General features: G+C 61.5%; 113 protein-coding genes, 1 pseudogene and 1 riboswitch (1 of these 115 cut by a window edge). Of the genes and pseudogenes, 61 read left to right on the top strand and 53 right to left on the bottom strand.

The genetic code is table 11. From position 1 onward, the window contains the following. The 3 genes from IM739_RS07815 to IM739_RS07805 all read left to right on the top strand — a co-directional run. Nucleotides 1-518, top strand: partial view of a M16 family metallopeptidase gene (locus IM739_RS07815; protein WP_237370613.1) — the end only. It extends 781 nt beyond the left edge of the window; 518 of the gene's 1,299 nt are visible here — the last part of the coding sequence; its start codon lies off the left edge, out of view; it ends in the stop codon at nt 516-518. Nucleotides 519-584: 66 nt separating this feature from the next. Continuing rightward, the gene (locus IM739_RS07810; RefSeq protein WP_237370612.1) at nt 585-1,196 is read left to right on the top strand and encodes a GNAT family N-acetyltransferase; all 612 of its coding nucleotides are present in this window, start codon (nt 585-587) and stop codon (nt 1,194-1,196) included. Continuing rightward, nucleotides 1,193-4,111 (top strand): EAL domain-containing protein, encoded by a 2,919-nt coding sequence (locus IM739_RS07805; protein ID WP_237370611.1) that lies wholly within the window; start codon nt 1,193-1,195, stop codon nt 4,109-4,111. The genes IM739_RS07810 and IM739_RS07805 overlap by 4 nt, the downstream gene beginning before the upstream one ends. Nucleotides 4,112-4,137: 26 nt before the next feature. Here the strand turns inward: IM739_RS07805 and IM739_RS07800 are convergent, their stop codons facing one another. Both IM739_RS07800 and IM739_RS07795 read right to left on the bottom strand, forming a co-directional pair. Then, entirely contained in the window at nt 4,138-4,773 is a 636-nt protein-coding gene (locus IM739_RS07800) for a LysE family translocator (RefSeq protein ID WP_237370610.1), read from the bottom strand. Between the two features lie 129 nt (nt 4,774-4,902). Beyond that, nucleotides 4,903-5,508 carry a YqgE/AlgH family protein gene (locus IM739_RS07795; RefSeq protein ID WP_237370609.1) on the bottom strand — a complete coding sequence of 202 codons (606 nt, stop codon included), beginning with the start codon at nt 5,506-5,508 and terminating at the stop codon, nt 4,903-4,905. A 163-nt stretch (nt 5,509-5,671) separates the two neighbouring features. Between IM739_RS07795 and IM739_RS07790 the strand changes: the two genes are divergently transcribed. Both IM739_RS07790 and IM739_RS07785 read left to right on the top strand, forming a co-directional pair. After that, nucleotides 5,672-6,538: a protein-disulfide reductase DsbD domain-containing protein gene (locus IM739_RS07790; protein WP_237370608.1), complete on the top strand. Its 867-nt coding sequence runs from the start codon at nt 5,672-5,674 to the stop codon at nt 6,536-6,538. A gap of 74 nt (nt 6,539-6,612) precedes the next feature. Continuing rightward, nucleotides 6,613-7,098 (top strand): peroxiredoxin, encoded by a 486-nt coding sequence (locus tag IM739_RS07785; RefSeq protein WP_237370607.1) that lies wholly within the window; start codon nt 6,613-6,615, stop codon nt 7,096-7,098. A gap of 70 nt (nt 7,099-7,168) precedes the next feature. Here the strand turns inward: IM739_RS07785 and IM739_RS07780 are convergent, their stop codons facing one another. From IM739_RS07780 to IM739_RS07765, 4 genes are all read right to left on the bottom strand, one after another. Beyond that, nucleotides 7,169-7,477: a Dabb family protein gene (locus tag IM739_RS07780; RefSeq protein WP_237370606.1), complete on the bottom strand. Its 309-nt coding sequence runs from the start codon at nt 7,475-7,477 to the stop codon at nt 7,169-7,171. A 100-nt stretch (nt 7,478-7,577) separates the two neighbouring features. Further along, nucleotides 7,578-8,045 carry a ribonuclease HI gene (gene rnhA, locus IM739_RS07775; protein ID WP_237370605.1) on the bottom strand — a complete coding sequence of 156 codons (468 nt, stop codon included), beginning with the start codon at nt 8,043-8,045 and terminating at the stop codon, nt 7,578-7,580. Next, entirely contained in the window at nt 8,042-9,007 is a 966-nt protein-coding gene (locus tag IM739_RS07770; RefSeq protein ID WP_237370604.1) for a homoserine kinase, read from the bottom strand. The genes rnhA and IM739_RS07770 overlap by 4 nt, the downstream gene beginning before the upstream one ends. A 135-nt stretch (nt 9,008-9,142) precedes the next feature. Next, complete coding sequence (locus IM739_RS07765) at nt 9,143-10,099, bottom strand: AraC family transcriptional regulator (RefSeq protein WP_237370603.1); 957 nt, start codon at nt 10,097-10,099, stop codon at nt 9,143-9,145. 141 nt (nt 10,100-10,240) lie between these two features. Here IM739_RS07765 and IM739_RS07760 point away from each other — a divergent pair, with 141 nt between their 5' ends. After that, a complete protein-coding gene (locus IM739_RS07760; RefSeq protein WP_237370602.1) occupies nt 10,241-11,128 on the top strand; it encodes an SDR family oxidoreductase in 888 nt (295 codons plus the stop codon). Between the two features lie 45 nt (nt 11,129-11,173). On the opposite strand, the gene IM739_RS07755 is transcribed toward IM739_RS07760, so the two are convergent. Further along, on the bottom strand, nt 11,174-12,070 hold the full coding sequence (locus tag IM739_RS07755; protein WP_237371005.1) for a LysR family transcriptional regulator: 897 nt from the start codon (nt 12,068-12,070) through the stop codon (nt 11,174-11,176). A 195-nt stretch (nt 12,071-12,265) separates the two neighbouring features. Between IM739_RS07755 and IM739_RS07750 the strand changes: the two genes are divergently transcribed. Continuing rightward, nucleotides 12,266-13,009 carry an SDR family oxidoreductase gene (locus IM739_RS07750; protein WP_237370601.1) on the top strand — a complete coding sequence of 248 codons (744 nt, stop codon included), beginning with the start codon at nt 12,266-12,268 and terminating at the stop codon, nt 13,007-13,009. Nucleotides 13,010-13,058: 49 nt separating this feature from the next. Here IM739_RS07750 and ispH read toward each other — a convergent pair whose 3' ends face one another. The 10 genes from ispH to coxB all read right to left on the bottom strand — a co-directional run bounded on the left by ispH (nt 13,059) and on the right by coxB (nt 21,168). Then, nucleotides 13,059-14,063 carry a 4-hydroxy-3-methylbut-2-enyl diphosphate reductase gene (gene ispH / locus IM739_RS07745; protein ID WP_237370600.1) on the bottom strand — a complete coding sequence of 335 codons (1,005 nt, stop codon included), beginning with the start codon at nt 14,061-14,063 and terminating at the stop codon, nt 13,059-13,061. Between the two features lie 5 nt (nt 14,064-14,068). Beyond that, nucleotides 14,069-14,434 (bottom strand): DUF1304 domain-containing protein, encoded by a 366-nt coding sequence (locus IM739_RS07740; protein WP_237370599.1) that lies wholly within the window; start codon nt 14,432-14,434, stop codon nt 14,069-14,071. A 69-nt stretch (nt 14,435-14,503) separates the two neighbouring features. Then, on the bottom strand, nt 14,504-15,325 hold the full coding sequence (locus IM739_RS07735; protein ID WP_442981105.1) for an SURF1 family protein: 822 nt from the start codon (nt 15,323-15,325) through the stop codon (nt 14,504-14,506). Beyond that, nucleotides 15,294-15,677, bottom strand: coding sequence for a DUF983 domain-containing protein (locus IM739_RS07730; RefSeq protein ID WP_007607981.1), 384 nt, complete (start codon nt 15,675-15,677; stop codon nt 15,294-15,296). The genes IM739_RS07735 and IM739_RS07730 overlap by 32 nt, the downstream gene beginning before the upstream one ends. 172 nt (nt 15,678-15,849) lie before the next feature. Next, on the bottom strand, nt 15,850-16,728 hold the full coding sequence (locus IM739_RS07725; protein WP_007607977.1) for a cytochrome c oxidase subunit 3: 879 nt from the start codon (nt 16,726-16,728) through the stop codon (nt 15,850-15,852). Between the two features lie 57 nt (nt 16,729-16,785). Beyond that, nucleotides 16,786-17,394, bottom strand: coding sequence for a cytochrome c oxidase assembly protein (locus IM739_RS07720; RefSeq protein ID WP_442981104.1), 609 nt, complete (start codon nt 17,392-17,394; stop codon nt 16,786-16,788). Nucleotides 17,395-17,406: 12 nt separating this feature from the next. Beyond that, a complete protein-coding gene (locus IM739_RS07715; RefSeq protein WP_237370597.1) occupies nt 17,407-17,544 on the bottom strand; it encodes a hypothetical protein in 138 nt (45 codons plus the stop codon). Further along, complete coding sequence (locus tag IM739_RS07710; protein ID WP_237370596.1) at nt 17,544-18,500, bottom strand: heme o synthase; 957 nt, start codon at nt 18,498-18,500, stop codon at nt 17,544-17,546. The genes IM739_RS07715 and IM739_RS07710 overlap by 1 nt, the downstream gene beginning before the upstream one ends. Before the next feature lie 91 nt (nt 18,501-18,591). Next, complete coding sequence (gene ctaD, locus IM739_RS07705) at nt 18,592-20,268, bottom strand: cytochrome c oxidase subunit I (RefSeq protein WP_237370595.1); 1,677 nt, start codon at nt 20,266-20,268, stop codon at nt 18,592-18,594. A 15-nt stretch (nt 20,269-20,283) separates the two neighbouring features. After that, nucleotides 20,284-21,168 (bottom strand): cytochrome c oxidase subunit II, encoded by an 885-nt coding sequence (gene coxB, locus IM739_RS07700; protein WP_237371004.1) that lies wholly within the window; start codon nt 21,166-21,168, stop codon nt 20,284-20,286. 327 nt (nt 21,169-21,495) lie between these two features. On the opposite strand from coxB, the gene IM739_RS07695 reads away from it, so the two are divergent. The 5 genes and pseudogenes from IM739_RS07695 to IM739_RS24125 all read left to right on the top strand — a co-directional run. Next, entirely contained in the window at nt 21,496-22,026 is a 531-nt protein-coding gene (locus IM739_RS07695; RefSeq protein WP_007605412.1) for an invasion associated locus B family protein, read from the top strand. A gap of 123 nt (nt 22,027-22,149) precedes the next feature. Beyond that, complete coding sequence (gene tldD / locus IM739_RS07690) at nt 22,150-23,565, top strand: metalloprotease TldD (protein WP_237370594.1); 1,416 nt, start codon at nt 22,150-22,152, stop codon at nt 23,563-23,565. Between the two features lie 80 nt (nt 23,566-23,645). Then, nucleotides 23,646-24,320 (top strand): HAD family hydrolase, encoded by a 675-nt coding sequence (locus IM739_RS07685; protein WP_237370593.1) that lies wholly within the window; start codon nt 23,646-23,648, stop codon nt 24,318-24,320. A 39-nt stretch (nt 24,321-24,359) separates the two neighbouring features. Continuing rightward, entirely contained in the window at nt 24,360-24,548 is a 189-nt protein-coding gene (locus IM739_RS07680) for a hypothetical protein (protein WP_237370592.1), read from the top strand. A 76-nt stretch (nt 24,549-24,624) separates the two neighbouring features. Further along, nucleotides 24,625-24,831 (top strand): annotated as a pseudogene (locus IM739_RS24125) (type II toxin-antitoxin system RelE/ParE family toxin); the annotation flags it as partial. A gap of 3 nt (nt 24,832-24,834) precedes the next feature. Here the strand turns inward: IM739_RS24125 and IM739_RS07675 are convergent. After that, on the bottom strand, nt 24,835-26,169 hold the full coding sequence (locus tag IM739_RS07675; protein ID WP_237370591.1) for a D-alanyl-D-alanine carboxypeptidase: 1,335 nt from the start codon (nt 26,167-26,169) through the stop codon (nt 24,835-24,837). A 325-nt stretch (nt 26,170-26,494) separates the two neighbouring features. Between IM739_RS07675 and IM739_RS07670 the strand changes: the two genes are divergently transcribed. After that, nucleotides 26,495-27,553 carry a polysaccharide deacetylase family protein gene (locus IM739_RS07670; protein ID WP_237370590.1) on the top strand — a complete coding sequence of 353 codons (1,059 nt, stop codon included), beginning with the start codon at nt 26,495-26,497 and terminating at the stop codon, nt 27,551-27,553. Nucleotides 27,554-27,582: 29 nt separating this feature from the next. Here IM739_RS07670 and pdxH read toward each other — a convergent pair whose 3' ends face one another. Next, nucleotides 27,583-28,203 (bottom strand): pyridoxamine 5'-phosphate oxidase, encoded by a 621-nt coding sequence (gene pdxH, locus IM739_RS07665; protein WP_237370589.1) that lies wholly within the window; start codon nt 28,201-28,203, stop codon nt 27,583-27,585. Nucleotides 28,204-28,268: 65 nt separating this feature from the next. On the opposite strand from pdxH, the gene IM739_RS07660 reads away from it, so the two are divergent. The 4 genes from IM739_RS07660 to IM739_RS07645 all read left to right on the top strand — a co-directional run bounded on the left by IM739_RS07660 (nt 28,269) and on the right by IM739_RS07645 (nt 32,015). Next, nucleotides 28,269-28,727: an RT0821/Lpp0805 family surface protein gene (locus tag IM739_RS07660; RefSeq protein ID WP_037074599.1), complete on the top strand. Its 459-nt coding sequence runs from the start codon at nt 28,269-28,271 to the stop codon at nt 28,725-28,727. A 217-nt stretch (nt 28,728-28,944) separates the two neighbouring features. Next, nucleotides 28,945-30,264, top strand: coding sequence for a DnaJ domain-containing protein (locus IM739_RS07655; protein WP_237370588.1), 1,320 nt, complete (start codon nt 28,945-28,947; stop codon nt 30,262-30,264). Nucleotides 30,265-30,587: 323 nt separating this feature from the next. Then, complete coding sequence (fabI, locus tag IM739_RS07650) at nt 30,588-31,406, top strand: enoyl-ACP reductase FabI (RefSeq protein ID WP_237370587.1); 819 nt, start codon at nt 30,588-30,590, stop codon at nt 31,404-31,406. An 18-nt stretch (nt 31,407-31,424) separates the two neighbouring features. After that, nucleotides 31,425-32,015: a histidine phosphatase family protein gene (locus IM739_RS07645; protein ID WP_237370586.1), complete on the top strand. Its 591-nt coding sequence runs from the start codon at nt 31,425-31,427 to the stop codon at nt 32,013-32,015. Between the two features lie 75 nt (nt 32,016-32,090). On the opposite strand, the gene IM739_RS07640 is transcribed toward IM739_RS07645, so the two are convergent. Then, a complete protein-coding gene (locus IM739_RS07640) occupies nt 32,091-32,351 on the bottom strand; it encodes a DUF1344 domain-containing protein (protein ID WP_007605441.1) in 261 nt (86 codons plus the stop codon). Nucleotides 32,352-32,663: 312 nt separating this feature from the next. Between IM739_RS07640 and IM739_RS07635 the strand changes: the two genes are divergently transcribed. The 3 genes from IM739_RS07635 to ribB all read left to right on the top strand — a co-directional run bounded on the left by IM739_RS07635 (nt 32,664) and on the right by ribB (nt 38,170). After that, nucleotides 32,664-35,750, top strand: a complete 3,087-nt coding sequence (locus IM739_RS07635; RefSeq protein WP_237370585.1) for a bifunctional diguanylate cyclase/phosphodiesterase — start codon at nt 32,664-32,666, stop codon at nt 35,748-35,750. A 214-nt stretch (nt 35,751-35,964) separates the two neighbouring features. Beyond that, a complete protein-coding gene (gene aroC / locus IM739_RS07630) occupies nt 35,965-37,059 on the top strand; it encodes a chorismate synthase (RefSeq protein WP_237370584.1) in 1,095 nt (364 codons plus the stop codon). A 10-nt stretch (nt 37,060-37,069) separates the two neighbouring features. Further along, entirely contained in the window at nt 37,070-38,170 is a 1,101-nt protein-coding gene (ribB, locus tag IM739_RS07625) for a 3,4-dihydroxy-2-butanone-4-phosphate synthase (RefSeq protein ID WP_237370583.1), read from the top strand. A gap of 145 nt (nt 38,171-38,315) precedes the next feature. On the opposite strand, the gene IM739_RS07620 is transcribed toward ribB, so the two are convergent. From IM739_RS07620 to IM739_RS07605, 4 genes are all read right to left on the bottom strand, one after another. Continuing rightward, a complete protein-coding gene (locus tag IM739_RS07620; RefSeq protein ID WP_237370582.1) occupies nt 38,316-39,026 on the bottom strand; it encodes an RES family NAD+ phosphorylase in 711 nt (236 codons plus the stop codon). Next, complete coding sequence (locus IM739_RS07615; RefSeq protein WP_237370581.1) at nt 39,027-39,461, bottom strand: antitoxin Xre-like helix-turn-helix domain-containing protein; 435 nt, start codon at nt 39,459-39,461, stop codon at nt 39,027-39,029. Nucleotides 39,462-39,533: 72 nt separating this feature from the next. Next, nucleotides 39,534-39,962, bottom strand: coding sequence for a GNAT family N-acetyltransferase (locus tag IM739_RS07610; RefSeq protein ID WP_237370580.1), 429 nt, complete (start codon nt 39,960-39,962; stop codon nt 39,534-39,536). A 78-nt stretch (nt 39,963-40,040) separates the two neighbouring features. After that, the gene (locus tag IM739_RS07605) at nt 40,041-41,228 is read right to left on the bottom strand and encodes a winged helix-turn-helix domain-containing protein (RefSeq protein WP_237370579.1); all 1,188 of its coding nucleotides are present in this window, start codon (nt 41,226-41,228) and stop codon (nt 40,041-40,043) included. 289 nt (nt 41,229-41,517) lie between these two features. Between IM739_RS07605 and IM739_RS07600 the strand changes: the two genes are divergently transcribed. Genes IM739_RS07600 through IM739_RS07585 form a run of 4 tightly spaced genes read left to right on the top strand, consistent with a single transcriptional unit; the run spans nt 41,518 to nt 44,329 of the window. Next, nucleotides 41,518-42,198 (top strand): energy-coupling factor ABC transporter ATP-binding protein, encoded by a 681-nt coding sequence (locus IM739_RS07600; protein WP_237370578.1) that lies wholly within the window; start codon nt 41,518-41,520, stop codon nt 42,196-42,198. Continuing rightward, nucleotides 42,195-42,797, top strand: a complete 603-nt coding sequence (locus IM739_RS07595; RefSeq protein ID WP_237370577.1) for an energy-coupling factor transporter transmembrane component T family protein — start codon at nt 42,195-42,197, stop codon at nt 42,795-42,797. The genes IM739_RS07600 and IM739_RS07595 overlap by 4 nt, the downstream gene beginning before the upstream one ends. A 29-nt stretch (nt 42,798-42,826) precedes the next feature. Beyond that, entirely contained in the window at nt 42,827-43,390 is a 564-nt protein-coding gene (locus IM739_RS07590; RefSeq protein ID WP_237370576.1) for a biotin transporter BioY, read from the top strand. Nucleotides 43,391-43,444: 54 nt separating this feature from the next. Next, a complete protein-coding gene (locus IM739_RS07585; RefSeq protein ID WP_237370575.1) occupies nt 43,445-44,329 on the top strand; it encodes an aminoglycoside phosphotransferase family protein in 885 nt (294 codons plus the stop codon). Nucleotides 44,330-44,332: 3 nt separating this feature from the next. On the opposite strand, the gene IM739_RS07580 is transcribed toward IM739_RS07585, so the two are convergent. Beyond that, nucleotides 44,333-44,734 carry an acyl-CoA thioesterase gene (locus IM739_RS07580; RefSeq protein WP_237370574.1) on the bottom strand — a complete coding sequence of 134 codons (402 nt, stop codon included), beginning with the start codon at nt 44,732-44,734 and terminating at the stop codon, nt 44,333-44,335. 190 nt (nt 44,735-44,924) lie between these two features. Here IM739_RS07580 and IM739_RS07575 point away from each other — a divergent pair, with 190 nt between their 5' ends. The 8 genes from IM739_RS07575 (at nt 44,925) to IM739_RS07545 (ending at nt 51,540) form a co-directional block, all read left to right on the top strand. Beyond that, entirely contained in the window at nt 44,925-45,860 is a 936-nt protein-coding gene (locus tag IM739_RS07575; RefSeq protein ID WP_237370573.1) for a histone deacetylase family protein, read from the top strand. Nucleotides 45,861-45,862: 2 nt separating this feature from the next. Then, a complete protein-coding gene (locus IM739_RS07570) occupies nt 45,863-46,117 on the top strand; it encodes an exodeoxyribonuclease VII small subunit (RefSeq protein ID WP_007605460.1) in 255 nt (84 codons plus the stop codon). Between the two features lie 62 nt (nt 46,118-46,179). Further along, nucleotides 46,180-46,491 carry a nucleotidyltransferase family protein gene (locus IM739_RS07565; protein WP_237370571.1) on the top strand — a complete coding sequence of 104 codons (312 nt, stop codon included), beginning with the start codon at nt 46,180-46,182 and terminating at the stop codon, nt 46,489-46,491. Nucleotides 46,492-46,666: 175 nt separating this feature from the next. Then, nucleotides 46,667-46,858, top strand: coding sequence for a HepT-like ribonuclease domain-containing protein (locus tag IM739_RS24095; protein WP_336886408.1), 192 nt, complete (start codon nt 46,667-46,669; stop codon nt 46,856-46,858). A gap of 108 nt (nt 46,859-46,966) precedes the next feature. Continuing rightward, a complete protein-coding gene (locus tag IM739_RS07560; RefSeq protein WP_237370570.1) occupies nt 46,967-47,893 on the top strand; it encodes a pirin family protein in 927 nt (308 codons plus the stop codon). A gap of 91 nt (nt 47,894-47,984) precedes the next feature. After that, the gene (dxs, locus tag IM739_RS07555; protein ID WP_237370569.1) at nt 47,985-49,904 is read left to right on the top strand and encodes a 1-deoxy-D-xylulose-5-phosphate synthase; all 1,920 of its coding nucleotides are present in this window, start codon (nt 47,985-47,987) and stop codon (nt 49,902-49,904) included. Nucleotides 49,905-50,015: 111 nt separating this feature from the next. After that, nucleotides 50,016-51,188: an MFS transporter gene (locus tag IM739_RS07550; RefSeq protein ID WP_237370568.1), complete on the top strand. Its 1,173-nt coding sequence runs from the start codon at nt 50,016-50,018 to the stop codon at nt 51,186-51,188. Between the two features lie 10 nt (nt 51,189-51,198). Then, nucleotides 51,199-51,540, top strand: a complete 342-nt coding sequence (locus IM739_RS07545) for a YkgJ family cysteine cluster protein (protein ID WP_237370567.1) — start codon at nt 51,199-51,201, stop codon at nt 51,538-51,540. Nucleotides 51,541-51,546: 6 nt separating this feature from the next. On the opposite strand, the gene IM739_RS07540 is transcribed toward IM739_RS07545, so the two are convergent. Then, complete coding sequence (locus IM739_RS07540) at nt 51,547-51,864, bottom strand: hypothetical protein (protein ID WP_237370566.1); 318 nt, start codon at nt 51,862-51,864, stop codon at nt 51,547-51,549. Nucleotides 51,865-52,058: 194 nt separating this feature from the next. Here IM739_RS07540 and IM739_RS07535 point away from each other — a divergent pair, with 194 nt between their 5' ends. The 3 genes from IM739_RS07535 to IM739_RS07525 all read left to right on the top strand — a co-directional run bounded on the left by IM739_RS07535 (nt 52,059) and on the right by IM739_RS07525 (nt 53,425). Further along, a complete protein-coding gene (locus tag IM739_RS07535) occupies nt 52,059-52,661 on the top strand; it encodes a superoxide dismutase (protein ID WP_237370565.1) in 603 nt (200 codons plus the stop codon). Nucleotides 52,662-52,814: 153 nt separating this feature from the next. Next, complete coding sequence (locus IM739_RS07530) at nt 52,815-53,156, top strand: hypothetical protein (protein WP_237370564.1); 342 nt, start codon at nt 52,815-52,817, stop codon at nt 53,154-53,156. 11 nt (nt 53,157-53,167) lie between these two features. Then, complete coding sequence (locus tag IM739_RS07525) at nt 53,168-53,425, top strand: DUF2188 domain-containing protein (RefSeq protein ID WP_237370563.1); 258 nt, start codon at nt 53,168-53,170, stop codon at nt 53,423-53,425. A gap of 85 nt (nt 53,426-53,510) precedes the next feature. On the opposite strand, the gene IM739_RS07520 is transcribed toward IM739_RS07525, so the two are convergent. The 3 genes from IM739_RS07520 to IM739_RS07510 all read right to left on the bottom strand — a co-directional run bounded on the left by IM739_RS07520 (nt 53,511) and on the right by IM739_RS07510 (nt 59,904). Continuing rightward, a complete protein-coding gene (locus tag IM739_RS07520) occupies nt 53,511-55,355 on the bottom strand; it encodes a methyl-accepting chemotaxis protein (protein WP_237370562.1) in 1,845 nt (614 codons plus the stop codon). Nucleotides 55,356-55,541: 186 nt separating this feature from the next. Further along, nucleotides 55,542-57,557, bottom strand: a complete 2,016-nt coding sequence (locus IM739_RS07515; RefSeq protein WP_237370561.1) for a methyl-accepting chemotaxis protein — start codon at nt 57,555-57,557, stop codon at nt 55,542-55,544. A 427-nt stretch (nt 57,558-57,984) separates the two neighbouring features. Continuing rightward, on the bottom strand, nt 57,985-59,904 hold the full coding sequence (locus IM739_RS07510; protein ID WP_237370560.1) for a methyl-accepting chemotaxis protein: 1,920 nt from the start codon (nt 59,902-59,904) through the stop codon (nt 57,985-57,987). Nucleotides 59,905-60,424: 520 nt separating this feature from the next. On the opposite strand from IM739_RS07510, the gene IM739_RS07505 reads away from it, so the two are divergent. The 3 genes from IM739_RS07505 to IM739_RS07495 all read left to right on the top strand — a co-directional run bounded on the left by IM739_RS07505 (nt 60,425) and on the right by IM739_RS07495 (nt 64,176). Next, entirely contained in the window at nt 60,425-61,231 is an 807-nt protein-coding gene (locus IM739_RS07505) for a TlyA family RNA methyltransferase (RefSeq protein WP_237370559.1), read from the top strand. Then, entirely contained in the window at nt 61,228-62,478 is a 1,251-nt protein-coding gene (locus tag IM739_RS07500) for a class I SAM-dependent RNA methyltransferase (RefSeq protein ID WP_237370557.1), read from the top strand. The genes IM739_RS07505 and IM739_RS07500 overlap by 4 nt, the downstream gene beginning before the upstream one ends. A 144-nt stretch (nt 62,479-62,622) precedes the next feature. Then, nucleotides 62,623-64,176: a peroxidase family protein gene (locus tag IM739_RS07495; protein WP_237370555.1), complete on the top strand. Its 1,554-nt coding sequence runs from the start codon at nt 62,623-62,625 to the stop codon at nt 64,174-64,176. Nucleotides 64,177-64,219: 43 nt separating this feature from the next. Here the strand turns inward: IM739_RS07495 and IM739_RS07490 are convergent, their stop codons facing one another. The 4 genes from IM739_RS07490 to IM739_RS07475 form a co-directional block, all read right to left on the bottom strand. Continuing rightward, nucleotides 64,220-64,549, bottom strand: a complete 330-nt coding sequence (locus tag IM739_RS07490; protein WP_237370554.1) for a hypothetical protein — start codon at nt 64,547-64,549, stop codon at nt 64,220-64,222. Nucleotides 64,550-64,715: 166 nt separating this feature from the next. Further along, nucleotides 64,716-66,809 (bottom strand): methyl-accepting chemotaxis protein McpU, encoded by a 2,094-nt coding sequence (gene mcpU / locus IM739_RS07485; protein ID WP_272911332.1) that lies wholly within the window; start codon nt 66,807-66,809, stop codon nt 64,716-64,718. Nucleotides 66,810-67,037: 228 nt separating this feature from the next. After that, a complete protein-coding gene (locus IM739_RS07480) occupies nt 67,038-67,796 on the bottom strand; it encodes a crotonase/enoyl-CoA hydratase family protein (RefSeq protein WP_237370552.1) in 759 nt (252 codons plus the stop codon). Between the two features lie 155 nt (nt 67,797-67,951). Continuing rightward, on the bottom strand, nt 67,952-69,730 hold the full coding sequence (locus tag IM739_RS07475) for an acyl-CoA dehydrogenase (RefSeq protein ID WP_237370551.1): 1,779 nt from the start codon (nt 69,728-69,730) through the stop codon (nt 67,952-67,954). Between the two features lie 312 nt (nt 69,731-70,042). Here IM739_RS07475 and IM739_RS07470 point away from each other — a divergent pair, with 312 nt between their 5' ends. The 4 genes from IM739_RS07470 (at nt 70,043) to IM739_RS07455 (ending at nt 75,413) form a co-directional block, all read left to right on the top strand. Next, nucleotides 70,043-71,167, top strand: a complete 1,125-nt coding sequence (locus IM739_RS07470) for a cache domain-containing protein (protein WP_237370550.1) — start codon at nt 70,043-70,045, stop codon at nt 71,165-71,167. Continuing rightward, nucleotides 71,164-72,261 (top strand): neurotransmitter-gated ion-channel ligand-binding protein, encoded by a 1,098-nt coding sequence (locus IM739_RS07465; protein WP_237370549.1) that lies wholly within the window; start codon nt 71,164-71,166, stop codon nt 72,259-72,261. The genes IM739_RS07470 and IM739_RS07465 overlap by 4 nt, the downstream gene beginning before the upstream one ends. Nucleotides 72,262-72,397: 136 nt before the next feature. Further along, nucleotides 72,398-74,308, top strand: a complete 1,911-nt coding sequence (locus tag IM739_RS07460; protein ID WP_237370548.1) for a PhoX family protein — start codon at nt 72,398-72,400, stop codon at nt 74,306-74,308. A 109-nt stretch (nt 74,309-74,417) separates the two neighbouring features. Then, a complete protein-coding gene (locus IM739_RS07455) occupies nt 74,418-75,413 on the top strand; it encodes a CorA family divalent cation transporter (RefSeq protein WP_237370546.1) in 996 nt (331 codons plus the stop codon). A 106-nt stretch (nt 75,414-75,519) separates the two neighbouring features. Here the strand turns inward: IM739_RS07455 and IM739_RS07450 are convergent, their stop codons facing one another. The 3 genes from IM739_RS07450 to IM739_RS07440 form a co-directional block, all read right to left on the bottom strand. Continuing rightward, the gene (locus tag IM739_RS07450; RefSeq protein WP_237370545.1) at nt 75,520-75,957 is read right to left on the bottom strand and encodes a BA14K family protein; all 438 of its coding nucleotides are present in this window, start codon (nt 75,955-75,957) and stop codon (nt 75,520-75,522) included. 311 nt (nt 75,958-76,268) lie between these two features. Continuing rightward, nucleotides 76,269-77,354, bottom strand: a complete 1,086-nt coding sequence (locus tag IM739_RS07445) for a hybrid-cluster NAD(P)-dependent oxidoreductase (RefSeq protein WP_237370544.1) — start codon at nt 77,352-77,354, stop codon at nt 76,269-76,271. A 1-nt stretch (nt 77,355) separates the two neighbouring features. Further along, nucleotides 77,356-78,600 carry an aromatic ring-hydroxylating oxygenase subunit alpha gene (locus tag IM739_RS07440; RefSeq protein WP_237370543.1) on the bottom strand — a complete coding sequence of 415 codons (1,245 nt, stop codon included), beginning with the start codon at nt 78,598-78,600 and terminating at the stop codon, nt 77,356-77,358. 99 nt (nt 78,601-78,699) lie between these two features. After that, a riboswitch (cobalamin riboswitch) is annotated at nt 78,700-78,902 on the bottom strand. Between the two features lie 358 nt (nt 78,903-79,260). Here IM739_RS07440 and IM739_RS07435 point away from each other — a divergent pair. Continuing rightward, nucleotides 79,261-79,866 (top strand): DUF6656 family protein, encoded by a 606-nt coding sequence (locus tag IM739_RS07435; RefSeq protein ID WP_237370542.1) that lies wholly within the window; start codon nt 79,261-79,263, stop codon nt 79,864-79,866. A 19-nt stretch (nt 79,867-79,885) separates the two neighbouring features. On the opposite strand, the gene IM739_RS07430 is transcribed toward IM739_RS07435, so the two are convergent. Beyond that, nucleotides 79,886-80,965, bottom strand: coding sequence for a GGDEF domain-containing protein (locus IM739_RS07430; protein ID WP_237370541.1), 1,080 nt, complete (start codon nt 80,963-80,965; stop codon nt 79,886-79,888). 222 nt (nt 80,966-81,187) lie between these two features. Between IM739_RS07430 and IM739_RS07425 the strand changes: the two genes are divergently transcribed. Genes IM739_RS07425 through IM739_RS07415 form a run of 3 tightly spaced genes read left to right on the top strand, consistent with a single transcriptional unit; the run spans nt 81,188 to nt 83,996 of the window. After that, entirely contained in the window at nt 81,188-82,183 is a 996-nt protein-coding gene (locus IM739_RS07425) for an L-threonylcarbamoyladenylate synthase (RefSeq protein ID WP_237370540.1), read from the top strand. After that, on the top strand, nt 82,180-83,607 hold the full coding sequence (locus IM739_RS07420; protein ID WP_237370539.1) for an FAD-binding oxidoreductase: 1,428 nt from the start codon (nt 82,180-82,182) through the stop codon (nt 83,605-83,607). The genes IM739_RS07425 and IM739_RS07420 overlap by 4 nt, the downstream gene beginning before the upstream one ends. A gap of 2 nt (nt 83,608-83,609) precedes the next feature. Further along, nucleotides 83,610-83,996 (top strand): winged helix-turn-helix domain-containing protein, encoded by a 387-nt coding sequence (locus IM739_RS07415; protein WP_237370538.1) that lies wholly within the window; start codon nt 83,610-83,612, stop codon nt 83,994-83,996. Nucleotide 83,997: 1 nt separating this feature from the next. On the opposite strand, the gene modC is transcribed toward IM739_RS07415, so the two are convergent. The 4 genes from modC to IM739_RS07395 form a co-directional block, all read right to left on the bottom strand. Then, complete coding sequence (modC, locus tag IM739_RS07410) at nt 83,998-85,086, bottom strand: molybdenum ABC transporter ATP-binding protein (RefSeq protein WP_442981103.1); 1,089 nt, start codon at nt 85,084-85,086, stop codon at nt 83,998-84,000. Beyond that, nucleotides 85,083-85,745: a molybdate ABC transporter permease subunit gene (modB, locus tag IM739_RS07405; RefSeq protein WP_237371001.1), complete on the bottom strand. Its 663-nt coding sequence runs from the start codon at nt 85,743-85,745 to the stop codon at nt 85,083-85,085. The genes modC and modB overlap by 4 nt, the downstream gene beginning before the upstream one ends. A gap of 104 nt (nt 85,746-85,849) precedes the next feature. Next, a complete protein-coding gene (modA, locus tag IM739_RS07400; protein WP_442981125.1) occupies nt 85,850-86,656 on the bottom strand; it encodes a molybdate ABC transporter substrate-binding protein in 807 nt (268 codons plus the stop codon). Nucleotides 86,657-86,780: 124 nt separating this feature from the next. Next, a complete protein-coding gene (locus IM739_RS07395) occupies nt 86,781-88,967 on the bottom strand; it encodes a DUF1217 domain-containing protein (protein WP_237370537.1) in 2,187 nt (728 codons plus the stop codon). A 388-nt stretch (nt 88,968-89,355) separates the two neighbouring features. On the opposite strand from IM739_RS07395, the gene IM739_RS07390 reads away from it, so the two are divergent. After that, complete coding sequence (locus tag IM739_RS07390) at nt 89,356-89,922, top strand: DUF6101 family protein (protein WP_237370536.1); 567 nt, start codon at nt 89,356-89,358, stop codon at nt 89,920-89,922. A 69-nt stretch (nt 89,923-89,991) separates the two neighbouring features. On the opposite strand, the gene dmeF is transcribed toward IM739_RS07390, so the two are convergent. The 4 genes from dmeF to IM739_RS07370 form a co-directional block, all read right to left on the bottom strand. After that, the gene (gene dmeF, locus IM739_RS07385; protein WP_237370999.1) at nt 89,992-90,954 is read right to left on the bottom strand and encodes a CDF family Co(II)/Ni(II) efflux transporter DmeF; all 963 of its coding nucleotides are present in this window, start codon (nt 90,952-90,954) and stop codon (nt 89,992-89,994) included. An 80-nt stretch (nt 90,955-91,034) separates the two neighbouring features. Beyond that, complete coding sequence (locus IM739_RS07380) at nt 91,035-91,313, bottom strand: metal/formaldehyde-sensitive transcriptional repressor (RefSeq protein WP_237370535.1); 279 nt, start codon at nt 91,311-91,313, stop codon at nt 91,035-91,037. Between the two features lie 71 nt (nt 91,314-91,384). Next, nucleotides 91,385-92,338: a 4-hydroxybenzoate octaprenyltransferase gene (gene ubiA, locus IM739_RS07375; RefSeq protein WP_237370534.1), complete on the bottom strand. Its 954-nt coding sequence runs from the start codon at nt 92,336-92,338 to the stop codon at nt 91,385-91,387. A 97-nt stretch (nt 92,339-92,435) separates the two neighbouring features. Continuing rightward, nucleotides 92,436-93,233, bottom strand: a complete 798-nt coding sequence (locus IM739_RS07370) for a MipA/OmpV family protein (RefSeq protein ID WP_237370533.1) — start codon at nt 93,231-93,233, stop codon at nt 92,436-92,438. A 328-nt stretch (nt 93,234-93,561) separates the two neighbouring features. Between IM739_RS07370 and IM739_RS07365 the strand changes: the two genes are divergently transcribed. From IM739_RS07365 to IM739_RS07355, 3 genes are all read left to right on the top strand, one after another. Beyond that, complete coding sequence (locus IM739_RS07365) at nt 93,562-94,449, top strand: branched-chain amino acid aminotransferase (protein WP_237370532.1); 888 nt, start codon at nt 93,562-93,564, stop codon at nt 94,447-94,449. Between the two features lie 90 nt (nt 94,450-94,539). Then, entirely contained in the window at nt 94,540-96,648 is a 2,109-nt protein-coding gene (locus IM739_RS07360) for a S9 family peptidase (protein ID WP_237370531.1), read from the top strand. 218 nt (nt 96,649-96,866) lie between these two features. Then, nucleotides 96,867-97,184: a hypothetical protein gene (locus IM739_RS07355; RefSeq protein ID WP_237370530.1), complete on the top strand. Its 318-nt coding sequence runs from the start codon at nt 96,867-96,869 to the stop codon at nt 97,182-97,184. Nucleotides 97,185-97,260: 76 nt separating this feature from the next. On the opposite strand, the gene IM739_RS07350 is transcribed toward IM739_RS07355, so the two are convergent. Further along, complete coding sequence (locus tag IM739_RS07350) at nt 97,261-97,995, bottom strand: cation transporter (RefSeq protein WP_237370529.1); 735 nt, start codon at nt 97,993-97,995, stop codon at nt 97,261-97,263. A gap of 82 nt (nt 97,996-98,077) precedes the next feature. Here IM739_RS07350 and IM739_RS07345 point away from each other — a divergent pair, with 82 nt between their 5' ends. From IM739_RS07345 to IM739_RS07315, 7 genes are all read left to right on the top strand, one after another. After that, nucleotides 98,078-98,491 (top strand): MerR family transcriptional regulator, encoded by a 414-nt coding sequence (locus tag IM739_RS07345; RefSeq protein ID WP_237370528.1) that lies wholly within the window; start codon nt 98,078-98,080, stop codon nt 98,489-98,491. Between the two features lie 10 nt (nt 98,492-98,501). Then, on the top strand, nt 98,502-98,960 hold the full coding sequence (locus IM739_RS07340; protein ID WP_237370527.1) for a cupin domain-containing protein: 459 nt from the start codon (nt 98,502-98,504) through the stop codon (nt 98,958-98,960). A gap of 208 nt (nt 98,961-99,168) precedes the next feature. After that, nucleotides 99,169-99,657 carry a GNAT family N-acetyltransferase gene (locus tag IM739_RS07335; RefSeq protein ID WP_237370526.1) on the top strand — a complete coding sequence of 163 codons (489 nt, stop codon included), beginning with the start codon at nt 99,169-99,171 and terminating at the stop codon, nt 99,655-99,657. Nucleotides 99,658-99,689: 32 nt separating this feature from the next. Further along, nucleotides 99,690-100,274, top strand: coding sequence for a type 1 glutamine amidotransferase family protein (locus IM739_RS07330; protein WP_237370525.1), 585 nt, complete (start codon nt 99,690-99,692; stop codon nt 100,272-100,274). Between the two features lie 271 nt (nt 100,275-100,545). Then, nucleotides 100,546-101,073, top strand: coding sequence for an Hsp20/alpha crystallin family protein (locus IM739_RS07325; protein WP_237370524.1), 528 nt, complete (start codon nt 100,546-100,548; stop codon nt 101,071-101,073). A gap of 170 nt (nt 101,074-101,243) precedes the next feature. Beyond that, the gene (locus IM739_RS07320; protein ID WP_237370523.1) at nt 101,244-101,804 is read left to right on the top strand and encodes a hypothetical protein; all 561 of its coding nucleotides are present in this window, start codon (nt 101,244-101,246) and stop codon (nt 101,802-101,804) included. 218 nt (nt 101,805-102,022) lie between these two features. Next, entirely contained in the window at nt 102,023-102,559 is a 537-nt protein-coding gene (locus IM739_RS07315; RefSeq protein WP_237370522.1) for a hypothetical protein, read from the top strand. A 47-nt stretch (nt 102,560-102,606) separates the two neighbouring features. Here IM739_RS07315 and IM739_RS07310 read toward each other — a convergent pair whose 3' ends face one another. The 4 genes from IM739_RS07310 to IM739_RS07295 all read right to left on the bottom strand — a co-directional run bounded on the left by IM739_RS07310 (nt 102,607) and on the right by IM739_RS07295 (nt 105,203). Next, entirely contained in the window at nt 102,607-102,831 is a 225-nt protein-coding gene (locus IM739_RS07310) for a hypothetical protein (RefSeq protein ID WP_007604790.1), read from the bottom strand. A 119-nt stretch (nt 102,832-102,950) separates the two neighbouring features. Then, a complete protein-coding gene (locus IM739_RS07305; protein ID WP_237370521.1) occupies nt 102,951-103,868 on the bottom strand; it encodes a cytochrome c in 918 nt (305 codons plus the stop codon). Between the two features lie 86 nt (nt 103,869-103,954). Further along, entirely contained in the window at nt 103,955-104,398 is a 444-nt protein-coding gene (locus IM739_RS07300) for a c-type cytochrome (protein WP_237370520.1), read from the bottom strand. Between the two features lie 175 nt (nt 104,399-104,573). Beyond that, nucleotides 104,574-105,203: a LysE family translocator gene (locus tag IM739_RS07295; protein WP_237370519.1), complete on the bottom strand. Its 630-nt coding sequence runs from the start codon at nt 105,201-105,203 to the stop codon at nt 104,574-104,576. Between the two features lie 121 nt (nt 105,204-105,324). Between IM739_RS07295 and IM739_RS07290 the strand changes: the two genes are divergently transcribed. Beyond that, nucleotides 105,325-106,029 carry a helix-turn-helix transcriptional regulator gene (locus IM739_RS07290; protein WP_237370518.1) on the top strand — a complete coding sequence of 235 codons (705 nt, stop codon included), beginning with the start codon at nt 105,325-105,327 and terminating at the stop codon, nt 106,027-106,029. On the opposite strand, the gene IM739_RS07285 is transcribed toward IM739_RS07290, so the two are convergent. Beyond that, the gene (locus IM739_RS07285; RefSeq protein ID WP_237370517.1) at nt 106,026-106,868 is read right to left on the bottom strand and encodes a metallophosphoesterase; all 843 of its coding nucleotides are present in this window, start codon (nt 106,866-106,868) and stop codon (nt 106,026-106,028) included. The genes IM739_RS07290 and IM739_RS07285 overlap by 4 nt on opposite strands. 240 nt (nt 106,869-107,108) lie before the next feature. Here IM739_RS07285 and IM739_RS07280 point away from each other — a divergent pair, with 240 nt between their 5' ends. After that, entirely contained in the window at nt 107,109-109,034 is a 1,926-nt protein-coding gene (locus IM739_RS07280) for a putative bifunctional diguanylate cyclase/phosphodiesterase (RefSeq protein WP_237370516.1), read from the top strand. 22 nt (nt 109,035-109,056) lie between these two features. On the opposite strand, the gene IM739_RS07275 is transcribed toward IM739_RS07280, so the two are convergent. Further along, nucleotides 109,057-110,223 (bottom strand): AI-2E family transporter, encoded by a 1,167-nt coding sequence (locus IM739_RS07275; RefSeq protein WP_237370515.1) that lies wholly within the window; start codon nt 110,221-110,223, stop codon nt 109,057-109,059. Nucleotides 110,224-110,292: 69 nt separating this feature from the next. Beyond that, on the bottom strand, nt 110,293-111,168 hold the full coding sequence (locus IM739_RS07270) for a VOC family protein (protein WP_237370514.1): 876 nt from the start codon (nt 111,166-111,168) through the stop codon (nt 110,293-110,295). A gap of 228 nt (nt 111,169-111,396) precedes the next feature. Between IM739_RS07270 and IM739_RS07265 the strand changes: the two genes are divergently transcribed. Next, a complete protein-coding gene (locus IM739_RS07265; RefSeq protein ID WP_007604799.1) occupies nt 111,397-111,807 on the top strand; it encodes a universal stress protein in 411 nt (136 codons plus the stop codon). Nucleotides 111,808-111,844: 37 nt separating this feature from the next. Beyond that, on the top strand, nt 111,845-112,174 hold the full coding sequence (locus IM739_RS07260; RefSeq protein WP_237370513.1) for a TraR/DksA family transcriptional regulator: 330 nt from the start codon (nt 111,845-111,847) through the stop codon (nt 112,172-112,174). Nucleotides 112,175-112,203: the final 29 nt, after the last annotated feature.

The following is a 112,203-nucleotide window of genomic DNA, read 5'->3' as shown; positions in this document are numbered from 1 at the left end:
CCAACATTCTCGGCGGCGGCATGTCTTCGCGGCTGTTCCAGGAAGTGCGTGAAATCCGCGGCCTGTGCTATTCGGTCTATGCCTTCCACTGGGGTTTTTCCGATACCGGCATCTTCGGCATCCATGCCGCCACGGGCGGCGACAATCTGCCGGAACTGGTTCCCGTCATCATCGAAGAATTGCGCAAGGCGTCGCAGTCGATCGACCAGCAGGAAATCGAGCGCTCCCGGGCGCAGATCCGGGCCCAGTTGCTGATGGGCCAGGAAAGCCCGGCTGCACGCGCCGGGCAGATTGCCCGCCAGATGATGCTCTATGGCCGCACCATTCCAAACGCGGAAATGATGGAACGGCTTGCCGGCATCACGACGCAGCGCCTGACCGACCTTGCCGGCCGCCTGTTCTTCGACACGGCACCGACGCTTTCGGCGATCGGCCCGGTGGAACAGCTGGTTTCGCTGGACGAAATCTCCAGCGCCCTGTCCGCACGCAACACCGCCTCGCTAAAGGCGGCAGGCTGAAACGAGCACTAAACCTGATCTGCCGGCGGGATTGAACCGCCGGCGCTTTCTTTTTGGGGACGGCAAATGACGCGCTCGGTGTTTCGGTTTCTGTCCCGGCAGCCGGAGCCACCGGAGCTGACCAGCGAACGGCATCTGCTGCGCCTGCCCCGCTACCGCGACTTCGATCAGTGGCACGAGATCCGCCGCGACAGCCGCGCCTTCCTGCAGCCCTGGGAGCCGAGCTGGCGATCGGACGAGCTGACCGAACGGTCCTATCGCCAGCGGGTGGTCCGTAACGAACAGGAATTCCATTCCGGCATGGCCGTGCCGTTCCTGCTGTTTTCACGCGATGATGAAGTCCTGATCGGCGGCCTGACCATCGGCCTCATCCGCCGTGGCGCTGCGCAAAGCTGCATGATCGGATACTGGATGGGCGAGCGCCATGCGGGAAAAGGACATATGTTTGCCGCACTTCAATTGGCTATTCCCTACATCTTCGGGCCTCTTGAGTTGCACCGAATTGAAGCAGCCTGTATTCCGGACAATGTCAGCAGCATACGGCTACTCGAAAAATCGGGATTTGAGCGAGAAGGTCTCTTGCGCGAATATCTGAAAATCAACGGACAGTGGCGCGATCACATGCTGTTTTCCAAAATAAGAGACCAGAAGACACGGAACGGCAAAGCAGCTTCATGACGCGTTTCTGGAATAACACCCCGAAGGCCGGCCGTTCGCAGTTGCCGTTCCTCGTTACCCTGTTGCTTGCATCCCTGTTTGCATCGCTTTTTGCCCCCCTGGCCAATGCCGTCGAGCCGGTTAAGATCGCCCGCGACGACAATGCACTCGACCTGACGGCCACGACCGAAATCTATACCAATCAGGGCGAGGCCTTCCAGGTTTCGACCGCCGCAGGTGCCGATGGCATCCGCCGGCGCATCGAGGTGCGCTCGAGCGGCCCCGAACATCAGGGCGACTGGGCGGTGTTCGCGCTTGCCAATGTCTCCGAGGAACAGCTGGAGCGCGTCATCGTCGCGCCGCATTTCCGTCTGGCCGGATCGCGGATGTTCTGGCCGGATCTCGGCTCGCAACGCATCATGGCGATCACGCCCTCGGAAGGCTTTGCGCTCGACCGGGTGGCGAGCCCGGATGCCGACGTCTTCCGCATCACGCTCAATCCGGGCGCGGTGATCACATTCGTCGCCGAACTTGCGACACCGAACCTGCCGCAGATCTATCTGTGGGAGCCGGATGCCTACAAGGACACGGTCAACGCGTTTACGCTGTATCGCGGCATTGTGCTCGGCATTGCCGGCCTGCTTGCGGTGTTCCTGACCATCCTTTTCGTCGTCAAGGGCACCTCGATGCTGCCGGCCGCTGCAGCCCTTGCCTGGGCCGTACTCGCCTATATCTGCGTCGACTTCGGCTTCCTTGAAAAGCTGATCAGCATCACGTCCGGCGACACGCGAATATGGCGCGCCAGTGCCGAGGTGGCGCTTGCCTCCTCGCTCGTCATCTTCCTGTTCACCTACCTGAATCTCAATCGCTGGCATGTGCATCTCGGCTATGCGACATTTGCCTGGATCCTCGGCCTTGCCCTGCTGTTCGGGGTCGCGATCTACGACCCGTCGATCGCGTCCGGCATCGCGCGTCTCTCCTTCGCGCTGACGGCGACGGCCGGGATCGGCCTGATCATCTATCTCGGCATCAACCGCTATGACCGGGCGATCCTGCTGGTACCGACCTGGGCGCTGATCATGGTCTGGCTGTTCGGCGGCTGGCTGACGGTGACCGGCCGGCTCGACAACGACATCATCCAGCCGGCACTTGGCGGCGGCCTAGTCCTCATCGTGCTTTTGATCGGCTTCACCGTCATGCAGCATGCCTTTGCCGGCGGCGCCTATCAGCAGGGCCTGTTTTCCGATCTCGAGCGGCAATCGCTGGCACTGACCGGATCCGGCGATACCGTCTGGGACTGGGATGTGGCCCGCGACCGCGTCGTCACGAGCCCGGACGTCTCCGTCCGTCTCGGCCTGTCTCCCGGCACGATGCACGGCCCGGCCCGCAACTGGCTGCCGCGCCTGCATCCCGACGACCGCGATCGGTTCCGCGCCACGCTCGACGTGCTGCTCGAACATCGCAAGGGACGGCTCAGCCACGAATTCCGCATCCGCGCCGAAGACGGCCATTTCCACTGGCTGAAGATACGCGCCCGGCCGGTTCTCGGCTCCAATGGCGAGGTCATCCGCTGCGTTGGCACGATCATCGACGTGACCGAGCAGAAGAACTCGATCGACCGCCTGCTTACCGATGCGATGCATGACAACCTGACGGGGCTTCCCAACCGGGAGGTCTTCCTCGACCGGCTGCAGAGCGTCCTGTCGCTGGCGGGCACATCGGAAACGGTGCGCCCGACGGTTCTGGCCATCGACATCGACCGCTACAAGCAGGTCAACGACAGTCTCGGCATTGCTGCCGGCGACAATATCCTGATTGCCATCACCCGCCGCCTGCGTCGCCTCTTGAAGCCGCAGGACACGTTGGCGCGGCTTTCCGGCGACGAGTTCGGCCTGATCCTGGTCTCCGAGCGCGATCCGGCCAAGGTTGCCGACTTTGCCGATGCCGTCTCCAAGGCGATCATGGTGCCACTCAACTTCGCCAATCGTGAAGTGGTGCTGACCGCCTCGATCGGCCTTGTCTCCTGGGTCGACCAGCAGGAAAGCGCTGCCAGCCTTCTGTCGGACGCGGAACTTGCCATGTACCGGGCCAAGCGCGGCGGCGGCAACAGGGTCGAGCCCTTCCGTCCGGCCTTCCGCAGCGTCAGCACCGACCGGCTGCAATTGGAAACGGACCTGCGCCGCGCCATCGAGCGCAAGGAACTGACGATGGCCTATCAGCCGATCGTCAGGCTGGCCAATGGCGAGATTGCCGGTTTCGAGGCGCTGATGCGCTGGGACCACCCCAAGCGCGGCAGCATTCCGCCATCGGAGTTCATTCCGATCGCGGAAATGTCGGACCTGATCGAGCCGCTCGGCATGTTTGCCCTGGAACGGTCGACGACCGACCTGATGGACTGGGAGCGGCAGACCGGCGAACTGCCGATCTTCCTGTCGGTCAACCTGTCTTCGGCGCAACTGATCTCGAGCGAAATCTACAACGACGTGCGCGCAATGCTGGCCAAGACCCAGTGCGAGCCGAAGCGGATCAAGCTGGAGCTGACCGAATCCGTCGTTATGGAAAATCCGGAACAGGCGCGCCTGATGCTGGAAAAACTCAAGGAGACCGGCATCAGCCTGGCGCTCGACGATTTCGGCACCGGCTATTCCTCGCTCGCCTACCTGACGCGTTTCCCGTTCGACACGATCAAGCTCGACAAGGCGCTGGTCTGCGACCAGTCGGAGAAACGCTCGATCCTGCTCAAATCCGTCGTGGCCATGGCGCGCGGACTGGACATGCAGGTGGTGGCGGAAGGCATCGAGACCGACCAGGACGCGGCCGAGCTTGCCAAGATGGGCTGCGATTTCGGCCAGAGTTTCCTGTTCGGCCCGCCGCTCGGCTCGGAATCGGTGCTGAGGCTGCTGAAGGAACGCTTTCCGCTGATGAAACGGGCGTAAGGCCCGTTTCTCAACCGTATCAAGGATCAGGTGCGCTGGAAGGCGACATGCAGGCCGAGCGCGACCAGAACGGCACCGCCAGCCCTTTGCAGATTGCGCTGTAGCGAGGAGATCCGCGACAGCCGCCGTGTCACGAGGCCGGCAGCCAGGACACAGACCACGTCGGCGAAGGAGAATGTCAGGTTGACCACCGTTCCGAGGATCAGGAACTGCAGCCAGACGGGAAAGCCTGCGGCTGCATCGATGAATTGCGGCAGGAAGGCGAGGAAGAAGATCGCCGTCTTCGGGTTGAGAACCTCGACCAGGATACTTTCGGCAAAGGCCTGCGCGGCCGACTTTGCCCCGAATGTCGTCGTCGGTCCTTCAGCGCTTCGGCGGCTTGCGCGGAACATCCGGATCCCGAGAAAGATCAGGTAGGCTGCGCCTGCGAGCTTGACCGCGAGATACAGCGTCGGCACGAGATGAAACAGGATCGACAGGCCCGCAGCCGCCGCGACCACATGAACATAACAACCGATATGGATGCCGAGCGTTGCCATCAGCCCGGCGCGCCGATCCGCCGCCAGCGTTCGCGCGGCGACATAGAGCATTGCCGGCCCCGGAATGAAGGCAAAGACCGCGGTGGTCAGCATGAAGGCGATAAGGATATCGATCGAGGGCATAGGGCAATTCCGGTTGGATCCGACCCTGAGGCCGCACGACCGGTACTTTGGCCTGCCATTCAGATCCGTGCAAGAAGCAATCAGGCAACCCGATCAGATCGGCCGTTCAGATAGGCCACTCCGAACTCCTCACGCGTGGCCCGCATCCATCGACAGCATGGCCGGATTGATACCCATGAGGGATAAAGCGCGCTCGTACTTGTTGTCTAGGCTGCGATCGAAGATCAGTTCTTCGCTGGCCGGGCAATTGAGCCAGCCATTGTTGGCGATCTCGAGTTCAAGCTGGCCGGCGCCCCAGCCGGCATAACCGAGCAGCATGGTGGCACGGTTCGGGCCGCGGCCGTCGGAAATGGCGCGAACGATATCGAGCGTCGCCGTCAGAGAAATATCATCGCTGACCGGTATGCTGCTGTCGGAGAGATAGTCGTCGGAATGCAGCACGAAACCGCGGCTCTGCTCGACCGGGCCGCCGCACTGGATGGGGAAATGCCGGGCATGCTCGGGCAGCATGATCGCGTCGTTGCGATCGATCAGTTCAAGATGCAGCAGGATGTCGGCAAAGGTCACCGCCTGCGCACGGTTGATGATGAAACCCATGGCTCCCGCCGGCGAATGGGCACAGATATAGACGACGGAGCGCGCGAAATTACCGTCCGGCATTCCGGGCATCGCAATCAGGAACTGGCCGTCGAGAAAGCCGCGTTCCCGTTCTCCCTTGATCGATGACAAAGCCATGCCTGCCTCCCTCAACTTGCCCATGGGCAATGGACCGGATGCGTGGTTTAAAAGGCCCTCCCCTTCAAGATGGGGCAGAAGGGCTTTGCGATCAACCGAAAATGATGACAATTTCATAACCGTGACTGGCAAGCCGCCGGGCGATCCTCTAGAGCCGATGGCCATGATGCACCAGAGCCGCCACCACATGAACCGTCGCCTTGTCCAGTTCACACATGGGCTGACATTCGGTCTCCTGCTTGCGCTTGCAACCCTGGCGCTAACCATCGGCGACACTCAAGCCGCGAGCAGCGACTGGGCGGTCAACGAGGGTGGACGAATGCGTCTCGTCGTGCTGCCCGCCGATCCGGACGGTCGACGCGAGGGTGCGCTGGTGATCGAGCCCAATCCCGGCTGGATCACCTACTGGAAGGAACCCGGCGATGTCGGCATTCCGCCGGCGCTGACGCTTTCACCGGGAAGTACGGCCGTGATCGAAAGCATCGGATTTCCCGTGCCGAAATTGCTCGACAACAGCGGCATGCGTGACGTTGGCTACGATCACGCCGTGACATTGCCGCTGGTGATCGCAGGTGCTGGGCCGGAGACCGAGACCCTGACGGTCAATGCCTTCGTCGGCGTCTGCAAGAATATCTGCATCCCTTTCCAGGCGGATCTGACCGTCGCGCTGTCCAGCGGCGACGCGGCCGTGGCCGAGGAAGCCTCGATGATTTCTGCGGCCAGGCAGCGCCTGCCGGAAGCACCCTCCGACGATTTTGCCGTGACCCACTATGCGATGCGCGCCGATCTCAAACAGCTGGACCTGACGCTGCGATTGCCGGCCGGAACGACGGAGCCCCAGGTTTTCGTCAGCGGACCGAGCGGCCATGTGTTTCTCGATGGCAAGGCCGAAATCCAGGGGGATGGCAAGGTCCAGGTCTCGGTGCCGATCGGCAAATTGCCGAAGACCTACACGCTGACCGGCAAGCGCTGGGGCATCCTTGTGCTGGCAGCCGGGCGTGCGATGGAAACCACGCTTGCCTTTGATTGACCCGCTTCTATATTTCCACCGCGACGATGCACTGCGCCTGACGCCAGTGTGCGCCACAAAGCGAGGAGAATTTCATGACGATTGCGATTGGCGAGAAGCTGCCCACAGCCACGTTCAAGGAAAAGACGGCCGACGGCCCGGTGGAAACCACCACAGAACAGCTATTTGCCGGCAAGAAGGTCGTTGTCTTTGCCGTGCCAGGCGCGTTTACGCCGACCTGCACGCTGAACCACCTGCCGGGCTACCTGGAAAACCGCGACCAGATTCTCGCACGCGGTGTTGACGATATCGCCGTGATTTCCGTCAATGACTGGCATGTGATGGGCGCCTGGGCGCAACATACCGGCGGCCTGGGCAAGATCCACTTCCTGGCCGACTGGGACGCTTCCTTCACCAAGGCGCTCGGCCTTGACGCGGATCTGTCCGCCGGCGCGCTCGGCGTACGCTCCAAGCGTTATTCGATGCTGGTCGAGGACGGCGTGCTGAAGAGCCTGAATGTCGAGGAAAATCCAGGTCAGGCAACCGTCTCGTCTGCGGCGACAATGATCGAACAGCTATAAATAACAATTACGTGTCATGCGAAAGGCCGGTTTCCCTCGGAAGCCGGCCTTTCGTTTTGATGTCAGGATGTCAGGTCTCCAGATCGAAGACGAGGATGCCGGCGAGGCCGCCGTCGGTCGCATGCACGATGCGCTCGCCGACCGCGACATGGGCCGGGTGCTTCAGGTAATAATCGCGCACCATCGCATCCTCGAACGTGACGATGAAACCGTCATTGTAGCCGCTGCTCAGGCCTTCCGGCGACGCATTCGGCCCGGCCTTGACGTCCAGCATGCCCGGCACGACATCCTTCAACTGGGCAATCGCCACATAAATCGCCTTCTTCTCGGCCTCTTGAACGGCGGCCTTGAAGCGCAGGAATACGCAGTGCTGGATCATCGACATCTCCCTTTACATGTTTTGTCGGAGCATAGGGAGAATGGACGAAAGGGCAAGGTCACCGGGTGCTGCATTTCCGATCGCGACCGGAGAGGCACCGTTACTTGACCAGCAGCGACTTGCCGAAGCTCGAGGTCTTGAACGGCTCCATGCCACGGCGGGCCAGCTCATCTGCGCGCTCGTTTTCAGGATGGCCGGCATGGCCCTTGACCCAGTGCCACTTGACCTTGTGCGCCTGGTTGGCGGTATCGAGCTGCTGCCAGAGTTCACCGTTCTTGACCGGTTTCTTGTCGGCGGTCTTCCAGCCGTTTTTCTTCCAGCCGAAGATCCATTTCGAAATGCCGTCCATGACATATTTGCTGTCAGTGTGCAGGTCGATCTCGCACGGCGTCTTCAGGGCGTTCAGCGCCGAAATTGCCGCCATCAGTTCCATGCGGTTGTTGGTGGTTTCCGCCTCACCGCCGAACAGTTCCTTCTCCACCTCGCCATAGCGCAGGATCGCACCCCAGCCGCCGGGGCCTGGATTTCCCGAGCAGGCACCATCGGTATAGATCTCGACATGTTTCATGACAGCAGTCCATATTCGCCAGCACTTGCCACCGCCCGGTGGAAACGCAGCTTCTTCAGATATTCGAGCGGATCCTTCTTCACCACCAGCGCGCCCTCCGGCGTGGTCAGCCAGTCATAGAGGCGCGTGAGGAAGAAGCGCAGGGCGGAACCACGCGCGAGGATCGGCAGGGCGGCGATCTCGTCGTCGGAGAGCGGGCGGACCGAGAGATAACCCTCGATCATCGCCTTGCCCTTGGTGATGTTGTAGGCGCCGTCCTTTTCGAAGCACCATGCGTTCAGGCAGATCGACAGGTCGTAGACGAGAAAGTCGTTGCAGGCGAAGTAGAAATCGATCAGGCCCGAGAGATTGTCGCCGAGGAAAAAGACATTGTCGGGGAAGAGGTCGGCATGGATGACACCGGCCGGCAGATTCTTCGGCCAATGGGCCGCGAGGAAATCCAGTTCGGCGCCGATCTCCTCTTCCAGGCCCGTCTCGACCTCGTCGGCACGATCCTTCGACTTTGCCCAGAGCGTCTGCCAGCCTTGAAGCGACAACGCATTCGGCCGCGCGATCTCGAAGCCTTCGCCGGCGATATGCATCTGTGCCAGCGCCTTGCCAACCTCGCGGCAGTGCTGGGCCTCGGGCTTGCGCAGCCACATGCCTTCGAGGAAGGAGATCAGGGCTGCCGGACGATCGGAGAGCTCGCCGAGAAGCTGGCCGTCCTTGCGCGGCAGGGGCAGCGGGCAGGACAGGCCGCGCTCGGAAAGATGATGCATCAGGCCGAGGAAGAAAGGCAGATCGTTCTTTTCGACCCGCTTTTCATACAGCGTCAGAATCAGCGGCTGGCGGGTGGTGTGCAGCAGGAAATTGGTGTTCTCCACGCCTTCGGCAATGCCCTTGTACGAGGTCAGCTCGCCCGCGTCATATTGCTCGAGAAAGGCCTTCAGATCGCCTTCGGAAATGTCGGTATAGACTGCCACAGCGATTTTCCCGTGCTGCATGGAATGAAGCTGAACGCATAGCGCGCGGGGTCGGCAAGTGCCAGTCCCGAAGCGACATCAGGCACAAGTTTCGGGGAAATCCCGTGGGAGGCTGGAATCGCTACCGCAATGCCATCAGGCGACGGTCTCCGCACCCGGATGCTGGTGGTGCCGCGCTTGCCCCTCCCCGCCTGCGCGCCGGCCATAGCGGCGCGGCGGGCAGCCGACAATGCGCTTGAACGCCGTGCTGAAGGCGGCTTCCGACTCATAGCCCAGTGCCGGCGCGATGACCGAGATCGGATCGCCCGAATTCTCCAGCCTGTCGCAGGCGAGCATCATGCGCCAGCGACCGAGATAGTCCATCGGCGGCGTGCCGACGGTGTTCCTGAACTTCTCGGCAAATGTCGAGCGCGACATGCCGGCCTCGGCGGCCAACGACTGCAGGGTCCAGCGCTGTCCGGGGCTGTCATGAATGGCACCGATCACCCGCCCCATCTGCTCGTCGGCAAGGGCAAACAGCCAGCCGACGCCGGCTCCTTCAATCAGATGCAGCCGCAGCGCCTGAACGAGGATCATGTGCGACAGATGCTGCAGGATGAGAAAACCGCCCGGTTGCGGGTTGCGCAACTCCGCCATCATGCGCTCGACCGACCAGCGCAAGGCCGCCTGACCCGGTTCGTCGCGGATCAGCACGATGGCCGGCAGCATGCGCAGCAGCATGCCGGCATGATTGCTGGCGAGACCGAAGCGGCAACTGACCAGCGAGAAATCGCCGCCACCATGGAGGCTTGCAACACCGCCGCGCCGGACCGCAGAAAACACCGTGGCTGCGGCGAGCGGCGGCAGTGTCAGATCGGTTGCCAGCCGGAACGGGCGACCGCCGGGCAAAAGGAAACAGTCGCCGGGCAGAAGCCGGACCGGCGCCTCCACGCCCTCTACCGAAAGCCAGCATTCGCCGGAGACGACGGCACCGCATTTGATGCCTTTCTGCTGATCGGGAAACTGGATCGACCATTCACCCGCCGCCTCGAAACCGGCAGAAAGATAGTTCTGCGGTTTGAGCAATGACAGAACATTTGACAGTGGATCCATCACGATTTCCGGACGAATGAAAAGATAATGCGGATTTTACAACATAGTACGTCTTTCCATGATGATCTAGCCTGTATCAACAAAGGCACGAGCACCGTGCCTTGGCCTTACATGCGGACAGACGGAAAACAGGAGAATGCAATGCGTGTCTTCGTTACAGGTGCCACAGGATTTGTCGGGTCGGCGATCGTCCGGGAATTGCTGCAGGCAGGACATCAGGTGACCGGGCTTGCCCGCTCGGATGCCGCCGCCGCTCAGCTTTTGACCGCCGGAGTGACACCGCATCGCGGCGATCTCGAGGATGCCGGCAGCCTGCGGCGTGGAGCCTCGCTAGCCGATGGTGTCATCCATACCGGCTTCAACCACGACTTTTCCCGTTTCGAGGAAAACTGCGCGGTCGATGCGGCCGCGATCGCCGTGCTCGGCGATGCATTGGCCGGAACCGGCCGCCTGTTGCTGGTGACCTCGGGGACCGGACTTCTGTCGCCTGGACGGCTGGCGACGGAAGCGGATGCGCAGACATCGCGCCATACGCCACGCAGGTCTGAACAGGCAGCAGAAGCGATATCAGCACGAGGCGGATCGGTTTCGATCGTGCGCCTGCCGCCCTCGGTCCATGGCGACGGCGACCATGGCTTCGTGCCGATCCTGATCGGCATGGCGCGACAGAAAGGCGCCTCCGCGATGATCGGTGACGGCTCCAACCTCTGGCCCGCCGTGCACCGGCTGGATGCCGCCAAGGTCTACCGGCTGGCGCTGGAAAATGGCACCGCCGGCGTGCGCTACCATGCGGTTGCCGAAGAGGGTGTGCCGTTTCGCCAGATCGCCGAGGTCATCGGCCGGCGGCTGGGGGTGCCGGTCCTGTCGAAATCAGCGCAGGAGGCACCGGAGCATTTCGGCTGGTTCACGCATTTCGCCGGGATCGACAGCCCCGCCTCCAGCGCGTGGACACGCGAAACGCTCGGCTGGACACCGGATCAACCGACGCTGATCGCCGATATCGACCGGGCGATCTATTTCCGGTCGTGAACGCCTGACCAGGAGGAATAAGGGCCGCAGATTGACGCGACTATCTCACGCCTTGCGTGTCGCCTTCAGGGCATCGATGACGACGCGCAGGCCGGCCGACATGTGACGGCGGCTGGGATAGTAGACGAAGAGATCGTCGATCAGCGGGCACCAGTCTTCCAGGCTCTGGACGAGACTGCCTGACGTAAGGTGCTGGCGAACCTGCGGTTCCCAGACATAGGCGAGGCCATGTCCGGCAAGGGCGGATTCGACCATCAGCAACTGGCTATCGAAGGTGAGCGGGCCCTGAACCTCGACCGATAGGGCCTGGCCGTCGCGTTCGAACTCCCAATGGAACAGGCTGCCGCTGAGGAAGCGGTAGCGGATGCAGGCATGGTCCGCCAGTTCGTGCGGCGTTTGCGGCATGCCACGACGATGGCTGTATTCCGGCGAGGCAACGACGGCAAACCGCAATGGCGCGCCGATCTTGACGGCAATCATGTCCTGCGACAGGCGTTCGCTCAGGCGGATGCCGGCATCGAAACCTTCTTCCACGATGTCGATGAGGCGGTCGGTCGCGACGATATCGAGATGCAGGCCGGGATTGTCGCGCAGCAGCGGGTCAAGCATGGGAATGACGACGAAAGGTGCCAGCGAACTTGGCACATTCAGCCGGACGGTGCCCAATGCGCCGCCGCGAAACTGGTTGAGCTGTTCCAGCGCGAGATCGACGCCATCGAGAGCCGGGGTCAGTTCGGCAAACAGCTTGGCGCCCGGCTCGGAGAGCGAGACGCTGCGGGTAGTACGGTGGAACAGGCGCAGGTCCAGCCGGGTCTCCAGACGCCGGATCGCATGGCTGATGGCCGATTTGGTCATGCCGCGCTCGATGGCGGCCTGGCCGAAATTGCGGTGGCGCGCGACGGCCTGAAAGGCGAGCAGTTCGATGATCTGGCTGGCATCCAGTTTCGACATGCGCAGATCCTCCGGCTGATCCTGTTTCCGCCGGGAGAGCCCGGTATCGATCCACGAAGCTAGATCATTGTTGTTTCATATTCAACAGTGCGTCTAAAACTCATGGCATTATCCAAATCGACGCATTGATCTACTTCTTGGGTCAGCGGCGGGCATCCCCGTCTGCCCAACCCGAAGAGGTCTATCATGAGCAAGAACATCGAAGGCAAAGTCGTCGTCATCACCGGAGCATCGAGCGGACTGGGCGAGGCCACCGCGCGGCATCTGGCGGCACTCGGCGCCACCGTGGTGCTGGCAGCCCGCCGCACCGAAATGCTCGACACGATCGTTGCCGACATCACCGCAAGCGGCGGCAAGGCGAAGGCCTATGCGACCGACGTGACTAAGAAGGAACAGGTCGAAGCGCTGATCAAGGGGGCCGTCGAGACCTTCGGCCGCATCGACGTCCTGATCAACAATGCCGGCTTCATGGCGATCGCGCCGATGTTCGAGGTCAAGACCGAGGAATGGGACCGGATGATCGATATCAACATCAAGGGCGTGCTCTACGGCATTGCCGCCGCACTGCCTGTCTTCCAGGCGCAGCAATCCGGCCATGTGATCAACATCTCGTCGGTTGCCGGCCAGAAGGTGTTCAGCCCGGGCGGCACGGTCTATTCAGGGACGAAGTTTGCCGTCAGGGCGATTTCCGAAGGCCTGCGCCATGAGGTCGGCGCGATGATCCGCACCACGACGATCGCACCGGGCGCTGTCGAATCCGAACTGAAACTGGGCTCGTCGCATCAGGTCAGCCGCGATGCGGTCAACGACTTCTACAAGCAGGCCATACCGGCCTCCAGCGTTGCACGGGCCATTGCCTTTGCGATCGAACAGCCGGCCGATGTGGATATCAGTGAAATCGTGTTGCGACCGACATCGCAGGACTTCTGAGCCTGCTAGTCAAAACGTCTCCCCGCCACGGTGGGGAGACGCTGATGCCTCAGCCGTTGACCCAGGCCATGTCGTCACGGGTGAGTTCGACATCGCGCAGTTCGCGATTGACCAGGAAGTGCTCGTTTTCTTCCGTGGTGATCGCCAGTTCGACCCGGGCGTCGAAGCGGGTGCGGAAGGCCTCGATGATTTCGTCGACGATGACTTCAGGCGCCGAGGCGCCGGCGGAAATGCCGAGCGTGCCGATTTCGCCGACATAATCCCAGTCGATCTCGGAGGCACGCTGGACGAGCATGGAGCGGGTTGCGCCTGCCCTCAGCGCCACTTCGACAAGGCGCTTGGAGTTGGACGAGTTGGGGGCACCGACGACGATGAACAGGTCGCAACCGGGAGCAGCCTGCTTGACCGCTTCCTGACGGTTGGTCGTGGCGTAGCAGATGCTGTCGGCCGACGGTGCCGTCAGGTTCGGGAACCGCTCCTGCAGCTTGGCGATGACACCGGCGGTATCATCAACCGAGAGCGTCGTCTGGGTGACGAAACCGAGATTGTCAGGATCGAGCGGCTGATAGTTTTCCGCATCCTCGATGGTTTCGACCAAGGAAACGGTCCCCGGCGGCAGTTGACCCATGGTGCCGACAACCTCCGGATGGCCGGCATGGCCGATCAGGATGACGTGGCGACCAAGGCGCTCGTGGCGCATTGCCTGCTTGTGGACCTTGGAGACCAGCGGGCAGGTCGCGTCGAGATAGAAAAGGTTGCGGGTTTCGGCATCCTCCGGCACGGACTTCGGCACGCCATGGGCAGAAAAGACCACCGGCTGCTGGCGATGCTCGACAGGAATCTCGTCCAGTTCCTCGACAAAGATCGCACCCTTGGCCTCGAGGCCTTCGACAACGTAGCGATTGTGGACGATCTCGTGGCGCACATAGACCGGAGCGCCGTAGCGCTTGAGCGCGAGCACGACGATCTGGATGGCACGGTCGACACCGGCGCAAAATCCGCGCGGGCCGCAAAGCCTGATCGTCAGCGAGGGTCGGTCGATATGCATGTTCATCAAGGTCAGCCAGCAATCAGGACAGCAAGAATGGCGATGGCGGCGGGCAATGCCTGGATGACAAAGATCTTCCGCGAGGCCGTCATTCCCCCATATAGGCCAGCGACCAGCACACAGCCAAGGAAAAACAGCTGTATCTGATAACCGAAGGACAGATCCGGATGCAGCAGGCCCCAGATCAGGCCGACGGCGAGGAAGCCGTTGTAGAGACCCTGGTTGGCGGCCAGCACCTTCGTCGCTTCCGCCTGTTCGGGTTTCATGCCGAAGGCCTTGCGGCCATAGGGCGTGGTCCAGAGAAACATCTCAAGGATCAGGATATAGATATGTTCGAGCGCAACGAGCGCCACCAGTGTCGAAGCCAGAAAACCCATTGTGTCAGTGTCCCCCATGGGCCGGTGCGAATCCGGCCAAGCGTCAATTCTAGCGGAATTCGACGCGTGTCACGAGGGGGACGCACCCGGCGGCTTCCTGCGGCTGAAGAGGCCGGCAATCGAGACGGCGAGCAATGCGACGGCAAGGCCGTACCAGGTCACGGCATATTGCAAATGGCTGTTGGGCAGATCGATTTGGGTCACGCCGCCCGTGGGTAGGCCACCCGGCACGGGGGTCGCATCGGCATCGAGAAAAAACGGCAGCACCCTGTCCTCCGGCAGGCCGGTCGTTGCCGCCATGCGGGTCAGGTCCTTCCAGAAGAAGATATTGCGGCCTTCGTCATTGTCGGGAACCATCGATGACGGCTTTTCCGCAAGGCGGGCGCGGGCAAGGCCGATGACCTTCAATGGCCCTTCGACGAGGCTTTGCGGACGGGTGGCGGCCTGCTTGCGGTCATAAGGCACGAAACCGCGGTTGACGAAGAGATAACGTCCATCCGCCAGTTGCAACGGCGTATAGAGATAAAAGCCCGACTGGCCCTGAAAGGTGGCGAGGAAATGGCGCTCCTTGTCATGCAGGAAACGGCCCTCGACATAGGCTGCGCGGTAGTCGACATCGTCGCCCGCCGCCAGCGAGGCCTCGATCCCGGCGATGTCCAATGGTTGTGCATGCCGACGCTCCTCGATCGAGGCGATCAGCGCTTCCTTCCAGTAGAGCCGCTTGACCTGCCAGGTGCCAAGCGACACCAGGATTGCCAACGCCAGCGGCACCAGCACGAGGCCAACCCAGAAGCGCCAGCGGCGCGCGGGTGGCGGCGATGGTGCTTCAACCGATACGGCCACTGGCGCTGGCGTTTCGTCAGCCACGATCGATCGCCCCTTCCGACGCATTGTGCTTGTACTGCATGGCGATCATCCAGGCCTTCAGAGTGCGCATCAGCCACAACGACAGGGCGACGGCGAGGGGCGCAAAGACGAGCAGATGCAGCCAGATCGAAGGCTGGTAGTTGATCTCGACCCAGATTGCCAGACCGACGACGAGGAAGTCGACGAGCAGGATGACGAAGATCGCCGGGCCATCGCCGGCATCGATGAAGGAATAGTCCAGGCCGCAGCTCGAACACTTTGCCTTTGGCTTGGTCAAGCCGTCGAACAGACGGCCATTGCCGCATCGCGGGCAGGACGCATGCAGCGCCGCCTTGACCGGATCGACGGGCGGAAACTGGGCGGTATCTTTGGTCATGGCGCTCTCCAACATGGCAGTACTTTGGCTTTTGCCAAGCTTTAGACCAATGCGTCGCTCTACTCTATCGGCCGGATGGTCGCAGGCACTTGGAAAAGCAGCAGGACCAATAGCACGGCCATAAAAAAAGGGCGGCATTGGCGCCGCCCTTGATCGGATGTCACGCAGGCCTTCAGCCGTGCGCCACCGGCGCGCCCCAACCACCCCAGATGTAGATGGTGAAGAAGAGGAAGAGCCAGACGACATCAACGAAGTGCCAGTACCAGGCGGCGGCTTCGAAGCCGAAATGCTGCTGCGGCGTGAAGTGGCCGGCCAGCGCCCGGAACAGGCAGACAATCAGGAAGATCGTGCCGATCAGAACGTGGAAGCCGTGGAAGCCGGTCGCCATGAAGAAGGTCGCGCCATAGATCGAATTCTTGAAGTCGAACGGCGAGTGCATGTACTCATAGACCTGCACGAAGGAGAACAGGATACCGAGCAGGACCGTCAGGGTCAGGCCGGTGATCACGCCCTTGCGGTCGTTGTGCAGCAGGGCATGGTGCGCCCAGGTTACACAGGTGCCGGACAGCAGCAGGATGATGGTGTTGTAGAGCGGCAGGTGCCAGGGATCGACAACCTCGATGCCGACCGGCGGCCACTGCCCTCCGGTGAACTCGACGCGGCTTGCCTGGATCGCTTCGTGCGGGAAGAGGCTGGCATCGAAGAAGGCCCAGAACCAGGCAACGAAGAACATCACCTCCGACGCGATGAACATGATCATGCCATAGCGCAGGTGCAGCGAGACCACGCGGGTGTGGTGACCGGCATGGGCTTCCTTGATCGTGTCGGCCCACCAGGCGAACATGGTGAACAGGATGATCGCCAGGCCGATGAAGAACAGCCACGGATGCGCCAGTTCGAGACCGAACAGCTTGAACGAGCCACCCGACAGGTAGCGCATGTAGCCGACGCCGCCGAAGGTGATGATGAATGCACCGATCGACGCCAGTAGCGGCCAAGGGCTCGGATCGATGATGTGGTAGTCGTGGTTCTTGGTGTGCGCTTCGGCCATCTCAGCAATCCCCGAATGTCAATTTCATAACGAGACCCGGCGAACCGGACCCCTCTCTCACAGTTTCGGCTGTCCAACCTCTTCCCCGGCCGACAGAGCGGCCACCGGCTTCTGATCCTCGCGCGGATAAAAGGTGTAGGACAGGGTAATCGTGCCAAGGCCCTTTGTCTCTTCCGCGTCAACAATCGCGGGATCGACAAAAAAGACGACCGGCATTTCCATGGTCTCGCCCGGCTGCAACGTGGTCTCGGTGAAGCAGAAGCACTGGACCTTGTTGAAGTAGGCGCCGGCTTCGCCCGGCGTGACGTTGAAGATCGCCTCGCCGGTGACCGGACGCGACGAATGATTCGTCGCGACATAACGGATTTCGACAGTCTCACCGATGCGCGGGCTGACCTGCTTGTCGACCGGGCGGAATTCCCAGTTCAGGCCGTTCGAGACATTGGCGTCGAAGGTAACATTGATCTTGCGATCGAGAATGACGTCGGAGGCCTGCTCGACCCGCTTGGTCGTGCCGCCATAACCGGTCACCTGGCAAAACAGCTGATAGAGCGGCACCGAGGCATAGGCCGCGCCGACCATCGCGCCGACAAAGACGAAACATGCGGTGGCAACCCGCAGGTCGCGGCGCTTGGCGGTCTTGTCTTTCTGGATGAGTTCGCTCACGTCCGCTGCTCCTTAATGCCCGACGCTGCCGATCTTGACGATCGTGACGACGTAGAAGATCATGACAAGGGCGGCCAGAAGCAGGCCGAGCGCAACGTTGCGACCGCGGCGCGATTTCTTCTGGGTTTCGTTCAGCTTGACGGTTTCCATCAGGCGACACCTCCGAAGAACTGGACAAACGACGCAATGTAGTGGTCGACCAGAAGGGCCGAGAAGATCGCGAAGAGATAGAAGATCGAATAGGCGAAGAGCTTCTTGGCCGGCACCATCTTTTCGTCGCCATCCGGCATGCGCCAGACGGCGATGGAACAGAGGACAAAGACGATGCCGAGGCCGCCGGCAAACAGGCCGTAGCCGATCGAGGCAAGCCCGGTGACAGTCGGGATGACGCCGGTCACGGCGGTCAGGACCGCGTAGGCGAAGATCTGGCGCTTGGTCGACGGGATACCCGCGACATTCGGCATCATCGGCACGCCGACCGCGCCGTAGTCCTTCATCTTGAACAGCGCCAGCGCCCAGAAATGGGCCGGCGTCCAGAGGAAGATGATCATGAACAACACGACGCTGTCGAGCGAGACTCCACCGGTGACACAAGCCCAGCCGACCATCGGTGGGAATGCGCCCGCGGCTCCGCCGATGACGATGTTCTGCGGCGTCGAGCGCTTCAGCCACATCGTGTAGACGACTGCGTAGAAGAAGATGGTAAAGCCGAGGATAGCGGCGGCGAACCAGTTCACGGCAAGGCCGAGAATGACGACGGAAAACACCGAAAGCACGAGGCCGAAGGCCAGAGCCTCGGTCGGCTGGATGCGGCCGGCGGGAATGGGACGGGTGGCCGTGCGGGTCATGACGGCATCGATATCGGCGTCATACCACATGTTCAGCGCGCCAGAGGCGCCGGCACCTACGGCGATGCAGAGGATCGCAATCGCGCCGAGGAAAGGATTGATCGAGCCCGGCGCAAGGACCAGGCCTGCGAAGGCGGTGAAAACCACAAGCGACATGACGCGCGGCTTCAGCAGTTCGAAATAATCGCGCGGGCCGGCTTCGGACAGGCGCACTTCGCCTTCCATGCCGAAAAGATCGCGATTGTCGATGACTGTCATATTCTTAAACTCGCCTTCCAAGGTCTTGACGGGCGCCGCGGTCCTTTGGGATCGCGACGCCCGGTTTTTTGAATGTCAGCTGAACCGGCGCTTACTTGATGCGCGGCAGCTGTTCCCACTGGTGGAACGGCGGCGGCGAAGACAGCTGCCATTCCAGCGTGGTCGCGCCTTCACCCCAAGGATTGTCGCCGGCGAGGCGCTTCTTGGCGAATGCTTCGAAGACGCCATAGAGGAAGATCAGGACCGCGAAGGCCGAGATGTAGGAGCCGATCGACGAGACATAGTTCCAGCCTGCGAATGCATCCGGGTAGTCGATGTAACGGCGCGGCATGCCTGCGAGGCCGAGGAAGTGCTGCGGGAAGAACACCATGTTCACACCGATGAACATGACCCAGAAGTGCAGCTTGCCGACGAACTCGTTGTACATGTAGCCGGACATCTTCGGGAACCAGTAGTACCAGCCGGCGAAGATGGCGAAGACGGCGCCGAGCGACAGAACGTAGTGGAAGTGGGCCACGACGTAGTAGGTGTCATGCAGCGAACGGTCGAGGCCGGCATTGGCGAGCTGCACGCCCGTAACACCACCGACGGTGAACAGGAAGATGAAGCCGATTGCCCAGACCATCGGGGTGCGGAAGGTCAGCGAGCCGCCCCACATCGTCGCGATCCACGAGAAGATCTTGATGCCGGTCGGCACCGCGATGACCATGGTTGCGAAGAGGAAGTAGCGCTGCGCCTGAAGCGACAGGCCGACGGTGTACATGTGGTGCGCCCAGACGACGAAGCCGACTGCGCCGATGCCGACCATGGCATAGGCCATGCCGAGATAACCGAAGACCGGCTTCTTGGAGAAGGTCGAGACGATGTGGCTGACGATGCCGAAGCCGGGCAGGATCAGGATGTAGACTTCCGGGTGACCGAAGAACCAGAACAGGTGCTGGTAGAGGATCGGGTCGCCGCCGCCTTCCGGCGCGAAGAAGGTCGTGCCGAAGTTGCGGTCGGTCAGAAGCATGGTGATGCCGCCGGCGAGAACCGGGAGCGACAGCAAGAGCAGGAAGGCGGTGACCAGAACGGCCCAGGCGAACAGCGGCATCTTGTGCAGCGTCATGCCCGGAGCGCGCATGTTGAGGATCGTGGTGATGAAGTTGATCGCACCGAGGATCGAGGACGCCCCGGAGACGTGGAGCGCGAAGATCGCAAGGTCGACGGCCGGGCCAGGCTGACCGGATGTCGCGAGCGGCGGATAAAGCGTCCAGCCACCACCGACGCCATAGGCACCTGCCGGGCCCTCGACGAACATCGACAGGATCAGCAGCAGGAAGGCCGGAACGATCAGCCAGAAGGAAATGTTGTTGAGGCGCGGGAAGGCCATGTCCGGCGCGCCGATCATGATCGGGATCATCCAGTTGGCGAAACCGCCGATCAAGGCAGGCATGACCATGAAGAAGATCATGACGAGGGCATGCGCCGTCGTGAAGACGTTGAACATATGCTTGCCGCCGTCGATGGCAGCATCACCCTCGAAGCCATAGACGATGGAAGCCAGGCCGTGGAAGATCTGGATGCCTGGCTCCTGCAGCTCCATCCGCATGGCGACCGACAGCGCGCCGCCGATGATGCCAGCGATGATCGCGAAGATCAGATAGAGCGTGCCGATGTCCTTGTGGTTCGTCGACAGAAACCAGCGAGCAAAGAAGCTCGGCTTGTGATCGTGATGGTCATGATGCGCGCCATGGGCGTGATCGTCGTGGGCAACAGGTCCAGCCATTGTCCGCACTCCTTATTAGTTCGAAACGTTTGCGGCGGTCTGGACGGCAGCCGGAGCACCGTCGACAGCTGCCATGAGCGCCTTGTTTGCGCCAGCGAGGTCGCTCGTTGCCGCCTGAGCCCAGGCAGCATACTTTTCTTCCGAGACCACGCGGATGGCGATCGGCATGAACGCATGGTCCTTGCCGCACAGCTCCGAACACTGGCCGTAGTAGAGACCTTCGCGCTCGGCAGTGAACCAGGTCTCGTTCAGGCGGCCCGGGATGGCATCGATCTTGACGCCGAATGCCGGCATTGCAAAAGCGTGGATAACATCGGTCGGCGCTGCGGTGACCAGCATGCGGACCACCTTGTTGACCGGAACTACGACTTCGTTGTCGACGGCGAGCAGACGCGGATAGCGCGCAATGTCTTCCTTGCCGGCTGCAGCGCGGTCGGTGTCCTTGAGCAGGTAGCTGTCGAAGGATACAGCCTGCTCGCCCTGATATTCATAGCTCCACAGCCACTGGGTGGCGGTCGCCTTGATCGTCAGGTCAGGATTTTCCGGCATCTTCAGCTGATAGGTCAGCAGGTTGAAGGACGGAATGGCGATGGCGAAGAGAATGAGCACCGGCGCAACCGTCCAGACAATCTCGATCAGCGTATTGTGGCTGGTCTTCGACGGCACCGGGTTGGCGCGCGCGTTGAACTTGACGACCACGAGAATGAGAAGAATCAGAACGAAAATCGTGACGGGCACGATGAACCAGAGGGTATATTGCTCAAACCATCTGATCTGCGACATGATCGGCGTTGCCGCTTCCTGCAGCGTCATCTGCCAGGGCCTGGGCTGGTCAGCAAAGCTTACAGAAGCGAAAAGCAGACAGGCCAGCGCGGCCAATGCTGCATAGGTTCTCTTCATCACGGTTAAGTCTCCCACAAGCGCTTGATCCACATCAAACCATAGCGCAAAAATCATGCTAGTGTCGTCGTTTCAAATCATAGATTGGCCGCATTCGCAATACGCCTCTGGCAAAGCCTGTGCGGCATTTTGCGCTTCATCAATTGACAATGGTCTCAATTGCATGGCTTTCGCCCGTTGGGGTTGGCGAAGGCGCCAATCTTGCTCCCGGAAGGTGAAATGCGGTCCCAATTATGCCGCACTCCCCCTTAAAACAGACGGCGGGGCTTTCATTTCCCCACCCCCACGACAAGAATGTGCGGGATGATTCGTTTTCCAGAGGTATCCATGGGTCTCCCAAGACTGCTTTGGTCCGGCTTGACCGCAGGCGCCCTTTTCGTTGGCGCGCTTTCCATGCCGGCCCAGGGCCAACAGCCACAACAACCGCCCGGCACGATCCGCTCCAACCATGGCGCCTGGTCGGTGATCTGCGACAAGCCGGCCGGCGCGACGGTCGAGCAATGCGCGCTGATGCAGAATGTCATCGCCGACGACCGGCCGGAGGTTGGTCTGTCGGTCGTGGTCCTGAAGACTGCCGACCGCAAGGCCCGGATCCTGCGCATCCTGGCACCACTCGGCGTGCTGCTCAAGGATGGCATGGAGCTGTTCGTTGACGGCAACAATATCGGCCGCGCCTATTTCACCCGCTGTTTCTCCGAGGGCTGTTATGTCGAGGTCGAGATCGACGAGGAGCTGATGAAGATCCTGCGGGCCGGCAAGGCCGCGGTCTTCGCGCTGCGTGAATCCGCCGACCAGGACCGCGTCGGCATCCCGATCGAGCTCGCCGGCTTCGGCGAAGGCTACGACAAGCTGCCTTGATATAAAGGATTGGAGCTGCGGCTCCGCTTTTCGTGATGACCGGAATGGTGCGGGCAGGCCGAGCAGGCTTGCCCCTTTTCGTCTGGGCGCCTACATGCAGGGGCCACGGCCAAGGAGACCAGCATGACCCAGGACCTTCTCTCCCTCTTCGATTGCGACGAGGCAACCTTGACGAAGCGCGTCGCGGACGCCCTGGCCGGGGCTGATGACGGCGAACTCTATATAGAGCACGCCCAAGCGGAATCGCTCACCTTCGACAATGGCCGCCTGAAGGGCGGTTCGTTCAATACCGATCAGGGCTTTGGCCTGCGCGCGGTCGCCGGTGAAGCGGTGGGTTACGCCCATGCCGGCGAGCTTTCGCTTTCCGCCCTTTCGCGCGCGGCCGATGCGGTCGGCGCCGTTACGCATGGCCATTCCGGCTCCTATGCGGCAGCACCGCAGCGGACCAATGCGAAGCTCTACGGCGAGGACAATCCGATCGGTTCGCCGAGCTTCGAGGAGAAGGTCAAGCTGCTGTCCGAGATCGACGCCTATCTGCGCGACAAGGATGCGAAGGTGCGGCAGGTGACCGCCTCGATCGCCGCCAGCTGGCAGGTGGTGGAAATCCTGCGCGCCGACGGCCACCGGGTGCGCGACATCAGGCCGATGACCCGGATCAACATTTCCGTCATCGCCGGCCAGGGCGAGCGCCAGGAAAGCGGATCTTTCGGCGTTGGCGGCCGCATGGGTTTCGACGAGTTCCTCAGCGAGGAAAGCTGGCACAAGGGTGCCGATGAGGCGCTGCGCCAGGCGTTGGTCAATCTTGAGGCGCAAGAAGCACCGGCAGGAACGATGGACATCGTTCTCGGCAATGGCTGGCCGGGCGTGATGCTGCACGAGGCCGTCGGCCACGGGCTGGAAGGCGACTTCAACCGCAAGAAGACCTCGGCTTTTGCCGGACTTCTGGGCGAGATGGTCGCGGCTCCCGGCGTCACCGTCGTCGACGACGGCACGATCGACAATCGCCGCGGCTCGATCACGGTCGACGACGAAGGCACGCCGTCCGCCTATAACGTGCTGATCGAGGACGGCCGTCTCGTCGGCTACATGCAGGATCGGCAGAACGCCCGGCTGATGGGCATGAAGGCAACCGGCAACGGCCGTCGCCAGGGCTATGCACACCAGCCGATGCCGCGCATGACCAACACCTTCATGCTGTCCGGCGACAAGACGCCGGAGGAAATCATCGCCTCGGTGAAGAAGGGCATCTATGCCGTGTCCTTCGGCGGCGGCCAGGTTGACATCACGTCGGGCAAATTCGTCTTCGGCTGCACCGAGGCCTATCTGATAGAGAACGGCAAGATCGGCGCGCCGGTCAAGGGCGCCATGCTGATCGGCAACGGTCCCGACGCAATGAAACGGATCTCGATGATCGGCAACGACACCAAGCTGGATACCGGCATCGGCAATTGCGGCAAGGCCGGGCAATGGGTGCCGGTCGGCGTCGGCCAGCCGCATCTCAGAATGGACCAGATCACCGTCGGCGGCACCAAGGCTTGACCGCATGCCGCCGAAGCACAGGCCTCGGCGGCCAATTCGTCTCCCCTCCCCTTCGATCCCTGGAAAGCAATCCGCGCATCATGCTGCCACGCCCACCAAAAGCCGTGATCTTCGACATGGACGGGTTGCTGATCGACAGCGAAATCCACTATCGCAACGCGCTGATGGCAGCCGGCGCGGAACGCGGCCTGTCGATGACCACCTCGCTCTACGATGGCATGCTCGGACAACCCTGGTCGGGCAACGCGCAACTGCTGATGGCGCACTATGGCGCCGAGTTCGATGCCGAGAGTTTCCGCCCCATCTGGCTTTCACACTTCAACCGCCTGATGGCGCAGGAACTGCGCCTCAAGCCCGGCGTCGTCGAACTGCTGGATCTGCTCGATCGGCTCGGGCTCCCGCGTGCCATCGCCACGTCCTCGGCCCATCATCAGGTCGAGCACCACCTGGCCGATTTCGACCTGATCCGCCGCTTCGATACAGTGGTGGCGCAGGGCGACTACAAGCGTGGCAAACCGGCGCCGGACCCCTATCTGGTGGCAGCGGACAGGCTTGGCATTGCAACCGCAGAGTGCCTGGCGCTGGAGGATTCGCACAACGGCATCCGCTCGGCATCATCCGCCGGCATGATGGCCGTGATGGTGCCGGACCTGCTGGCGCCGACGGACGAGATCGCCGGCCTCTGCGCCCATGTGGCGGAGAGCCTGCTGGAATGCCTCGCCTTCTTCGAGGGACGGCATGAGGCAAGGGCCTGAGGCGCTTGCGGTTCGGGTGGAATGTGCGATGATCAAAGGATGAACGAAAAGCCGAAACCCCTACCCTTCGATGACCTGACGTTTCCGACGGACGATAATCCGGACGCGGCGCTGGAAGAATGGCAGAAGAAGAAAATCAGACGTGGCCTGAAAGCTGCCGATGAAGGGCGTTTTGCAAGTCCCGACCGCATCAAGGTAATCGTAGCAAAATTCGTCCCAAATGGCTGAGATCCTGTGGACCGATGACGCAGCTCAAGATTTTGAGGATATCGGTACATGTATAGGCTAAGACAGCCCCAAATCCGCAGAGAAGATCTTTCGCCGAATTGGTGAAGCGACGAGTTTCCTTGCCTATCACCCCAATGTGGGGCGGTCAGGGCGCGTCGAAGGTACCCGCGAGTTGATCGTATCCGGAACGCCATACATCGTCATCTACAGTGTCGCGAACTCGCGGGTGGAGATCATCACCATCCTGCACGCCGCACAAAGATGGCCCAATACTTCCGACTAACCCTCACCCGCGGGCGGGCATCAACACACAGTCGTAGCGGTTCTGCACCAGCATGTCGCAGGCCGCGCGGGCTTCGTCCTTGGTGACAAAGCCGGTGAAGCGGGCGCGGTAGAATGTCGTGCCATTGCGCGTGACCATTTCGGTATAGGTATCGAGGCCCTGAAGCGGCTGGCCGATCTTGCTGCGGGCATCCGACAGCATATCCATGGCGGCCTGGGCGCTGGTCGCGGCGGCAATCTGGATCTGCCATTTGCGATCCTTCGCGCTCGTCGACGGGCTCGATGCCTGGGAACCGCCCTGCGTTGCCACGCGAGCCGACGCAATGTTTGCGCGCGGTACGGGCGCGGCAAACGGCTGGTCTACGGAGGCGATACTGCCGCCGGCATAGGCCGTCGCGGTCGAGGCCGGCGCCGCGGAGGCACCCGCCATGCTTTCGACGGCAGCAACTGCCGACGCGCGCGGGGCCGGAACAGGCACGGCGCCATCCAGGCGGGCGATATCCATCTGCACGCCGGTCGAGCGGCTGACCAGCAGCTTGCTGCCGGTGGAAGCCTTGCGGATATTGGCCGTGATCAGCTTTTCCATGACTTTGTCGCGGCTTGCGGCCGTGCGGCCACCCATAACGACGCCGATGACCCGGCGGCCATCGTCCTCGACGGCGCTCACCAGATTGTAGCCGGAGGCATTGGTATAGCCGGTCTTGATGCCGTCCATGCCCTTGTAACGATACATCAGATTGTTGTGGCCATTGATCGTGCGCCCCCGGAAGGTGAAGCTCTTGGTGGCAAACAGCTTGTAGTCTTCAGGAAAGTCACGCATCAGCGCGATGCCGAGCGTCGACATGTCGCGCGCCGTGGTGAACTGCTGGTCGTGCGGCAGGCCGGATGCATTGAAGAACGTGGTGTTCATCATGCCGAGCGCACGGGCCTTGCGGGTCATCATCCCGGCGAAAGCTTCCTCGGAACCGCCCAGCTTTTCGCCAAGTGCTGCCGCGGAATCATTGGCCGACACGATGATCAGCGACAGAACCGCTTCCTTGACGGTGATCTTGTCACCGGCCTTGACGCGCAGCTTGGTCGGCGGGCGGGCGGCTGCGTATTTCGAGAAGGGAACCGGGCTGTCCCAGCTGAGTTTGCCGGCGCGGATCGCATCAAGCGCCATGTAGATGGTCATCATCTTGGTCAAGGATGCGGGGTGATTGAGGGTATCGGGGTTTTCTGAGGCAAGAACTTCGCCAGTACGGGCATCAAGCAAGAATTGGGCACTGCCTGCATGAGCCGTCGTCGAAAGTGAAAAGACCGCCACGCAAAACGACAGTACGATCATTAACTTGCTCATGAAAACTCCAATAGCCGCCTGGATCTGGATGACTGTTCCGGCAAAACTGATTCCCGCAACGCACCGGACGCGGGAGTGCGCTTAGGGCAAGAATGGGGCGACAATCAGCCAAGCGGGATCATGTGAAACCAATCGTCCCCAAGAGTTGCAACTTTTATGGTTACCGTCATGTTAATGTCACAGGGCAAGATGACGCCCTGCCGCAAGATCAGCCGTGTCTTCTCAATTGCTACATGTTTCATTGCATCATTGAGCGAAGCTTAACCTGTGTCCGCATAGTCTGCCGCTTTGAGGAGAGCGGGGCGGCGAAATCCCGCGCGGTGTCATGACGAAGGCGGATTTCAAACGGCTGCTGCGACGGCTGGCAATCACTGGCGGGCTGGAGGTTGCTCACGGTCTGGCGAAGCTTGGCGTTCTTGCGTCGGCACGCGGCCGCGGGATGATCCTGACATTGCACCATGTCCAGCCATTCAGGCCGGCTGCGTTTGCACCCAATCGTCACCTGGAAATCACGCCCGAATTCCTGGAAAGGACAATTCTGCAGCTGAAAGCCGCCGGATTTCGCTTTGCTCGACTGGCTGATGTGCCCATGCTGATGGCAGAGGGCGACAAGTCGGCGCCCTTCGTGGTCTTTACCCTGGATGACGGTTTCCGCAACAATGCCGAACATGCCGTGCCGATTTTCGAGCGGCATGGCGTGCCCTGCACGATCTTCGTCTGCAAGGGCCTTTCCGAGCGCAGCCATACGATGTGGTGGGAGACTGCCGCCGCGCTGATCGGCGCGCAGGACCAAGTTACCCTCGATTTCGGCGGCGGCGCGATCGCTTTCGACACGCGCACGCTTTCGGGAAAGCTTGGTGCTTTCGACCATGTGTGCAAACAGATCTTCGTCGGCGATGAGACAAGCGCTATCGAAAGACTGAACGCCACGGCGCAGAGTGCCGGAATAGACCCGCATGCGATCGTCGCGGATACGGTGATGAATGCGGACGAACTGCGTGCCCTGGCGACAGGACATCCACTGGTCTCTCTTGGCGCGCATACGGTCAGCCATCGCGGCCTTGGCTTCCTGGCGGACGACGTGGTGCTCGACGAACTCAACCAGAGCGCCGACTATGTGGCAACGCTTTCCGGCTCCCGGCCGACGACATTCGCCTATCCCTATGGCGACACACGTAGCGCCACGCCGAAAACCGCAGCGCTTGCCGACTGGGCCGGCTTCAAATTGTCGGTGACGACACGACCGGCAACGCTTTGCTGCAATGCCATGTCAGCGCCGCAGAGCCTGCCGCGCCTGTCGCTCAACGGCTTTTATCAGAAGCCCCGCTATGTCACCGCACTGACGTCCGGCATTCCAACCAAACTCGCCTATGGCGGCTGCTGACGTCCGCGACCGTACCTTATACAAACAGGTCACGGATACATGCGGACCTTTGACCAGGCACTTGCGGGTGTCTCGCGACGGAACTCGATGCGATCATGCAGGCGGAACTTGCGGTCGTGCCAGAATTCGATCGATTGCGGCACGATGCGGAAACCCGACCAATGGGGCGGGCGCGGCACGTTGCCGAGCGCGTAGCGGGCAGTGTATTCGGCGACCGATTTCTCCAGTGCAAAGCGGCCTTCCAACGGGCGCGACTGCTTCGAGGCCCAGGCACCGATACGGCTGCCGAGAGGCCGGGAGGCGTAATATTCATCCGCCTCGGCATCTGAGACGATCTCAACGGCTCCACGCAGACGCACCTGCCGGCGCAGGGATTTCCAATGAAAACACATTGCCGCCTTTTTCTGGCCGAGAATTTCCTGTCCTTTCTGGCTCTCAAAATTGGTATAGAATACGAATCCGCGGCTATCAAAACCCTTGAGAAGAACCATCCTGACATTCGGAAGACCATCCGCATCCACGGTCGCGAGCGCTACCGCATTGGGATCGTTGAGTTCTGACGCCGTGGCATCCTGCAACCAGGCGCCAAACAGGGCGAAGGGTTCACTCTCTTCAGTAAAGTCACCACTTGTTAACCCGATATCCGACATATTGCCTCAAATGCTCCTGACCTTCATGATAGGTGTCCAGAACACGATATTGGACGGGACCCCATTTGGAAGTAGACATAGCAAAGTCGGTCGAGCGTACAAAGGGTAGGTGCATGAGCAAACGCAAGATCCTTCTCGCTCTTGCTGCGACACTTCCGCTCAGCGGATGCTTCGGCGGCAGCATGGACCTCTTCGGTTCCGACACAGTCGATAGCTCGATCTCGACCAATACCATCTCCAAGGGCCGCGCATCCGGAAACGGGTCCGACGAACTGACCGTGCAGAGCGCCGTGTCGTCGGCAGACCTGTCGAAGACCGAAGGCAAACCCTTGCCCTGGGCCAATGCTACGACCGGCAGCGCCGGCGTCGTCACCGCGATCCAGGAAGAAAAAGGCCAAGGCGTCATCTGCCGCAACTTTTCGACGACGCGCCACTCCTATGAAGGCATCGCCTATTTCTCCGGCAAGACCTGCACATCCGGCTCCGGCAACTGGCAGCTGCTGAGTTTCGACCGTCAATCCTGATTTCGTTCGGATTTGAAACGTTTGCTTAAGCAAACAAGAAGAAACACCCCGCCGCAGCTTCTGACCCGTAAGATTCAATTAGCTCCTTGCGTGCGAACCTCTCCAGACATTGTAACGCCGAGACCGCATGACAATTTCGCGGGACGGCTTTGAGTATTCGCCAGTGACCGCTCCATGATCCGGATGCGCATCTGGTCGATTGATGTTGGTGGCGTTGATGCGAGATTTTTATTCAGTCCTCGGCGTTAAGCGCGATGCGGGCGCAGACGAGATCAAGGCGGCTTGGCGCTCCAAGGCGAAAAGCGTGCATCCCGATCAGAACCGCGACGATCCGCACGCCAATAACCGTTTTGCCGAAATCGGCCGTGCCTACGAAGTCCTGAAAGATCCCGCAAAACGCAACCGATATGACCAGCAACGCGTGAAGGTCGAGGCGATGGAACGCGAGCAGACGATCATGCAGCAGCGCCAGTCGGCGCGCGAAGCTGCCGAAAAAGCAAAGCAGGCCAAGGCCAATGCCGAGCGCATCCTGGCCGAACTTGCCCAGGCCGAGGCCGCAAAGGCAAAGGCCGACACGGCTGCGGCGCAGGCGGCCCAAGCGGCCAAGGCTGCTCAGGCACACGCCCAGAAAACCCAGGCGCAGGCCCAGACGGCGCAAGCGCAGTCGGCTCAGGCTCAGGCTCAGGCTCAGGCAAATACGAAGGCTGAACAGACAGACGCTAGCCAAGGCCAAAGCGCCCATACGTCCCAGCAAACACAGTCAACGGCCGGTGCCGGCCAACAGGACAAGAAGGCCGGCAGCGCCAGCGCGCAATCCGGCAAGCCCGAGGGCCCGGAGGATCTGGTCAGTCGAATTTTCGGCGAGAGCCCCGAAGCCGCGGCTGCGGCTGAAAACCTGAAACGAGACGCGGAAGCGGCCGAGCTGAACGAAGGTGCGCCGCTTCGTGCGCCCAGCTCACCGCTGCTGGCGCCTATCGAACTGATCAGCTCGCTGGTGCGTCGCATCCGCGGCGTTCCGCCGCCACCGCCGGAAAAAGCACCGGATGTCTTTTCCGAAGCTGTTGTCGCGATCAGCGACCTGCTCGAACAGAAATCCGTACCGATCACGCTCAATGATGGCCGTGAAGTGCGTGTACCCCTCGACGGTGTGACCGATGGTCATGTCGTTCGCCTGAAGGCGCAGGGTTTGAAATTCCAGGGCATGCAGCGCGGCGATGTCGCCGTCACCATCAAGGTGGTGCGCACCGAGAAATTCCTCGTCGATGCCTATGACATTCGTACCGTCCTGCCGATCACGCTCGAAAATGCCGTGCTCGGCTGCGATGTCGAAGTCGAAGGCCCAGAGGGCATGGTGAAAGTCACCGTTCCTGCCTGGTCGAACTCGGATCAGGTGATCCGCATCGATGGGCTTGGTTTGCCGGACGGCGCCGGCGAACGCGGCGCGCTGCTGGTCGAGCTGCGTGTCATGCTGTGGGAAAAGCCGGACGAAAAGGTGACGGACCTGATGCGGCTGATGCGCGAAGGGCTCTATCTCTGAAGCACCCGACCGCGCGTCGCCTGCGGGCGGTTATTGTCCGCGATCATCTTCCGGCCAGCCGGCGCGACTGATGGCTGGCGATCGCCGGTCCCGACGCATCCTGTGAAATTCCATGGCCGGATCTCTGCCAACCATGCGCGCGAACCCCAACAGAATAACGGTCCCAATTGGCCATAAACGCAGCTTTCACGCTGTGTTATGGTCGTTTTTTCATGAACACACCCTTTGTTACGCTACCTAACAGTTGATGATCCGGTTCAATCTTGTACGCCGGAACGGCCTATGCCATAGGCAGTCCATCGAAAGTATCAGGGGATCACAACATGGCTCAAGGTTCCGGCCTTATGGCAGGCAAGCGCGGCGTCATCATGGGCGTTGCAAACAATCGCTCCATCGCATGGGGCATTGCCAAAGCCTGTCACGACCAGGGCGCTGAGATCGCATTTACATGGCAGGGCGATGCACTGAAGAAGCGTGTCGAACCTCTGGCGCAAGAGCTCGACGCCTTTCTGGCCGGCGATTGCGACGTCACCAATCTCGACAGCATCGATGCCGTCTTCAACAATCTCGAAGCCAAGTGGGGCAAGATCGACTTCGTCGTGCACGCGATCGCGTTTTCCGACAAGGACGAGTTGACCGGCCGCTACATCGAGACGACCCGCGACAACTTCACCAAGACGATGGACATTTCCGTCTATTCGTTCACGGCAGTCGCCGCCCGCGCCGAAAAGATCATGAACGACGGCGGCTCGCTGCTGACACTGACCTACTATGGCGCCGAGAAGGTCATGCCGCATTACAATGTCATGGGTGTTGCCAAGGCCGCGCTCGAGGCCTCGGTGCGCTACCTCGCCGTCGACATGGGCGGCCGCGGCATTCGCGTCAACGCCATCTCGGCCGGTCCGATCAAGACGCTGGCCGCTTCGGGCATCGGCGATTTCCGCTATATCCTCAAGTGGAACGAGTATAACTCGCCGCTGAAGCGCAATGTCACAACCGATGAAGTCGGCACCTCCGGCATGTATCTGCTGTCGGATCTGTCGACCGGCGTTTCCGGAGAAGTCCATCACGTCGACTGTGGTTACCACACGGTCGGCATGAAGGCCGTCGACGCGCCGGATATCTCGGTCGCCAAGGACTAAGTTCAGGGGTCTGACGCCGTGCTCATCTACATGATCCGACACGGCCAGACCGACTGGAACGCCGAAGGCCGGATGCAGGGTCAAAAGGACATTGACCTCAATGCGACCGGCCGCGGCCAGGCCATGCGCAACGGCGAAATGCTGGCGCATGTACTGGGCGATACCGTCGGCCGGTTCGATTTTGTCGCCTCGCCGCTCAGGCGCACGCGCGAAACTATGGAACGCATGCGCAGCGAGATGGGACTGGACCCCCTCGCCTATCGGCTCGACGAGCGCCTGAAGGAACTGTCCTTCGGCGACTGGGAGGGCTTCACGCTGGCCGAGCTGGCAAAAGCCGCGCCGGAACGGGTCAAGGAACGCGCCCGGCGCAAATGGGGATTCATTCCGCCCGGACAGGATGCCGAAAGCTACGAGATCCTGTCCTGGCGCATCGGCGCCTGGCTGAACTCGGTGGAGCAGCCGACGGTCTGCGTCAGCCATGGCGGCGTCATTCGCAGCTGCTTCCGCCTGATTGGCGGCATGGACGAGGACGAGGCCTGCGAGATCAATATTCCGCAGGATCGGATCCTGAAGATCGACCGCGATGCCGGCGTCATAGGCTGGATGTAAAACAACAGGAATGTACAAATAGAAAACGGCGGAAACCGGTCCGGGGTCTCCGCCGTCGCACCATATTCAGCCGGTTTACTGGATGACTTCGAGATCGTCCACGACACGCTTGCCGTCGACTTCCGTGTAGAACACGATGACCTTCTGTCCGCTTTCCAGACCGTCGAAATTGAACTCCGCCGGCACGGTATAGGTCTTGCCGTCGTCGAGCACGAGACTCATGCTGTCGACGTTGACCGCCTCGATGGTTGCCTCGACGTCATCACTGCCGGCAAAGGCAGAGAGAGGAGACAAAAAGCTTGCCGTAGCAAGCAAGACAGAAATGACGATGCGCATGCGGACCACCCTCGACCAAACGACTAAAAATATATGCTTCAAAATAGCCTCCCGAATGTGGCAAAATTCGCCCGTAGATGTGACCTTTTCGCAAAGATTGTGGACCGTAACGAGGGCGGGGATCAACCCTCCCCACTTTGATATTCGCGGCTGGTCGGCAATCTCGCACAAGATTTCCCGCCGAACGCTGAGAAAGTCAAAAATGGTCAAACGGAACCATGGGTTAGATGCGCTGCTGTTTTGTTCGGGCAAGGCTAAATTAACCCGCCGCCTATAGACTTCCCGTAACTTGGGGTGACGGGAATTTTACAGTTGCGTATCTTCGATGCAGGACAGCGCCAAGACGGCGAAGGGTGGAGCAAAGGCGTTCTATGGCTCGTCTTGGGTGGCGTGATCAGCACGGTGATCATCGGCGCCGGCGTGATGATCGACCGCAGTTCTGCACAATACGAACAGCAACGCGTCGAGCATGAAGTCGCTGATGCCCTTCGGCATGCACAGGTATCGATTCGCAACCGGCTCAATCTCGATGTCGCCAATGCTCTGGCGATCGCGGACGATATAGCCGACGATCCCATGCTGTCACCGACAGAGCTGAACCGCACGATCAACAAGATCGTCTCGCGCGACCCGCATATCACTACCGTTGCCTTCGTTCCGTTGAATGATATCCACAGGATGGCGTTCCAGCCGAAGCTGTCGCTTGCGCACAATACCGTTGAACTGAGCATTCCGGTGCCGCCGCCGAGCTGGGAGACGACCAAGGCGTGGAAACTGATGACCGTCTCATTGGACATCAACAGGATCTTCGACGCCGCGGGGCTTTCGGATCTCTCGGCTGCCGATGGCTCCGCCTCTCCTGCAGATCCCGATCACGGCCTTGACCGGCTGCATCTGGCGATCGCGACCGCCGGACCCGACGGAAGAATGCTGTTCGGCACGGCCAACATCCACGACGAGCTGCCGATCGCCCAGGAATTCAGCCATCACGATCTCTCCTTCGTGCTTTATGGCGCGCCGGCCGAGGGCTGGGATGCGGCCATGAGCCGTCTGATGCCCACCAGAATGATCGTGCTTTCGACCGTTGCCGCGATGATGGTGCCGGTGCTGCTCGCGCTTTTCCTGCTGCGCGAGCGCAATCGCAATATCAGCCAGCTGCAAGGTCGGGAGGAAAGACTGATCGACCTGTCGCACCGCTTCCAGCTGGCGATGGAAACGTCGAATATCGGCATCTGGGATATCGATGAAGAAACCCATGGACTACATTGGGACGAACGTTCCGCCGGTCTGCATGGCCTTCCCGTCAGCCAGACGGACAACGAGGATCGCCTGGCCGACTGGTACGCCACCATCCATCCCGACGATGTGCAGAAGGCCGAGCAACAGTTCTTCGACTGCGTGATCGCCTGCACGGAAACGGTCTGGGATGTCACCTACCGTATCGAGCTGTCCGACGGGACCTGCCGCTACCTGCGCTCGGCCGGAGCCAGCTCCATCAATGAACGCGGCAAACGGCGCCTGACGGGCATCGTCTGCGACGTGACAACCGATACCCTGGTGACCCAGTCTCTGAGCCAGGCCAAGGAAACCAGCGACATCAAGAATGCCGAGCTTGAACTGGCGCTCGATGAGTTGTCCAGCCGCGAGCATCAGCTGGCGGAACTGTCGCACAGGCTCGACCTGGCGCTGGCATCCTACAACTGTGGGATCTGGGAAGGTGATCCGGTCAGCCGCACCGCCGTCTGGGACGAGCGCATGCACCAGCTTTACGGCCTGCCCTACAGCGAACAGCCGGTGACGGAACATCAATGGATGGCCTGCCTGCATCCTGACGAGCGTGGCGACATCCTGATCACCACCAAGCGGGCAACGACCAACGAACAGACACTCAACACCATTCAGCGGGTCATCCTGCCGAACAACGAAGTCCGCTACATTCGCTCGGTCGGACAGGCGCATTTCGGCCGGGACGGGAAGAAAAAGCTGATCGGCATCGCTTTCGACGTGACAGCGGATTCGCTGCTGGCCGAGCAGTTGCGCTCGGCGAAGGCAGAAGCGGACATGCGCAATATCGAATTGGAGCTGGCCAAGAACCGCATCGAGTTCAATGCATTGCATGACCCGCTGACGTCGCTTGCCAACCGGCGCAAGCTCGATCTGGAACTGGACACGCTGACACGCAAGGGCGAGAGCCAGCGGCACAAGTTTGCCATCCTGCATCTCGATCTCGATCGCTTCAAGGAAATCAACGACACGCTTGGTCATGCGGCGGGCGACGCCATGCTCGTGCATGCATCGCGCGTACTGATGCGGCATGTGCCACGCGGCGATCTGGTCGCGCGTATCGGCGGCGACGAATTCGTCATCCTGGCGCGGCGGGCGACGACGATGGACGAGCTGACCGACCTGGCGAACCGGATCATCACGGAGATGCGCCAGCCGATCGACTTCGAAGGCTTCGACTGCCGTTGCGGCGTTTCGATCGGCATTGCCCAGTCCGTCGGCATGGCCCCCGATGCGCGCAAGGTCCTGATCAACGCGGATATCGCGCTCTACCAGGCCAAGGAAAAGGGTCGCAACTGCTACGAATTCTTCACGCCGGACCTGCAGGCGAACATCATCGCCAAGAAGCGCATGGCCGACGACATGCTGACCGGGCTTGAACGCGACGAATTCATCGTCTGGTACCAGCCACAGTTCGAAACCAACAGCATGCAGCTTTGCGGCGCCGAGGCTCTGGTACGCTGGCGCCATCCCGATCGTGGCGTACTGGCGTCCGGTGCCTTCCTCAAGGTTGCCGAAGACCTGAACGTCATGGCCCGCATCGACCAGCTGGTGCTGCAGACGGCGCTGAAGGACCAGATGCGCTGGACGGCGCTTGGTGTGCAGGTACCACGCATATCGGTGAACGTCTCGTCCAAGCGCCTGCATGACGAAAACCTGATCGAACAGCTGGAAGGCCTGAATGTGCCGCAGGGGTCGATCTGTTTCGAACTGGTCGAATCCATCTTCCTCGACGAAAGCGACACCATCGCCACAAGCAATATCGACCGGATCAAGGCGCTCGGCATCGATATCGAAATCGATGATTTCGGTACCGGCCACACCTCGATCGTCAGCTTGCTCAAGCTGAAGCCGAAGCGGTTGAAGATCGATCGCCAGCTGGTCATGCCGATCACCACACAGCCGCAGGAACGCAGCCTGGTGCGCTCGATCGTCGAGATCGCCGGTTCCCTCGGTATCGAGACGGTGGCGGAAGGGGTGGAAACCCACGAACATGCGGCATTGCTGCGCCAGCTCGGCTGCGACTACCTGCAGGGCTACGCATTTGCCAAACCGCTGTCTTTCGAGGATTTCAGCCGCTTCGTCACCCGCCTGCCGCAGCGACAGGCTTCCTAGCAACGGGAGAGGCGACGCCCACCCGTCCCGGATGCCACTGCTAACGGCATTCGCACGGATGCAGCGGGCAAAGAAAACGTTTCGTCCGCTTTTTGGGCGATCCGGAGAGGAAAAGCGCTTCACAGCTTTCCCGAAATTGCTCTATGAGTGACGCCATGCAAGGCCCGCGCCGGCGCGACTTCCTCGCCGATCAGAATGTAATGGTTCGTCTCCCATGTCGCATAATACCTTTGGTCATCTCTTCCGCGTCACCACCTGGGGCGAAAGCCACGGGCCGGCGCTCGGCGCGGTCGTCGACGGCTGCCCTCCGGGCGTGCGCTTCCGCCAGGAAGATCTTCAGGTCTTCATGGACAAGCGCAAGCCCGGCCAGTCGCGCTTCGTCACCCAGCGGCGCGAGGACGATATCGTCAAGGTTCTCTCCGGCGTAATGCCGCAGGAAGACGGCTCGATGATCACCACCGGCACGCCGGTGTCGCTGTTCATCGAAAACACCGACCAGCGCTCGAAGGACTATGGCGATATCGCCAAGCGCTATCGTCCGGGCCATGCCGATTTCACCTATGACCTGAAATACGGTATCCGCGACTATCGCGGCGGTGGACGCTCGTCGGCCCGCGAGACGGCGGCACGCGTGGCGGCCGGCGCGCTGGCACGGCTTGCCATGCCCGGCGTCACGATCCGTGGCGCGCTGACCCAGATCGGCACCCATAAAATCAATCGCGACAACTGGGATTGGGCGCAAGTCGATCAGAACCCGTTCTTCTGCCCGGATGCCACGATGGTTCCGGTCTTCGAAGACTATCTCGACGGCATCCGCAAGGCTGGCTCTTCCGTCGGCGCGGTCATCGAAGTGGTCGCAGAGGGCGTTCCGGCCGGGATCGGCGCGCCGATCTATGGCAAGATCGACCAGGATATCGCTGCCAACCTGATGTCGATCAACGCCGTCAAGGGCGTGGAGATCGGCAACGGCTTCGGGGCGGCCGAGATCACCGGCGAGGAAAATGCCGACGAGATGCGCATGGGGGCTGACGGCAAGCCGGTATTCCTGTCCAACCATGCCGGTGGCGTCCTGGGCGGGATTGCGACCGGCGAGCCGATCGTTGCGCGCTTTGCCATCAAGCCGACCTCCTCCATTCTCACCGAACGCCGCTCGATCGATGCCGATGGCAATGAGGTGGATGTGCGCACCAAGGGCCGGCACGACCCCTGCGTCGGCATTCGCGCCGTGCCTGTCGGCGAAGCGATGCTCGCCTGCACCATTCTCGATCATATTCTGAGGGACCGCGGCCAGACCGGCCGCCTCAAGTGAGGCCAGACCCATGAGCTACGACCAGAAGCGCGTCGTCGACGCGATCCGTGCCTTCGAAGCCGGCGAGATCGTCGTCGTGATGGACGATGACGGACGCGAGAACGAAGGCGATCTGATCGTGGCGGCGGTTCACTGTACGCCGGAAAAGATGGCCTTCATCGTGCGCCATACCTCCGGCATCGTCTGCGCCCCCATGCCGAAGGACGAGGCCAAGCGGCTCAATCTCTCGGCCATGGTCGCCGACAATGACAGCGCCCATACGACGGCCTTTACCGTCTCGGTCGACTTCAAGCACGGCACAACGACCGGGATTTCGGCCGATGACCGGACGCTCACCGTGCGCAATCTGGCCAATCCGAATGTCGGTGCCGCCGATTTCGTCCGGCCCGGCCATATCTTTCCGCTGGTGGCGCGCGAAGGCGGCGTGCTGATGCGGTCCGGCCATACGGAAGCGGCCGTGGATCTCTGCCGGCTCGCCTCGCTGCCGCTGATCGGGGTTATTTCCGAACTGGTCAATGACGACGGCACGGTGATGCGCGGGCCGCAGGTGGCCAGCTTTGCCGAGCAGCATGGGCTGAAGCAGGTTTCGGTTGCCGACCTGATCGCCTATCGCCAGCGCAAGGAAACGCTGATCCAGCTGCATTCGAGCTTCGATATCCAGACGCCCTATGGCACCGCCAAGGGTCACAGTTACTCCCTGCCCTGGGACCCGATGCAGCATCTGGCCGTCGTCTTCGGCGATATCCGTGACGGCGAGGACATTCCGGTGCGCCTGCATCTGGAGCATGTCGGCGCCGACGTCTTCGGTGCAGACCGGCAGATCGACGGCATCATGAGGAAGATCGCAGAAAAGGGCCGCGGTGTTATCGTTTATCTGCGCGAGGGCTCGGTCGGCGTCGGCGTCTCGACAACGGCGCGCACCGGCAAGCACGACCGGGAGGCGCATCAGGAGGCCCAGGCGCGCGAAAACGAGTGGCTGGAAATCGGGCTCGGCGCGCAGATCCTGAAGGACCTCGGCGTCACCTCGATCAAGCTGATGTCGTCGCGCGAGCGTCACTATGTCGGGCTCGAAGGCTTCGGCATCAAGATCTCGGCGACCGAGATCGTCTGAGGACTATCAGGCGCCGCTTGGTAAACCGGGCCGTGATCACGGGCGATGGAGCAAGGCGTCACCCGTGACCTTTCGCATCAGGCATCACCGCATCCGCCGCGTCTCCACAAGCTGTCACCCCGCCCCGGACCTTCGGTCCGCCCCCTCAAGGGGAGGGTGGAGAGGTGATCGGGCCTTCTGGCGTCGGTGCCGGGTTGCCGGACCAGACGAGCCGGTAGACATCGCCTTGGCGGACGGACTGGACGGCGGCGGGGCGAAGGACCGCAAAACAGGTGCCGCCTTGATACCGCACCGAGGGATAGACGACGCCGTTCGCCCCTGCCCTGCGCGTGCCTTCGGCAAGCAGATTGCCGGCCGGATAGCCGCGCGCCTTGTCGGGATCAAGCGCGGGATGTGCCGGTAGCGCGCGCAGGTCGGCGAAATCGCCCGACAGGCTGCAAAACATCTCGGCATATTCGACGACCGCATTGAAATCACCGGCGCGGGCGAGAAAGTCGGTCATGTGGAAGGTGATTTCAGCAAGGCAGGTTTCAACGGTCAAAGCCGAATACCAGGCGCCACGGTCGGAGCCATTGAAACGATTTGGCTCTCGCGGCTTGGCATAGGCGAAGCAGGCATTGATGAAATGCGCGTGCGGCACGTCATAGACCAGTTCGTTGGCGGCAAGCCCGGAGATGCCGCGCGTCTCGGCGATGATCCTGTTGCTGGTGGCCGCCTCGATCTCGGCCAGTTCCGCCAACTCGGCTTCATCGTCCACAAGCGCGGAAAGAACCGCCTCGCGCAGGCGCGCGGTCGAGACCAGCCGCACGGTCTTCGGATAGGCGATCGTTGCGATCGGTACGCCGTCGATCTTCAATCACATCCCTCCGCGCACCGCGTCCACGTAGCGGCGGACCTCCAGCATATGGGGGATGCCGCCCTCGATCATGGCCGCGACCGGCGAACGACGATCGAACAGGGGACCGGAATTCTCCAGCGACAGCCAGCGATCGGCCATGCTGTCGGCAAACAGCAGATGAAGGCCCTTGTAGATGCCGGTCAGGGCGGAAATGCGGGTCATCTGGTCCTGGCTCAGGGTTTTCGCTGCCTTTTCCGGCTTCAGCCTTTCCCAGGTGCTGATGGAAACGCCAAGCAAAGCCGCCGCCTGCTGGCTGGTGAGGTCCCAATGGGCGACGATGCGGCGAAAGGCCTTGAGCGCCGACTTCGACAGGCGGTCGCGATCCGTCTCGGCTGCAAAACCCTGCGGCCTAGCGGCGGCCTTTGGCCCTGTTCTGTCGCGCATTGCCTGCATGGCGTTTTTCTCCATCAAATGACGATTAATATATATGTCATTTGATGGATTTTACAACATTCGATCCAGGCTTCAGTCTTGGCCGATCTTCATGGCCATGCCGACCGAACGTGGTGCCGTCTCGACGAAACCGAACTGCTCGTAAAGCCTGTTGGCCGGCACATCGGCGATCAGGCTGACATAGGCGGTCGCCGGTAGATGGGCCTTCATGTAGCCGGTCAGTGCCGACATGATGCGCTTTCCGAGCCCCTTGCCCTGATGCTCGGGCAGGACGGCGATATCGGTGACCTGATAAAAGCAGCCGCCATCGCCGATGATGCGGCCCATGCCGACGGCCGCGCCGTCAAAGAGGACGGTGACGCCATGCACGCTGCCGGCGAGGCCGCGCGTTGCCGCCTCTTTGGAAAACGGGCTGAGGCCGGCCGCCGTGCGCAGGCGAAGATAATCGTCAACAGCAGGGATGGCAGGTTCGATGCGATAGGCGTCAGTAGTGGCGGGCATTGCGGCATATTTTCCTGATTGCGATGGAGATTGGACTTTGACGGGAGCGCCGGATATGGACCAGCCGACGCTGAACTCTCAGCCGAGCCAGCCGTCCCGCAGGCTGACCTGATCGACGCCAGTGAAACGGGCAAGGCGCGCGAGTTCCGCCTGCAACCGCTCGAGACGTCCTGCGGAGGGGCGCACACCCTGTTCCAGCCACAGGCGCTTGACGTCGAGCACACCCGCCTTGCGGTCGGCCTTCATGTCGATACGGCCGATCAGGCGGTCACCCTCGAGCAGCGGAAAGACATAATAGCCATATTGCCGCTTGGGTTCGGGTACGAAGACCTCGATGCGGTAGAAGAAACCGAACAGGCGTTCGGTGCGATTGCGGTCGCGGATCAGCGGATCGAAGGGCGAGAGCACACGCAGGCGTGCCGGCGGTTCCGGCGCATCGAGCAGCATTTCCAGCCCTTCGGCCAAGGCGAAGGACGGACGCGGTCTGCCATCGACCGGCTCGATCAGGACCTCCTCCAGCGCATCGCGATTGGCGGCGACCCAGACCTTGGCCTCATCGGGCGTGATGATGTCGAAAAAGGCTGCGATCTCGCCCGACGTGGCAAAGCCGAGGCGGGTCAGGGCTGACCGGCAGGCCCAGTCGACGAAGCTGTCGTGATCGACCTCGCCGGCATGGTGCTCGCCCGGGATCACGCGCTCGGACAGGTCATAGACCTTTTGGAAGTTCTCGCGCCGTGCGATCGAAAGCTTGCCGGTATGCCAGAGGAATTCCAGCGCCGTCTTATTGGGATGCCAGTTCCACCAGCCGCCGGACTTGTGATCCTCGGCCTTGACGTCGCGCGACAGGATTGCGCCACCGGACCGGATCCGCTCATAGGTCTCCTCGAAGGCCTGATCGAAACCTTCGCCTTGCCATTTGCGCCAGTTTTCGAGGATCTTCGCCTCGCGACGGCGAAAGCGGTGCTTCCAGTAAGGGAAGAAGGCGGACGGGATGATCGAGGCGTCATGCGTCCAGTGCTCGAACAGGGAGCGATCCCTTTCGAGCAGGTGCGACAGGTCCTCGCGCCGGTAGGTCTGGTTGCGGGAAAACAGGATTTGGTGATGGGCCCGCTCGACGACCTGGATGCTGTCGACCTGAACGAAACCCAGGTCATGGATCAACCCGTAGAGACCTTCCCGGCCGAGCGCCTTGTGTGGCGGACGGGAAAGCCCCTGCCGCTCGAGGAAGATACGCCGCGCCTGCGGATTTGAGATCGGAATCGCCATGGGCAGAGGCTAGCGAATGTTCGTGGTTTGTTCAATGCGTGTTTCGCAAAGATTTGTATCGCGTAGGAATACCGACAGACACCACTTACGCCGCCCCTCATCCGCCAGCCTTTGGACTCGGGAACATGCCGTTGACGATCGCAAACGTGTCCGTCCCCTCTCCCCGCCAGCGGGGAGAGGGTCAGGGTGAGGGGCAAGGATCAGAAGGGCACTCAGGTCGAACGAGACAGGCTGGAACTTGGGAAGTGCCCAGACTATAGAAGCGGCTTGGATCAGGAGACGTTCGCCCTTGCATATCCGTTTCGACCAGACCGAACTGCGCTACGGCGAACAATCAGCACTTGCGCCGCTCACTCTATCGCTGTGCGAGCCTCGGATCGGCGTGATCGGGCTGAACGGTTCGGGCAAGACGAGTTTCGCCCGACTGGTCAACGGCCTTGCCAAGCCGACATCCGGGACCGTCACGCTGGATGGCCTCGATACGGTGAAGGACGACAAGGCGGTGATGGCGAAGGCCGGCTTCATCTTCCAGAACCCGGCCAACCAGATCATCCTGCCGATCATCCGCGACGACATCGCCATGGGGCCGAAAAGCCGGGGGCTGAAAGGCCCGGCGCTCGAGGCTGCGGTTGACCGCGTGCTGGAGCAATTCGGCATTGCGCATCTGGCCAGCCGGCGGCCGCACGAGCTTTCCGGTGGCGAGTTGCAACTCGCGGCACTTGCGGCCGTCGTGGTGACCGAGCCGGCGCTGATCCTGTTCGACGAGCCGACCAACCAGCTCGACCTGAAGAACAGGGCGATGGTGAAGGCTGCGATCGAGGGCCTGGCCCAGCAGGCAATCGTCATCACGCACGACCTGGACCTGATCGCTGACTATCCGCGCGCCCTGGTCTTCCATGAGGGATCACTGGCCTTCGACGGCCCGGGCGGGGCTGCCGTGGCCCACTATCTGGAGATCGTCGGCGCATGAGAAGCCTCTATCACGAGGGCCAAACGCTGATGCACCGGATGCCGGCATCGGCCAAGCTTGCCGGTCTGATGGCATTCGCCGTGCTTCTCTTCCTGACACGCTCGATCCCGCTATTGGCACTCGCGATGTTCGCGACCTGGGCGATCTATCTTGGACTCGGCCAGCCGCTCAGGGTCGCCATCCGGCCGCTGCTGCCGATCCTCGCCACCATCCTCGCCGTGGTCGGACTGCATCTCGTCTTCAACGGTGTCGAGGAAGCGAGCGTGACCGGCCTTCGCCTGACGGCGCTGATGCTGCTCGCCGCAAGCGTGACCGTAACGACGAGCATTTCGGATTTCATGGCGGTAATCACACGGGCCGCGATGCCGCTCGAACGGCTGGGGCTCTTGACGGCCGCCGATATCGGCCTTGCGGTCGGGCTGGTCATGCGCTTCATCCCGGAAATCCTGACACGCTACGACGCCATCCGGGAGGCTCATCGCGCGCGCGGGTTGAAACCGAGAGCCGGCACCGTCATCGCGCCGCTGATCATCGCGACGCTGAAGGATGCGGACAGCATCGCCGCCGCCATTGACGCCCGCGGCATTCGCGGGCAGTGAAGCAGGATCAGATTTATCAGGAGGATGTCATGAAGACACGGGACCTCGTACTTATCGCATTGTTTGCCGCCATCATCGTTGCGCTCGGCGCCGTGCCGCCGATCACGCTCGGCTTCATTCCGGTACCGATCACCGCCCAGTCTCTCGGCGTCATGCTGGCCGGCGTGGTTCTCGGCGCAAAGCGCGGCACGCTTGCGGTGGCACTGGTCATCCTGCTGGTTGCGATCGGCCTGCCGGTGCTGTCAGGCGGGCGCGGCGGCCTCGGCGTCTTTGCCGGCCCGACCGTCGGCTTCCTGCTGGGCTGGCTGCCGGCCGCCTATGTCACCGGCAGGATCGCCGAAGGCTTTGCCGGCTACACCTTCGCCGCAACCAAGCAGACGCTCGGCTTCATCGCAGCCGCCGCTATCGGCGGCGTCCTGGTGCTTTACCTCTTCGGCATCGGCTATCTCGCCTTCGGCGCCGGCCTCGGCTTTGAAAAAGCCTTCTACGGCTCGCTCGCCTTTATCCCGGGTGACCTTTTGAAGGCGGTCGTGGCTGGCCTTGCCGGCCGCGCCGTGATGGTCGGCTACCCGATCCTGCACCGGAGCGCGTGAGCAGACGGATCAGAATGCCAGCCCAACGGCATTGGCACAGATGGAGCACTTGTCGTGAGTGACCGGCTGGACATAAGCGAGCCCCTGGTCCGCGCTCTGGTCGCCGACCAGTTTCCACAATGGGCAGACCTGCCGGTGCGCAAAGTGGCGCCCGGCGGCTGGGACAACCAGACCTTCCGGCTCGGCGAAACGATGTCGGTGCGGCTGCCCAGTGCGGAGGCCTATGCGGCGCAAGTGACGAAGGAACAACCGATCCTTGCCGTTCTGGCGCCGCAGCTTTCCCTGCCGATCCCGACTGTGCTCGCGCGGGGAAAGGCGTCGTCGCTATATCCTTTTGCCTTCGGCATCCACGGCTGGATCACGGGCGAACCGGCCATGACGGCACCGATTGCGGACATGAACGGATTTGCCGACCGCCTTTCCGGCTTCATCAAGACCCTGCATCAGGCCGACACCAATGGCGGCCCAGCGGCCGGCCAGCACAATTTCCACCGTGGCGGCGACCTTGGCATCTACGGTGCCGAGACTGTGGCGGCGATCGCCGAGCTTGGGGACGAGATCGATGGCAAGGCCGCAACCGCGATCTGGAATGAAGCCATTTCAAGCCGGTGGGAGCGGCCACCGCTCTGGGTTCACGGCGACCTCGCGCCCGGCAATTTGCTGGTGGCGGACGGGCAACTTGCAGCCGTGATCGACTTCGGAACGGCTGCCATCGGCGATCCCGCCTGCGATCTCGCACTCGCCTGGAGCTTCCTCGATGGAGAGGCGAGAGCGCGCTTTCGCGCCGCCTTGCCACTTGATGCGGCGACGTGGCAGCGGGCAAGAGGCTGGGTGCTGTGGAAGACCTTGATCACGACGGTTGAGATGCGCCGCAGCGGGTCACCTACGCTCGACGAGCAGCGTCGAATTCTCGCCGTCATCCTGAGCGAACCGCTCTGAAAATCACCTCAGGTAGCGATACAGCCAATCGCGCGTATCTTCGGGAAGCGCCACCGGTTCAGTGGTCTCGGGATCCCGCGCCGTCCAGATCACGTCGACCTCGGCCGCCGTCTGGCCGTCCTTGTCGAACAGGACCTCAAAGCCAAGCGACTTGCCGCCGATCTTGTCGATCTTGACGGTCAGCGTGACCTTGTCCTCGAAACGCAGCGGAAAATACATCCGCAGTTCGAGCTTGGACATGCCGTAGTTCGGCTCGTCTTCGAGCGGCGGACGATAGCGCCAGAAATGCGTGAGGGCAGCCTCTGCATGGGTGACATAGGCAGCCGCCTGCATTTCGCCCGACATGCCGATGTCGCGATAAGGGATGGCGAGTTGGCTCACCTCGACCCGTTCGATCTCATTCATGAAGAAGGCCTGTCTTTCCATGGCTTTGGCACATTTAACGGCATTGGCTAAAAGATAACAAGGCCGGCCGCCAACCGTCGCCAAACAGGGTAAACTGCACCGTGTGCCGGCAATACGGCAAAAACGCCTGACTGTGGTGGAAGATGGCGCGCTCACGCGTTATGTACAGGCGCGACCGAGGAAAGATGCCATGACCACCCATCTCTATGAGAACCCGCTGTTTCTCGAACACAACACGCCGCCGGGACACCCGGAGAGGGCCGACCGGCTTCGTTCGCTCAACATCGCGCTGGAGCATCCGAATTTCGAACGGCTGGTGCGGATCGAGGCGACACAGGCCAACGAGGACGCGGTAACGCTGGCTCATCCGGAAGAGCACCTGTTTGCGGTGATGCGCCATATCCCGGAGGAAGACGGCGAGATCAACCAGATCGAGGCAGACACCTATGCCTCGCCGAAAAGCCTGCAGGTAGCGCTGACCGCGATCGGCGGCGCGCTTTCGGCCGTCGATGACGTGATGACCGGCAAGGCGGACAATGCCTTCGTCGCCGGGCGCCCGCCAGGCCATCATGCCGAGAAGGCCAAGCCGATGGGCTTCTGCCTGTTCAACACGATTGCCATCGCTGCGCGTCATGCGCAGATGGTCTATGGCGTCGAGCGTGTGGCAATCGTCGACTGGGACGTGCATCACGGCAATGGCACGCAGGACATTTTCTGGGACGATCCGTCCGTGCTGTTCTGCTCGACCCACCAGATGCCGCTTTATCCCGGCAGCGGCGCCAAGGACGAGACCGGCACGAAGAACAATATCGTCAACGCGCCACTCTCGCCGAATGTCGGCTCCGACCATTTTCGCGAGGCATTCAAATCGCGCGTGCTGACGGCACTGCATGATTTTTCGCCTGACCTGATCCTGATCTCGGCCGGCTTCGACGCGCATCATCGCGATCCGCTTGCACAGATCAACCTGGTTGGCGAGGATTTCGACTGGGCAACCGGGCGCCTGCTCGAAGTTGCCGACCGCTTCGCCAAGAACCGGGTCGTCAGCCTGCTCGAAGGCGGCTATGATCTGGAGGGGCTCGCCGAATCGGCCGGCCTGCACATTGCCAGACTGATGAAGGGTTGAGTATGTCCGACACCGCTGCCCCTGCCGACCTGACCGGCTATTCCTTCGAAAAGGCAGTTGCCGAACTCGAAAGTATCGTGGCGCGGCTCGAACGCGGCGACGTGGCGCTGGACGAATCCATCGCCATCTACGAGCGCGGCGAACTGTTGAAGAAGCATTGCGAGACGCTGCTGTCGGCCGCCGAAAACCGCATAGAGAAGATCCGCCTCGATCGCGCCGGTAAGCCGGCCGGAGTGGAGCCGCTCGACGGGCAGTGAGTTTACGGTAGTCGCTCAGCCCGGACCTCGACCGGAACGGGAAATTCCCGTATATTGCCCCAATGGACAAGGACCTTGTGATTGCCAAGCTGAGGGAGCATCGCGACGAGTTGTCGGCGATGGGCGCTGAGCATGTGTCCGTTTTCGGTTCCGTTGCGCGCGGCGAAGCAACAGAAGAATCGGATCTCGACATTCTGGTCAAGCTTTCTCGACCAGCGACCGAGTCCGGTCTCGGATACTTCAGCGCGCTGGCGGTCCTTCAGCAAAAGATCACTGCCATCACGGGTTTTCAAAATGTCGATGTGATCGCCGAATCGATCGAAAAGGACAATGTACGGCGTTCCATGGAACGGGATCGCGCCATTGCCTACTAAGCGCCCATTGACCCGTATGCGCGATATCGTCGAAAACAGCCGAGCGATCGTGGAATGCACGACGAATATCGATTTCGATGCGTACAGGAAGAACCGCTTGGCTCGCGACGCCACTGAACGATGTTTCTCCCGCATTTCGGAAGCGGCAGTGAAGCTCGCCAGCCTAGCCGAATAGTTGTTCCCGGCTCATGATTGGCTTGCCATCCGAAACCTCGGTGATGTGCTCAGGCATGATTATCACGGCGTTCTGGATTCGGTCATCTGGGCGACGCTTATTCTGCGCCTTCCGCCTCTGCTGCAAGACCTCGAGGGCTTTCTGGCGATGTATCCCGAAGAACAGGAAACGCTTTCGCGCCTTAACGTTTAAGCTCCCGAATATCGAACGCTGCGTGACGTCACAGAGGGCCCATTGATACTGTGCGCGGCGACAATCCCGGATTACAGTGCCGATAACGACAAACCGGAGACTGCACCCATGTCCTTCTTTCCCGGCAACGACCCCGTCCCCGGCGACGCCTTTGCCTGCGATGCCATCGAGCATCTGATCATTCCGCGATCCAGCGACATCGGCAATTTTTCCGTGCGCCGGGCGCTGCCTTCGGCGAGGCGACGGCTGGTCGGGCCGTTCATCTTCTTCGACCGCATGGGGCCGGCCGTGCTGAAGGCAGGCGATGCCATGGATGTCAGGCCGCATCCGCATATCGGGCTTTCGACCGTTACCTATCTATTCGACGGCGAGATCAAGCATCGCGACAGCCTCGGCACGGAACTGGTCATCACGCCGGGCGACATCAACCTGATGACGGCCGGCCGCGGCATCGTGCATTCGGAGCGCACGCCGGAGAACCTGCGCGGTCATCCGCTGTCGATCTCAGGCCTGCAGACCTGGCTTGCCCTGCCCGCGCAGATGGAAGAGATCGATCCGGCGTTTGCCCATACGGCGAAGACCGCACTGCCGCTGTTTGACGCCGGCGGCGCGTCCGGGCGCGTGGTGATCGGATCGATGGGCGGCGTAACGTCGCCGGTCACATCGTTTTCAGAGACGCTCTATGTCGACCTGACCTTGCAGCCCCAAGCCCGCTTTCCCTTCGATGCAAGCCAGGAGGAACGGGCGCTTTACATCCTGTCCGGCGAGATCGAGATCGCCGGTGACCGGTTTGCTGCCGACCAGTTGCTGGTGTTCCGGGCCGGCGACGAGATCACACTCACCGGCGGCGCTCGGGGCTGTCATGTCATGCTGTTCGGCGGTGCGGCGATGGATTCGCAGAAATTCATCTGGTGGAACTTCGTTTCCTCCTCGAAAGAACGCATAGAACAGGCCAAGGAAGAGTGGAGAACCGGGCGCTTCGACATCGTTCCCGGTGATGAGGAAGAGTTTGTGCCTTTGCCGGAAGGTCGTTGATGTCTATATAAGTGACTGGTGCCGCAGATTTGCCCTGATCGTCCGGGGATGGTATCGCGCACCCAACGACGACTCGAAGAGGCATGAGCCCGTGACATCCCTGCCCGACACCCCGCTTCTCGACAAGGTCAATCTGCCTGCCGACCTGCGGAGCATCGAAGACCGCGACCTGCCGCAACTCGCCCGCGAACTGCGCGACGAGATGATCGACGCCGTGTCGAAGACCGGTGGTCACCTGGGTGCAGGCCTTGGCGTGGTGGAACTGACGATCGCCATCCACAAGGTGTTCAACACGCCGGACGACCGGCTGATCTTCGATGTCGGCCACCAGTGCTATCCGCACAAGATCCTGACCGGGCGGCGCGAGCGGATCCGTACGCTGCGCCAGGAGGACGGCCTTTCCGGCTTTACCAAGCGCGCCGAGAGCGAATACGACCCCTTTGGCGCGGCCCATTCCTCGACCTCGATTTCCGCCGGCCTCGGCATGGCGGTGGCGGCCGACCTGTCGAAGTCAGACCGCAAGGTGATCGCCGTGATCGGCGATGGCGCGATGTCTGCCGGCATGGCCTATGAGGCGCTGAACAATGCCGGCGCGCTCGATGCGCGGCTGATCGTCATTCTCAACGACAACGACATGTCGATCGCCCCGCCGACCGGTGCGATGAGCGCCTATCTTGCGCGCCTTGCCTCCGGCCGCACCTATATGGGCTTCCGCGACTTCGGCAAGAAGCTGACCGCCTATCTCGGCAAGAATATCGACAGGGCCATCACCCGCGCAGTGGAACATGCCCGTGGCTATGTCACGGGCGGCACGATGTTCGAGGAAATGGGTTTCTACCATATCGGGCCGATCGACGGACATTCCTTCGAGCACCTGCTTCCGGTCCTGCGCAATGTGCGCGACCACCAGCAAGGTCCCGTCCTGATCCATGTCGTGACGCAGAAGGGCAAGGGTTATCCCCCTGCCGAAGCAGCGGCCGACAAATATCATGGCGTCAACAAGTTCGACGTGATCACCGGCACGCAGGCGAAGGCCAAGCCGAATGCGCCGAGCTATACCGCCGTCTTCGGCGATGCGCTGGTGCAGGAAGCAACGCTTGACGAGAAGATCGTCGGCATCACCGCCGCCATGCCGTCCGGCACCGGGCTCGACAAGCTGCAGGAACTCTTTCCCAAACGCACCTTCGATGTCGGCATTGCCGAGCAGCATGCGGTCACCTTTGCCGCTGGCCTTGCGTCCGAGGGTTTCAAGCCGTTCTGCGCGCTCTATTCGACCTTCCTGCAGCGCGGCTATGACCAGGTCGTGCATGACGTGGCAATCCAGGGGCTTCCGGTGCGTTTCCCGATCGATCGCGCCGGTTTCGTCGGCGCCGATGGTCCGACCCATGCCGGTTCCTTCGACACCGGTTTCCTCGCATCGCTTCCTGGCTTCGTGGTTATGGCGGCGGCCGACGAGGCGGAGTTGAAACACATGGTGCGCACCGCCGCAGCGTATGACGACGGCCCGATCTCGTTCCGTTATCCGCGCGGCGAAGGCGTCGGCGTGGCGCTGCCCGAGCGCGGCGAGATCCTCGAAATCGGCAAGGGCCGGATCGTCAAGGAAGGCACCAAGGTGGCGCTGCTCTCCTTCGGCACGCGGCTTGCCGACTGTTTGCTGGCCGCCGAAGATCTTGACGCGGCCGGTCTTTCGACGACCGTGGCGGATGCCCGTTTCGCCAAGCCGCTCGACGTCGACATGATCCGGCGCCTGGCGCGCGAACATGCGGTGCTGGTCACCGTGGAGGAAGGCGCCGTCGGCGGTTTCGGCAGCCAGGTCGTGCATCTTCTGGTCAATGAAGGCCTGCTCGACGGTGGTCTCAAGATGCGTTCGCTGGTCCTGCCGGACTATTGGATGGATCAGGCCAAGCCGGAAGTGATGTATGCCAAGGCCGGCCTCGATGCCGCCGGCATTCTCAAGACCGTATTTGCAGCGCTCGGCGAAACCCGAGCCGGGGTGAACGCGGCGGGGTGACTACTCCCTTTAGTGAACGTGACCAGTAATTCTCTCCTGCTGGACTTCCCTTCCCCGCCCGGATATTGAGGCGAGGATGAGCCGGCGCTCCTGGGCGCCCCGGAGGTCACCATGCACACACTGACGACAGCGGAGGACTTCGCGCCCGACTGGGCGGCGATCGGCGTCGTCATCCTCGGCGTTACGGCTTTTGCCGTCGGCCAGGGCCTGACCTATCCGTTGATTGCGCTGATCCTGGAAAGCCGCGGTGTCTCCTCGACGATGTCCGGGCTGAATGCATCGGTGTTTGCGTTCGGACTTGCATCCTCGACATTGATGATCGGCACGCTGACGCGCCGCATGCGCGGCGACCGGCTGATCATCGCCTCGCTCTGCGGGGTGTCGGTTGCACTTGCGACCTTTTCCGTCTTCGATCAATTGTGGGTGTGGTTTGCCGCGCGCTTCGTGCTCGGCTTCTGCACCAGCATCATCTACACCGTCAGCGAAGCCTGGCTGAACACGGCTTGTCCCGACCGCCTGCGCGGGCGGGTATCGGGCGCCTACAGCGCCGGAATGTGCGCGGGATTTGCCGCCGGGCCGCTGGCGATACCGCTGATCGGCACCGAGGACGGCTTCGCCTTTGCTCTGACGGCAATCTATGTCGCCTTCGTGGCCTTTGCCTCGGTGATGCTCGGACGTTTCGCCAAGACCAAGCCGGAGGCATCGCAAGCCGGCGGGCTGGTGACCTTCGTCAAGCTTGCACCGATCCTGACCCTGATGGTGCTCGCGTTCGGCTTCTCCGACATCGCCGCGATCTCGATGATCCCGCTCTATTTCGTCGAGCGCGGTTATTCGACCAATTTCGCCGCCTTCGTGGTTACCATGGTCGCCCTGCCGACGGCACTCGCGCAGCCCTTCGTCGGTTGGCTGCTCGATCGGGTATCGCGACCGGTCGTTGCGGTTTCCGGTTCGCTGATTGCCGCGCTCGCTTTTCTCGCCCTGCCGCTGATGACGTCGCAAACCGGCTTGCTGGTCGCAGTCTCCATTCTCGGCGCGGCCAGCTTTTCGCTCTATACGGCCAGCCTCACCCTGTTGGGCGAACGCTTCCGTGGCGGGCTGCTGGTGTCGGGCAGCGCCGTCTTTGCCCTGTCCTATGCGATCGGCAGCGCCTTCGGCTCTGGCGCGACGGGTGCCACCATGGATCTTGTCTCGCTTGATGCGGGACCGATCTTTACCGGCCTGTTGATGCTGGTCTTCACCTTCGTCTTTGCGGTCAACCTGCTGCGCATCCGGCAGCGGATCTGAGGCGGAGCCGATGCTTGAAACCTCGCCCCCGGAAATCTTCGACTGTCAAAGCTGCGGCGCCTGCTGCGCCTATTCGGCGGACTGGCCGCGCTTTTCGCTGGAGAGCGATGAAGAGCTTGCCGCCATTCCCGAGGCGATGATCGCCAAGGGCGAAAGCGGGATGAAATTCGAGAACGGCCGCTGCGCGGCGCTGACCGGCGAGGTCGGCAAACATGTCGGCTGCGCGGTCTATGCGGTGCGTCCGCATGTCTGTCGCACCTGCATGCCGGGTGACGAGGAATGCAAGATCGCCCGGGCCGAATTCGGCTTCAGCCTGAACGGGCTTCCGGAACCCGACGTCTATTTCGAGTAGGCTGGATCAGGGGATTGTGACCCCGAGTGTGTCGGCCGGCAATTCGCTGCCGATCTGGACTGTCTTGTCCTGCTTGTCATAGACGCAAAAATAGCTGACCGTGGCGTCGGCACCGGCGGCCTTGCCGTTCAGGAGCGCGACACCGTGGCTTTCCGTGCCGAACGGATCGACAACAATCGACGGCTTTTCGAGGCGGCCTTCAACCGCCTTCAGGCACTTGGCGGAAACATCTTTGGCAAAGTCCGCCCAGGCAGTATCCGACGACGCAAAAGCCGAAGTGGACGTCGCCAAAGCCATTGCGAAAGCAAGCGTGAAGCGTGACATGCCATATCCCTCTGAATGAATATTCGAGCCTTGTGATTCCGGCTAAACCATTGCTGCAAAAGATGGCGGCGAAGAGACAAATCTTTCCTTTCGCGTACTGATTTTAGCGGATCTGCGGTTGCCTCACCCCTGTTCCGCACCTATGTTCCCGTCACCTGCCAAAACGCAATCTTTTGCCAAGAGGAGATACCACCATGGCCTTCGAATTGCCCGCCCTTCCCTATGCCTACGACTCGCTCGGCCCGTTCATGTCGGCTGAAACCCTGGAGTTTCACCACGACAAGCACCACATGGCCTATGTCACCAACGGCAACAACCTGCTGAAGGATTCGGGCCTGGAAGGCCTGTCGCTGGAAGAAGTCGTCAAGCAGTCCTATGGCAAGAATGCCGGCCTGTTCAACAATGCCGGCCAGCACTACAACCACATCCACTTCTGGAACTGGATGAAGAAGGACGGCGGCGGCAAGAAGCTGCCGGGCAAGCTGCAGGCCGCGATCGACAGCGACCTTGGCGGCTATGACAAGTTCAAGGCCGATTTCGTCGCAGCCGGCACGACCCAGTTCGGCTCCGGCTGGGCCTGGCTCTCCGTCAAGGACGGCAAGCTCGAAATCTCCAAGACCCCGAACGGCGAAAACCCGCTGGTTCACGGTGCTTCGCCGATCCTCGGTGTCGACGTCTGGGAACACTCCTACTACATCGACTACCGCAACGCCCGTCCGAAGTATCTCGAAGCCTTCGTCGACAGCCTGATCAACTGGGACTACGTCCTGGAAATGTACGAATCTGCCTCGAAGTAATTCGGCAGACATTCGTCATGCAGATGAGCCCGGCACGGAAACGTGTCGGGCTTTTGCACATCCGGCACCGATGCAAGACGGTGGTCGATGGAACAATTGAACGCCTCCGACGTTTGCTCTTCGAAATCCGAAACAACCGTGAAAGGATCTACCGTGGCCACGAATTCAGCCCTTCAGGCAGAACTGCGCGAATTGCGCGAGCAGATGAGCGAACTGCAGGATATCATTGCACAGCAGGCCAGCCGGAAAAGCATCGACCTGCGCCACAAGGCGAATGACGTCGTCCAGGGTGCTGCGCAGAGCGCGAGCCGTACCGCCAGTGTGGTTGCCGATTATGCGCGCGAAGGTGCCGACAGCGTTGCCGGGGTGGTGCGTCGCCATCCGACCGCGACCTCGACTGCATTGCTCACCATCGGCGTCCTCGGTGGCCTGATCGGCTACCTGATGGCAACATCGACGCCTGCCCCGCGCGACAGCCGCTGGTCCTGGCACTAAGGAATACCGCGATGGCCAAAGTCACCTATCACGTCGTTGCACATGATGACGGCTTTGCCTATCGGCTCGGCGCGGTCTATTCGGAGGCCTTCGCCACGCATGCCGATGCTGTTCGTGCCGCGCGGCATGCAGCCGGCGCGCAGCAGCTTGCCGATGGCGATGCCGAGATCAGCTGGCAGGACGAGGCAGGCAACTGGCATCACGAACATGCCGACGGTGCTGACCGTCCGGAGACCACGGTCGTGGACGATGTTGGCGAAGTGCGATAAGAAGGCCCGCCTGACAGGCTAAAATGAGAAAGCCCGTGGCACGCCACGGGCTTTCTTCGTTTCTCGGGTTGTCTATCGCCTGCGGTCAGGCGGCACGCCGTATGGCGGCGTGATCCGCCACCAGCCTGAACCGCTCGATCATCACCCGCAAGTCGGCCGCTTCCTGCGCGAGGCGGCTCGCCTCGAGGCTCTGCTGGTCAGAGACTTTGGCATTTTTCTGCGTGACGACATCCAGGGTATCGACCGCGCCGGCAATGTCACGCAAGCCGTTCGACTGATCGTGCGAGAACTTGGCGATGGCATCCATATGGTCGTTGATGGTCTGGATGAGACCACCGATCTCGACCAGCGTCTCGCCCGTGCCATGCACCAGCTTGACACCGTTCTCGACCTGCGCGGTGGAGTTCTGGATCAGCGCCTTGATTTCCTTGGCGGCATTTGCGGAGCGCTGGGCAAGTTCGCGCACTTCCTGTGCCACCACGGCAAAGCCCTTGCCTGCCTCTCCCGCACGGGCCGCCTCGACGCCGGCATTCAGCGCCAGCAGGTTCGTCTGGAATGCGATCTCGTCGATGACGCCGATGATGTTGGAGATCTGCTGGGCGCTCTCCTCGATCCGCCGCATCGCCTGCTCGGCTTCCGTCACCACCTTGCCCGACGTGAGCGCGCTCTGGTTCGCCCTCTTGGCGACATCGCGCGCGTCCGTCACCCGCTGGTTCGAGGCGTGGACGGTGTCGTTGATCTCCTTCAGTGAGGCGGAGGTCTGTTCCAGAGAGGCTGCCTGGCTCTCCGTACGGCGGGCCAGTTCGCTTGCACCGTCGGCAATGTTCCCGCTGCCCTGGTCAATCGTGCCGGCAGCATTCTGGATCGCGGACATGGTGTTGGCCAGTTCACGGATGGACGCATTGAAATCGTGACGGAGTGCCTCGAAATTCTCGGCAAAGGGAACGTCTATCTGGAAGGCGAGATCGCCCGTCGCAAGCCGGCGCAAACCACCTGCCAGACCGGCGGTCGCGAAACGCAACTTTTCGGCACTCTCTTCTTCCGCTCGGCGTTCGACCGCCAGACGGTGCTCCTCTGCCTCGTGCCGGGCCTGCTGCGTTTCAGTTTCGAGCTGACGCGTGCGGCGAAGGTTGTCCCGGAAGATCTCCAGCGCGCGGGCCATGATGCCCAGATCGTCACGCCGATCATCGTTGCCGACATCGACTTCGAGGTTTCCGTTGGCCAGCCCCTGTGTCGCCCGGGCGAGCTTGCGCAGCGGATTGATTGCCGTGATGCGCAGCATCAGGACCATGAGACAGATCATCAGCACCAGCGCGCCCGTACCGATGCCGAGCCGCTTCCAGGCATTGGTGCGCCAGGCGGCAAGTTCCGGGGCGAGATCGACCTCGGCGCTGTAGACACCCAGCACTTCGCCCGGCTGGATATTCATCTTGGCGGTGTGACAGGAGGCACATTTTTCATCGGTCGCGCTGCCCTGCCCGAGAATGACCGGGCGGGTCATGCGAAAGCGCTCACCTTCCAGACTGTTCAGACGCTGGAGGGTCGCGATGGCCTGCTGATCGACACTGTCATGCGGACCCTCAAATTCGGTCTCGCCTTGCGACTTCTGGAAATCGATGACTTTCGGTGCCATGACCAGCCATAGCTTGACGCTACCCCCGGAATTGGAGAACTGCTCCATGGTGCCATCGAGTGTCTCGATGGCAGGGTCGTCTTCCCCGACTTCCTTGCGGTTCAGCATGGCCTGGGTGTGGACCGATTCGAGCATGTCCAAGGCAGCGTCACCGCGCTTGGCGGCCTTGTCGGTGAGCGTCAGGCGCTCTGACGATATCTCGTAGGCGGCAGTTGCCGCCTGGATGGCCACGACGGCGATGCCGATGCCCAGAGCCATCTGGAGTGAGAGCGGCAGTTTCTTCAATGAATTGAACATATTGATCCCGTGCAAGAGCCGCTCTCCCGGCGGCGATGTTAACGGTAACAAATTCGGCATCTGCCGTTAATTTTCCGTTCAAAAATGCGAGATCTGACCATCAAAAGGAGAGATATTGTTAAACAATGTTTGTCGTTCCACGACCGGGCGTTGGACACATATGCGCGCCCCACGCCCGGTTGCAGATCAGAACTCCGACCACTCCTGTTCCGGCTGTGCCGGAGCTGCGGTACCACCGAAGGCGCGGCCGAGCTTGCTGGCCAGGGCCCGAGCCGGGGACGGGGCGGCAAGATGTGCAGCAGAGGCAATCTTCGGCGATCCGGCGCGCGATACAGGTGCGGCTGGACGGAAGTCGGCAGCGGGAGCGCGAACCGGGGACACGTGTCCCTTTCCAGCCTGACCCTGTGCAGGCTGGCCCTGCCCAAGGCGGAACTGGGCAAGCAGCGTGTTGAGCGATGCGGCTTCCGCGGCCAGCGAATGCGACGCTGCAGTCTGCTGCTCGACCATGGCGGCATTCTGCTGCGTGCCCTGATCCATCGCGTTGACGGCAGTGTTGATTTCCTGGAGGCCGGTCGACTGTTCGCGGGCCGCTGTCACGATCGCGCTGACGTGCTGGCTGATTTCCTGCACCGCTGACACGATCTTTTCCAGTTCCATGCCTGTTTCGCCAACCAGCGACACGCCGTTGCCGACATGGGTGGTGGAGTTGGAAATCAGTCCCTTGATCTCCTTGGCGGCATTGGCCGAGCGCTGGGCCAGTTCGCGGACCTCCTGAGCGACGACGGCAAAACCCTTGCCGGCTTCGCCCGCACGGGCCGCTTCGACACCGGCATTCAGTGCTAGCAGGTTGGTCTGGAAGGCGATATCCTCGATGACGCCGATGATGTTGCCGATCGCGCCAGACGACTTCTCGATTTCGGTCATCGCCTGGACCGCATTGCGGACGACATCGCCGGAACGCTCGGCGCCGGTACGGGTGCGGGCGACCAGCTCACCGACATTTTCGGCGCGTCTTGCGGTATCCTTGACGGTGGTCGTGACCTGTTCGAGGGCGGCGGCGGTTTCCTCGACGGACGCTGCCTGCTGCTCGGTGCGGCGGGAGAGATCATCGGCCGAAGCGCGGATTTCTGCTGCACCGGCATTGATCGCCTGGGCGTTGGCGCCGACCGAATGAAGCGCCGCCTGAAGCTTGTCGAGCGAGTCGTTGAAATTGCCGCGCAGGCTGTCGAGACGGGTGGCGAACGGCTTGTTAAGGCGGAAGACGACGTCGCCATTGGCGAGCGCGGACAGGCCTTCGGCCAATTGTCCCATGGCAAATCCGACTTCCTCCGCCTCGCGAGCCTTTTCAGCCTCGGTCTTCTGCCGCTCCGCCTCGACCTGCTGACGCATCGACTGACGCTCCTCGGCCATGCGGGCGGTTTCGATCGCCGCATCCTTGAAGACCAGAACGGCCTTGGCCATCTTGCCGACCTCGTCACCGCGATCGACAGCGGGGACATCAATGGCGTGATTGCCGGCAGCAAGGCTGGTCATGGCTTCGGTCATGCCTGTGATCGGTGTGACGATCGAGCGGGCCAGAAGATAGATCAGGCCGATGGCGAAGACGCCGGCGACCGCTGACCCGAAGAAGAGCGCAAGCTCAAGCTGAAGATGGGCGGCTTCGAGCGCGTCGCGAGTTTGAGCTGTCCGGGCCGCGAGCAACGCCTTGATGTCGGCTGCGGCCTTTCGGAACTGGTCGAGCTGGCCGCCGGTCTCCTTGTGCCCGATGGCAACGATCTCGGCGAGAGGCGCATCGCTGGTTCTGGCCGCGAGCATCTGCGGATCGACGACTTCGCTGGCATAGCTGTCGGCGGACGCGCGCATCGTATCGAGCGAGCGGATGATATCGGCTTCGCCGGCGGCAACCGTCCTGGCTTCGGCGATCGCCTTGTCCAGTGCCTGGCGCTCGGTCGAGACCGCAGCCAGCGTGCTGTCACTGCGCACAAGCAGGTAGCCGCGCTGGTTGACCGCCTGTTCGAGCATGGCCGCAACAGCAGTGTCGACGAGATTGACGATCCGCTGCGAGCGATCCTGATCACGCGAGGCAAACTTGGCGCCGTAGGCCTGTAGCAGGACAACAAGTGAGGCAATGAAACAACCGGCCATGATGGCGCAGAAGGTCAAAATCAGTTTCTTGCTCAAGGACAGGTCTTTGAATGACATAACGGAAACCTTCCGGCCCGCGCGGATTGCGGGCATGCGCAGCATCAAACATGCGCCGATAATGCGGGTCCATGATCCGATCCGGGCTAGCGCGAACATCATGACGCGCGTCGAAAACCGCCGGTTCTCTTCGATCGGGCGGATACTTGCGCAAACCACTTTACAAGGTGTTACCGCCGCCGTTCGGTTTTGACGACTGTCAAGGCTGGCTGGGGACAATCGACAAAATGTCCGGGCGCCCGGCCCCAGCGACGTGTTTCGCCTGCATACAGGTCGGCTTTCGTCATCGCCTTTCTCGAGGGAATTCTGCAAACCGTCGTCGGCACGGCAGCGCTCCTCTGAGAGGTCGGGCGGCGCCCCGAGGAAACGAAAAACGCCCCCGCAAACCGGGGGCGCTTTCAGGTCCAGCGTTCCGTCGTCGGAGCAATCAGAATTCGCTCCACTCTTCCTTGACGGCCAGATTGCCCTGCACAGCCGGGGCGCGCCTCACCGGGGCTGCCGGAGCACGAGAAGCGGATGTGCCGGCATAGCCGCGATCGGCGGCTGCCGGTGCAGCCGTGCCCTGGCCCGACAACTTGAACTGGCCGACAAGGCTGCGCAGCCGCCCGGCTTCCTGGGCCAGCGTGGCGGATGCGGCCGTCGATTCCTCGACCATGGCGGCATTCTGCTGCGTCGTCTGGTCCATCTGGTTGACGGCGGTATTGACCTCGGCCAAGCCGGTGGACTGTTCGCGGGCAGAGGTGGCAATGGCGTCCATCAGCTGGTTAATCTGCGAGACATAATCGCCGATTGCCTTGAGGGCGACACCGGTATCGCGCACCAGCTTCACGCCGTTGTCGACCTCACCCGAGGAGTTCTGGATCAGGCCTTTGATTTCCTTCGCCGCATTGGCCGAACGCTGCGCCAGCTCGCGGACTTCCTGGGCGACGACGGCAAAGCCCTTGCCGGCTTCACCCGCGCGGGCGGCCTCGACGCCGGCATTCAGGGCCAGAAGGTTGGTCTGGAAGGCGATCTCATCGATGACACCGATGATGTTGGCGATCTGGCTGGACGCCTGCTCGATGCGCTGCATGGCATCGACGGCATTGGACACCACCTCGACCGACTTCAGGGTATTTTCATTGGCCAGAATGGCGACCGAGCGGGCCTCCTCCGTGCGCTTGGAGGAATTCGAGACATTGACGGTGATCTCGTCCAGCGCTGCTGCCGTCTCCTCGAGGGCCGCAGCCTGCTGTTCGGTGCGCTTGGACAGGTCGTTGGCGCCAGAGGCGATCTCGCGCGTGCCGTTGTCGATGCTGTGCACGGTTTCCAGGACGGATGCGATCGTCTTGCCCAGCTGCTGTACGGATGCGTTGAAATCCTGGCGCAAGGGCTCGTATTCGGGGGCGAAGGCCTCGGTCAGCTGGAAGGAAATGTCGCCATCCGCCAGACGCTTCAACCCGTCGCCGAGTGTGGCCGTGGCGAAACGCAGCTTTTCTGCCTCCTCAGCGGCGCGACGGCGGCTTTCGGCATCCTGCGCGCCTTCGCGAGCGCGCGCTTCCTCGGCCTTGCGCTCCAGTTCCTTGTTGGCGAGACCGGCCTGGCGGAAGACCTCTACGGCTGACGCCATATCGCCGATTTCATCAGCGCGGCCACCAAAGGGAATTTCCGCGGCAAGATCACCGCTTGCCAGAACACGCATGGAGGCGGCAATCCGGCGGATCGGATTGGCAATACCGGTCACGGCGAACAGTACACCAACGACCGCGACGGCGATCGCCAGACTGGCAATGGCAAGTGTCCAGGTAAGAACGGAACGGTAGGCACTTTCGCTCTGGGCGGCAAAATCGCGAACTCGTTCGACGACGAAAGCGACCAACGTGTCCACGTCTGCGTTGGCCTTGCTCGCGGCTTCGGTCATTCCGGTCTTCAGCAGTGCTATGGCCTCCTGTTCCTTGCCGGCAGTCTTGAGGGCATGAAGTTCGTCACCGAGCTGTTCATAGGAAGCCAGTGACTGCTTGAACTTCGTGATCAATTCGCGACCGCGTTCGGTGCGAATGCCGCTTTCATATGTCTTGATGGCACTGACTAGCTCTGCCTCCACCTTGCCGATCTCATTGGTCTCAAGTTTTAACTCGTCGGATGATGCAGCCAGCAGTTCCTTGGCATAGGCGAGACGCAAGAGGTTGAAATCGCCCTTGATGGTGCGTGCAATAACCAGCCGCTCCATCCAGTAGCCACTGATCTCGCGGGTATTGCCGTTCAGCGTCCCGATGCCGCGCAGCGAAACGAAGGACAGGGTCGCGATCAGGACCGTGATGACAGACAGCATGGCAATGATGGCCACTTTTATGCTTGGGCGTTTCATTCTTGACACTCCGATGGGGAAACCGGGATGTCATGTCCCTCACCTGGCCGTCCATCGGCCCTCATGCTTCGTCATTCAATAAAATGCATTTGATTTAATTTAGCGTTACCTAACGCTTACCCTCGCTTGTTTCACAAGCCTTCACCGAGACTTAGGCAAGGCAAGCAGGTAAACAGGTGAGCAGGCAACAAAACGGATATCCTCACCAATGCCACAGAACAGCGCCCAAAACGCCGAAGCCCTCCGGGCCCGAAACCGGAGGGCTTCTGCTTGTCTGCGGTCCGGGAGGAGGAGGTTCCGCAGGCTGCATGCTTTGCCGGGTCTGCGGCGGATGGAGGAGATCCTATTGTACAAACCCATACGAACATTAGAGTCATTTTATTAATTAATTGCTAATTAACCAGAAATCGACGCAGCCGACAAGGGTCCAGCACCGACAAGGGCAGAAATGCGACCTGAGAGCGGGCCGGATCGGCACAAAAGACTTGCGCCGAAGGCCCTCTCGGATCATTGACGGGGCATGACAGATCTTCCCGAGCCCCAACGCCTCGACCAGTTGCTGGTCGCCCTCGACCTTTTTGCCAGCCGCTCGCGCGCCCGCGATGCCATCCAGCGGGGAACCGTCAAGGTCGACGGCAAGGTGGTGAGCAAGCCGAGCCTGGTGTTTGCCGCCACACATGTCTTCACCATCGACGACCCGGCACAGGACTATGTCTCGCGCGCGGCGCTGAAGCTGGTGGCCGGCCTCGATCATTTCGGCCTGTCGCCCGAAGGCTGCGACTGCCTCGATATCGGCGCCTCGACAGGTGGCTTCACCGAAGTGCTGCTGAAGCGCGGGGCCGCGCATGTGACCTCCGTCGATGTCGGCCACGACCAGTTTCATCCACGCCTGGCGTCGGATCCGCGCGTCACCAATATCGAGGGCCTCAACGCCCGCTACATGGAGCCGGAGGATATCGACAACCGGGAGATCGATTTCATCGTCTCGGATGTCTCGTTCATTTCGCTCAAGCTGGCGCTGGTGCCAGCGCTGGAGATTGCCGAGCCGGGCGCCCATTGCCTGCTTCTGGTCAAGCCGCAGTTCGAAGCTGGTCGCGACGCGATCAGCAAGGCTGGCCTGTTGAAGGCGCCGGAAACCGCACCGCTGGTGGCCGCCGAGCTCGAACGCTGGCTGACGGAAGACATGGGCTGGACCAGTCTTGGCCTGATCGCCTCGCCGATCGCCGGCGGCGACGGTAATGAGGAGTTCCTGCTGGCCGGGCGAAAGCCACTCGACGAAGACGCCGGTGACGATACCGATGTCGACATGGACGAGGACGCCGAATGAGCGCCGAGACCGTGACCATTTCGAGCCTCGGCGCCAAGGGTGATGGCGTTGCGCATGGCGAAATCGGGCCGATCTTCGTGCCTTTCGCGCTGCCCGGCGAAACCGTGTCGATCGCGCAAGTGAAGAGCGAGGGCACCGTCATGTCCTTTGCCACGACCTCGCCGGACCGGATCGCGCCGATATGCAAACATTTCGGCCCCGACGGCGTCGGCGGCACCTGCGGCGGCTGTTCGATGCAGCATCTGGCGAAGCCCGCCTACAATGCCTTCAAGCGGCAGATCCTGATCGCGGCACTGCAATCCAAGGGCATAGAGGCACCGGTCAGCGAGATGGTCGAGGCGCATGCGCACCAGCGCCGCCGGATCGTGTTTACCGTGCGTCGGCGCGAGAAGGATCTGGTCATCGGCATCAACCAGGCCGAGACTCATCATGTCGTGCCGATCGAGGAATGTCCCATCGCGTCGAACGGGATCATCTCCCGGCTCGACGCTCTGAAGATCATCGCCAAGGCTTGCGGCTCCGATGCCTTCCGCCTGACGGTCACGGAGACGCTGACGGGCCTCGACATTTCACTCGACGGCCTGCGCGGCGGTCTGGGCGATCGCGAACGGCGTGCCGTCAGCGATGCGGTGATCAGGCTGCGCGACATCGCCCGCGTTTCGGCCAATGGCGAGATCGTCATCGAGCCGCACAAGCCGATGCTGGATTTTGGCGGGGCGCGGGTTTCGCTGCCGCCGGGCGGATTCACCCAGGCGACACTGGAAGCGGAAGAAAAGATGGCGGAGATCGCCATTGCCCATATCGGCAAGGCCAAGCGGGTCGCGGACCTATTTGCCGGGATCGGCACATTCGGACTGCGCATTGCCCGCAAGGCGCAAGTGCATGCCGTGGAGGGCGACGAGAAGGCAATCAAGGCGCTGGATCAGGGCGCTCGCATGACGCAGGGCCTGAAAACCTTCAGCGTCGAACGGCGCGACCTGTTCCGCCGGCCGCTGATGACATCGGAATTCAAGCATTTCGATGCGGTGGTGTTCGACCCTCCGCGCGCCGGTGCCGAAGCGCAATGCGCCGAGCTGGCGAAATCGCAGGTGAAGAAGATCGTGGCGATCAGCTGCAATCCGCTGACGCTGGCCCGCGACCTGTCAATCCTCATCGCCGGCGGCTACAGGATCGACCAGGTAACCCCGATAGACCAGTTCCTCTGGTCGCCGCATGTGGAGGCGGTCGCCACCCTGACCAAGGGCTGAACCGGCCCAGGCTACCATCGCAATACCGGATCTGACTGCACGCAGATACGTCTTTTGCGTGCATTTCAGTCGCTTGCGCAGTCCCTGATTTCGCCCCATGATTGCATCCGCCGCATATGCGCGCGGAGCATCAGGGAGATTGTCATGGCGGAAATTGCGATGCACGGACACGGTGTCCGCGGGATGAAACGCGCCTCGTTGATGGCGCTTGCCGGAAATGCCGATCCGGGAAAATTCGGTCTGATGTTCCCCCATCTGCCGCCACTTGTGGCCAGCGAGGATGCGCTGTTCGAGCTGGCGTTCGCGATGAAGGACGTCAAAGGCGATGCGGGAGACAATCCGAATATTCCGGCCGGATATACCTATCTGGGGCAGTTCGTCGATCACGACATCACGCTCGATACGACGCCGCTCAAGCAACAGAAGGCCGACCCGCTGGCGACCACCAACTTCCGCTCGCCGGCACTCGATCTCGACTCGCTCTATGGCGACGGACCGGGCATCCATCCCTATCTCTATGCGAAGGATGGCCTGACCGACCCACCGGGACCTCGTTTCCTGATCGGCAAAGCGCTGGATTCACCCGGCCTGGTTACAGCGCGGATTCCTGATCTGCCGAACGATCTGCCCCGCAACAGCCACGGCCATGCGCTGATCTTCGACGAGCGCAATGACGAGAACCTGCTGGTGGCGCAGTTCCACCTGCTGATGCTGAAATTTCACAACAAAGTGGTCGATGAAATCGAGGCCAGCAGGCCCGGCCTGAAAGGGCTCGATCTTTTCCACGAGGCGCGACGCGTCGTCACCTGGCACTACCAGTGGATCGTGCTGTTCGATTTCGTCGAGCGACTGACCGAACCCGGGCTGGTTCGACGGATCAAGAAAGAAGGACGCCGTTTCTACCGCTTTCGCGCCAAGCCCTACATGCCGGCCGAGTTTGCCGCTGCGGCCTATCGCAACGGACATTCGATGGTGCGCCAGTCCTACAGCCACAACGCCGTCTTCCGGCCGGGAGGTCTTGCCGACGGCACGCTCAACCTGCTGTTCAATTTCACCGGCAAATCCGGCCAGATCGTCGGCGACCTCGCGCCGGGCGTCCCGCCGACCCCGCTTGGACCCTTGCGCAGCCTGCCCTCGAACTGGGTGATCGACTGGCGCCGCTTCTTCGACCTCGGCACACTGGCAGACCCCACGTTCACGCTCAACATGTCGCGCCGCATCGATCCGTTCATCATCCCCGAATTGCACCAGCTGCCCGGGCATCCGGCCGACATGACGATACCGGAGGCGCGCGAATTCGTGTTGCCGTTCCGGAATCTGAGGCGCGGCGTGCAGATCGGCCTGCCGTCCAGCCAGGACGTCTGTCTGGCCATGGGCATCGCGCCTTTGAGCCAGGCCATGCTCTCCAGCGGCCCGGATGGCGCGGTCGCCGCCCGCCACGGCTTCCACAAGCGGACGCCGCTCTGGTACTACATCCTGAAAGAGGCGGAGCAGTTGCACAAGGGTGAACGGCTGGGGCCTGTCGGTTCGACGATCATCGCCGAAACCTTTCTCGGGCTGGTGCACGGAGACGAGAATTCGTTCCTCTGGCAAAGGTCAAACTGGGTGCCCGATCTGCCAGGCGAGACGCCCGGCCACTTCACCATGGCCGATCTCGTACGCTTCGTCGGTGATATCAATCCGATTGGCGCTGGGTGAACCGGCACGGAATGAGCCGGTCAAGACATGCCGGATATATGGCTCAGTAGGTCTGCAGGATGCCCGATCCGGTGGCGTTGGCGCAGCGGCAACTGCCGCCGACGCGGCCGGGACTTGCCGGGCAGGAGGCCTCGGCCCCGCCGTTGCGGGTGCCCGAAGGCGGTATGACACAATAGTAGCGCTGCGGCCGGACGCCCGGCTGCCTCTGGCGCCGGGACTGGCTCTGGATGATGACATCATTGTTGTCATTCACCAGTTGCAGATCGGTCTGGGTCCGGCCACCCGCTTGGGCTGGGCCAACGACGGGCGACAGGCCAATGCAGGCCAGGCATAGGGCAACGCAGAACACACGCAACATGGCAACCTCGAACATTTTTCACGCTCCGTCCCGATCAACGCATGAGACGGACATCTGTGCGACCACTATCCGCAGAACCGGTGAACAGAAACTGAACCGATGAGTGAAGAGGAGGCTAAATGGAAACGGCACCGCGATGGGTGCCGTTCCTGCGTCTCTCGTGAGCCTGTATCGAGCGTTTTCAGGCCGCGAAGCGGCGATTGCGCGTCTCCTGCACGTTCGCCCGCTCATCGATGCGGAACTGGGCCAGCAGGCCTGTCAGGGCGGCGGCTTCCGTTGCAAGGCCATGGCTTGCCGCCGTCTGCTCCTCGACCATGGCAGCGTTCTGCTGGGTGCCCTGGTCCATGGTGTTGACGGCGGTGTTGATCTCCGACAGGCCGGTCGACTGTTCGCGCGACGCGGTCACGATCGCATTGACATGGCCATTGATCTCCTGGACTTCGCGGACGATCACTTCCAGCGCCTGACCGGTCAGATTGACCAGTTCCACGCCGGCCCGCACCTGATCTCCCGACGCGCCGATCAGCGTCTTGATCTCCTTTGCGGCATTGGCCGAGCGCTGGGCAAGTTCGCGCACTTCCTGCGCGACGACGGCAAATCCCTTGCCGGCTTCACCGGCGCGGGCTGCTTCAACGCCGGCGTTCAGGGCCAGAAGATTGGTCTGGAACGCGATCTCGTCGATCACACCGATGATGTTGGAGATCTCGCCGGACGACTTTTCGATGCCCTGCATGGCGCCGACGGCACGCTGGACGATCTCGCCGGACTTTTCCGCGCCGCCACGGGCACGGGTGACCAGCTGACCGACTTCCTCGGCACGATGGGCGCTGTCCTTGACCGTGGTGGTGATCTCTTCAAGGGCTGCCGCGGTCTGCTCGACGGAGGCGGCCTGCTGCTCGGTGCGGCGGGCGAGATTGTCGGCAGACGAGCGGATTTCGGTCGCACCACTGTCGATGGCGCGGGCATTGCGGCCGACCATGGCCAGTGCGTCATGCAGCTTGGTCACCGAATTGTTGAAATCGGCGCGCAGGCGATCGAGATCGCCGGCAAACGGTGTCTCGATCCGATGGACCAGATCACCATTGGCAAGACGGCCAAGGCCATCGGCCAGCGCCTGCACCGCAAAGGATACCTGCTCAGCCTCGCGGGCCTTGAGGGCTTCACGCTCGCGACGTTCCTGGTCGGTCGTCGTGCGGGTCTCGTCCGCCTCGCGGGCCAGGCGTCCGCGTTCGATGATGTTGTCGCGGAAGACGGCGACGGCGGCTGCCATCTGGCCGATTTCATCGACGCGGTCGGTGCCTGGAATATCCGCCGAGACATCACCGCCGGCGAGCTTGCCCATGACACCGGTCATGTCGACCACCGGGCGCACGACGAGGCGCGACAGCAGGGCTGCGAGTACCGCGGTCATGGCGATGACGCCGATGATCGTGGCGATGGTGGCGGCCACCCGGAACTGTCCGATGCTGGCATAGGCCAGATCGCTGTCGACGGTGACGCCGAGATACCAGTCTCCCATCGGCAGGCCCTTGATCGGCAGGAAGCTGACCAGCACGGATGTGTCGGCAAACGTGCTTTCGCTGATGCCGTTGCCGATCACCGGCGTATTGGACGGGAAGGCATCGGCGAGCTTCTTGGTCACGAGCGCATTGTCGGCATGGACCAGAATGGTGCCGTCAGCCTTGACGAGGAAAGCCGAGCCCTTGCCGCCCATGTCGACGGATTTCACCATGTCGACCAGGGATGTCAGCGAGAAGTCGCTGGCTGCGACGCCGAAGAGCTTGCCGTCGCGCTTGACCGGCATGGCGGCGCTGATGATCAGGTTGCCGGTCGACGCATCGGCATAAGGATCGGTCAGGACCATCTTGTCGGCCTTGACCGCGTCCTGATACCACGGGCGCTTGCGCGGATCGTAACCTTCCGGCAGCGGCTGGTTCGGCACGGAGGTGAACACGCCCTGCTCGTCGCCGACATAGGTCGACATGAATTCGCGGATCAGCACGGGATTGTCGAAGGCGGCCGCGATGCCGGCTGCGTCGCTTGCCTTGGAGGCGGCATTGCCGGCCAGTTCGGTCAGCATGACGCGGGCGCCCAACCAGTTGGAGATGCTCTGCGAGGCCTGAAGGCCGGAGGAGTTGATCTCACTTTCGACGGCGTCGGTCGCGGCACGGCGCTGAAGGCTGTCGATATAGACCGAGAAGCCGGTCAGAGCGGCCACGACCACAAGGGACGCGACCAGCAGGATTTTGGTCATGAGGTTTGAACGGGCGTTCACTGGGAAATTCCTGAAATCACATCCGGCGCTCAGGCGCGCAAACGCATCCTGGCCGGACAGTGCCACTGGGTCATGGGTGGAAAGCGAGCGACGTCATGTCGATGCCGCAATCCTTTAGGATCGCTATTCACCCATGAATAGGCCGAGAGAATTAAGAGGAATTTAAGCAAAAGCTCACGCTGAAAAATAAAATGACAAATGTCATTTGCCACTCAGCGCGCGCCGAGACTACCGGCCTTTCATGAACGCTTCGAAGGCTGCGCGAGCCTCCACACTCTTCAGCTGGGCGACAAAATGCACCAGTTCTTCCTGCATGCGAGCGCGGATCTCGTCCGGATTTCCCTTGACCAGGGCGCGCGCGATCTTCATCGCAGCCGGCGGCTTTGCGGCGAGCGAAGCGGCGATTTTCAGCGTTTCGGCCTCGACCTGATCCGGCGCGACCACTTTCCAGATCAGCCCGGCTTCCCGCGCTTGTTCGGCGGAGAACCCTTCGCTGGCGGCGAGCATGGCAAAAGCGCGCTGGTGGCCCATGATGCGCGGCGCGATCAGGCTGGAAGCTGCCTCCGGCACCAGGGCGAGATCAACGAAGGGGGTCTTGAACAGACTGCGGTCGGAGGCAATCGTCAGGTCGCAATGCATGTGCAGCGTGGTGCCGATGCCGATGGCGAGGCCATCGACGCCGGAGACCAGCGGCTTGGTGACTTCGGTCAACGCCTTCAAAAGGCCGAAGGCAGCGGGTTCACCCACGGCGCCGGCCATGGCGAAGCCGAGGAAATCGGCCATGTCGTTGCCGGCCGAGAAACAGCCTTCCGAGCCGAGGAAGACGATAGCGCGGATGCTCTCGTCCGCCTCGCCTTCGAGGAGACCGGCGGTGAGCTTCTGGTACATGGCCTGGGTGATGGCGTTCTTCTTGTCCGGGCGGTTGAAGCGCAGGACGAGCACGCCGGGATGGGTGTCTGGGCGGGTGATCTGGATGTGGTCGGTCATCTCGGTTTCCTAGGGTGTCCCCACCCTCCCCTTGAGGGGGAGGGTCGGAGCGAAGCTCCGGGGCGGGGTGAACAACGACATTACTGGTCTTGGCGAGGTCACCCCCACCCGCCGCTTGCGCGGCGACCTCCCCCCTCAAGGGGGAGGTGGATACTTCATGCGAACAAGACCCGCGCCGCCTCGAGGCTCGCGGCACCATTGATGACGCGGTCCTTCAGGGCTGCCGTTTCAGCAATGATGTTTTCGGCGGCGAAGCGGCAGAGCGCGAGGCGGTTGTCGCGGCCGTGCTCCTCGTCGGCCAGAGCGCCCTTGGCGAGATAGACGCCCGTCAGCACCAGGCCGAAGAGACGCTGGTAGGGCGTGGCGCCAGAGAGAGCGGCGGTGGCATTGCCTGCGGCCAACTGGGCCAGCAGCCATCCCGTCGTCTCATCGAGATCAGCGAGGCTCGCGGCCAGGCGGCCTGCAGTCTCTCCGAAGCCACCGAGATTGGAGGCGCGGACAGCCCCGACGATGTCCTTCAACTCGGAGATGAAGCCGCGCACCTGGGCGCCACCCGAGAGCGGCAGCTTGCGGGTGACGAGGTCGGCGGCCTGGATGCCGTTGGTGCCCTCGTAGATCGGGGCAATGCGGCTGTCGCGCCAGAAGCGGGCGGCACCGGTTTCCTCGATAAAGCCCATGCCGCCATGGGTCTGAATGCCGAGCGAGGCCACTTCGACGCCGGCATCGGTGGCAAAGCTCTTGGCGATCGGGGTCAGCAAGGCCGCACGTTCGGCCCAGTGGCGGGCTGCGTCACCCTCCTCATGATGGCTCATGTCGGTGGCGTGGGCGCAAGTATAGCAGATGGCGCGGGCGCCTTGCGTCAGCGCCTTCATCGTCACCAGCATGCGGGCGACGTCCGGGTGCTCGATGATCGGGCTCATTCCCTGACCAGTCCAGCCCGGGGCTTTGCCCTGGGTGCGGTCCTTCGCATATTGCACGGCCTTCTGGGTGGCGGCCTCGCAGATCGCAACGCCCTGCATGCCGACCGCAAGGCGGGCATTGTTCATCATCGTGAACATGCAGTTGAGGCCCTTGTTTTCCTCGCCGATCAGATAGCCGATCGCACCCGGTTCATCGCCATATTTGCCGTCGCCATAGATCATGGTGCAGGTCGGCGAACCGTGGATGCCGAGCTTGTGTTCCAGCGAATGGCAGTGGAGGTCGTTGCGGGCCCCGAGCGAGCCGTCGGCATTGACGAGGAACTTCGGCACGAGGAAGAGCGAGATGCCGCGCGTGCCGGCCGGCGCATCGGGCAGGCGGGCGAGAACAAGATGGATGATGTTCTCCGTGATCTCGTGTTCGCCCCAGGTGATGAAGATCTTCTGGCCGAAGATGCGGTAAGTGCCGTCGTCGCGGCGCTCGGCGCGCGACTTCATCACGCCGAGGTCGGAGCCGGCATGCGGCTCGGTCAAGTTCATCGTGCCGGTCCATTCGCCGGAGACCATCTTCGGAAGATAGGTCTGCTTGAGGCTGTCTGCGCCATGGACCGTGACCGCGTCGACCGCACCCATTGTCAGCGTCGGGCCGAGCGCGAAGGCCATCGAGCCCGAGTTCCACATTTCGAGTGCTGCGACATTGAGCATATGCGGCAATGCCTGCCCGCCGAAGTCTTCCGATGCAGTCAGCGAATTCCAGCCGCCCTCGGCCCAGTGGCGATAGAGGTCGGCCCAGCCATCGGGCACGACAACCTTGCCATCGACCAGACGGGCGCCCTGCCTGTCGCCGATTTCGGCGAGCGGCGCCACTTCATCAGAGGCAAAGCGTCCGGCTTCCGACAGAATGGCATCGACAAGGTCGTCGCTCAGGTCGCCGAGCTTTCCTTCATCGATGGACTTGGCCAAACCGGCCACATGCTTCAAGGTGAACGCAATCTCCTCCACGGGCGCCTTGTACATGGCATTCTCCTCCACATCTTCCGTGCAACTGCCCGCCATCATCCCCCACCCAGGATGTGCGAAGCTTCCCACTCTGGCTAATTGATTTTTACGTAAACGTCAAACTATTTGCATGGCGCGGCGCTGGCCGGCGGTCATCGCATGCCTCTCGTCTTGGCCACCATCACCGGTCGCCTGGGAGGCAGACAAGGCGCTGAAGCGGGCTCAATCCACCCAAAGCTTGCCCGATATTGGCCCAAACTTGGCTGTTTGCCGTCACTGCGACTTGTCCTACGGAAAATGTTCCCGCCGCTGCCAACCTTCCGGATTCCCATGACTGTGGACAAAACCCTCGCGCTCGTCACGGCGCTCTGCATCGGCCTTGTCTTTGCCATCGGCGGCGCGGTCGTGATCGGCGGAAACCAGGCACAGCTTGCCGCCAGCAAGAGCCGCGAAATGCAGGTGACGGCTCTGCTTCTCACCTCGTCGATGGAGCAGGCGGCAAGCCTCTCGGCCACCCATGCGATGCAGATTGCCCGCGATCCACTGGTCGTCGGCATGTTCAAGGCCGGCGATCGCGACAGCCTGACTCGCTATCTCAAGCCGAGCTATCAGGCGCTGGCCAGCGAAGCCGGCGTCAACATGCTGCATTTCCATTCCGCCGACATCAAGAGCTTCCTGCGCGTGCAGGATCCGAAGAATTTCGGGCAGGATCTCTCCAGCATCCGGCCGATGATCCTGGCCGCCAATCGCAGCCGGCAATTGCAGAAAGGGCTGGAGGTGGGACTGGCCGGCCTCAGCCTGCGCGCAGTGGCGCCGGTTGCAGAGGGTGAGACGCTGATCGGAACCTTCGAGGTTGGCGTCGACCTCAAGAAACTGATGGATCTGGCGAAATCCGCCTCCGGCGCCGACTTCGCCCTTTTTCTCAGCCCGGCCATGTCCGGATTTACGCCCAAGGACCAGACAATCGCCAAGGACAGCGCCGGACTAGTGCAGGAATCGGCCACCAATTCCGCGCTGTTCGAGCAATTGCACCGGCAGGGCGCCATCGGCCTCCAGCGCTCGCCGGTCCAGGCGGAAGCGCGCATCGACGGCAAGCGCTTCGGCACCTTTGCCCAGCCGCTGCTCGACTATTCGGGCCGGATGATCGGCACGATCTTCATCGCCCGCGACATTTCGGAGATCGACAGCGGCTTCAACCGCGCCGTGATCGCAGCGGTTGCCGTCGGCCTGATCGGCCTGCTCGCCGGCTATGGCGTGGTGATGATCGCCGTCCGGGGGCTTGTGCTGCGGCCGCTCGGCGCGCTTGCAGCCCATGCGACCGCCGTGGCGGCCGGCTCTGAGGGTGGCCACGCGCCGGACAGCAGCGGGCTCAAGGAATTCGCAGACCTGCGCCAGGCGATCGACGCGCTGGCGGCAGAGCATGGCAAACGGCGCATCGAGGGAGACGAGATGTGAGATCGCGACCGGCCCTGCCGTTCCCTCACCCAGCGCTTGCCTTTTGGCGCATGGCTCTGGCGCTCTGGCTGTCGCTGATCGCCGCCTTCCCGCTTCTGGCCGAAGAAAGCGCCAGGCCGCTACCCTCCGGCGTCTACCTGCCGCTTCCGGTGCATCTGTCGATCCGGGTCCTCAACGTGTCGCGCATCAACGAGACGCTCGGGGAAGCCTCGATGATGATCGAGGTCACCGAGCGCTGGACCAATCCCGGCGAGGCCTTCGATCCGAAGATCACCGGGTTCAACCGCTTCGACTATGTCGGCCAGGAAGCCACGGACAGGCTCGCGGCGATGTGGACACCGGGCACGGAGATCGAGAACCAGATCAGCGAACCACGCACCCAGTCGACGGCACTGACCCTGCGCGCCGACGGAACGGTGACGCGGATCCGCCGGCTCGATGCCGATTTCCGGGTCGGCATCGACATGACGACCTTTCCCTTCGACCAGCAGCGCCTGACGCTCTCCATGGTCTCGCCGCGCTATCCGGCCGAGCAGATGATCTATGTGATGAACGACATCGACCGGGAACTTTCGGCGATCGAAAAGGACATTTCCGCGACCAACTGGACGGCGCATGCGCTCGACGTGGTGATGGAGCGTTTCCACGGCTGGAATGCGCGGCCTTTCGTGCGGGTTCTTGCGACAGCGACCGTCGAGCGCGACTGGCAATATTTCGTCCTGCCGATCTTCGTGCCCTTCCTTGCGGTCATGTCTGTCTCGATCTTCATCCTCTGGGCCAAGGTCAGCCTGATCGGTGACAAGGCGCCAATCACCTATTCGGCGCTGCTGGCGCTGGCGGCGCTGAGCTTCACCTACGAATCGAGCTTTCCCGGCTCGATCTCGATGAACTCGCCGATCGCCTTCATGGTCTCGCTCGGCTATTTCTACCTGATCCTCGTGCTTCTACTCGACATCGTGCTGATCTATGCCAACTATCCCGGCAAAGCGCGATACAGCCACCTGGAGCCGGCGATCCGCGCCACCATCCGGTTCAGTGTGCCGGCGGTGTTTGCCCTGATCTGCTTCTCGGCGGCGTTGCGGGCCATGGCCTAGCGTCACTGCGGGCGCTGACGGCCGGTTGCTGAGCCACGCCTGATATGCATTGCCGTCACCCGTTCGTCACATGACTGTCATCGCGACTGACTAACCCAAGGCTGGAACCATTCCAATCAAACCTCGGAGGTCAACCATGAGCGACACAAATACGAACCATCTGTCCTGGGACGAATGGGACGAGTTGCAGAACCCGCCACCCGCCACTACCGATTTCGACGAAGTCGTCGAACGCGCCATTTCCCGCCGCGGCTTTCTCGGCGTCCTGGCCATGGGCTCGGCCGCTGTCGCCATGGGCTCCGTCGGCAACCTGATGAACTCGACTTCCGCACAGGCCCAGGAAGCCGCCTCGCGCTTCCCGTTCAAGCCGATCGCCATTGCCACCGACACGACCATCCACGTGCCGGAAGGTTATAGCTGGAGGCCGCTTGCCAAGTGGGGCCAGCCACTGTTTTCCAACGTTGCCGATATCGACCCGGTCAACGGCGTTTCGCTCGAAGCCTCCGACAAGGTGTTCGGTGAAAACACCGACGGCATGGAGAGCTTCCTGATCGGCACCCATCAGGTGATTGCCGTCAACCATGAATATGTGAACAACGAGACCAACCTGCCCAACAATGAAAAGGGCATGCCCAAGAGCCTCGACGACGTGAAGATCCTGCAGAACATGCAGGGCGTGACCGTCATGGAAGTGGCCGAAGGCGCTGATGGCTGGGAAATCGTGCTCGACAGCCCGTTCAACCGCCGCATCCACCACAACACGCCGATGAAGCTGTCCGGTCCTGCCGCCGGCTCCGACCTCGTCAAGACGGCTGCGGATCCTGCCGGTGTCGACTGTCTCGGGACCTTCAACAACTGCGGCGCCGGCAAGACACCGTGGGGCACCTACCTCACCTGCGAAGAAAACTTCAACGGCTATTTCGGCTCCACAGACGCAAACTTCAAGATGCCGGACGACTTCAAGCGCTACGGCATTGCCGCCGAGACCCGCTACGGCTACGAGCAGTTCGACGAGCGCTTCGACGTGTCGAAGAACCCGAACGAACCGCGCCGCGCCGGCTTTGTCGTCGAGATCGATCCGTCGAATGCGTCCTCGACGCCGATCAAGCGCACCGCGCTTGGCCGGATCAAGCATGAAAACGCAGCCGTCGTGGTGGCCCGCGATGGCCGCGTGGTCGTCTATATGGGCGACGACGAGCGTGGCGAATTCCTCTACAAGTTCGTTTCCACCGGCATCTACGTCCCGGGTAGCGACACATCCAAGCTGCTCGACGAAGGCACGCTCTACGTCGCCAAGTTCTCCGACGAAGGCACCGGCGAATGGCTGGCGCTGACGGAAGAAACCACAGGCATGAAGATGGACGAGATCTGCGTCTTCACCCGCCAGGCCGCCTCGAAGGTCGGCGCGACCACCATGGACCGCCCGGAATGGGTCGCGGTCAACCCGGTTGCGATCGAAGCCTATTGCGCACTGACCAACAATTCGCACCGCGCCGTTCTCAAGGACGGCAAGATGCGCACCAATGCCGGCGGCGACGTGATGGAAATCAATGCCGCCAACCCGCGCGAAGGCAACGAGTTCGGTCAGATCGTGCGCTGGTATCCGGAAAACGACGACCATGCCGATGGCAAGTTCAAGTGGGACCTGTTCGTCATGGCCGGCAATCCGGACGTGCACAAGGACGGCGCCTATGCCGGTTCGTCCAACATCAATTCCGGTAACATGTTCAACTCGCCGGACGGCATGATGTTCGACAGCACAGGCCTCTTGTGGATCCAGACGGACGGTGAAGATTCGAACGAAGGCGACTTTATCGGCCAGGGCAACAACCAGATGCTCGCCGGCGATCCGGCCACCGGCCGCATCGAGCGCTTCCTCACCGGCCCGAAGGGCGGCGAAGTGACCGGCATGACCTGGACAGGCGATAAGCGGACGATGTTCGTCGGCATCCAGCACCCGAACGCCCCCTTCCCTGATGGCGAAGGCAAGTTGCCACGTTCGACAATCGTCGCCGTCAAGCGCGAAGACAATGCCAGAATTGGCTAAGCCCTCGCACTAGACGATCCCGAGGCGCGCCGGTTCAACCGGCGCGCTTTTTGCGTTTTCCGCTTCGCACAGGTCCCGCCAACCGCCGCGTACCCCGAAGGACACGCCCATGCTCAATGCCATTCACGCTTTGCCCGGCCTTGTCTGGGGTTATCGGATCGATCCTGCATCCGGTGCGGCAACACGGCTTCCAGCCGACGTCACGCCGGCACTGCTGGCTGACGGTCCGGGATTTCTGTGGCTGCATCTCAACATTGCGGATGCGCGCGTCGGGGCTCTTCTCGACGGCTTCGAATGGCTGACGGAGCAGGCGCGCTCCGTGTTGACCACGCATGACACGCATGCCGCCTTGACGGTGGACGACCAGATGGTGTTCGGCACCCTCGTCGACTTCCAGCGGGAGTTCGACAAGGAGACACGCGACCTCGCCTGGCTGCACTTTGCGCTGTCCGATCGGTTCATCATCACCACCAGACTGCAGCCGATCCGCTCGATCGACCGGGTCCGGGCCGCGGTGGAAAAGAACTCCGCGAAATATCGCAGTCCCATGCATCTGTTCGAGACACTTGTCGCCGAGTTCCAGCGCGGCATTATTTCGGTGGTGATCGAACTGACCGAGGAACTGAACGCGATCGAGGACTTCGTCTATGACAGCGAGTTGCGCGACGAGCGGCGCCGGCTTGCTCCTGTCCGACGGGTGGTTGTTCGGCTCTACCGTCACTTGCGCACCATGCTGTCGCTGATGCGCCGCGCCGCGGCCAGCGACGACGAGGACATGCCCTTCGGCTTCGACGAGGTGGCGCAACGGCTGACGGCAAGGCTGGAAGCCGTGGATCACGACGTGCATGCACTGCAGGAACGCGCCCGGTTGCTGCATGAGGAAATCGACTCCAAGCTGACCTCGGAGACAAACCGGCACCTTTATATCCTGTCTCTGATGACGGCCTTCCTGCTCCCGCCGTCCCTGGTCACCGGCTTTTTCGGCATGAACACATCCAACCTGCCGTTTGCGGCGGAGGCCGATGGCACAATCTTCGCGATCGGCTTCATCGTCATCTCGATTGCCGCCGCCTGGTATCTCCTGCGGCGTGCGGGCATCCTGTAGCGCAGGCTGAACGCCCGGGCCGAAACGACAATGCCCGGCACGAGGCCGGGCATTGAAGCGCTGACGGGGCGAGCTGTTCGGGCACGCCGATCAGAGAGGTATTGGCTCAATAGTAGGGCGACAGGCACTGCTGACGCGGACCATTGTAGGGCTGGAACGTGTTGCTGCGGCTGTCGTACGAGCGGTAGCGGTTGGCGCACCACTGGTAGTGGCTCGGATTGATGCCACCGGCACTTACCCGCGGCTGCGCAGCGACGGCGCCGCCGATCATCGCACCGGCTGCGAAGGCGGCCAGCGGGAACCAGGCGCCGTTGTAATAGCGATAACCGGGCCTGCGGTGCGAATAGCCACGATGGCCGTTGTGATAGTGATGGCCGTTATAGTGGCGGCGATACTCACGACGACGATACTGGACCTGGGCGACGTCGGAGCTTGCTTCGACAGGCGCGCGCGGCAGGCTCATGGCCTGTGCCGGCACGATGCCGGTGAAGCCAACAGCGGCAGCCAGTACGAGACCGGCCAGACGATTGAATGCAGTCTTCATGCGACTTTCTCCCTGCGGTTTTTCGCGACCAGCTTGGTGTCCCGGCCCATGCCCTTGAGACTGCTGATCCTGAAATGAAAAGTATCGGCTTCATCCTGAACCCAGCATTAACATTGGTTTTATTCTAAAACTTCTTGTGTTTGCGCGGTCCGGTTGGCCGCGGTCAACGACCGCGATTGCCTGTCAACGGATGGCTGTTCCGTTTGTTCCATCGCCTTGCGAAAGAACGATAAAGTGGGGAAAATCACGCCACGAAAAAGGGCGCACCCGACAAGCGGCGCGCCCTGATGATCGCCATCGTCTGGCAGAGATCACGCTTCGATTTCGATATCGCCCTTCGGCCGCGAACAGCAGGCGAGGATGTAGCCCTCGTCGATTTCCTCGTCGAGGATGCCGCCATTGTGTTCCATCTCGACCTCGCCGGAAATCTTGAGCACCTTGCAGGTGCCGCAGAGGCCGGATTCGCATGCCGCACCGATGCGCACGCCGGAGGAGCGGGCTGCCTGAAGTACCGTATGGCCTGGCGCGCAGAGTCCGTTCTTGCCGGACATGGCAAACGTGACCTTGGTCGGCTGCTCGCCATCCGAATGATCGGCAACGACGATCGGCGGCTGCGGCTTGGCCGGCTGGAAAGTCTCCTCGTGATACTGGCTCATGTCGAAGCCGGCACCGGACAGGGCCTCGCGCACCGTCGCCATGAACGGCTCAGGCCCGCAACAGAAGACCGTGCGTTCGAGAAAATCCGGGGCCAGAAGCGCGATCTTCGCCTTGTCGATACGGCCCTTCAAGCCTGACCAAAGCTGGCCTCGGCCGAGCTGTTCGATGATGAAGCCGAGCGTGAAATGCGGCATGTCGCGCGCCTTGGCTTCCAGTTCCCAACGAAAGATGATGTCGTCGGGCGAGCGGGCACAATGCAGGAAGGCGATGTCGCTGTCGGGCGAGCGGTCGCCCATGTCGCGGCTCATCGACATCATCGGAGTGATGCCGGAGCCGGCCGAGATGAACAGGTATTTCCGGCCCGGATGACGGGCATAGGAGAAATCGCCGAGCGGGCCGATCGCCTTCAGTGCCATGCCGGGCTTCAGGTTGTCGAACATCCAGCGCGTCCCGATCGAGTCCTTCTGCGCCTTGACCGTGATCGCGATCGTGTAGGGCCGCGACGGGCTGGACGACAGCGTATAGGTGCGCATCACCGGCTCGTTCGAGACCGGGATCTCCAGCGTAACGAACTGGCCGGGCTGATAGCGGAACCACAGGCCCGGCTTGTTCGGCCGGAAGGTGAACGTCATCACGTCGGGGGCTTCCGGCGTGACGGCGACGCATTCCAGCAGATGCTCCCGGTCGGACCAGGGGCGCATTTCATCAACGTGGCGATAGGGAGCGAGCATCATGTTCATCTCACGCGACCGCGGACAGGCGAGTCTTTTCACCCTGGAGACGGTTGATCATGAAGGTCGTGTACCAGTCGACGAACTGCATGACGCCACCTTCATGCTCGACCGAATAGGGGCCAGGCTCATAAGCCGGGGACCGGATGCCGAAGGCATTTTCCTCGACGATCGAGCGGTCCTGGTCATTGGTCATTTCCCAGACATGGGTCAGTTCCTCGAGGTCATAGTCGACGCCTTCGACTGCGTCCTTGTGTACCAGCCACGTGGTGGTGACGGCCGTCTCTTCGGCAGACAGGGGGGTGACGCGGAATGAGATCGCGTGATCGACGAGAATGTGGTTCCAGGTCGACGGATAGTGGAACAGAAGCATGGTGCCAATGTGCGAGGTCGAGACGTCGTCGGACAGCGGCCGCCTGACGGCGCGCTTGCCGGACATCGTGTAGCTCTCGGCTTCCTGGATCAGCGGCATGCGGGCGGTGCGGAACTGGCCGCTCGGGTCGATCTTGAACGTGCTCGGCAGGCCTGCGGCCTCGCAACGCAGCCAGTGTTCGGCGATGACCGGATCGTCACCGGCGCCCTGGACGCCGGTTGCCGTCGGGGCTTCCGGGTAGGTGCGGCAGAGTTCAGGATGGTTGCTGGCGCAGTGGTAGCACTCGCGGTTGTTCTCCCAGACGAGCTTCCAGTTGCCCTTTTCGATGATCGTGCTGCGATGAGCGACCTTGGCCTCTGACAGCCGATGCGGCTTCATGTAGGGTTCGATCGATGCACGGACCGGTGCGAAATCGGCAGGCTCGTTGGCGAGGCAGATGAAGATGTAACCGCCTACACTTTCGCAATGAACAGGCTTCAGACCGAACTCGTTCTTGTCGAAGGTTTCACCCATCTGGCGGGCGAAGACCAGCGAGCCGTCGAGATCATAGGTCCAGTTGTGATAGGGACAGACGAGCTTGGCGGAGGCGCCGCGGTCCGAGGTGCAGACGCGGTGACCGCGGTGGCGGCAGGTATTGTGGAAGGCGCGGATCACCTGGTCCTTGCCGCGTACCATGACGATCGGATAGTCGCCGACCTGGGCGGTGAAATAGTTGCCGGCGCGCGGGATCTCGCAGTCATGGCCGATAAACAGCCAGTCGCGATACCAGATCTGCTCCATGTCGAGCTTGAAATAATCCTGATCGATGTAGAAAGGCTGCTCCAGGCTGAAGCCTTCCCGGCGGTTCTTCAACTGCCGCAATACCGTGCTGTGCAGATCCATGTCGTCCTCGTTCGTTTCACCGGCGATGGAACAGGAGCGCAGCACCAATCGACCCGAAAAGGGCGATCACGGCTATCTCCGGTCGCCCACCGCGACCTCAAATATCATTGCTTCAAGGCTGGTTTCCGGGCTCTGGAGACGTCCGTTGCCAGACACGTTCGGCGCCTTCCCAGGACCTTCCCAGTGGCCTTTTGCCGTTACGTCTATCTCCACCACCGTTGCGGGGGCAGCGCCGGATTTTGACCGGCTTCCCGATTTCCCACCCTCCCTAGCAGGGCGGCACCTCGAGCTTGCAGATATCTAAACACAGGCGGCAGTCCGGTACTGCGTTGCGAAACGACACCGCCGGGAATGTTTGCGACATGCCCGCGCAAAGGCGCAAAAAGCGCGCCCCTCAAAAATGATGTGTATTTTCTTGGAGATAGAGGAGATCGGTGGCGCCCGAAACTATTGCAATGGCGCAAAATGACAATTCGAGGCGATTGGCCGCCAATGTCTGTCGCACCCGGAAGAAATCATCAGAGCGGAACGAGTTGCGTCAACCAACGTGCACTGCGGCAAGCCTCGCGAAACCTCAAGAGGTCACAGTGCCTGCAAATCATGATTAACCATGTCGCTGTAATATCGGCGTACCGAGCCAGTAACCGTCAGAGCCTCGACATGCAAAAACTTCGATATTACGCGGCCCCGAGAGTCCCCGACAAAAGCGCGACCGCGAGCAAGGCCGCGCACACGGAATTCCTGCGCACCGGCCGTATCTCGCGCCATCGCGATGACTGGCTGGCGGAGGAAAAGCGCTACCTCACCTATGCGGAGGTTGCCGTTCGCACCGGACGCCGGCTGGAAACGGCGGCGGAGACCACCCACAGCCGGATCAACGGCTTCCACCGGTCGATCCAGTTTCCGAAGATGATCTTCCACAAGACCCTCGATGACAGTCCGCATCTCGGCTACTGTCACGTCACGGCGGCGCGCACCAACTTCGCCCAATATGCCGACGTGAAATGGGCCTTCTACATTGCCAATTTCTTTGCCGAAATCGGCGGGACCGAGCAGTTCTTCGAACAGATCCGGCAAAGCTACACGCGCATGTATTTTGCCGTGGCGATCAAGCCGGAGACCGAGCAGAAGGCGATGGTGGTCGACAGGTCGATCCGTGACAACGGCTTGCTGTTTCGCACCCACGATCCGAAGGAAGCGCTGCGCAACGTGCTGATGCTCGGCGCGCGGGATACGGAAATTCGTAAGATCATCGCCAAGCTTTAGACGCCGGGCCCTCTCGCTGTCAGGCGCCGAAGCCGCCGACCGGCTTGTTCTTGTAGATCAGCCAGTCCTTGGAGGCATAGTCGTTGGCGCCGTAGATCGTGACGGTATCGCCGCCATTGGCCTTGGATGTCGACAGCGCCTTCTCGGCGAAATTGGTGAAGTCGAAGGCGTTCGGCGCCTGCTCGGAAAAACACACCCCGAAGGACATGGCCATCTGGCCCGGAGCGCGGCCGGTCGAGGAGCCGACAAAGGCCGTGGCCTTCAGCTTGGCGCGCACCAGCTCGATGACGCGGCTGACCTCATCCTCGTCGGACGTGTAGAGCAACAGCCCGAAGCGGCCGGCATCGAAGCGGCAGGCAAGATCGCCGCCGCCGGAAACCGCTTCCAGAACCTTGGCAACCTGCATCAGGAAACGTTCGGCAACAGCCGGCCCCATCTGCTCCTGGATACGGGCAAAATCGTCGATTTCACCGACGGCGACGCCGCACAGAACCGGCATGTCCGGGTTGGCATAGATCTTGGCCACGGCCTTGTTGAAGGCGCGGCGGCTGGCAAGGCGCGTGAGCGGATCGACGAACTTCGCCGCCTCGGCCTCATCGGCCTCGCGCTGCATATCGGCCAGCGATGCGGTCTTGTCGACCACGGCACGCACGACATTGCTGTTCTGATGCGCGCGCCGTTCGGTCGCGGCCTTCAGTGCCTTGATCGACTGGCCGAGCGGTGTTCCTTCAAGATCGGCTTCCGTAAGGATGGTTTTCGAGGCATTGCCGATGACTCGGCCATAGTCGGTCAGGGAAATCTTTTCCTCATTGAGCAGATTGATGAAATTGCTCATTTCAGCGCGAACCTGACCACTCTGGCGGCTCAGCAAGCCATCCTCATGATGATGAGGCAGATATTTGCGGCCCAACTCGTCGAGCGCTTCCTGGCTCTTCAGCTTGCCGAGCGCAATGAATTCGCGGACCAGTTCGGGATTGCTGCCCGCATAGGCCTCGTAGACCAGCTCATAATTGCGGGGAAGCCCGTCAATGCCCATCTGATGCATGGCGGTTGCCACACGAAGCGCAATGCTGGAGGCAGGATTCTTGACTTGCTGCATCTGTGGCTTCCCGGCTTGAGTCGGCTTTTGTCTCGTTGCCGGTGACTATACGCAGAAGAATTCTTTATTTCGGTTACATCGATATATAAAATTTTAGCGGTGCCAATTCCCCTCAAAATTTACTGTGGAACAATGTATGCTTACGCTCATCAAAAAAGGCATTTGATCGCGCATGTTGGAACACGCTAAGGACACAGGGAACAAAGCTAACAAGGCAGGGACATGGCCCGGATCATCGCAATCGGCAGCGGCATGGATGAGGCGATCAACGCCGCGTCGGTCATTCTTGCGCTCGGCCGTCCGGTGGCAATCCCGACCGAGACCGTCTATGGCCTTGCTGCTGATGCAACCAATCCAGCTGCGATTGCCAGCATCTATCAGACCAAGGGCCGGCCGCGCTTCAATCCGCTGATCTGCCACATGGCCAACCTCGAAATGGCCGAGCAGCACGCAGATTTCGATCCGCTTTCGCGCAGGCTGGCCGAACAATTCTGGCCGGGGCCGCTGACGCTGGTCTTGCCGCTGAAACCGGAAAGCGACATCCACCCACTGGCGACAGCCGGCCTGGACAGCGTCGGCATCCGTGTACCGGTCGGCTTCACCGGCCACCTGATCCGGCATTTCGGCCGGCCGCTCGCCGCACCGAGCGCCAATTCCTCCGGCAGGATCAGCCCGACAACGGCAGCCCATGTCGATGACGATCTGGGCAGCAAGATCGATCTTGTGATCGACGGCGGAGCCTGCGAAGTCGGGGTTGAATCGACCATTCTGAAGATCGAGGACGGGCAAATACGCCTGCTGCGACCGGGTGGTATTTCCGTTGAAGCCATAGAGGCCTTTGCAGGCGTCACTGTCGAGCGCCCCAAGGTCGCCGGTACCGCAATCATCGAAGCCCCCGGCATGCTAGCCTCGCATTATGCGCCCGATACCACCGTGCGGCTGAACGCCACTTCCGTCGCGAAAGATGAGGCGCTTGTGGCATTCGGCAGCACACCGATCAGCGGAGAAGCCGACGCCGTCATGGTGTTGAACCTCAGCCCGGCGGGAGATCTGGCAGAGGCAGCAGCCAATCTGTTCGACTACCTGAAACGAGCAGACGCAAGCGGAGCGCAAGGCATCGCAGTCGTCGCCATTCCGGATCATGGGCTCGGCGAGGCAATCAACGATCGGCTGGTGCGGGCAGCCGCCCCGCGTGACGCGGAAGGAAACAGTGCATGAGCATGACATTGACGCGAGCCGAGACGCTGCGCGCCTTCATCGATATCGTTGGGGAAGCCCATGCGCTGGTCCTGCAGGACGACATCAAACCATACCTCACCGAAAATCGTGGGCTTTATCATGGCTCGTCGCCGCTGGTGCTGAAGCCGGCTTCCACGGCGGAGGTTTCGGCGATCCTGAAACTCGCCAGCGCGACAGGAACGCCGATCGTCCCGGTCAGCGGCGGCACCGGCCTTGTCGGTGGGCAGGTTCCGCGCGAGGGCAGCGACGACGTTCTGCTGTCACTGGAGCGGATGAACAGGATCCGCGAAGTCGATGCGCTTGCCGATGTGATCATCGTCGACGGCGGCTGTGTCCTGGCAAGCGTGCAGAAGGCGGCGGAAGAGCATGACCGGCTGTTTCCCCTGTCGCTCGGCTCAGAAGGGTCCTGCCGGATTGGTGGCAATCTGTCGACCAATGCCGGCGGCACAGCCGTGCTTGCCTATGGCAACATGCGCCAGCTCTGCCTCGGGCTCGAAGTGGTCCTGCCGACCGGCGAGATCTGGGACGGATTGCGCCGACTGAAAAAGGACAATAGCGGCTATGACCTGCGCGACCTGTTCATTGGGGCGGAAGGCACGCTCGGCATCATTACAGGCGCGGTGTTGAAGATGTATCCGCGCCCGCGCGGCAAGCAGGTGGCCTTTGCCGGTCTCGATAGCCCTGCACAGGCGCTGGCGCTGTTCGAAAAGGCATCGCAGCATTGCGGCACGGCACTGACCGGCTTCGAACTGATGCCGCGCCTCGGCATCGAGTTCACCACGAAGCATATCCCTGGCGTGCGCGATCCCCTGCCCTCGGCCCATGCCTGGTATGTTCTGATCGACATTTCCACCTCCGATTCTGCCGAGACGGCCGATGCGATGATCCAGGCTCTGCTCGAAGATGCCTTCGAGGCCGGCCTGATCGAAGACGCCGCGATCGCCAGCTCGCTTGCGCAGCAGGAAGCGTTCTGGCATTTGCGCGAGAGCATGTCGGAGGCACAGCGGCCGGAAGGCGGCTCGATCAAGCATGACGTCTCGGTGCCCGTGTCGCGCATTCCAGCCTTTCTGAGCGAAGCGGACGAGGCCGTGCGCCGCGTGATGCCGGACGCCCGCATCTGCGCTTTCGGTCATCTCGGCGACGGCAATATCCATTACAATATCAGCCAGCCGGTCGGCGCCGACAAGGCTGACTTCATCGGCCGCTGGCGCGAAATGAACGCCGTGGTGCACGGGATCGTGCACAAGCACAACGGCTCGATTTCCGCCGAACATGGTGTCGGACAATTGAAGCGCGACGAGCTGTCCGCCAGCCGGCCGGCGATCGAGACCGAACTGATGCGGCGGATCAAGCAGGCTTTCGACCCCGAAGGCATCATGAACCCCGGCAAGGTGCTCGACTGAAGATGACAAGGGACACGCGCCTGACGCTCAGGATCGACCTTGCCAACGGAGCGCGTCTCGGTCCGGGCAAGGCAGAGCTTCTGGCGCTGATCGGCGAGCATGGGTCGATTAGGGCGGCGGGCGCTGCGATCGGCATGTCCTACCGCCGGGCATGGCTGCTTGCCGACGAGATCAACCGCATGTTCGTCGAACCATCGATCTTCACCCGCCATGGCGGCAAGAGCGGCGGCGGCGCCGGGCTGACGCCGTTTGGCGAGCGATTGCTTGCCTGTTGCCGGCGAATGGACAGCGAGAGCCGAAAGGCCCTGACGGCGGATCTCGACTGGCTCGAGGAGGCAATGAACCGGGAATTTGAAACCGGAGCGCCGGAAAAGCCGGACGTCGAGTAAGTCAGCCCCGCCGAAACAAGCCTTCCCGCGCAATCGATACCGTCTTGAACAGAAGATGTACCGGCTTGCCGATGGCGAGCCCAAGCTGGGTTGCCGAACGGCGGGTGACCTCGACGACCATGGGCTCGCCGCTGCAATCGACCACGACTGCGACGGCCGAGCCGTTTTCCCGCTGGATATCTGTGATTCGGCCCGCCAGGCGATTGAGCGCCGACAGGCCGCTCACCTCGGCGGTGGCAAGGACGATATCGGCGACGGGGACAAAGACGCGGATTTCGGTACCGGGCGGTAGTTCGACCGCCCGGAGAAACAGGGGGCCTGCACTGGACAGCGCTTCGGTCAGTCCGTCGGCCTGATGATGGGCGGTGATGGTCGCGGCAATGAAATTGCCGGCCGGCAAGGCGCCGGCACCGCGAGGAACGCTCGATAGAACTGTATCCGGCGCGCCGATGGCGATGGTCTTGCCGCGTTCAAGGACGACGACGCGGGTAGCCAGCCGCGCGACCTCCTCGACCGAATGGCTGACATAAAGGATCGGAATGCCGACCGCGTCGCGGATGCGCTCGATATCCGGCAGGATCTGCAGCTTCAGTTCGCTGTCGAGCGCCGACAGCGGCTCATCCATCAGCAGCAGCCGCGGGCTCGCCATCAGGGCGCGACCCAGCGCCACGCGCTGCTTTTCTCCACCCGACAGATGTTGCGGACGGCGATCCAGCAAGGCGGAAATCCGCAACAGATCGGCGACGCGCGGCAGGCTTTCCCGCCGTTCGATGCGCGGCAAGAGGCGTTCGCCATAGGCAAGGTTCTGGCGCACCGTCATATGCGGAAAGAGCCGTGGCTCCTGAAATACATAGCCGATGCGCCGGCGATGGGGAGGCAGGAAGACACCACGATCGCTGTCGCTCCAGGTTTCGCCCGAAAGCCGGATCTGTCCCTTGCCCGGACGGACAAGGCCTGCGACCAGATTGATCAGCGTCGTCTTGCCGGAGCCGGAAGGGCCAAACAGCGCTGTCAGGCCTTCGCCGATCTGTAGATCTGCCTCCAGGGAAAAACTGCCCTGCACATGGCGGATGGCGATGTCCAGCATCATGCGTCTCCCATGCGTGCGGCCAGTCGGCGGGCGAGAACTTCGGAGGCAATCAGGGCGGCAAAGGAAACGGCAATCGAGATCAGGGTCAGACGCATGGCCGCAACATCACCACCTGGCACCTGGGTGTAGGTGTAGATGGCACTCGCCAGGGTCTGGGTTTCGCCGGGAATGTTGGACACGAAGGTGATCGTCGCACCGAATTCGCCCATCGCCTTGGCAAAGGACAATATTGCACCGGCGGCGATGCCCGGCAGGATCAGCGGCAGGGTCACGGTCAGGAAGACATAGGCCGGCGGTGCTCCAAGCGTGGAGGCAGCGGCTTCCAGCCGGCGATCCACGGCATCCATGGACAGCCGAATGGAACGCACAAGAAGCGGGAAACCCATGACGGCAGCGGCAAGGGCAGCCCCTGTCCAGCGAAAGGAAAAGACGAGGCCGAACCAGCTTTCGAGAAGCATGCCGACACTGCCCTTGCGACCGAAGGTGATGAGCAACAGATAGCCGGTCACCACCGGCGGCATGATCAGCGGAAGATGGACCAGACCGTTGAGCAGCGTCTTGCCCCAGAACTCACGGCGCGACAGCAACCAGGCTACAGCGATGCCCACAGGCAGCGAAAAGGCCACGGCGACGGCCGCGACCTTCAGGCTGAGCAGCATAGCGGTCCATTCCTCAGCTGTCAGCGTCACGCGGTCATCCTGATTGCAGTCTCCAAGCCCCGATCAATTTCCAACGGTCAATTGCGGTGGCTCGTCCGTTCGGGTCAGTTCGTTTTGGCAAGGACAGTAAAGCCTGCTTCGGTGAAGATGGCATGCGCCTGGGCACCCTGCAAGTAAGCGAGGAATGCGGCGGAGTCCGCGTTTGCGCTCTCAGCCGTCAAGGCTGCCGGATAGACGATCGGCTTGTGGCTGTCCTCCGGGAACCGGTCGAGGATGGTAACCGCGGGATCGACCTTGGCATCGGTCTCATAGACGATACCGAGAGGTGCTTCGGCGCGCGATACGAGAAGCAGCGCGGCACGGACGTTTTCGGCCTGCGCAACCTTGTCCTTCACTGTGTTCCAGACGCCGAGATTTTCCAGGGCCGATTTGCCATAGGTTCCGGCGGGCACGGCTTCGACATTGGCCATGGCCAGACGGCCGTCACCCAGAAGCGCGGCAAGCGGGAACCCGGGTGCGATACTGGCGGTCAGGGTCGAGCCCTTCGGTGCGACCAGCACGATGCGGTTGCCGAGCAGGTTGACCCGGCTATCGGACTTGATCTTGCCGGCCTTGTCGAGGTGATCCATCCATTTCAGATCGGCCGAAATGAAGAGATCGGCGGGGGCACCTTCCTCGATCTGCTTGGCCAGCGCGGAGCTGCCGGCAAAGGACAGGCGCACGTCGTTTCCCGTCTCCGTCTTCCAGTCGTTCGCGATTTTCTCGACGGTTTCCTTGAGACTTGCGGCTGCAAATACCGTCACCGGTTCAGCGGCGAAAGCGGCCAGCGGGGCTGCCAAAAATGCAGCCAGAGCAACGGCTACACGGCTGCCACCTGCCATTCGTTTCCAAAACTTTTTCGTCACGCACATCTCCACTTCGATATATCCCAGTGAATACATCGATAGTTCAAAAAAAATCTGCCGGCAAGTCGCGGCAGATTTAGATCACGATCATATCCGATAGCGCCAACAGCGCTGACCGAATGATGCCGAACTAGTATTTCAAGCCGGCAAGGCTGGTCAGAAGATCGGCGGAAATGCCGCCGCCGCTGCCCTGGAGAATTGTCAGTGCGGAGGTGTCGTAACTGGCATTCTCGGTGTCATACATGGCCGTGTAGCGCTGCAGGAAGCGCTCCATCTTTTCCGGATCCTGGAAATCCGACAGCGTGATATTGTCCTCGACAATCTTGGCCTGCATGTCGACGTCCATATTGGAGAACTCTTCCGAATAGCCGAATGTCGTGCGGAAGACTTCCAGCAGCGCTTCATCCGCGATCAGGTCATAGGCGTCGGTCAGTGTCGGTGCCGTGCGCTCGAAATACAGCGCCAGGCGAACACCCTGATTACTTTCGCCTTCGCTTTCTTCAAACGTCTGGCGCAAATAGAGATTGATGGTTTCGAGCGTGTCGCCGCGTTGCTGTACCGTGCCGACGGTGTCATCCGTCAGGTTGCCCTCGCTGTCGAAATTGAAGGACGCGAGCAATTCCGCCCATTTGGCATCGGTCTGCTGGTTCGCAAAGCTCTTTGGATCCTCGAGATCCGACGCAAACAGCTGCTTGAGGAAGTCGTCCGTCACCTCGTCGCCGTCGAAACCAAAGGCGCCGAGCACGACATCAACGACCCGACGATCGGCCAGGAGTTCGTCAGCGGTCCGAATGCTGGCGATCTGCTCCTGATAATATTCCGATTCCTTGGTGGCCGCTTCCTTGGCCGTCGTCTGCTCGTCACCCTCCAGGTAGAGGATCTGCTTGACGATGTAGTCCTTGGCGATATTGGTCGCAGTCGCTTGGTTCTGCGCCTGCAACGGCGCCTTGGCTTCACCTTCGCTGTCGAAGTTGAACAAGGTCGCCATTTCGATCAGGCGCGAATCCTTCGACTTGTTGGCGTAGCTGTTCGGATCCGTGACGTCGCTTGTCAGAACCTTGCGCAGCTCCGAATTGGTGAATTCGTCTCCTTCAAATCCGAAAGCGCGCTGCAGCATCAGGCGAAGCGAACTGTTGTCCAAGAGATCGTCGACACTGGTGATCTCGGCCATCTTTTCGGTGAAGTAGTCGATGGTCGACGTCTTCATCTCTTCGCTTTCGTCATCGTAAAACTCGGCAAAGCCGGTATGCGTCGACGCAAGCTGGGCACTGCCCTGTGCCGAATAGCCGGTCTGGACGTTGCCATCCGTGCCGAAATTGAACTTTTGCGCAACCGCGACCCATGCGCTGCCGCCATTGGTGATGGCGTAGTTGCTCGAGGCACTGACGTCGCTGGTCACGATCGACTTGAACACGGATGCCGTGACCGTGCTATCAAGTTCCAGGGCTGTCTTGACGTAGTTGAACAGCCGCTCGTCGCCGGTGATATCCTCGACCGTGGTTACATTGGCGATCTGGGCGGTATAGTAGGCCTTCTCGCGCTGCAGATAATATTCCGAGGCGTAGGTCTGCTCTTCCTCGATATAGAGAGCAACCGTGCTTTCCTTCTGTTCGGCGGTCTGGGCCGTCGTGCCGGATAGGGAGCCATCGGTATTGAAGCTGAACGCCTGGGCCATTTTGAGGAAGGCCGCCGAATTCGACGCGTCATTCTCCACCAACTGGTTCACGTAGCTTGTGCTGTCACTGAGATCGCTGGTCAGGATCTTGGTGAAATGTTCCTTGGTATAATACGTGCCGTCAATGCCATAGGCGTCGAGCACATAGTTGAACAAACGGGTGTTCTTGACCAGGCTGTCGGCCGACGTGACGGTGTCGATCACCGACTCGTAGTAATACGTTTCGGTCTCGATCGCGTCGTTTTCGGCAACGAGCTGCTCGTCCAGCAGCGCAAGCAGCTTGGTCTCCTGTGCCGACGTCTGGGAATCCTTGGTCTGGCCGGTGAACTGGAAGGCTGCGGCGAAATTGCGATAACGATCGTCGGACAAAACGTTGGCGAAGCTGGTGCTTTCGTTGAGATCGCTTTCCAGGACCTTTTTCATATAGGCCTTGGCATAGGTCATCTCTTCGAGACCGTAGGCCTTCATTGCAAAGGAATAGAGGCGATAGTCGTCGAGGAATTCGTCCACGGACGTGACGTTGCCGATATTCTCTTCGAAATACGCGGTTTCGCGCGCTACCTGGCTATCGGAGGCGACACGGTTCAGGCTCGACTTCAAATCCCGCGTCGCGAGATCATAGCTCAAATACGTGGAAACCATCGCGTCCTCGGCAGCAAAATCCAATCATACGAATCGTATAATGCGCCATAATCCTTGCACGGAGCTTTATAACTTCGTGAAGAAGCGTTTCGAATGCGCTTTTCGGCACATCGGTCCCGCATCGGACAGGATGCGCTAGGCTCCTGCAGCATCACATCACCCCGTTCCCGCACCTGTATCGATCTGGAATAGATCGGTGCCGATTTTCACATTTCAGCAACCCTGCGCGGTACGACAAAACTAACCATTTGAGACTGCAAGGTTTTTTTTACCGCGATTTTTAAGCTGTCTCGAACAGCCGCTGGCTATGTTGCCCCTACAGAGGACGAGAAGTCCCAAACAGACGAGCACATGACGCGCTCTCGGGTAAAACAAGGGTAGCATGAAGATGACGAACACGGTTATGAAGCCCGACTGGGCAGGAAGCACTCTGCGACTGGATCCGGCACGGTTCCCCCAGCAGGTTTCCTACGCATTGCACGGCTCCTTAGGCGATGTGACAATCACCATCGATGAACGCGGCGCCGTCCTGCGCAAGATCCTTCCGGGCAGCGGCCTTCCCCTCTCCTTCGCACTGCCGGCCCGCGCCTTCAAAGGCGTTGCAGCCCGGGCGATCGACCATGGCGACGGCGAAGTGACGGTTACCCTCGAGCTGCATCACGACGATCCGGATCTGTGCATCCCGTTGCTCGTGGCCCATGACCTCTGCGATATCGCTGCCGACTGGCGCGGCTGGTCTGATGCCTTCCGCATTCCGATGCTGATGGTCGAGGCTGACGGCGTTGCCCGGCCGCTGGAGGATCATATCGGCGACGTGCGCACCCGCGATACGCAACCGCGCCGACGCCATTCCTATTTCGCTGAGCGCCGCCCGCGCTTCCTGGTCCGCCGCACGACCGGCTCGCTGGGTGTAACCATGAAGATTTCCGGCAAGGAAATCATCGCGCGTAGCTGATTTCGTCCCAAGACGGAACATATCAAGGCCCGGAAGGCAACTTCCGGGCCTTGCCGTTTGTGTCTCAGATCACGCCAGGCGTGCTGATCCGTGCCACTCGACTTCGACCGTGACATGCGAAAGCGCCGTCAGGGCAGCAAGCTTTTCACGGTAGTGAGAGGGCGGTTTCGGTGCATCGGCGGACAGCGAGACGATCGCGCCATGATGGCCGGGACCGAGCTGCCAGACATGCAAGTCTGCGATTTCAGCCCCCTCGCCCTCGATGATATCGCGGATTTCTTCCGACAGAGGCGCATCGCGCGGCGTGTAGTCCAACAACACAGATCCCGACTGGCGCATCAGAGCGAATGCCCAGCGGCCGATAATCAGCGTACCGACAAGGCCGATCGCCGGGTCGAGCCAAAGCCAGCCATAGACACTGCCGAAGATCAGTGCGGCAATCGCCAGGACCGAGGTCAACGCGTCGGCCAGCACATGCACATAGGCCGCACGGAGATTGCCGTCATGCCCGTAATGATGGACATGGTGGTCGCCGTGGTGATCACCATGATCATGGGGAGCATGGGAGTGGCCGCCTTCATGCAGGAGAACGGCGCAGACCAGATTTACCACTAGACCGACCGACGCGACGATGATCGCCTCGGAAAAATTGATCGACACGGGCGCCCTGAACCTCGACAGGCTTTCCCAGCCGATCAGCAGCGCCACCATGGCCAGGACGATGGCGCTGGCGAAGCCAGCCAGATCCCCCACCTTGCCGGTGCCGAAGGTAAATCTGCCGTTGTCGGCATTGCGACGGGCAAAACGATAGGCAAGGGCCGCAATCAAAATTGCGCCGGCATGGGTCGCCATGTGCCAGCCATCGGCAAGCAGCGCCATGGAGCCGAAAAGAACACCGCCGGCGATTTCCGCGACCATCATCGTTGCGGTGATGGCGATGACAATCCATGTGCGGCGCGCATTGCGATCGTGATCCGCGCCGAGAAAGACATGGGCATGTCGGCTGGCGAGCCGTCCAACACCCTGCGGCATCGCCCGGTGCGGATGGTTGGGCCCGTGCCCATGGTGGTGCGGGTGTGGATGGGAATGCGTGTGGTGGTCTTCGTGGCCGCTCATTTGAGATAGCTCCTGATGACATCGATGAGTTCTGCGGCGTTTTTCGCCTTGGCCGCATCGGCCTCGTGATCGGGATCAACGAGATGCTCGCGAATGTGATCCTCGATCAGTTCCGCAGTCAGACCGCCGATGGCACCACGCACGGACGCGACCTGATTGAGGATCTGGGCGCAGGGTGCCTTGGCCAGCAACGCGGTTTCGATCGCCTCCAACTGACCTTTCATCCTTCGGACACGGGCCAGCAGCTTTGCCTGATGTTTGTGTGTATGGCTCATAGTATAGGGGGGTACCCTATTTTGCGGTTGATCGCAATGCGCCCGCCCGGCAAAGGGCATCACGTTTGATTTCAGGCGAAAGGAAGCGCCAGAAGCAGGCCGAGGAAAATGATCGCTCCGACGCGGTTGTTCGACTTGAACAGCGCAAGGCACTGAGCGCCGTCATCGATGTCGAGGACCTTGATCTGCCATGCAAACAGCCCACCGGCGATCATCAGGCCGAGAATGGCAGGAAAGCCGGCGCCCGCCATGACAAAGGAGACGAGAAGCAACAGCAACGTCAGACCGTAAAGACCGGCGAGCCAGAGTTTCGTTTGTTCACCGAACAGGCGCGCCGTGGACCGCACGCCAACGAGTGCGTCGTCCTCCTTGTCCTGATGGGCATAGATCGTGTCATAACCGATGGTCCAGGCGACGGCGCCGCAATAGAGCAGGACAGCGGCGAGCGACAGGTTGCCATGCAGGCCCGCCCAGCCCATCAGCCCGCCCCAGGAAAAGGCCAGGCCGAGAAAGAACTGCGGCCAGTCGGTAAAGCGCTTGGCAAAGGGATAGATCGCCACGACCGCCAGCGAGGCTATGCCCAGGACAATCGAAAACATGTTGAAGCAGAGCAGAACTGCAAGCCCGACCAGCGCCTGAAGCCCCATGAAGATCTTGGCATCGCGGCGCGACACGCGGCCGGACGGCAAGGGACGCGAGCGGGTGCGCGCAACCTTGTCATCGATCTCATGGTCGACGAGATCGTTATAGGTGCAGCCGGCACCGCGCATGGCGACCGCGCCGAGAAAGAACAAAGCGAGGTGAAAGACGAACAGCGTCGGGTTCAGCCGGTCGTCGGCAGCCAGCACGTTGGCCGCCAGTGCCGAGGACCAGAAACACGGCCACATCAGCAATTGCCAGCCGATCGGCCGGTCCCAGCGGGCGAGCTGGGCGAAGGGCCAGAGCCAGCGCGGCAACGCGCGGTAGACCCAGTTGTCGGAAGGAGCGTCGATAACGCGATCGTGGTGGTCGGCTGAACTGTTCATGACGCCAGTGATAGAGCATGGCGGCGGCCAAGAAAACCGCGATGCCGGTCAGCAACCGCGAAAAATCAGCACAGCGCCCGGCAGACATGCCGGTGTCTCAATCGAGGCTGAAGCCGAACTTGTAGCTGGCCGAAACGCCGAATGTCAGCTGGTTCTTGCTGCCACGTTCCTCGACCAGGCTGCTGTCGGCCGCGGGACCGGTCAGGCGCTTGTATTCGGTAAATGCGCTCATCTGCAGTTTTTCGGTGGCATCCCAGGTGATCGCCGCGCCGGCACCGACGGATGTGAAACCACCATCCGGGTGATATTCACTGAGGCCCGAGGCTGCAGATTCACCGGCATCGACGCCGTAATAGGCCTTGGTATAGCCGCTCGTCGCATAGGTGGCGCGCGGACCACCGGAAATGCGCAGATCCGGGGCGATATCGGTGAAGGCATCGAGCGCAAGATCGGCGACAAGGCCGTCATGGCTGCGAATGCCCTGGCGCAGTTCGGCACGGGCGCGCAGGTAGTCGGTGACGTAGACATCAGCGAAGCCGCCGAGTTCCCCGCCCCACTTGATCTCGGAAAGGCCAATCAGTTCGTCCGCATCGCCGGCATCGCGGCCGGGGATGAACTTGCCGGCGATACCGGCACGCAGGACGTCGGTATCATAAATGGCGAAGGAGGCGCTGTCATTGCGCGAGCTGAAGCGCGGCTGGTTGCCACGGCCGAGCGAAATGATCGGCGAAAAGAACAGCTTGTTGTCCTTGGCACCTTCGAATTTCGGCGCGGAAATGCCGGAGCCGCCCAGCGTCAGATACCAGTTTCCCGACCAGAATCCTTCGGCTTTCGCCTGACCGGCAAAAGCCAGGACGCAGGAAGACAAGACGATGGCACGGGCGGCATTTCGCATGATGGACCCCAGACTATACGCAATACAAAGCCCCGCAGCGGCGGAGGCGAACTGGATCAATATTGCAGGAATGCGTTACGGGATCTTTAACCAAGGCGGTGATCTTCACTGTGGAATCACCATTCGCGCCAATGATCCGGGAGCGTGCAGACCGATCACGCATATTGATCGATCGATCAGGCAAGCTTCTGATTTTTCGTCAAAATTCCGTCAGTGTTCCGGGTATTTCCAACGCCATGCAAGCTTTACCCATAGACACGGCACTTTCTCCTTGACCTGAGCCGGCCAGGAGACTTTCCTCCTCGGCAACGAGAACAGGAGACCTCTGATGGCTGTCGATTCCTCTGCCCGCACGACCACATTCACCTATGTCGATGGCGACTGGTTTGCCGGCAATCCGCCGCTGATCGGGCCGACCTCACATGCCATGTGGTTGGGTTCGACGGTATTCGACGGCGCCCGCTGGTTCGACGACATCGCGCCGGATCTCGACCTGCATTGCCAGCGGGTCAATCGCTCGGCGGAAAACATGGGCTTGAAGGCGACGGTCGACGCCAGCGAGATCGAACGCCTCGCCTGGGAAGGCATCGGCAAGTTCGACGGAAAGACTGCCATTTACATCAAGCCGATGTACTGGGCCGAACATGGCCAGGCCGGCTCGGTTGTCGCCGCCGATCCGGAATCGACGCGGTTTGCGCTCTGCCTGTTCGAGGCCCCGATGCACGCGGCAAAACCGTCGTCGCTGACGCTGTCGCCATTCCGCCGCCCGACGCCCGAATGCGCGATGACTGATGCCAAGACCGGCAGCCTCTACCCCAATTCCGGTCGGATGATCATCGATGCTCGCAAGCGTGGCTTCGACAATGCGCTGGTGCGCGACATGAACGGCAATGTGGTGGAGACCGCCTCCTCCAACGTGTTCATGGTCAAGGACGGTATCGTCTATACGCCGGCGGCAAACCGCACCTTCCTGGCCGGCATCACCCGTGCCCGGGTCATCGGCCTCTTGCGCCATGCAGGCTTCGAGGTGCGCGAGGCGACGCTGTCTGTCGAGGACTTCCTGAATGCCGACGAGATCTTCCAGACCGGCAACTATTCCAAGGTGGTGCCGGTGACACGGCTCGATGACCTGCAACTGCAGGAGGGACCTGTGACCCGCAAGGCGCTCGATCTCTACATGGACTGGGCAAAGTCGTCGCAGAGCACGGACGGCTGAGCATGTAAGCTTTGGCCGCGCCTTGATCGCGGCGGCCAGCCTCTCTATCTCTCGCTGAACTGCCTGTTCCAATTCCGGAAGGAAATCACCTTGTCCATCTTCAAGAACCTGCCCAGCCCGCCGACTGTTGCCAGGAAGCCCGTGAGCGACACCCGCCACGGGATCACCCGCACCGACGACTATGGCTGGCTGCGCGCCGACAACTGGCAGCAGATGTTCAAGGACACCTCGATCCTCGATCCGGAAATCCGCAGCTATCTCGAGGCGGAAAATGCTCATATGGAAGCGGCGATGGCCGATACCAAGGGCCTGCAGAAGACCCTGTTCGACGAGATGAAGGGCCGGATCAAGGAGGACGATTCGTCCATCCCGATGAAGGACGGCCCGTTTGCCTATGGCTCGGCCTTCGTCACCGGCGGTGAACAGCCGCGCTATTTCCGCATTCCGCGCGATGGCGACCCGAAGGACGAGGCGCTACGCGATCTTCTGCTCGACGGCGACAAGGAGGCGGAAGGCAAGGATTATTTCCGTCTGTCGGGCATCGACCATACGACCGATCATGCCTTCGGCATCTGGGGCTATGACGACAAGGGCTCGGAATATTACACCCTGCGCATCCGCGATTTGGCCACCAAGCAGGATCTCGAGGATGTGCTGGAGAACACCGCCGGCGGTGGCGTCTGGGCGCCGGACGGCAAGAGCTTCTTCTATACGCTTCAGGACGAAAACCACCGGCCGTCGAAGGTCTTCCACCATATCGTGGGTGAGCCGCAATCTTCCGACCGGCTGGTCTACGAAGAGAAGGATCCCGGCTTCTTCATGGGGGTCGGCGGCTCGCTACTCGACGACTTCATCTATATCGACATCCACGACCACGAGACCTCGGAATACCGCCTGCTTTCGACCAAGGACCTGACCGCCGAGCCGCAACTTGTCGCCGAGCGCGAGGAAGGCATCGAGTATGCGATGACCGAAGGCGGCGACGTCTTCTACATCCTGACCAATGCCGGCGACGCCAAGGACTTCAAGATCGTCGAGGCACCGGTCACGGCTCCGGGCAAGGAAAACTGGAAAGAGGTCGTGCCGCACGAACCGGGCCGGCTGATCCTCAGCCACATGGCCTTTGCGCGACACCTCGTCTGGCTCGAGCGCCGCGAAGGCCTGCCGGTGATCATGATCCGCGACCGCAAATCCGGCGACGAGCATTCCATCGCCTTTGCCGAGGAGGCCTATTCGCTCGGGCTTTCCGGCTCGGCGGAATATGACACCGACGTCATCCGCTTTTCCTATTCCTCGATGACGACGCCAAGCCAGTTGTTCGACTACAACATGGCGACGCGCGAGCGCACGCTTTTGAAGACGCAGGAAGTTCCGTCGGGTCACAACCCGGACGACTACATCACCCGTCGCGTCTTCGCCAAGGCGCATGACGGGGTCGACGTGCCAGTCACCCTGCTCTATCGTCGCGACACCAAACTCGACGGCTCGGCACCCTGCCTGCTCTATGGTTACGGCGCCTATGGCATCACCATTCCGGCCGGCTTCAACACCAATTGCCTGTCGCTCGCCGATCGTGGCTTCGTCTACGCAATCGCCCATATCCGCGGCGGTAAAGACAAGGGATTCGCCTGGTACGAAGACGGCAAGATGGAAAAGAAGGCGAATACCTTCAAGGATTTCATCGCGGCAGCCGAGCACCTCGTGGCGGAGAAATACACGGTTTATGAAAACATCATCGCCGAGGGCGGCTCGGCCGGCGGCATGCTGATGGGCGCGATCGCCAACATGGCTCCGGAGAAATTCGCTGGCATCATCGCGGCCGTGCCGTTTGTCGACGTGCTCAACACAATGCTGGACGACACTCTGCCGCTGACGCCACCGGAATGGCCGGAATGGGGCAATCCGATCGAATCCGTCGAGCAATACAACTGGATCGCCGCCTACTCGCCCTATGACAATGTCGCCGCCAAGGCTTATCCGCCGATCCTTGCGCTTTCGGGCCTGACCGATCCACGCGTGACCTATTGGGAGCCGACCAAATGGATTGCCAAGCTGCGCGAGCATGCGCCGGATGCCGGTCCCTTCCTGCTCAAGACCAATATGGCAGCCGGTCACGGCGGCAAGTCCGGCCGTTTCCAGCGGCTGGAGGAGATTGCGTTTGAATATGCGTTCGCGATCAAGGTCGCGGGCAAGATGTGATCCGTCTTTGGAGACGTGCAAGCTTTCACGGGTGCCTTTTTGTGATTGCTTGCGCGACTTCTAAAAAATGAATTCCACGCACCCATGATTCGGCGGGGCCGTAGTCCTAGCCGGGGCTTCGCGCAAGGCCAAATCTCGCTCTTGCGGCGCAACACGCAAGCTTCGCGCAAGGTTCAAAGGTTAACAAATGGTTAATTCTTTCAACCGAGGCGTCCGCCATGAGGATCGATAGCGGTCTTAGCAGCAACTATTCCTATCAGAATCGCTACGTGCCGAGCACGACCGATGCCGATGATGCTGCGCCGGATACCAGCACGAGCTCGAAGGCCCGCACCGGCAGCCCCAACACGTTTTCCAGCACGTTGCTGTCGAACCAGCTTGCTTCGGCGCTCTGGACCGTCGAAGGCGGACGCAAGGCTTCGCTGACGGCAGAGTCCGCGACCGCCAACAGCGACGAGCGTGCTTCCAACTCGGTGTCGCAGCAGGTCGAAGCGGCGTACCGCGAATACGACCTGTCGGACTACGCCGAATTCTGAGCTTCAAGGACAGCATCCACACAACCGGCCAGGGCAACCCGGCCGGTTTTTTCATGCGCGATCGCGGACAGGACTGTCAGTGCTTGTGCCGATGCCCCTCGTGGTGGTGGTGATGGGCATGATCCGCGCAGCATTCAGCCATGACAGGCACCGCATCCTGAACACCATGCTCATCCGCATGGTGACCCGCTTGATGGCCACCCTGCTGCCACTCCATCCAGGACTGCTGCAGGATCTGGATCGAAGAGGTCAGGAACAGACCCGCCATGATGGCCGCCACGATCAGGTCCGGCCATGCGGTGGCGGTGCCCCAGACCCCGATGGCGGCAATCATGACAATAACATTGCCGATCGCATCATTGCGCGAGCATAGCCAGACAGACCGTACATTGGCATCGCCATCCTTGTAGTTCATCAGAAGCAAGACACTGGCAACATTGGCAATCAGCGCCAGAAAGCCGATGGCGCCCATGACCGGTGCTTCCGGCAGGTTCATGTAGAAGACGCGGTAAAGCGTGGAACCGAATACCCAAAGCCCCATCACGAACAGGCTGAGGCCCTTGGCAGCAGCGGCCGTCGTTCGCACGCGGATCGACGCGCCAATGACGGCGAGCGAAATGCCATAGGTCACGGCATCGGCGAAGAAATCCAGAGCGTCCGCCTGCAATGCCTGGGACCGAGCCAGCTGGCCGGCGGTCATCTCGATGAAGAACATCCCGGCATTGATGGCGATCACCAGCCAGAGGCGGCGCTTGTAGGTGTCCGACATGCCGTCGAAGGGGCCGTGGCTATGGCCGCAAGAGGCGCTCATGAGATTTCCTTTCCTGCTTGATCTCGTCCTGTTTCGTTTCTAGGATCTATAGCGACTAGAGGTTCAAGAGGTATTTTCAGCAATGTACTCGATTGGCGATCTTTCCCGCCGCACGGGCGTCAAGGTGCCGACCATCCGCTACTACGAGCAGATGGGCTTGATCTCGGCCCCCGACCGCACCGAGGGAAACCAGCGACGCTATGAAAAAGCCGAGCTCGACCAGCTGGCCTTTATTCGCCATGCGCGTGACCTCGGCTTCCCGATCGAGGCAATCCGCGAGCTTCTGACGCTCAGCCGCCATCCGGAAGAGCCCTGCGGCACGGCCGACCAGATCGCCCGCGAACAACTGGCGGATGTTCGCGACAAGATCGCCAAGCTGCGCAAGCTTGAAGACGAACTGACCCGCATCGTCTCCCATTGCGAAGGCCATATCGTCGGCGATTGTTATGTCATCCGCGCGCTGTCCGACCACGGCCTTTGCGAACACGAACATTGAGGATTCGGCAATGCCGGTGATCAGGCAACAGGATGCGGCGCTTGAAGAAGGCAAGGCGGAGGGTATCCATGCCGAACTCGGCCCCTATTCGGCGCGACTTCTCAGCGATGTCGGCGGGCTGACACAATTTGGCGCCTTCCTCGAGACTCTGCCGCCCGGTTCACGCTCGTCGCACCAGCACTGGCACGAGCGGGAGGACGAGTTCATCTTCGTGGTGTCAGGCCGGGTAACGCTGCTCGAAGGTGATGACGTGACTGAAATGCAGGCCGGCGACGCCGCGACCTTCAAGGCTGGCGTGGCCATCGGCCATTGCCTGGAAAACCGTTCTGCGGTCGATGCCATTTATCTCGTCGTCGGCACCCGCTTGCCGGATGATGTGGTGCACTATACCCAGAAGGACATGCTGCTCACCAAGGTAAATTTCGACAAGCGGCTGACCGACAGGGCGGGGAATGAGATAGCGCGATGATCCACAGCGATCGCCATTGACAATCGATTGAATTCGGCGCATCTCAATTTCATGATCGACGCACGCGCAACCATCTCCTGCACGTATTTTTGGGCCTACCGGTAACCGGCGGCTCGACAGATCACTTTGTCAACAGGCCGCCGTCAGGCGGCCTTGTTGTTTAAAAAACGCAGCTTCCCCTGACGGCACATAAAAAAGGGAAGCGAAAATGACCGAAGATACCGAAGCTACGCTGCCGCGCCCGCCCGTCGTGGTGATCCGCCATGCCCGGCGCCAGGACCTGCCACAACTCAACGACATGATAAAGGCGCTTTCCGCCCATCACGGCGATGCCTCGGCGATGACCCCAGAAACGCTCGAGCGCGACCTGTTCGGCGCCCTGCCCTGGATCACCGCCCTGGTTGCCGATGGCGGCGAAGGCCTGATCGGCTACGCCATACTCGTGCCGCTCTACAGGGCCGACGAAGGCAAACGCGGCATGGACCTGCATCATCTGTTCGTCCGGGACGGCCAGCGCGGCAACGGCATCGGCCAACATCTGGTTGCCCGCGCCCGCGACATCGCCGTACAGTCCGGCTGCGATTACCTTTCGGTTGGCGCCGCGACCGGTAATGTGGCGGCTCACCGGTTCTACGAACACATGGATTTCGTACCGCGCCCGGTGACCGGCATGCGCTACATTCAGCGCCTTTCGTAACCGTGGGTGCCAAGCTGAAGGGAGAGATGTCGATGACTCGCATAGCCATTGCGCTGACCGAAGACTTCGCCGATTGGGAATGCGCGCTGTTGATGGCGGTGGCGCGGTCGTATCTCGGCGTCGAGATCCGGACCGCTTCGCCCGACGGCCGGCCGGTCACGTCGATGGGCGGACTGAAAGTCACGCCCGATCTCGCCTATGATGCATTCGATGCAGAGGCGTTTGACGCGCTGATCATTCCGGGCGGCCTCATCTGGGAAAAAGGCAACGCACCTGACTTCACCGCAAAGGCCCGTGAATTTCACGGCTCGGGCAAGGTGGTGGGCGGGATCTGCGCTGCGGCGAGCGCGCTTGCGGCGACAGGCATCCTCAACGACGTGGCCCATACCGGCAACCGTCTTGCCTCGCACCAGAAATATCCGGGCTACGGAGGCGCAGCACTCTACCGCGACCAGCCTCAGGCCGTGTCGGACGGCAAGGTGATCACGGCGCCCGGCAATTCCCCGATCACCTTCACCATGGAGATCCTCAAGGCGCTGGATCTGTGGAGCAGCGAAGCGGAAGACGAGATCGCGGTGTTTGCCAACGAACATCTGCCGCATGGCGCCGTCGGCTGACGCCTGGGCAAGTCTCCAGGATTGAGCGGCAGCCAGCCGTCCTGCGGCGAGGTTCTGTGCCTTGCAGACTGCAGGGCTTATGCATGGAAAGCCGCAATCGGACGCGCCGCATGGCGCACCGGCCGCGCCATGATGCCAAGGCAAATGCTCCGCCGCTTGACCGTAGTCAATGACCTGATTTGCGTCTTTGGCTAATATTGGATTGACAATTCAGAGGCAGATGTTCCGCAACATCGGCTGCGGGCATCAAGATCAACGAGGAGTGATGACCATGAATGATTCAGTCAAAAAGCTTCCGATCACCACCGAAAATCCGCAGACATCGATCACGGATCGTCCTTGGGCAGCGCTTGATACACTGCGCCAGGAGATAGACCGGCTGTTCACCGACTTCCATCCGTTTTCGTTGGGAGCACCCGTCGCTCGAGGGTTGCGCAGTCTCGATCCGTCAGCCTTCCCATGGAAGGTCGCGCCAGCGGTCGACATGATCGAAAAGGACGGCTTCTACGAAGTTACGGCCGAGCTGCCCGGCATGGACGACAAAAGCGTCGAGGTGAAGGTTGCCAACGGTGTCCTGACGATCCGCGGCGAGAAATCCGAAGAGAAGAGCGAAGACAAGAAAGACTATCATCTTTCGGAGCGGCGCTACGGCTCGTTCCAGCGGAGCTTTGCCCTGCCCGACGGTATCGATCGGGACAAGATCGAGGCGACTTTTTCCAAAGGCCTGCTCAGCGTGACGCTGCCGAAGACCGCCGAAGCGGTCAGCAGTGAAAAGAAGATCGAGATCAAGGCTGCCTGAACCATGCGGCAACGGCATGGGCACGCACTAGCCGACATGCCCATGCGGCCGACTAACGACCCTGATTGATGACCGCGCCATGGTGCAGCATCCGTCCAGCAAGAAATCGGTGGTATATCCGACAGGCTTCGCGCTAGCCTCTCGGACGACTTGAACCGGGGAGGTCTGCGATGGACGATGCCGTGGAAATGCGCCTTGAACACGTTTCCCAGATCTTCGAAACGCTGGATCCCTATCCGTTCAGGGGCCGGGAATTGTCGCAGGATGCAATCGAATACATTACCCGGCACGCAAGCCTGATGCCGAAAAAGCAACCGATCCAGATCACGGTTCATCTGCCCGAAGACGCGGCCTCGCAGGCGGAGGTCCAGAGCCTCGATCGGGCGATTTCGAACTATTTCCTCTACAGCCACGGGGTTGTCGAACACCAGTTGCGCGAACTTCTGCGTACCGGGCGCCGGGCCCTGTTGCTCGGTCTCGCGGTGCTTGCCTTGTGTCTTGTGTTCGGCCAGGCCGTTTCTGCGCTGACATCCTACGGCCGTATCTCGCATTTCCTGGAGGAAGGCGCGATTATCGTCGGATGGGTTGCCCTGTGGCATCCGCTGAACATCCTGCTCTATGATTCCTGGCCGCTGCGGGAACAGGCCAAGCTGCATCGCCGCCTGTCTGAGGCAAAGGTCGCCCTGCGCTTTTATCCGCCCGCCCCGGAGCCGACCGCCACGGGCGCCTGACCTTTTCGAGACCTTCCGGGCCTTGGTCCGATGCGCTGCGTTCTTGTCGAGGCCATCGCGCAAGCGTATGTTTGACACTGCAAGGCTGACGGCCCTTGCAGCATGCGTGGCGGCGCTTAACCGAAGCCTTGAAACGCGTTTATCGGTCGAACGCCGACCTGTCCCCATTTCAAACATCTGGATCAACGACACGACAGCAAAAAACGGAGGAGGCGTACATGGCGATTTCGCGCAAACAGGAAGAGCGGTTGCTGACCGAGGAGGAGTGGCATCTGGTTCAGCAGTCCCACCACCCCGCGGTTCAGCAGTTGAACGATGCCGACCTGACCAAACTGCTGAAACAGGTTCGTGACAGACGCAATCGCGCCAAGACCGAGGCTCACCGCCAGACCCGCGAGTTGCGCGGCAAGGCTGCGGCGAAAGGCGTAGAGCCGGTCAGGAAGGATGTCGGCACAAGAGGCAAGCTCGAAATCCTGGCCATGAGCATGCGCCGGCTGAATGGCGAACATGCCCGCCGCCAGAAAATGCAGGGCAAGGTGCAACTGGTCGAGAACATGCGCGCCGCCCTGGCCTTGAAGCAGAGTGCCAAGGTCGAGCGAGACGACAGCTACAATTCGCGCCATGCGCATGCCGGCATGCGAGCCATCGAATCCAAACGCTACAAGAGCCTTGTCCGCCCCGCTGAACGGGGACGCCTGCGCGCGGCCGCGGCGGCCGCACAGGCGAAGCGGGATTCCCGCAGTGCGGCGGGATAGGACCAGTCAGCAACATGGTCGGGAAAGCCGGCAACCCAAAGCCAGGCTCAATGGCGCACGGGCGGCTTTTCCGACCATTTCTGCAAGGTTGTCTTGATCAGAATAAGCGCCGCCTGCTGGGCATGATCGCGCTCGCGCGGATCGACAATGGCCGAAAGACGTCTTTCGAAGGCACGCACCGTCTCGTCCACCCAGCGATGCAGGGCGGGATCAGGATAATTGTCGAGCAGCGAGCGGATTGCCGATTCCATCCGCCGACGTTCGATGCTCATGAATCCTCCGAAATCATTTCGTGGATTGCATGATGACGGTGCTGGCTTGCGCGATGCTTGAGGCGACGGTTTCAATCCGCGGCGGCGGGCAAGGGCGAGAGGCGCCCGCCGCTCGCAAATCATTGTATCGCGGGAATGGCTTTGAGATAGGCCGCAATCGCCTCTCTGTCGCTGGCTGGCAGTTCGGCCATGTTCTTCTGCACCTCGACCATCGTGCCGCCGACGCTGTCGAAGTCCGGGGTAAAGCCGGTTTCGAGATAGGTTGCGATATCCGACTCGCTCCAGGATCCGATGCTCTTCGAGCCTGGCGTGATGTTGGGGATGGTCCCCTCGCCTTCCGGATTGGGACCACCGGCCAGCCACTGGCCGCCCCTGAAGCCGCCGAGCATGTCGCGCGGGGTATGGCATTCGCCGCAATGGCCGGGGCCTTCGACCAGATACTGGCCCCGCTTGACCATGTCGCTGGCGTCGGTCAACGCCACGCGCGGCTCGTCGGTAAAATAGAGAAATTTCCAGCCGCCGAGGGACTGGCGGATATTGAAGGGGAACGGCAATTCATGCGCCGGCGCCACGGCGTCGCTCGCCGGCAGTGTCTTGATGAAGCCGAACAGGTCGTTGACGTCCTTCGCCGACATGCGCGAGTAGGAGCCATAGGGGAAGGATGGATACAGATGCTCGCCCCGACGCCCGACGCCGCGGGTCATGGCATCACCGAATTCGGCAAGTGTCCAGGCGCCGATGCCGGCCGTCTGGCTGCTGGAGATGTTTGGTGCATGGAAGGTGCCGAACGGGCTGTGGATCGGCGCGCCGCCCGACAGGATCAAACGCGCATCGCCCGCGCTGCCGGCCGGCGTATGACAGCTGGTACAGCCGCCGGCAAAAAACACCTCCCGGCCATGGGCAAGATCCGGTTCACCGAGCCCGGCCCAGACAGATGGGTCCTGGCGCGCGGGTGCGGTGACGACGAGAAATCCGCCCGCACCCAGGGCGCCGATGACCGACAGGCCGACAAGGCCCTTGACCCATTTCGAAACCATCCAGAGCCTCCGCAAGAATCACGCTGCCCCAAACGGGCCGAAACGGACAGTCGCCCGACAGTTAAACCGTCGGGCGCGCCGAATGCTTATTTCTTCAGGCGGTAGGTCTCGTGACAGGTGCCGCAGGTCCCACCGACGGCCTTCATCACCGCACCGACGCCGGCCTGATCGGCAGGCAGAGCGGCGAGCTGCGCTTCGGCAGCAGTCGCCAGGGCCATCGACTTCGACTTGAAGTCGTCCATGTTTTCCCAGATCTTCGGGCTGGCTTCCGTTTCAAGACCGGTTTCCGAGCCGGCCGGGAACTGGTCGGGGAATGTCTTGCCAACCTCGACCATGGTGGTCAGCGAAGCCTTGACGACCTCTGCATCGAACGGCTTTTCGCCTTTGGCGATCGCCGCCAGGGCACCCATGGCGCCGCCGGTCTTTTTCATCATTTCCTGACGGACAACCTGCGGCTCACCCGCCGCGATGGCCACCGTCACGCCAAGACAGATGGCCGCAGCGGCCGTCAAAACGAGCTTCAACTTCATTCCCATTCTCCCACGGAGTTTGCCGGCGGACCGACGTTAGCTTCGAGCATGGGGATGTTTGCAGGTTTGGACTGGCGGAATGAAGTCACAAAGCGGTGATCATGCGACGGAGCATCAATCATCTGATATTCATGACAGATCGGCCTGCACTGCAAACCAAGCGGGGCTCTCTGCGCTACCGCAGTTCATGCGCCAGGGTAAAGATCGCAGCGGCAATCAGAAGCAGGCCCGCGCCACGGCCAATGGCCCTGGTGACGCCGGGGTTTGCCACCAGCGCGTGACGGGCACCATGGCCCGCGAGCGCAACGCTGCCATACACCACGCCCTGCACGGCCATCGTCATCAGTCCCATGACCGTGCCCTGCATGAGCAGCGATCCATATTGCGGTTTGAGGAACTGCGGAAAGACGGCAATCACGAAGAGATAAGCCTTGGGATTGAGCAGACAGGTGGCCAGGGCCTGGCCAAATGTCGACGAAAGACGCCTGGCGGCACCGGTCTGGACGGCCTCGACGGTGATGGAACTGCGAACCAGCGAGATGCCGATCCAGACCATGTAGGCAGCGCCGACGATCAGCAGCGGGGTAAAAAGCTGAGGCACCAGCGCCACCAGCGCACCCGTGCCGAGCGTACCGAAGATCGTGTGGATCGCACCTCCGGCCATCATTCCGGTGGTTGCGGCCAATCCGGCGCGCTTGCCGCCGGAAAGAGCGCTCGCCAGGACATAGATCATGTCCATGCCTGGCACGACCACGATACCCGTCAGCAGCAAAAGAAAAAGCCAGAGATTTTCTGCGTAGTTCATGTCAGTATCCTTGGTACGGAATTCAACGGCTAGGACTTTTGTTTCAAACAATCAATTTGTTACCCGCTGCATACAGAATGGCTCCTGACAGCATAGTGTCAGGAGAGACAAGGAGGGCGACATGCGCAAGGCGTCGCGGCTGTTCGAGATCATCCAAATCCTGAAGCTTTCCCGCGCCGCGGTGACAGCGCAAAGCATTGCCGACCAGCTCGAAGTCACCATGCGGTCGATCTACCGCGACATCGCCGCTCTACAGGCGATGCGCGTTCCGATCGAGGGGGAGCGCGGACTGGGTTATATCCTCCGTCCAGGTTTCGATCTGCCACCCTTGATGTTCACCGTCGAGGAAACGGAAGCAATCGTGCTCGGATTGCAGATGCTCGAGCGCAGCGGCGACACCTCGCTCAGGCGCTCGGCGGAATCGGTGAACCGGAAGATCGCCGGCGCGGTGCCGGAACCCCTGCGGCAGAGCCTGCAATCCGCCACGCTTTATGCCTGGGGCTCGCCGCCGCAGATGCCGAAGGATTTCGAGCTGGAACAGGTGCGCACAGCGATACGCAACGAACAGGTGCTGCGGATCGACTATCGCGATGATCGAGGCGAGGCCAGTCGCCGGATGATAAAGCCGCTGGCGCTGATCTATTATGCGCAGTCCGTCAATCTGGTTGCCTGGTGCGAGTTGCGGCAGGCGATCCGCAATTTCCGCAGCGAGCGCATCATTGAGTGCAAGACGCAGGACCGCTTTTTCAAGGGCGAAGGCGACCGTTTGCGCGCCATTTGGACGAGCGGCTGGGCGAGCGGCGCCGCAAATGCGGCATCAGCCTAGAGGGCAAGTCGGCGGCTCTGTTCGCGACCAAAACCCTCGATCTCGATCCGGTCGGGATAAAGGTCGAGCACGGCGAAGGCGTTGTCGAACTCGGTGTCGACCATGCCGCAGAAATTGATGAAATGTGTGGCTCCAAGCAGGCCGTAGTTGCCGGCATGATCGTGGCCGCAAAGATAGGCGATGGCAGCCGGAGATCCGGCCAACATGCGCGCCAGGTCTTCGGCCTGCCAGAGGCAGTGATCCGAGAACGGATGGATCGGATAGTGGCCCAGCACGATGACCTTCTCGCCCGCGGCCTCGGCGTCCTTGAGCCGAAGCGCCAGCCACGCGGTCTGGCTTGCGCTCATGCCGCCATTCCAGTCCATCGCGTTGACGGCACCCGCCGCCTTCATGGCGGCAAGGCGTGCCTGCGCTTCGATGCGCCGCGGATCGCCTTCGGCCAATGCGAAAAGCGAGATCTCGTTGCCATCGGTGACGATAATGCGAATGCCGTTGATCGACAGGTCGTGATAGGGGGCGGGCATGGCCAGCACCTGGTGGATCTCGCCAAGTCGCTCCTGGACCACCGCGAAGTCGTGATTGCCCGGCAGCAGGATGCGCGGGTGTCGCAAACGGTCCAATTCAGCCAGAACCGGGGCGAAATTCTCGAAGCCGCGATCGATCAGATCACCCAGAACGACGACCGCATGCAAAGGCATGGTGTTGAAACAATCCACTGCCTGGGAAAGCTTTTCCAGGCTCCTTGCGTAGTGTCGGTTCAACTGTGGATGCGGAGGCAGCGCGGCATACTGCGGATCGGTAATGACGCCGAGGCGCAAAACAGGAGATTCTTGCGACATATACGATTTCAACACATGCGTTTCAGTATGCGCGCTCTACACAGTCGCCGTGACACTGAGATGACATCGAAAATCCGTGTCTAAACTTTGGCCCAGCGCCCGAGCAATTGTTTTCTATTCCTAAAGACTTCCCTGATATTCCTTTGTGATGAATGGATCCGGTTGTGATCTGGGTTGCTATGAAAGCACGTTCAATACGATTCTGCTGCGTGCGCCTATTGCAACTGGACTGCTTTCTTCATGGATCAATCATTGAACGCATCGCCGCTCTCGGCCCTGCCGAATGACAAGCACGCAACTCAAGACGCGCGCCAGCGCTTCCACAACGGCGTTGCCGAAGCCTTCGCGCCGATCATTCGCGGCTTTCTCCTGCCGGCCATCGTCTATTACACGCTGATTACCATCGCGCATTTTTTCGCCGAGACCGGCACGGAACAGATCATTCTGACGGGCATGTCGCTGGCAACCGTCCTGCTGGCGCTGTCTCTTCTGCGCAGCCTGCAAGGCGATCTCAGCCACGGAAAACTGGAACTGATCGGCCTCAGCATGCATCTGGCGATGTATGTGAATATCGTGACATATCTTTCGATCCATTTCGAAGAACACAAGCTCGTCTACTTCGTCCTGCTGGTGCTGGTGATTTCGACATCGGCCGTGAGCGCCAGGGTGATCGTTATCGGCTCCGCCCTGTCTCTGGCGACAATGCTTTGGCTCGCCCACAAAGCCGGGCCGGACGTCTTTCTACAGTATGCGTTTATCGGCCTTGCCGGCACCTTTGCCGCGCTCGGCATGGCATGGCTGATGCGCACGGCCATCCTGAAGGCGGTCGCGGCAAGGACGATGGCCGACGACCTGCGGCGCAAGGCGGAAGTGCTCGCTGATTTCGATACGCTGACCGGGCTGCCGAGCCGGCGCAGCTTCTTCATAGAACTCGATCGTGCGCTGACAAAGGCAAACGTGACGACCTCCGGCTTCTACATGGGCATCATCGATCTGGACGGCTTCAAGCCGGTCAACGATCTCTATGGCCATGTCACGGGCGACAGGTTGTTGACGGAGGTTGCAGAGCGTCTGCGCGCAGCCTTGTCCGGCGACTGTTTCATCGCCCGTCTGGGCGGGGATGAATTTGCGCTGATCGTGCCGGACATCGCGGGCCAGAGCGAAGTACAGGCGCTGGGCGAACGGCTGTGCAACGGCATGCGGGAGCCGTTTATCCTCGACAGCCTGAGCATTGCCATTTCCGCATCGGCAGGCTTTGCGCATTGTCCGACCCATGGAAGCACGGCCAACCAGTTGTACGAGCGTGCCGACCATGCCCTCTACAGCGCAAAGCGTGCGACCCGCGGCGACGTGGTGATCTTCTCGGCCAGCCATGAGGCCGCAATGAAGGATGTCGGCCGCATCGACCAGACGCTGCGCAACTGCGACCTCGCCAAGGAAATGTCGCTCGTCTACCAGCCGCAAATCGATATCAATACCGGCAGGACGATCGGCTTCGAGGCACTGGCACGCTGGAACAGCCCGACACTCGGGCCGGTTTCGCCCTCGACATTCATTCCTGCCGCCGAGCGTTCCGGCCTGATCGAACGCATGACCTCCGTGCTGCTGCAAAAGGCACTGTCCACGGCGGCGACATGGCCGCACAATGTCAAGCTATCCTTCAACCTGTCTGCTAACGATCTCATGTCGCCTCGATCGATCAGCAATGTCGTGCACATCGTGCGCGACAGCAATATCGAACCCAACCGGGTGATCTTCGAAATCACCGAGACCGCCGTCATGTCGGATTTCGACCGCGCCCGCGACAGTCTGGAACTGCTGGCCGGCATGGGGTGCCTGATCGCGCTCGACGACTTCGGCTCCGGCTATTCGAATTTTGGCTATATCAATCGTTTCCCGCTGCACAAGCTGAAGACTGACAGGAATTTCGTGCTGCGCCTGCGCGAAGACGATGGCGTGGGCGGAAACATCCTGCGCGCCATTTCTGACCTGTCGATGAGCCTGGGCATCGAATGCCTGGCCGAGGGTGTGGAATCCGATTTCGACCTGGAAGCCGTGCGCGCAGCCGGCATCCATCAGGTCCAGGGCTTTTACTTCGGCCGTCCGATGGCCGGTCTCGATGCGATGAACTACCTCCAGGCGGAATCGCACCGGCTGGCGTCGTAGGGCCGCTCGACTATCAGCCTACTCAGCCCGGCAGCTTGGGCTGAAGCTTTGTCTGCGGCAGCAACTCGTTGGCGATCGTGATCACGATCAGCGAGAGCGGCACAGCGAGCATGGCGCCGATGGCTCCCCACATCCATGTCCAGAACACGATGGCGACAAAGACCATGAAGGAGTTGATTTCCAGGCGGCGCCCCATCACAGCGGGGGTGACGAGGTTTTCGATGATACCGTGCACGGTGAAGTAGACGATCGCCGGCAGGAGACCGATCAGGATGCTGTCTTGGACGAGCAGTCCCGCGACCGCCATGGACAAGGTGATCAGCGTAATGCCGAGAAAGGGGACGAAACTGGCAAGAAATGCAAACAGGCCCCACAGCAGGGCATTGCCAAGCCCGCCGACCATCGCGGCCGCGGCCGCGACTACCGCCGAGGCGGCATAAAGGACGATGGCCGTGGCGAAATAGAAGCCGAGGGCCCGTTCGATCGAGTTCAGGGTCCGGATCGCGGCCAAACGGCGTGCCCGGTCCTTGAAGCCGATGATCAGCGCCTTGCGCAGCGAGAGGCGACTGCCGAGAAACAACATCAGGCCGCCAAAGAAGATCAATGTCTGCACAAGGGCAGGCGTGATGCCGACGGCCACGGTCGACAGAACCGCACCGCTGTTTTCCAGCATGGCTTCCGGCGTGACCGGACCGCTGGTCATCGCCTCGATCGGACGCTTGAGCCAGGAGATCCGCTCGAGCCGCGGCATCAACTGGTCGACAGCCTGTTCGATCATCGCTGGGCCGCGGCTCGCCAGATCGCTGAGCGGCGCGGCAAGGGCGCTGCCGACAAACAGCAGCAGACCAGCAAACAGGCTCGACAGGATGAACGCGGTCATCATCGGGGGAATGCCGAGATTGCCCAGCTTGTCGGCCGCAAGCCCCAGGATGAGGCCGACAACGATCGCCAGGGTCAGCGGCATCAGAACGGCCGAGGCCAGATAGATTGCCGCGACGCCCATGACGGTGAAAATTCCGATGACCGACCAGGCGAGCGCGAAATCAAGACCGGTCTTGCGCACCTTGACGCGATGCGGCGTATATCGCCGCTTCTGCATGGCCCGGAATGCTTCCCTTTCCATCGGCGACATGCGCGACATTGCATAGGCATCGCTCGCCGAGCTTTCTCCTTCCGGTCTCGATTCCATCGTCATATCCCCCTTGCGCTGCCAGCAAACGCGCGAGCCTGCCGGGGGTTCCATGGCGATGGATCAAAGTCAGGCGGCGAGTGTGATGCCGATGCCCCAGGGATCTCTCAGGCTGTAGCCTTCGGCCGTCCGGGTCACCGGGATTTCCAGGCCCTCCAGGGTCGCCAGAACCGTGTCGAGGCTCGGCTTGTCGTTGAAAACCAGGGAATAATCCGAGAGCCCGCTCATGGCGCCAGAACGGGCGCCGGCATTGCGGCTGTTCCAGACATTGGCGGCGATGTGGTGGTGATAGGCACCGGAGGCAAAGAAGCTCGCGCCGGGATAGCTCGCCATCTTCTTCAGGCCAAGAACACCTTCGTAGAAACGATCGGCTTCCGGTACGTTGCCGACCTGCAGATGCATATGACCGATGGCCGCATCCGGCGCCATGCCACCCCACTCGGTCTTGGGCGCGCTGTCATACAATGACTGCAGGTCCAGGCGTTCGGTTGCCATCTGTACTGTACCATCGGCATGATAGGTCCAATCACCCGGCTTGCGGTCGGCATAGATCTCGATGCCATTGCCTTCCGGGTCGGACAGATAGATCGCCTCGCTGACCAGATGGTCGCTGGCACCGTCAAGCCGGATATGGCGATGGGCTGAATGGGCAAGCCAATGGGCGAGTTCCTGTCGGCTGGGCATCAGGAAGGCGGTGTGAAAGAGACCAGCGGCATTGCGCGGCGCACGCGCCACGTCGCCGCGCGTGGTCAAGGTCAACAGCGGCTTTCCGGCGACACCCAGAACGACGCCGGAGGCGCTCTTTTCGATTACCGAAAGGCCAAGTATCGTCTGATAGAAATCGCTGACGGTCGCAAGGTCGGTCACCACCAGATGGGTCCGTCCGACATGCACCGGACGAGTGAGGGCGAAACTGTCGTCCGTGGCTGCAGCGACATCGGTCATGGTCATGGCTCCTATTTCGGTCCGCTCTCTGTGGCGTGATGCCACCTATATGCGCCCTCTCGATCGTTCACGATAGATGACATCTTTTCGACTTATCGTTCGACATTTGTTGACGATGTCGCCATGTGAAAATTTGATCCTGATCAATGCGGCTTTCAGGTCGCGGGACCATTGTCAGCGCATCGAGCGGAAACGCCGTTGAAAGGCGTCGCGATAAAGGAGACCATGATGTATAAGAAGATCATTGTACCGGTAGACCCTGCGGCGCTCGACAAGGGAGAGAAAAGCCTGCGCAAGGCGGCGTCGCTTCTGGATGCCGGCGGCGAGATCGTGCTTCTGACCGTTGTCGAGGATCTGCCCGGCTATCTGGCCATCGACGTGCCGGTGGACCTGATCGAAGGCGCGATCAAGGATGCGAAGGCACAGCTGGTCGAACTGAAAGAAAAGACAGCGATCGCGGCAAGGATCGAGATCCGCTCCGGGGCCCCGGCCCGCGAAATCCTGGCTGCATCCGAAGATCATTCGGCAGACCTGATCATTGTCGCTTCGCATGTTCCTGACTATTCGAACTACTTCATCGGCGCGACCGCAGACCGGGTTGTGCGCCACTCGAAGGTCTCGGTCCTGGTGGACCGCTGACACAAACTACAACAACAAGAAAGTTCGGAGGACGCCCATGGATATCGCAGGCTACGAACGCATCCTGACCAAGCGGAAGGCGGAGATCGAGGCGCGGCTGACCAGGATCGATGACGACCTTGGCCAGCAGCGCAGCGCAGACAGCGAGGAGCGGGCAACCGAAACCGAAAATGACGAAGTGCTGGAAGAGTTCGGCCAGGTCGGGGAAGCGGAGCTTCGGGCCATCGACGCGGCGCTCGACCGGATCGACGGCGGAACCTTCGGCACCTGCGTGACCTGCGGGCAACCGATTGCTGCCGCACGACTTGCGGCCGTGCCGCATACGCCGTTTTGCCAGGAATGTGCCGCCGGACGACAAGGCCGGTAACACCCCGGCGCGCGCTTGAGCACAAAGGT

The sequence above is a fragment of the Rhizobium sp. SL42 genome (assembly GCF_021729845.1).
GTDB lineage: Bacteria > Pseudomonadota > Alphaproteobacteria > Rhizobiales > Rhizobiaceae > Allorhizobium.
Note: the sequence above shows the minus strand (reverse complement) of the source record. Positions and strands in the feature narration are given on the sequence as shown.

What these genes read in the sequence shown, in the direction of transcription:
- IM739_RS07810 (WP_237370612.1), top strand. Translation starts at nt 585, where the DNA reads ATGACGCGCTCGGTGTTTCGGTTTCTGTCCCGGCAGCCGGAGCCACCG.
- IM739_RS07805 (WP_237370611.1), top strand. Translation starts at nt 1,193, where the DNA reads ATGACGCGTTTCTGGAATAACACCCCGAAGGCCGGCCGTTCGCAGTTG.
- IM739_RS07800 (WP_237370610.1), bottom strand. Translation starts at nt 4,773, where the DNA reads ATGCCCTCGATCGATATCCTTATCGCCTTCATGCTGACCACCGCGGTC.
- IM739_RS07795 (WP_237370609.1), bottom strand. Translation starts at nt 5,508, where the DNA reads ATGGCTTTGTCATCGATCAAGGGAGAACGGGAACGCGGCTTTCTCGAC.
- IM739_RS07790 (WP_237370608.1), top strand. Translation starts at nt 5,672, where the DNA reads ATGATGCACCAGAGCCGCCACCACATGAACCGTCGCCTTGTCCAGTTC.
- IM739_RS07785 (WP_237370607.1), top strand. Translation starts at nt 6,613, where the DNA reads ATGACGATTGCGATTGGCGAGAAGCTGCCCACAGCCACGTTCAAGGAA.
- IM739_RS07780 (WP_237370606.1), bottom strand. Translation starts at nt 7,477, where the DNA reads ATGATCCAGCACTGCGTATTCCTGCGCTTCAAGGCCGCCGTTCAAGAG.
- rnhA (WP_237370605.1), bottom strand. Translation starts at nt 8,045, where the DNA reads ATGAAACATGTCGAGATCTATACCGATGGTGCCTGCTCGGGAAATCCA.
- IM739_RS07765 (WP_237370603.1), bottom strand. Translation starts at nt 10,099, where the DNA reads ATGGATCCACTGTCAAATGTTCTGTCATTGCTCAAACCGCAGAACTAT.
- IM739_RS07760 (WP_237370602.1), top strand. Translation starts at nt 10,241, where the DNA reads ATGCGTGTCTTCGTTACAGGTGCCACAGGATTTGTCGGGTCGGCGATC.
- IM739_RS07750 (WP_237370601.1), top strand. Translation starts at nt 12,266, where the DNA reads ATGAGCAAGAACATCGAAGGCAAAGTCGTCGTCATCACCGGAGCATCG.
- ispH (WP_237370600.1), bottom strand. Translation starts at nt 14,063, where the DNA reads ATGAACATGCATATCGACCGACCCTCGCTGACGATCAGGCTTTGCGGC.
- IM739_RS07740 (WP_237370599.1), bottom strand. Translation starts at nt 14,434, where the DNA reads ATGGGTTTTCTGGCTTCGACACTGGTGGCGCTCGTTGCGCTCGAACAT.
- IM739_RS07735 (WP_442981105.1), bottom strand. Translation starts at nt 15,325, where the DNA reads ATGCGTCGGAAGGGGCGATCGATCGTGGCTGACGAAACGCCAGCGCCA.
- IM739_RS07730 (WP_007607981.1), bottom strand. Translation starts at nt 15,677, where the DNA reads ATGACCAAAGATACCGCCCAGTTTCCGCCCGTCGATCCGGTCAAGGCG.
- IM739_RS07725 (WP_007607977.1), bottom strand. Translation starts at nt 16,728, where the DNA reads ATGGCCGAAGCGCACACCAAGAACCACGACTACCACATCATCGATCCG.
- IM739_RS07715 (WP_237370597.1), bottom strand. Translation starts at nt 17,544, where the DNA reads ATGGAAACCGTCAAGCTGAACGAAACCCAGAAGAAATCGCGCCGCGGT.
- IM739_RS07710 (WP_237370596.1), bottom strand. Translation starts at nt 18,500, where the DNA reads ATGACAGTCATCGACAATCGCGATCTTTTCGGCATGGAAGGCGAAGTG.
- ctaD (WP_237370595.1), bottom strand. Translation starts at nt 20,268, where the DNA reads ATGGCTGGACCTGTTGCCCACGACGATCACGCCCATGGCGCGCATCAT.
- coxB (WP_237371004.1), bottom strand. Translation starts at nt 21,168, where the DNA reads ATGAAGAGAACCTATGCAGCATTGGCCGCGCTGGCCTGTCTGCTTTTC.
- IM739_RS07695 (WP_007605412.1), top strand. Translation starts at nt 21,496, where the DNA reads ATGGGTCTCCCAAGACTGCTTTGGTCCGGCTTGACCGCAGGCGCCCTT.
- tldD (WP_237370594.1), top strand. Translation starts at nt 22,150, where the DNA reads ATGACCCAGGACCTTCTCTCCCTCTTCGATTGCGACGAGGCAACCTTG.
- IM739_RS07685 (WP_237370593.1), top strand. Translation starts at nt 23,646, where the DNA reads ATGCTGCCACGCCCACCAAAAGCCGTGATCTTCGACATGGACGGGTTG.
- IM739_RS07680 (WP_237370592.1), top strand. Translation starts at nt 24,360, where the DNA reads ATGAACGAAAAGCCGAAACCCCTACCCTTCGATGACCTGACGTTTCCG.
- IM739_RS07675 (WP_237370591.1), bottom strand. Translation starts at nt 26,169, where the DNA reads ATGAGCAAGTTAATGATCGTACTGTCGTTTTGCGTGGCGGTCTTTTCA.
- IM739_RS07670 (WP_237370590.1), top strand. Translation starts at nt 26,495, where the DNA reads ATGACGAAGGCGGATTTCAAACGGCTGCTGCGACGGCTGGCAATCACT.
- pdxH (WP_237370589.1), bottom strand. Translation starts at nt 28,203, where the DNA reads ATGTCGGATATCGGGTTAACAAGTGGTGACTTTACTGAAGAGAGTGAA.
- IM739_RS07655 (WP_237370588.1), top strand. Translation starts at nt 28,945, where the DNA reads ATGCGAGATTTTTATTCAGTCCTCGGCGTTAAGCGCGATGCGGGCGCA.
- fabI (WP_237370587.1), top strand. Translation starts at nt 30,588, where the DNA reads ATGGCTCAAGGTTCCGGCCTTATGGCAGGCAAGCGCGGCGTCATCATG.
- IM739_RS07640 (WP_007605441.1), bottom strand. Translation starts at nt 32,351, where the DNA reads ATGCGCATCGTCATTTCTGTCTTGCTTGCTACGGCAAGCTTTTTGTCT.
- aroC (WP_237370584.1), top strand. Translation starts at nt 35,965, where the DNA reads ATGTCGCATAATACCTTTGGTCATCTCTTCCGCGTCACCACCTGGGGC.
- ribB (WP_237370583.1), top strand. Translation starts at nt 37,070, where the DNA reads ATGAGCTACGACCAGAAGCGCGTCGTCGACGCGATCCGTGCCTTCGAA.
- IM739_RS07615 (WP_237370581.1), bottom strand. Translation starts at nt 39,461, where the DNA reads ATGCAGGCAATGCGCGACAGAACAGGGCCAAAGGCCGCCGCTAGGCCG.
- IM739_RS07610 (WP_237370580.1), bottom strand. Translation starts at nt 39,962, where the DNA reads ATGCCCGCCACTACTGACGCCTATCGCATCGAACCTGCCATCCCTGCT.
- IM739_RS07605 (WP_237370579.1), bottom strand. Translation starts at nt 41,228, where the DNA reads ATGGCGATTCCGATCTCAAATCCGCAGGCGCGGCGTATCTTCCTCGAG.
- IM739_RS07595 (WP_237370577.1), top strand. Translation starts at nt 42,195, where the DNA reads ATGAGAAGCCTCTATCACGAGGGCCAAACGCTGATGCACCGGATGCCG.
- IM739_RS07590 (WP_237370576.1), top strand. Translation starts at nt 42,827, where the DNA reads ATGAAGACACGGGACCTCGTACTTATCGCATTGTTTGCCGCCATCATC.
- IM739_RS07580 (WP_237370574.1), bottom strand. Translation starts at nt 44,734, where the DNA reads ATGAATGAGATCGAACGGGTCGAGGTGAGCCAACTCGCCATCCCTTAT.
- IM739_RS07575 (WP_237370573.1), top strand. Translation starts at nt 44,925, where the DNA reads ATGACCACCCATCTCTATGAGAACCCGCTGTTTCTCGAACACAACACG.
- IM739_RS07570 (WP_007605460.1), top strand. Translation starts at nt 45,863, where the DNA reads ATGTCCGACACCGCTGCCCCTGCCGACCTGACCGGCTATTCCTTCGAA.
- IM739_RS07565 (WP_237370571.1), top strand. Translation starts at nt 46,180, where the DNA reads ATGGACAAGGACCTTGTGATTGCCAAGCTGAGGGAGCATCGCGACGAG.
- IM739_RS07560 (WP_237370570.1), top strand. Translation starts at nt 46,967, where the DNA reads ATGTCCTTCTTTCCCGGCAACGACCCCGTCCCCGGCGACGCCTTTGCC.
- IM739_RS07550 (WP_237370568.1), top strand. Translation starts at nt 50,016, where the DNA reads ATGCACACACTGACGACAGCGGAGGACTTCGCGCCCGACTGGGCGGCG.
- IM739_RS07545 (WP_237370567.1), top strand. Translation starts at nt 51,199, where the DNA reads ATGCTTGAAACCTCGCCCCCGGAAATCTTCGACTGTCAAAGCTGCGGC.
- IM739_RS07540 (WP_237370566.1), bottom strand. Translation starts at nt 51,864, where the DNA reads ATGTCACGCTTCACGCTTGCTTTCGCAATGGCTTTGGCGACGTCCACT.
- IM739_RS07535 (WP_237370565.1), top strand. Translation starts at nt 52,059, where the DNA reads ATGGCCTTCGAATTGCCCGCCCTTCCCTATGCCTACGACTCGCTCGGC.
- IM739_RS07525 (WP_237370563.1), top strand. Translation starts at nt 53,168, where the DNA reads ATGGCCAAAGTCACCTATCACGTCGTTGCACATGATGACGGCTTTGCC.
- IM739_RS07520 (WP_237370562.1), bottom strand. Translation starts at nt 55,355, where the DNA reads ATGTTCAATTCATTGAAGAAACTGCCGCTCTCACTCCAGATGGCTCTG.
- IM739_RS07515 (WP_237370561.1), bottom strand. Translation starts at nt 57,557, where the DNA reads ATGTCATTCAAAGACCTGTCCTTGAGCAAGAAACTGATTTTGACCTTC.
- IM739_RS07510 (WP_237370560.1), bottom strand. Translation starts at nt 59,904, where the DNA reads ATGAAACGCCCAAGCATAAAAGTGGCCATCATTGCCATGCTGTCTGTC.
- IM739_RS07505 (WP_237370559.1), top strand. Translation starts at nt 60,425, where the DNA reads ATGACAGATCTTCCCGAGCCCCAACGCCTCGACCAGTTGCTGGTCGCC.
- IM739_RS07500 (WP_237370557.1), top strand. Translation starts at nt 61,228, where the DNA reads ATGAGCGCCGAGACCGTGACCATTTCGAGCCTCGGCGCCAAGGGTGAT.
- IM739_RS07495 (WP_237370555.1), top strand. Translation starts at nt 62,623, where the DNA reads ATGGCGGAAATTGCGATGCACGGACACGGTGTCCGCGGGATGAAACGC.
- IM739_RS07490 (WP_237370554.1), bottom strand. Translation starts at nt 64,549, where the DNA reads ATGTTCGAGGTTGCCATGTTGCGTGTGTTCTGCGTTGCCCTATGCCTG.
- IM739_RS07480 (WP_237370552.1), bottom strand. Translation starts at nt 67,796, where the DNA reads ATGACCGACCACATCCAGATCACCCGCCCAGACACCCATCCCGGCGTG.
- IM739_RS07475 (WP_237370551.1), bottom strand. Translation starts at nt 69,730, where the DNA reads ATGTACAAGGCGCCCGTGGAGGAGATTGCGTTCACCTTGAAGCATGTG.
- IM739_RS07470 (WP_237370550.1), top strand. Translation starts at nt 70,043, where the DNA reads ATGACTGTGGACAAAACCCTCGCGCTCGTCACGGCGCTCTGCATCGGC.
- IM739_RS07460 (WP_237370548.1), top strand. Translation starts at nt 72,398, where the DNA reads ATGAGCGACACAAATACGAACCATCTGTCCTGGGACGAATGGGACGAG.
- IM739_RS07455 (WP_237370546.1), top strand. Translation starts at nt 74,418, where the DNA reads ATGCTCAATGCCATTCACGCTTTGCCCGGCCTTGTCTGGGGTTATCGG.
- IM739_RS07450 (WP_237370545.1), bottom strand. Translation starts at nt 75,957, where the DNA reads ATGAAGACTGCATTCAATCGTCTGGCCGGTCTCGTACTGGCTGCCGCT.
- IM739_RS07445 (WP_237370544.1), bottom strand. Translation starts at nt 77,354, where the DNA reads ATGAACATGATGCTCGCTCCCTATCGCCACGTTGATGAAATGCGCCCC.
- IM739_RS07440 (WP_237370543.1), bottom strand. Translation starts at nt 78,600, where the DNA reads ATGGATCTGCACAGCACGGTATTGCGGCAGTTGAAGAACCGCCGGGAA.
- IM739_RS07435 (WP_237370542.1), top strand. Translation starts at nt 79,261, where the DNA reads ATGCAAAAACTTCGATATTACGCGGCCCCGAGAGTCCCCGACAAAAGC.
- IM739_RS07430 (WP_237370541.1), bottom strand. Translation starts at nt 80,965, where the DNA reads ATGCAGCAAGTCAAGAATCCTGCCTCCAGCATTGCGCTTCGTGTGGCA.
- IM739_RS07425 (WP_237370540.1), top strand. Translation starts at nt 81,188, where the DNA reads ATGGCCCGGATCATCGCAATCGGCAGCGGCATGGATGAGGCGATCAAC.
- IM739_RS07420 (WP_237370539.1), top strand. Translation starts at nt 82,180, where the DNA reads ATGAGCATGACATTGACGCGAGCCGAGACGCTGCGCGCCTTCATCGAT.
- IM739_RS07415 (WP_237370538.1), top strand. Translation starts at nt 83,610, where the DNA reads ATGACAAGGGACACGCGCCTGACGCTCAGGATCGACCTTGCCAACGGA.
- modC (WP_442981103.1), bottom strand. Translation starts at nt 85,086, where the DNA reads ATGATGCTGGACATCGCCATCCGCCATGTGCAGGGCAGTTTTTCCCTG.
- modB (WP_237371001.1), bottom strand. Translation starts at nt 85,745, where the DNA reads ATGCTGCTCAGCCTGAAGGTCGCGGCCGTCGCCGTGGCCTTTTCGCTG.
- modA (WP_442981125.1), bottom strand. Translation starts at nt 86,656, where the DNA reads ATGTGCGTGACGAAAAAGTTTTGGAAACGAATGGCAGGTGGCAGCCGT.
- IM739_RS07395 (WP_237370537.1), bottom strand. Translation starts at nt 88,967, where the DNA reads ATGGTTTCCACGTATTTGAGCTATGATCTCGCGACGCGGGATTTGAAG.
- IM739_RS07390 (WP_237370536.1), top strand. Translation starts at nt 89,356, where the DNA reads ATGACGAACACGGTTATGAAGCCCGACTGGGCAGGAAGCACTCTGCGA.
- dmeF (WP_237370999.1), bottom strand. Translation starts at nt 90,954, where the DNA reads ATGCCGCAGGGTGTTGGACGGCTCGCCAGCCGACATGCCCATGTCTTT.
- IM739_RS07380 (WP_237370535.1), bottom strand. Translation starts at nt 91,313, where the DNA reads ATGAGCCATACACACAAACATCAGGCAAAGCTGCTGGCCCGTGTCCGA.
- ubiA (WP_237370534.1), bottom strand. Translation starts at nt 92,338, where the DNA reads ATGAACAGTTCAGCCGACCACCACGATCGCGTTATCGACGCTCCTTCC.
- IM739_RS07370 (WP_237370533.1), bottom strand. Translation starts at nt 93,233, where the DNA reads ATGCGAAATGCCGCCCGTGCCATCGTCTTGTCTTCCTGCGTCCTGGCT.
- IM739_RS07365 (WP_237370532.1), top strand. Translation starts at nt 93,562, where the DNA reads ATGGCTGTCGATTCCTCTGCCCGCACGACCACATTCACCTATGTCGAT.
- IM739_RS07355 (WP_237370530.1), top strand. Translation starts at nt 96,867, where the DNA reads ATGAGGATCGATAGCGGTCTTAGCAGCAACTATTCCTATCAGAATCGC.
- IM739_RS07350 (WP_237370529.1), bottom strand. Translation starts at nt 97,995, where the DNA reads ATGAGCGCCTCTTGCGGCCATAGCCACGGCCCCTTCGACGGCATGTCG.
- IM739_RS07345 (WP_237370528.1), top strand. Translation starts at nt 98,078, where the DNA reads ATGTACTCGATTGGCGATCTTTCCCGCCGCACGGGCGTCAAGGTGCCG.
- IM739_RS07340 (WP_237370527.1), top strand. Translation starts at nt 98,502, where the DNA reads ATGCCGGTGATCAGGCAACAGGATGCGGCGCTTGAAGAAGGCAAGGCG.
- IM739_RS07335 (WP_237370526.1), top strand. Translation starts at nt 99,169, where the DNA reads ATGACCGAAGATACCGAAGCTACGCTGCCGCGCCCGCCCGTCGTGGTG.
- IM739_RS07330 (WP_237370525.1), top strand. Translation starts at nt 99,690, where the DNA reads ATGACTCGCATAGCCATTGCGCTGACCGAAGACTTCGCCGATTGGGAA.
- IM739_RS07325 (WP_237370524.1), top strand. Translation starts at nt 100,546, where the DNA reads ATGAATGATTCAGTCAAAAAGCTTCCGATCACCACCGAAAATCCGCAG.
- IM739_RS07320 (WP_237370523.1), top strand. Translation starts at nt 101,244, where the DNA reads ATGGACGATGCCGTGGAAATGCGCCTTGAACACGTTTCCCAGATCTTC.
- IM739_RS07315 (WP_237370522.1), top strand. Translation starts at nt 102,023, where the DNA reads ATGGCGATTTCGCGCAAACAGGAAGAGCGGTTGCTGACCGAGGAGGAG.
- IM739_RS07310 (WP_007604790.1), bottom strand. Translation starts at nt 102,831, where the DNA reads ATGAGCATCGAACGTCGGCGGATGGAATCGGCAATCCGCTCGCTGCTC.
- IM739_RS07305 (WP_237370521.1), bottom strand. Translation starts at nt 103,868, where the DNA reads ATGGTTTCGAAATGGGTCAAGGGCCTTGTCGGCCTGTCGGTCATCGGC.
- IM739_RS07300 (WP_237370520.1), bottom strand. Translation starts at nt 104,398, where the DNA reads ATGAAGTTGAAGCTCGTTTTGACGGCCGCTGCGGCCATCTGTCTTGGC.
- IM739_RS07295 (WP_237370519.1), bottom strand. Translation starts at nt 105,203, where the DNA reads ATGAACTACGCAGAAAATCTCTGGCTTTTTCTTTTGCTGCTGACGGGT.
- IM739_RS07290 (WP_237370518.1), top strand. Translation starts at nt 105,325, where the DNA reads ATGCGCAAGGCGTCGCGGCTGTTCGAGATCATCCAAATCCTGAAGCTT.
- IM739_RS07285 (WP_237370517.1), bottom strand. Translation starts at nt 106,868, where the DNA reads ATGTCGCAAGAATCTCCTGTTTTGCGCCTCGGCGTCATTACCGATCCG.
- IM739_RS07280 (WP_237370516.1), top strand. Translation starts at nt 107,109, where the DNA reads ATGGATCAATCATTGAACGCATCGCCGCTCTCGGCCCTGCCGAATGAC.
- IM739_RS07275 (WP_237370515.1), bottom strand. Translation starts at nt 110,223, where the DNA reads ATGGAATCGAGACCGGAAGGAGAAAGCTCGGCGAGCGATGCCTATGCA.
- IM739_RS07270 (WP_237370514.1), bottom strand. Translation starts at nt 111,168, where the DNA reads ATGACCGATGTCGCTGCAGCCACGGACGACAGTTTCGCCCTCACTCGT.
- IM739_RS07265 (WP_007604799.1), top strand. Translation starts at nt 111,397, where the DNA reads ATGTATAAGAAGATCATTGTACCGGTAGACCCTGCGGCGCTCGACAAG.
- IM739_RS07260 (WP_237370513.1), top strand. Translation starts at nt 111,845, where the DNA reads ATGGATATCGCAGGCTACGAACGCATCCTGACCAAGCGGAAGGCGGAG.